The sequence below is a fragment of the Acinetobacter sp. M5A5_2a genome (assembly GCF_053345265.1).
Window position 1 is genome coordinate 57,672 of the sequence record NZ_JBKEZV010000004.1, and the last position, 115,343, is coordinate 173,014.

Annotated in this window: 106 protein-coding genes, 4 tRNA genes, 1 other RNA gene and 1 riboswitch (2 of these 112 cut by a window edge); of the genes, 71 read left to right on the plus strand and 40 right to left on the minus strand. The window is 39.6% G+C overall.

The window, feature by feature from the left end:
• Positions 1-840, minus strand: the 5' portion of a protein-coding gene (gene xerD, locus ACLBWE_RS07040; protein ID WP_004640667.1) for a site-specific tyrosine recombinase XerD. The gene continues 81 nt to the left of window position 1, outside the view; only the first 840 of its 921 coding nucleotides appear in the window; its start codon is at positions 838-840; its stop codon lies off the left edge, out of view.
• 143 nt (positions 841-983) lie between these two features.
• On the opposite strand from xerD, the gene ACLBWE_RS07045 reads away from it, so the two are divergent.
• The 5 genes from ACLBWE_RS07045 to ftsW all read left to right on the plus strand — a co-directional run bounded on the left by ACLBWE_RS07045 (position 984) and on the right by ftsW (position 6,097).
• Positions 984-1,247 carry a FeoA family protein gene (locus tag ACLBWE_RS07045; RefSeq protein WP_016801736.1) on the plus strand — a complete coding sequence of 88 codons (264 nt, stop codon included), beginning with the start codon at positions 984-986 and terminating at the stop codon, positions 1,245-1,247.
• On the plus strand, positions 1,244-3,097 hold the full coding sequence (feoB, locus tag ACLBWE_RS07050) for a ferrous iron transporter B (protein WP_017391154.1): 1,854 nt from the start codon (positions 1,244-1,246) through the stop codon (positions 3,095-3,097). Before ACLBWE_RS07045 ends, feoB begins: the two co-directional genes overlap by 4 nt.
• 20 nt (positions 3,098-3,117) lie before the next feature.
• The gene (locus ACLBWE_RS07055; RefSeq protein ID WP_003654445.1) at positions 3,118-3,369 is read left to right on the plus strand and encodes a DUF6587 family protein; all 252 of its coding nucleotides are present in this window, start codon (positions 3,118-3,120) and stop codon (positions 3,367-3,369) included.
• A 160-nt stretch (positions 3,370-3,529) separates the two neighbouring features.
• Positions 3,530-4,876 carry a UDP-N-acetylmuramoyl-L-alanine--D-glutamate ligase gene (murD, locus tag ACLBWE_RS07060; RefSeq protein ID WP_017387755.1) on the plus strand — a complete coding sequence of 449 codons (1,347 nt, stop codon included), beginning with the start codon at positions 3,530-3,532 and terminating at the stop codon, positions 4,874-4,876.
• Positions 4,877-4,900: 24 nt separating this feature from the next.
• Positions 4,901-6,097: a putative lipid II flippase FtsW gene (ftsW, locus tag ACLBWE_RS07065; RefSeq protein ID WP_004795141.1), complete on the plus strand. Its 1,197-nt coding sequence runs from the start codon at positions 4,901-4,903 to the stop codon at positions 6,095-6,097.
• Positions 6,098-6,148: 51 nt separating this feature from the next.
• Here the strand turns inward: ftsW and gluQRS are convergent, their stop codons facing one another.
• The 6 genes from gluQRS to ACLBWE_RS07095 form a co-directional block, all read right to left on the minus strand.
• Entirely contained in the window at positions 6,149-7,045 is an 897-nt protein-coding gene (gluQRS, locus tag ACLBWE_RS07070; RefSeq protein ID WP_231764217.1) for a tRNA glutamyl-Q(34) synthetase GluQRS, read from the minus strand.
• Between the two features lies 1 nt (position 7,046).
• Positions 7,047-7,583: an RNA polymerase-binding protein DksA gene (gene dksA, locus ACLBWE_RS07075; protein WP_004640678.1), complete on the minus strand. Its 537-nt coding sequence runs from the start codon at positions 7,581-7,583 to the stop codon at positions 7,047-7,049.
• Positions 7,584-7,793: 210 nt separating this feature from the next.
• Positions 7,794-8,606 carry a 3',5'-cyclic-AMP phosphodiesterase gene (gene cpdA / locus ACLBWE_RS07080; RefSeq protein WP_005037307.1) on the minus strand — a complete coding sequence of 271 codons (813 nt, stop codon included), beginning with the start codon at positions 8,604-8,606 and terminating at the stop codon, positions 7,794-7,796.
• Positions 8,603-9,238 (minus strand): NUDIX domain-containing protein, encoded by a 636-nt coding sequence (locus ACLBWE_RS07085; protein WP_447601966.1) that lies wholly within the window; start codon positions 9,236-9,238, stop codon positions 8,603-8,605. The genes cpdA and ACLBWE_RS07085 overlap by 4 nt, the downstream gene beginning before the upstream one ends.
• Positions 9,239-9,313: 75 nt before the next feature.
• Positions 9,314-11,191: a phosphomethylpyrimidine synthase ThiC gene (thiC, locus tag ACLBWE_RS07090; protein ID WP_003654459.1), complete on the minus strand. Its 1,878-nt coding sequence runs from the start codon at positions 11,189-11,191 to the stop codon at positions 9,314-9,316.
• An 88-nt stretch (positions 11,192-11,279) separates the two neighbouring features.
• Positions 11,280-11,414, minus strand: a riboswitch (TPP riboswitch).
• A gap of 34 nt (positions 11,415-11,448) precedes the next feature.
• Entirely contained in the window at positions 11,449-12,534 is a 1,086-nt protein-coding gene (locus ACLBWE_RS07095) for a hypothetical protein (RefSeq protein ID WP_447601968.1), read from the minus strand.
• 108 nt (positions 12,535-12,642) lie between these two features.
• Here ACLBWE_RS07095 and ACLBWE_RS07100 point away from each other — a divergent pair, with 108 nt between their 5' ends.
• The 4 genes from ACLBWE_RS07100 to phoU all read left to right on the plus strand — a co-directional run bounded on the left by ACLBWE_RS07100 (position 12,643) and on the right by phoU (position 16,381).
• Positions 12,643-13,224, plus strand: a complete 582-nt coding sequence (locus ACLBWE_RS07100; protein WP_447601970.1) for a TetR/AcrR family transcriptional regulator — start codon at positions 12,643-12,645, stop codon at positions 13,222-13,224.
• Entirely contained in the window at positions 13,217-14,122 is a 906-nt protein-coding gene (locus ACLBWE_RS07105; protein WP_447601972.1) for a DMT family transporter, read from the plus strand. Before ACLBWE_RS07100 ends, ACLBWE_RS07105 begins: the two co-directional genes overlap by 8 nt.
• Positions 14,123-14,202: 80 nt before the next feature.
• Positions 14,203-15,549: a multidrug efflux outer membrane protein AbuO gene (abuO, locus tag ACLBWE_RS07110; RefSeq protein WP_447601974.1), complete on the plus strand. Its 1,347-nt coding sequence runs from the start codon at positions 14,203-14,205 to the stop codon at positions 15,547-15,549.
• A 109-nt stretch (positions 15,550-15,658) separates the two neighbouring features.
• Positions 15,659-16,381 (plus strand): phosphate signaling complex protein PhoU, encoded by a 723-nt coding sequence (gene phoU / locus ACLBWE_RS07115; RefSeq protein WP_003654470.1) that lies wholly within the window; start codon positions 15,659-15,661, stop codon positions 16,379-16,381.
• A gap of 305 nt (positions 16,382-16,686) precedes the next feature.
• Here the strand turns inward: phoU and ACLBWE_RS07120 are convergent, their stop codons facing one another.
• Both ACLBWE_RS07120 and argH read right to left on the minus strand, forming a co-directional pair.
• The gene (locus ACLBWE_RS07120) at positions 16,687-16,956 is read right to left on the minus strand and encodes an oxidative damage protection protein (RefSeq protein ID WP_000089995.1); all 270 of its coding nucleotides are present in this window, start codon (positions 16,954-16,956) and stop codon (positions 16,687-16,689) included.
• A gap of 9 nt (positions 16,957-16,965) precedes the next feature.
• Positions 16,966-18,399 carry an argininosuccinate lyase gene (gene argH, locus ACLBWE_RS07125; protein WP_017387747.1) on the minus strand — a complete coding sequence of 478 codons (1,434 nt, stop codon included), beginning with the start codon at positions 18,397-18,399 and terminating at the stop codon, positions 16,966-16,968.
• On the opposite strand from argH, the gene ACLBWE_RS07130 reads away from it, so the two are divergent.
• The 22 genes from ACLBWE_RS07130 (at position 18,390) to rimI (ending at position 36,990) form a co-directional block, all read left to right on the plus strand.
• Positions 18,390-19,529: a sensor histidine kinase gene (locus ACLBWE_RS07130; protein ID WP_447601977.1), complete on the plus strand. Its 1,140-nt coding sequence runs from the start codon at positions 18,390-18,392 to the stop codon at positions 19,527-19,529. The two genes, argH and ACLBWE_RS07130, sit on opposite strands and share 10 nt — an antisense overlap.
• A gap of 60 nt (positions 19,530-19,589) precedes the next feature.
• Entirely contained in the window at positions 19,590-20,330 is a 741-nt protein-coding gene (locus ACLBWE_RS07135; protein ID WP_447601979.1) for a LytR/AlgR family response regulator transcription factor, read from the plus strand.
• Positions 20,331-20,431: 101 nt separating this feature from the next.
• Positions 20,432-21,349, plus strand: a complete 918-nt coding sequence (gene hemC / locus ACLBWE_RS07140) for a hydroxymethylbilane synthase (protein ID WP_035362332.1) — start codon at positions 20,432-20,434, stop codon at positions 21,347-21,349.
• A gap of 3 nt (positions 21,350-21,352) precedes the next feature.
• Positions 21,353-22,120 carry a uroporphyrinogen-III synthase gene (locus ACLBWE_RS07145; RefSeq protein ID WP_045437272.1) on the plus strand — a complete coding sequence of 256 codons (768 nt, stop codon included), beginning with the start codon at positions 21,353-21,355 and terminating at the stop codon, positions 22,118-22,120.
• A gap of 8 nt (positions 22,121-22,128) precedes the next feature.
• The gene (locus ACLBWE_RS07150; RefSeq protein WP_045437275.1) at positions 22,129-22,971 is read left to right on the plus strand and encodes a hypothetical protein; all 843 of its coding nucleotides are present in this window, start codon (positions 22,129-22,131) and stop codon (positions 22,969-22,971) included.
• A gap of 9 nt (positions 22,972-22,980) precedes the next feature.
• Entirely contained in the window at positions 22,981-24,174 is a 1,194-nt protein-coding gene (locus tag ACLBWE_RS07155) for a heme biosynthesis protein HemY (protein WP_447601982.1), read from the plus strand.
• 7 nt (positions 24,175-24,181) lie between these two features.
• Positions 24,182-24,622 carry an acyl-CoA thioesterase gene (locus ACLBWE_RS07160; RefSeq protein ID WP_003654484.1) on the plus strand — a complete coding sequence of 147 codons (441 nt, stop codon included), beginning with the start codon at positions 24,182-24,184 and terminating at the stop codon, positions 24,620-24,622.
• A 194-nt stretch (positions 24,623-24,816) separates the two neighbouring features.
• The gene (locus tag ACLBWE_RS07165; protein ID WP_003654486.1) at positions 24,817-25,143 is read left to right on the plus strand and encodes an H-NS histone family protein; all 327 of its coding nucleotides are present in this window, start codon (positions 24,817-24,819) and stop codon (positions 25,141-25,143) included.
• 333 nt (positions 25,144-25,476) lie between these two features.
• A complete protein-coding gene (gene gspN / locus ACLBWE_RS07170) occupies positions 25,477-26,220 on the plus strand; it encodes a type II secretion system protein N (RefSeq protein ID WP_151744780.1) in 744 nt (247 codons plus the stop codon).
• Entirely contained in the window at positions 26,220-27,056 is an 837-nt protein-coding gene (locus ACLBWE_RS07175) for a type II secretion system protein N (RefSeq protein ID WP_198497093.1), read from the plus strand. The genes gspN and ACLBWE_RS07175 overlap by 1 nt, the downstream gene beginning before the upstream one ends.
• Before the next feature lie 41 nt (positions 27,057-27,097).
• Positions 27,098-29,374 carry a type II secretion system secretin GspD gene (gene gspD / locus ACLBWE_RS07180; protein ID WP_080026182.1) on the plus strand — a complete coding sequence of 759 codons (2,277 nt, stop codon included), beginning with the start codon at positions 27,098-27,100 and terminating at the stop codon, positions 29,372-29,374.
• A 41-nt stretch (positions 29,375-29,415) separates the two neighbouring features.
• Positions 29,416-30,045: an FHA domain-containing protein gene (locus ACLBWE_RS07185; RefSeq protein WP_447601986.1), complete on the plus strand. Its 630-nt coding sequence runs from the start codon at positions 29,416-29,418 to the stop codon at positions 30,043-30,045.
• Between the two features lie 65 nt (positions 30,046-30,110).
• On the plus strand, positions 30,111-30,779 hold the full coding sequence (locus ACLBWE_RS07190) for a phosphoglycolate phosphatase (RefSeq protein ID WP_348951556.1): 669 nt from the start codon (positions 30,111-30,113) through the stop codon (positions 30,777-30,779).
• A gap of 109 nt (positions 30,780-30,888) precedes the next feature.
• Complete coding sequence (gene trpE, locus ACLBWE_RS07195; RefSeq protein ID WP_447601989.1) at positions 30,889-32,382, plus strand: anthranilate synthase component I; 1,494 nt, start codon at positions 30,889-30,891, stop codon at positions 32,380-32,382.
• Positions 32,383-32,480: 98 nt separating this feature from the next.
• Positions 32,481-32,556 (plus strand) — tRNA-Thr (locus ACLBWE_RS07200).
• 53 nt (positions 32,557-32,609) lie between these two features.
• Positions 32,610-32,693, plus strand: a tRNA-Tyr gene (locus tag ACLBWE_RS07205).
• A 37-nt stretch (positions 32,694-32,730) separates the two neighbouring features.
• Positions 32,731-32,806 (plus strand) — tRNA-Gly (locus ACLBWE_RS07210).
• 13 nt (positions 32,807-32,819) lie between these two features.
• Positions 32,820-32,894, plus strand: a tRNA-Thr gene (locus ACLBWE_RS07215).
• Between the two features lie 146 nt (positions 32,895-33,040).
• A complete protein-coding gene (gene tuf, locus ACLBWE_RS07220) occupies positions 33,041-34,231 on the plus strand; it encodes an elongation factor Tu (RefSeq protein ID WP_004640736.1) in 1,191 nt (396 codons plus the stop codon).
• Positions 34,232-34,436: 205 nt separating this feature from the next.
• Entirely contained in the window at positions 34,437-35,318 is an 882-nt protein-coding gene (locus ACLBWE_RS07225; RefSeq protein WP_447601991.1) for a metal-dependent hydrolase, read from the plus strand.
• 232 nt (positions 35,319-35,550) lie between these two features.
• Entirely contained in the window at positions 35,551-36,426 is an 876-nt protein-coding gene (locus ACLBWE_RS07230; protein WP_348950125.1) for a metal-dependent hydrolase, read from the plus strand.
• 108 nt (positions 36,427-36,534) lie between these two features.
• Entirely contained in the window at positions 36,535-36,990 is a 456-nt protein-coding gene (gene rimI / locus ACLBWE_RS07235) for a ribosomal protein S18-alanine N-acetyltransferase (protein ID WP_447601994.1), read from the plus strand.
• A 44-nt stretch (positions 36,991-37,034) separates the two neighbouring features.
• Here the strand turns inward: rimI and ACLBWE_RS07240 are convergent, their stop codons facing one another.
• Both ACLBWE_RS07240 and aat read right to left on the minus strand, forming a co-directional pair.
• A complete protein-coding gene (locus tag ACLBWE_RS07240) occupies positions 37,035-37,850 on the minus strand; it encodes an arginyltransferase (protein ID WP_004641630.1) in 816 nt (271 codons plus the stop codon).
• Between the two features lie 18 nt (positions 37,851-37,868).
• Positions 37,869-38,600, minus strand: coding sequence for a leucyl/phenylalanyl-tRNA--protein transferase (gene aat / locus ACLBWE_RS07245; protein ID WP_205470144.1), 732 nt, complete (start codon positions 38,598-38,600; stop codon positions 37,869-37,871).
• A gap of 108 nt (positions 38,601-38,708) precedes the next feature.
• Between aat and ACLBWE_RS07250 the strand changes: the two genes are divergently transcribed.
• The gene (locus tag ACLBWE_RS07250) at positions 38,709-39,008 is read left to right on the plus strand and encodes a putative quinol monooxygenase (RefSeq protein ID WP_045434775.1); all 300 of its coding nucleotides are present in this window, start codon (positions 38,709-38,711) and stop codon (positions 39,006-39,008) included.
• Positions 39,009-39,064: 56 nt separating this feature from the next.
• Here ACLBWE_RS07250 and trxB read toward each other — a convergent pair whose 3' ends face one another.
• Complete coding sequence (gene trxB / locus ACLBWE_RS07255; protein ID WP_045434773.1) at positions 39,065-40,015, minus strand: thioredoxin-disulfide reductase; 951 nt, start codon at positions 40,013-40,015, stop codon at positions 39,065-39,067.
• 268 nt (positions 40,016-40,283) lie between these two features.
• On the opposite strand from trxB, the gene ACLBWE_RS07260 reads away from it, so the two are divergent.
• Together ACLBWE_RS07260 and rhtC are read left to right on the plus strand one after the other, a co-directional pair.
• The gene (locus tag ACLBWE_RS07260) at positions 40,284-43,325 is read left to right on the plus strand and encodes a DNA translocase FtsK (protein WP_447601998.1); all 3,042 of its coding nucleotides are present in this window, start codon (positions 40,284-40,286) and stop codon (positions 43,323-43,325) included.
• A gap of 155 nt (positions 43,326-43,480) precedes the next feature.
• The gene (rhtC, locus tag ACLBWE_RS07265) at positions 43,481-44,101 is read left to right on the plus strand and encodes a threonine export protein RhtC (RefSeq protein WP_004641642.1); all 621 of its coding nucleotides are present in this window, start codon (positions 43,481-43,483) and stop codon (positions 44,099-44,101) included.
• A gap of 41 nt (positions 44,102-44,142) precedes the next feature.
• On the opposite strand, the gene ACLBWE_RS07270 is transcribed toward rhtC, so the two are convergent.
• From ACLBWE_RS07270 to ACLBWE_RS07295, 6 genes are all read right to left on the minus strand, one after another.
• On the minus strand, positions 44,143-44,430 hold the full coding sequence (locus ACLBWE_RS07270) for a PA4642 family protein (protein ID WP_045434768.1): 288 nt from the start codon (positions 44,428-44,430) through the stop codon (positions 44,143-44,145).
• An 84-nt stretch (positions 44,431-44,514) separates the two neighbouring features.
• Positions 44,515-44,787, minus strand: a complete 273-nt coding sequence (gene minE / locus ACLBWE_RS07275; protein ID WP_003653273.1) for a cell division topological specificity factor MinE — start codon at positions 44,785-44,787, stop codon at positions 44,515-44,517.
• A gap of 2 nt (positions 44,788-44,789) precedes the next feature.
• Positions 44,790-45,602: a septum site-determining protein MinD gene (minD, locus tag ACLBWE_RS07280; RefSeq protein ID WP_004641647.1), complete on the minus strand. Its 813-nt coding sequence runs from the start codon at positions 45,600-45,602 to the stop codon at positions 44,790-44,792.
• Between the two features lie 66 nt (positions 45,603-45,668).
• Positions 45,669-46,397, minus strand: a complete 729-nt coding sequence (minC, locus tag ACLBWE_RS07285; RefSeq protein ID WP_004641649.1) for a septum site-determining protein MinC — start codon at positions 46,395-46,397, stop codon at positions 45,669-45,671.
• A gap of 120 nt (positions 46,398-46,517) precedes the next feature.
• A complete protein-coding gene (locus tag ACLBWE_RS07290) occupies positions 46,518-47,564 on the minus strand; it encodes a preprotein translocase subunit SecA (RefSeq protein ID WP_447602002.1) in 1,047 nt (348 codons plus the stop codon).
• Positions 47,565-47,579: 15 nt separating this feature from the next.
• Positions 47,580-48,506 (minus strand): acyltransferase, encoded by a 927-nt coding sequence (locus ACLBWE_RS07295; RefSeq protein WP_133746652.1) that lies wholly within the window; start codon positions 48,504-48,506, stop codon positions 47,580-47,582.
• Between the two features lie 246 nt (positions 48,507-48,752).
• Here ACLBWE_RS07295 and ACLBWE_RS07300 point away from each other — a divergent pair, with 246 nt between their 5' ends.
• From ACLBWE_RS07300 to ACLBWE_RS07345, 10 genes are all read left to right on the plus strand, one after another.
• Positions 48,753-49,406 carry an OmpA family protein gene (locus tag ACLBWE_RS07300; protein WP_045434762.1) on the plus strand — a complete coding sequence of 218 codons (654 nt, stop codon included), beginning with the start codon at positions 48,753-48,755 and terminating at the stop codon, positions 49,404-49,406.
• Between the two features lie 192 nt (positions 49,407-49,598).
• Complete coding sequence (locus ACLBWE_RS07305; RefSeq protein ID WP_005042641.1) at positions 49,599-51,638, plus strand: UvrD-helicase domain-containing protein; 2,040 nt, start codon at positions 49,599-49,601, stop codon at positions 51,636-51,638.
• A gap of 23 nt (positions 51,639-51,661) precedes the next feature.
• Positions 51,662-52,114: a dUTP diphosphatase gene (gene dut / locus ACLBWE_RS07310; protein ID WP_003653255.1), complete on the plus strand. Its 453-nt coding sequence runs from the start codon at positions 51,662-51,664 to the stop codon at positions 52,112-52,114.
• Between the two features lie 199 nt (positions 52,115-52,313).
• Positions 52,314-53,732, plus strand: coding sequence for a phosphomannomutase/phosphoglucomutase (locus ACLBWE_RS07315; protein WP_348950141.1), 1,419 nt, complete (start codon positions 52,314-52,316; stop codon positions 53,730-53,732).
• A gap of 15 nt (positions 53,733-53,747) precedes the next feature.
• The gene (gene argB, locus ACLBWE_RS07320; protein WP_056478360.1) at positions 53,748-54,653 is read left to right on the plus strand and encodes an acetylglutamate kinase; all 906 of its coding nucleotides are present in this window, start codon (positions 53,748-53,750) and stop codon (positions 54,651-54,653) included.
• A 122-nt stretch (positions 54,654-54,775) separates the two neighbouring features.
• Positions 54,776-55,558 (plus strand): GNAT family N-acetyltransferase, encoded by a 783-nt coding sequence (locus ACLBWE_RS07325; protein WP_447602006.1) that lies wholly within the window; start codon positions 54,776-54,778, stop codon positions 55,556-55,558.
• Positions 55,559-55,665: 107 nt separating this feature from the next.
• A complete protein-coding gene (locus tag ACLBWE_RS07330) occupies positions 55,666-56,514 on the plus strand; it encodes a class II glutamine amidotransferase (protein ID WP_003653249.1) in 849 nt (282 codons plus the stop codon).
• Between the two features lie 251 nt (positions 56,515-56,765).
• On the plus strand, positions 56,766-57,221 hold the full coding sequence (locus ACLBWE_RS07335) for a bacteriohemerythrin (RefSeq protein WP_017388663.1): 456 nt from the start codon (positions 56,766-56,768) through the stop codon (positions 57,219-57,221).
• A gap of 151 nt (positions 57,222-57,372) precedes the next feature.
• Entirely contained in the window at positions 57,373-58,440 is a 1,068-nt protein-coding gene (locus ACLBWE_RS07340; protein ID WP_447602009.1) for a hypothetical protein, read from the plus strand.
• Complete coding sequence (locus ACLBWE_RS07345; RefSeq protein WP_005048580.1) at positions 58,440-58,751, plus strand: RnfH family protein; 312 nt, start codon at positions 58,440-58,442, stop codon at positions 58,749-58,751. Before ACLBWE_RS07340 ends, ACLBWE_RS07345 begins: the two co-directional genes overlap by 1 nt.
• 67 nt (positions 58,752-58,818) lie before the next feature.
• On the opposite strand, the gene ACLBWE_RS07350 is transcribed toward ACLBWE_RS07345, so the two are convergent.
• A complete protein-coding gene (locus ACLBWE_RS07350; RefSeq protein WP_003653245.1) occupies positions 58,819-59,217 on the minus strand; it encodes an outer membrane protein assembly factor BamE in 399 nt (132 codons plus the stop codon).
• A 111-nt stretch (positions 59,218-59,328) separates the two neighbouring features.
• Here ACLBWE_RS07350 and fur point away from each other — a divergent pair, with 111 nt between their 5' ends.
• Entirely contained in the window at positions 59,329-59,766 is a 438-nt protein-coding gene (gene fur / locus ACLBWE_RS07355) for a ferric iron uptake transcriptional regulator (protein ID WP_003653242.1), read from the plus strand.
• A 69-nt stretch (positions 59,767-59,835) separates the two neighbouring features.
• Here the strand turns inward: fur and ACLBWE_RS07360 are convergent, their stop codons facing one another.
• Together ACLBWE_RS07360 and ACLBWE_RS07365 are read right to left on the minus strand one after the other, a co-directional pair.
• Positions 59,836-60,954: a PilT/PilU family type 4a pilus ATPase gene (locus ACLBWE_RS07360; protein WP_004641663.1), complete on the minus strand. Its 1,119-nt coding sequence runs from the start codon at positions 60,952-60,954 to the stop codon at positions 59,836-59,838.
• 19 nt (positions 60,955-60,973) lie between these two features.
• Positions 60,974-62,011 carry a type IV pilus twitching motility protein PilT gene (locus ACLBWE_RS07365; protein WP_003653239.1) on the minus strand — a complete coding sequence of 346 codons (1,038 nt, stop codon included), beginning with the start codon at positions 62,009-62,011 and terminating at the stop codon, positions 60,974-60,976.
• Between the two features lie 126 nt (positions 62,012-62,137).
• On the opposite strand from ACLBWE_RS07365, the gene ACLBWE_RS07370 reads away from it, so the two are divergent.
• Positions 62,138-62,830, plus strand: a complete 693-nt coding sequence (locus ACLBWE_RS07370) for a YggS family pyridoxal phosphate-dependent enzyme (protein ID WP_017391777.1) — start codon at positions 62,138-62,140, stop codon at positions 62,828-62,830.
• A 200-nt stretch (positions 62,831-63,030) separates the two neighbouring features.
• On the opposite strand, the gene ACLBWE_RS07375 is transcribed toward ACLBWE_RS07370, so the two are convergent.
• Both ACLBWE_RS07375 and ACLBWE_RS07380 read right to left on the minus strand, forming a co-directional pair.
• Positions 63,031-66,627 (minus strand): AAA family ATPase, encoded by a 3,597-nt coding sequence (locus ACLBWE_RS07375; RefSeq protein WP_447602014.1) that lies wholly within the window; start codon positions 66,625-66,627, stop codon positions 63,031-63,033.
• Between the two features lie 9 nt (positions 66,628-66,636).
• Complete coding sequence (locus ACLBWE_RS07380; protein WP_447602016.1) at positions 66,637-67,905, minus strand: exonuclease SbcCD subunit D; 1,269 nt, start codon at positions 67,903-67,905, stop codon at positions 66,637-66,639.
• A gap of 164 nt (positions 67,906-68,069) precedes the next feature.
• Here ACLBWE_RS07380 and ACLBWE_RS07385 point away from each other — a divergent pair, with 164 nt between their 5' ends.
• Positions 68,070-68,546, plus strand: coding sequence for an OsmC family protein (locus tag ACLBWE_RS07385; protein ID WP_447602018.1), 477 nt, complete (start codon positions 68,070-68,072; stop codon positions 68,544-68,546).
• A gap of 71 nt (positions 68,547-68,617) precedes the next feature.
• Here ACLBWE_RS07385 and ACLBWE_RS07390 read toward each other — a convergent pair whose 3' ends face one another.
• Positions 68,618-68,995, minus strand: a complete 378-nt coding sequence (locus tag ACLBWE_RS07390) for a VOC family protein (protein ID WP_045434739.1) — start codon at positions 68,993-68,995, stop codon at positions 68,618-68,620.
• Between the two features lie 379 nt (positions 68,996-69,374).
• On the opposite strand from ACLBWE_RS07390, the gene ACLBWE_RS07395 reads away from it, so the two are divergent.
• Together ACLBWE_RS07395 and ACLBWE_RS07400 are read left to right on the plus strand one after the other, a co-directional pair.
• Positions 69,375-69,827 (plus strand): ABZJ_00895 family protein, encoded by a 453-nt coding sequence (locus ACLBWE_RS07395; protein WP_003653232.1) that lies wholly within the window; start codon positions 69,375-69,377, stop codon positions 69,825-69,827.
• An 83-nt stretch (positions 69,828-69,910) separates the two neighbouring features.
• Complete coding sequence (locus ACLBWE_RS07400; RefSeq protein ID WP_447602020.1) at positions 69,911-70,816, plus strand: TIGR01777 family oxidoreductase; 906 nt, start codon at positions 69,911-69,913, stop codon at positions 70,814-70,816.
• On the opposite strand, the gene ACLBWE_RS07405 is transcribed toward ACLBWE_RS07400, so the two are convergent.
• Positions 70,808-71,923, minus strand: a complete 1,116-nt coding sequence (locus tag ACLBWE_RS07405; protein ID WP_447602022.1) for an NAD(P)/FAD-dependent oxidoreductase — start codon at positions 71,921-71,923, stop codon at positions 70,808-70,810. The two genes, ACLBWE_RS07400 and ACLBWE_RS07405, sit on opposite strands and share 9 nt — an antisense overlap.
• A 25-nt stretch (positions 71,924-71,948) precedes the next feature.
• Positions 71,949-72,962, minus strand: coding sequence for a porphobilinogen synthase (gene hemB / locus ACLBWE_RS07410; protein ID WP_005048571.1), 1,014 nt, complete (start codon positions 72,960-72,962; stop codon positions 71,949-71,951).
• 142 nt (positions 72,963-73,104) lie between these two features.
• On the opposite strand from hemB, the gene ACLBWE_RS07415 reads away from it, so the two are divergent.
• From ACLBWE_RS07415 to ACLBWE_RS07460, 10 genes are all read left to right on the plus strand, one after another.
• Positions 73,105-73,602, plus strand: a complete 498-nt coding sequence (locus tag ACLBWE_RS07415; protein WP_004641674.1) for a thioesterase family protein — start codon at positions 73,105-73,107, stop codon at positions 73,600-73,602.
• Positions 73,603-73,870: 268 nt separating this feature from the next.
• The gene (locus ACLBWE_RS07420; RefSeq protein ID WP_447602024.1) at positions 73,871-75,022 is read left to right on the plus strand and encodes an EmrA/EmrK family multidrug efflux transporter periplasmic adaptor subunit; all 1,152 of its coding nucleotides are present in this window, start codon (positions 73,871-73,873) and stop codon (positions 75,020-75,022) included.
• A 6-nt stretch (positions 75,023-75,028) separates the two neighbouring features.
• On the plus strand, positions 75,029-76,555 hold the full coding sequence (locus ACLBWE_RS07425) for a DHA2 family efflux MFS transporter permease subunit (protein WP_447602026.1): 1,527 nt from the start codon (positions 75,029-75,031) through the stop codon (positions 76,553-76,555).
• 304 nt (positions 76,556-76,859) lie between these two features.
• Complete coding sequence (gene ggt / locus ACLBWE_RS07430; protein WP_447602028.1) at positions 76,860-78,845, plus strand: gamma-glutamyltransferase; 1,986 nt, start codon at positions 76,860-76,862, stop codon at positions 78,843-78,845.
• A gap of 163 nt (positions 78,846-79,008) precedes the next feature.
• Positions 79,009-79,367: a transfer-messenger RNA gene (gene ssrA / locus ACLBWE_RS07435) on the plus strand.
• Between the two features lie 603 nt (positions 79,368-79,970).
• Positions 79,971-81,200, plus strand: coding sequence for an ABC-three component system protein (locus ACLBWE_RS07440; RefSeq protein ID WP_004641678.1), 1,230 nt, complete (start codon positions 79,971-79,973; stop codon positions 81,198-81,200).
• On the plus strand, positions 81,197-81,685 hold the full coding sequence (locus ACLBWE_RS07445; RefSeq protein ID WP_004641679.1) for a three component ABC system middle component: 489 nt from the start codon (positions 81,197-81,199) through the stop codon (positions 81,683-81,685). The genes ACLBWE_RS07440 and ACLBWE_RS07445 overlap by 4 nt, the downstream gene beginning before the upstream one ends.
• Complete coding sequence (locus ACLBWE_RS07450; protein WP_004641680.1) at positions 81,682-83,589, plus strand: DUF3732 domain-containing protein; 1,908 nt, start codon at positions 81,682-81,684, stop codon at positions 83,587-83,589. Before ACLBWE_RS07445 ends, ACLBWE_RS07450 begins: the two co-directional genes overlap by 4 nt.
• Before the next feature lie 453 nt (positions 83,590-84,042).
• Positions 84,043-84,993 (plus strand): hypothetical protein, encoded by a 951-nt coding sequence (locus ACLBWE_RS07455; RefSeq protein WP_447602032.1) that lies wholly within the window; start codon positions 84,043-84,045, stop codon positions 84,991-84,993.
• A 230-nt stretch (positions 84,994-85,223) separates the two neighbouring features.
• A complete protein-coding gene (locus tag ACLBWE_RS07460; RefSeq protein ID WP_004641682.1) occupies positions 85,224-86,177 on the plus strand; it encodes a hypothetical protein in 954 nt (317 codons plus the stop codon).
• Between the two features lie 110 nt (positions 86,178-86,287).
• Here ACLBWE_RS07460 and ACLBWE_RS07465 read toward each other — a convergent pair whose 3' ends face one another.
• The 4 genes from ACLBWE_RS07465 to ACLBWE_RS07480 form a co-directional block, all read right to left on the minus strand.
• Entirely contained in the window at positions 86,288-86,776 is a 489-nt protein-coding gene (locus ACLBWE_RS07465) for a hypothetical protein (RefSeq protein ID WP_004641683.1), read from the minus strand.
• Positions 86,751-87,449, minus strand: a complete 699-nt coding sequence (locus ACLBWE_RS07470; RefSeq protein WP_004641684.1) for a hypothetical protein — start codon at positions 87,447-87,449, stop codon at positions 86,751-86,753. The genes ACLBWE_RS07465 and ACLBWE_RS07470 overlap by 26 nt, the downstream gene beginning before the upstream one ends.
• A gap of 2 nt (positions 87,450-87,451) precedes the next feature.
• On the minus strand, positions 87,452-87,991 hold the full coding sequence (locus ACLBWE_RS07475; protein ID WP_447602035.1) for a PAAR domain-containing protein: 540 nt from the start codon (positions 87,989-87,991) through the stop codon (positions 87,452-87,454).
• A 194-nt stretch (positions 87,992-88,185) separates the two neighbouring features.
• Positions 88,186-88,470, minus strand: coding sequence for a hypothetical protein (locus ACLBWE_RS07480; protein WP_042898150.1), 285 nt, complete (start codon positions 88,468-88,470; stop codon positions 88,186-88,188).
• Positions 88,471-89,237: 767 nt separating this feature from the next.
• Between ACLBWE_RS07480 and ACLBWE_RS07485 the strand changes: the two genes are divergently transcribed.
• The gene (locus ACLBWE_RS07485; RefSeq protein WP_447602037.1) at positions 89,238-89,735 is read left to right on the plus strand and encodes a hypothetical protein; all 498 of its coding nucleotides are present in this window, start codon (positions 89,238-89,240) and stop codon (positions 89,733-89,735) included.
• 46 nt (positions 89,736-89,781) lie between these two features.
• Here the strand turns inward: ACLBWE_RS07485 and ACLBWE_RS07490 are convergent, their stop codons facing one another.
• The 3 genes from ACLBWE_RS07490 to ACLBWE_RS07500 form a co-directional block, all read right to left on the minus strand.
• Positions 89,782-91,128: an OprD family outer membrane porin gene (locus ACLBWE_RS07490; RefSeq protein WP_447602039.1), complete on the minus strand. Its 1,347-nt coding sequence runs from the start codon at positions 91,126-91,128 to the stop codon at positions 89,782-89,784.
• Positions 91,129-91,206: 78 nt separating this feature from the next.
• Positions 91,207-92,592, minus strand: coding sequence for an MFS transporter (locus ACLBWE_RS07495; RefSeq protein ID WP_005048525.1), 1,386 nt, complete (start codon positions 92,590-92,592; stop codon positions 91,207-91,209).
• A 172-nt stretch (positions 92,593-92,764) separates the two neighbouring features.
• Entirely contained in the window at positions 92,765-93,709 is a 945-nt protein-coding gene (locus ACLBWE_RS07500) for a dihydrodipicolinate synthase family protein (protein WP_005042407.1), read from the minus strand.
• A 185-nt stretch (positions 93,710-93,894) separates the two neighbouring features.
• Here ACLBWE_RS07500 and ACLBWE_RS07505 point away from each other — a divergent pair, with 185 nt between their 5' ends.
• The 9 genes from ACLBWE_RS07505 (at position 93,895) to ACLBWE_RS07545 (ending at position 104,359) form a co-directional block, all read left to right on the plus strand.
• Entirely contained in the window at positions 93,895-94,785 is an 891-nt protein-coding gene (locus ACLBWE_RS07505) for a LysR family transcriptional regulator (protein ID WP_447602042.1), read from the plus strand.
• Between the two features lie 136 nt (positions 94,786-94,921).
• Entirely contained in the window at positions 94,922-95,443 is a 522-nt protein-coding gene (locus tag ACLBWE_RS07510; RefSeq protein ID WP_416041589.1) for a sigma-70 family RNA polymerase sigma factor, read from the plus strand.
• A complete protein-coding gene (locus ACLBWE_RS07515) occupies positions 95,444-96,460 on the plus strand; it encodes a FecR family protein (RefSeq protein ID WP_447602044.1) in 1,017 nt (338 codons plus the stop codon). It abuts the gene before it with no gap.
• 139 nt (positions 96,461-96,599) lie between these two features.
• On the plus strand, positions 96,600-99,770 hold the full coding sequence (locus tag ACLBWE_RS07520; protein ID WP_447602046.1) for a TonB-dependent receptor domain-containing protein: 3,171 nt from the start codon (positions 96,600-96,602) through the stop codon (positions 99,768-99,770).
• A 192-nt stretch (positions 99,771-99,962) separates the two neighbouring features.
• A complete protein-coding gene (locus ACLBWE_RS07525) occupies positions 99,963-100,754 on the plus strand; it encodes a Slam-dependent surface lipoprotein (protein ID WP_447602048.1) in 792 nt (263 codons plus the stop codon).
• Positions 100,755-100,833: 79 nt separating this feature from the next.
• Entirely contained in the window at positions 100,834-102,324 is a 1,491-nt protein-coding gene (locus tag ACLBWE_RS07530; RefSeq protein ID WP_447602050.1) for a surface lipoprotein assembly modifier, read from the plus strand.
• Between the two features lie 10 nt (positions 102,325-102,334).
• Positions 102,335-103,258: an energy transducer TonB gene (locus tag ACLBWE_RS07535; protein ID WP_447602052.1), complete on the plus strand. Its 924-nt coding sequence runs from the start codon at positions 102,335-102,337 to the stop codon at positions 103,256-103,258.
• A 32-nt stretch (positions 103,259-103,290) separates the two neighbouring features.
• Positions 103,291-103,890, plus strand: a complete 600-nt coding sequence (locus ACLBWE_RS07540) for a biliverdin-producing heme oxygenase (RefSeq protein ID WP_447602054.1) — start codon at positions 103,291-103,293, stop codon at positions 103,888-103,890.
• 28 nt (positions 103,891-103,918) lie between these two features.
• The gene (locus ACLBWE_RS07545) at positions 103,919-104,359 is read left to right on the plus strand and encodes a YbaN family protein (RefSeq protein WP_447602056.1); all 441 of its coding nucleotides are present in this window, start codon (positions 103,919-103,921) and stop codon (positions 104,357-104,359) included.
• A 4-nt stretch (positions 104,360-104,363) separates the two neighbouring features.
• Here ACLBWE_RS07545 and ACLBWE_RS07550 read toward each other — a convergent pair whose 3' ends face one another.
• A complete protein-coding gene (locus tag ACLBWE_RS07550; protein WP_198496337.1) occupies positions 104,364-104,639 on the minus strand; it encodes a hypothetical protein in 276 nt (91 codons plus the stop codon).
• Between the two features lie 321 nt (positions 104,640-104,960).
• On the opposite strand from ACLBWE_RS07550, the gene ACLBWE_RS07555 reads away from it, so the two are divergent.
• Positions 104,961-105,668, plus strand: a complete 708-nt coding sequence (locus ACLBWE_RS07555; protein ID WP_447602059.1) for a YoaK family protein — start codon at positions 104,961-104,963, stop codon at positions 105,666-105,668.
• 149 nt (positions 105,669-105,817) lie between these two features.
• Positions 105,818-107,731: an esterase/lipase family protein gene (locus tag ACLBWE_RS07560; RefSeq protein ID WP_447602061.1), complete on the plus strand. Its 1,914-nt coding sequence runs from the start codon at positions 105,818-105,820 to the stop codon at positions 107,729-107,731.
• 55 nt (positions 107,732-107,786) lie between these two features.
• Here the strand turns inward: ACLBWE_RS07560 and ACLBWE_RS07565 are convergent, their stop codons facing one another.
• From ACLBWE_RS07565 to betB, 6 genes are all read right to left on the minus strand, one after another.
• Entirely contained in the window at positions 107,787-109,121 is a 1,335-nt protein-coding gene (locus ACLBWE_RS07565) for a basic amino acid/polyamine antiporter (RefSeq protein ID WP_016138985.1), read from the minus strand.
• 5 nt (positions 109,122-109,126) lie between these two features.
• Positions 109,127-110,005, minus strand: coding sequence for a homocysteine S-methyltransferase family protein (locus tag ACLBWE_RS07570; RefSeq protein ID WP_447602063.1), 879 nt, complete (start codon positions 110,003-110,005; stop codon positions 109,127-109,129).
• Positions 110,006-110,221: 216 nt separating this feature from the next.
• Positions 110,222-110,692, minus strand: a complete 471-nt coding sequence (locus tag ACLBWE_RS07575) for a hypothetical protein (protein ID WP_447602065.1) — start codon at positions 110,690-110,692, stop codon at positions 110,222-110,224.
• 91 nt (positions 110,693-110,783) lie between these two features.
• Positions 110,784-112,424 carry a malate dehydrogenase (quinone) gene (gene mqo, locus ACLBWE_RS07580; RefSeq protein ID WP_004641704.1) on the minus strand — a complete coding sequence of 547 codons (1,641 nt, stop codon included), beginning with the start codon at positions 112,422-112,424 and terminating at the stop codon, positions 110,784-110,786.
• Between the two features lie 507 nt (positions 112,425-112,931).
• Positions 112,932-114,590: a choline dehydrogenase gene (betA, locus tag ACLBWE_RS07585; RefSeq protein WP_447602068.1), complete on the minus strand. Its 1,659-nt coding sequence runs from the start codon at positions 114,588-114,590 to the stop codon at positions 112,932-112,934.
• 95 nt (positions 114,591-114,685) lie between these two features.
• Positions 114,686-115,343 carry the end of a betaine-aldehyde dehydrogenase gene (gene betB / locus ACLBWE_RS07590; RefSeq protein WP_447602070.1) on the minus strand. It continues 815 nt past the right edge of the window, so only the last 658 of its 1,473 coding nucleotides appear in the window; its start codon lies beyond the right edge, outside the window; it ends in the stop codon at positions 114,686-114,688.

Here is a 115,343-nt window from a genome sequence, read left to right on the forward strand (position 1 = left end):
ATCGCTATGACCCAGTAACATTTGCACGACGCGTAAGTCTGCGCCGTGATTGAGCAGATGTGTTGCAAAGGCGTGACGTAAGGTGTGAGGTGAGAGTTCAGCTTGAATATTGGCTTGTAGCGCATAGCGTTTAATGGCATACCAAAAGTTTTGTCGACTCATAATCCCGCCATGTTGGGTTAAAAAGAGATAGTCAGTCGAGCTTTTATAGAGTTGAGGCCGAGCATTATTCAAATAGCGTTCTACCCACTCACAGGCAAATTGTCCTAACGGCACTAAACGCTCTTTATTGCCTTTACCTGTAACACGTAAATAGCCTTGTTTTAAATTAATAAGTTCCAGACGCAAGTTAAGTAATTCTGAAACACGCAAACCACATGCATAAAGCACTTCAAACATTGCTCGATCACGTAAGCCAAGTGCTGTATTGATATCTGGTGCTTGAATCAGTGATTCGACATCTTCTTCAGATAGGTCTTTGGGTAATGCTCGCCCAATTTTAGGAGAGTGGTGGGTCGCAACTGGATTGTCACTCCGTAACTTCTGTTCACGTAAAAATTTGTAAAACTGACGTAGGGCAGATAAACACCGTGCAATTGAGCGGGGACTTTTTCCTGCTTTTGTCAGTTCGATAAGAACATCGGCAATATCATCACTTGACCATTGTGGAAGAGCATTTTTTTTATGGAGTTCGCTGCATTGAATGAGGTCGGATAAGTACGCATTACGTGTATGTGGACTAACAGTCTGTGCAACGAGATAGTCGCGAAAACCTTGTAAAAAGCTTAAATGTTCTGGAATTTGAACAGGGCTTGGAATACGCGGTTTTTTATTTAACATACACTACATCCTCTAAACCTCTGTACTGTAAAAGAAACTTTAAGGTTTGTCGATTAAACTGAATAGGAAGTGAAATTTAACCTTATTTGGTAATTATTCTCATTTATATGTATACTAGAAAAAAAGGTTTAGGATCGGATGCGGTGCGTTTATCAGCTTTAAAAGTGAAGCAAGCGGCGACCATCAGCAAAGTGAATCGGATATCAGTAGAGTCCGAGCAGCAAGATTTGGTCGCAATTCGTTTGGAAAGTCTGGGCTTTGTGCCAGGCACACGAGTGGAAGTGATTACCAAGGGTATTTTTGGTGGTGATCCGATCTTGATCCAAATTGGCTTTACTCGTTTCGCTTTGCGTAAAGCAGAAGCGGACAAAATCGAAATTCAAGTAGAAGAAGGAGTACCCGCATGAGTGATGCGTTACGTATTGCCCTTGTGGGAAATCCAAACTGTGGTAAAACCTCTCTTTTTAACCATTTAACTGGAACTCGACAAAAAGTCGCAAACTATGCGGGCGTAACGGTCGAGCGTAAAGTAGGTCATTTTCAGTTACCTTCGGGGCGTGCAGTGCGTGTACTCGATTTACCGGGTACATATAGTCTAAATGCAACCAGTCCTGATGAGGTTATTACCCGTGATGTTTGCTTGGGTAAGATTGCCGAAGAAGGTCAGCAAGATGCTTTTTTATGTGTAGTCGATGCGACTAACTTAAAATTGCATTTAGGGCTAGTGCTCGAAATGATCGAGCTTGGCCGTCCGATTTTACTCGTACTGAATATGATGGATGAAGCGCGTCGTCGTGGTATCCAAATTAATACTCAAAAGTTGTCTCAACGTCTGGGCGTAGCAGTCGTTGAGACAGTTGCTGTTCGTAATGCGGGTATTGAAAATTTATTACATGCCCTTGATCAAGAAAAATACAGTGTGCCGCAAACCGAACTGAGTGGTTTGACTGGAACTCATCATCAAAAAATCGATATGATTTTTAAAGATGTTGTTCAATATGTCGATCAGGGAGATAAGCGTACTGATTTTCTAGATCGAATTTTCTTACACCCAGTTTTAGGCCTATTTAGCCTTGCACTCATGATGTTTATTGTGTTCCAAGCCGTTTTTGCTTGGGCAGCTCCGTTCATGGATGGCATTGAAGGCTTCTTTGGCTGGTTAGGTGAAGTGGTGGGAACTGTGATTACACAGCCACTACTGCATAGTTTGGTTGTTGACGGAATTATTGCGGGTGCAGGTGGCGTAGTTGTGTTCTTGCCACAAATTTTAATCTTGTTCTTCTTCATTTTAGTATTAGAAGAATCGGGCTATTTACCGCGTGCAGCATTTTTGCTTGATAAATTAATGTTCCAAGCTGGTTTAAGCGGACGAGCTTTCATTCCTTTACTTTCAAGCTTTGCCTGTGCAGTACCGGGAATTATGGCAACGCGTAGTATTAGTGACCCTCGTGATCGTTTTACGACCATTATGGTTGCACCTTTAATGACCTGTTCGGCACGTTTACCCGTATATGCTTTGCTGATTGCGGCCTTTATTCCAGAGAAAATGATCTGGGGTATTTTTAACTTACAAGGTCTGGTGCTATTCGGTCTGTATATGGCTGGTATTGTGAGTGCTCTTTGTGTTTCATTTTTAATGAAGTTTTTGCAAAAAGATAAGTCACAGCATGCTTTACTGCTAGAGCTACCGAGTTATCGTTTCCCCGACTTAAAAAGTGTGGGAATTGGTTTGCTGGATCGCGCGAAGATCTTCTTGAAACGTGTCGGTGGAATCATTTTTGCGCTTTCTATTTTGCTCTGGTTTTTGTGTACTTTCCCACAGCCACCCGAAGGGGCGACATTACCTGCGATAGATTATAGTTTTGCCGGTATGCTCGGACATCTTATTCAACCTGTATTTGCTCCAATTGGTTTTAACTGGCAAATCTGTATTGCTTTAATTCCAGCAATGGCAGCACGTGAAGTCGTAGTGGCAGCATTAGGTACAGTTTATGCCTTGTCTGCAACGAGTGACGATGCTGTAGCTCAAGGTTTGTCACATCTGATTAGTGCAGATGGCTCGGGTTGGTCTTTGGCAACAGGATTATCGCTTTTAGTGTGGTTTATTTATGCTCCACATTGTTTGGCCACATTGGCAACGGTACGACGTGAAACAGGTTCATGGAAACATGTTGCTGTCATGACTGCATATCTGTTCGGCTTGGCTTATTTGGCATCGTTTGTTACCTATCAAATTGCTTCCCACTATTGGGGTTAAGGCAAGAAAGGAGGTTGTACATGATTCAATATCTGATTATCGCGGTTTTAGTGAGTTGGAGTGCTGTTGTTGTTTTTAAGAAAGTATTTCCAAAAACAGCAAATTCAGTCTTTTCTACACTCTCTTCATTTTGTGAAAAGCAGGGTTGGACAACCTTGGCAAAATGGCTTAAGCCAAAAATGACCTTTGGCTGTGCTGGCGGCTGTGGTTGCTCAAGTGAAGATAAACCTACCAATACAGTTCAAGAAATTAAGCCGATTAAATGGCAATAAATTTAGTATTTCTTGTTTCGTCTAAAAAGCCATCATATTGATGGCTTTTTTACGCACTGACACAAAAAAAGATGAATAAAGTTCAAACTGAAAAAGCATTCAAAACAGCAAAGTGCTAACATTTTTGCCATTCTGTCGATTGATAAATTGTGGGGCAAAAATGTTAATACAACGTGGTGGATTAAAAGTTGTCGCAGGCTTGGGAATATCAGGCGTTTCTGCTGTTAATTTCTTGCATGAACAAGGCTACCAAGTTGCAGTAACGGATTCTCGTCCAACGCCCCCAGGTTATGATCAGATTCCAGCTGGCGTTAAAACCAGTTTCGGTCAACTTGACCAAGAATTATTATTACAAGCAGAAGAAATTATTTTAAGCCCAGGCCTTGCACCGCAATTACCAGAAATTCAGGCAGCTATTGCTCAAGGGATTTCAGTTGTAGGCGACATTCAATTATTACGCCGTGCGACTGAAGTACCTATTGTGGCGATTACGGGTTCTAATGCGAAAAGTACAGTAACGACTTTAATTGGCTTAATGGCTAAAGATGCAGGTAAGAAAGTTGCTGTTGGTGGAAACCTTGGACGCCCAGCTCTAGATTTATTAAAAGATCAACCAGAGTTGCTTGTACTTGAGTTATCAAGTTTTCAATTAGAAACCACATCTCATTTAAATGCTGAGGTTGCTGTGGTCCTTAACATGAGTGAAGATCATCTAGATCGTCATGGCGATATGTGGGGTTACCACCAAGCAAAACACCGTATTTTCCAAGGTGTTAAAAAAGTTATATTTAACCGTGATGATGCTTTAAGTCGTCCTCTTGTTCCAGATACAACACCAATGCAAAGCTTTGGTCTAAATGCTCCAGACTTAAATCAATATGGTGTTTTAAGAGATGGCGATGGCACGCTTTGGCTTGCACGTGGTTTGCAGCGTTTAATTAAAAGCTCAGATTTATATATTCAAGGCATGCACAACGTAGCCAATGCTTTAGCTTGTTTGGCGCTAGGTGAAGCAATTGGTTTGCCTATGGAATCTATGCTTGAGACGTTAAAACAGTTTAAAGGATTAGAGCACCGCTGTGAGTATGTGAGAACTGTACATGATGTACGTTATTACAATGACTCTAAAGGGACTAACGTTGGTGCTACACTTGCAGCAATTGATGGTTTAGGGGCTGCAATTGAGGTTAAAAAGGGTAAGGTTGCCTTGATTTTGGGTGGGCAGGGCAAAGGTCAGGATTTTGCTCCATTACGTTCTTCTATCGAAAAATATGCCAAAGTTGTGGTATTGATTGGTGAGGATGCTCCAGTCATTGAACAATCAATTCAGGGTGCAACCAAAATTTTGCATGCAGCAACGCTTAAAGAAGCTGTAGAGCTGTGTCAACGTGAAACACAAGCTGAAGATGTGGTGTTGTTATCACCAGCCTGTGCAAGTTTTGATATGTTTAAAAGTTATAATGACCGTGGTCAGCAGTTTGTTGCCTGCGTCAATTCGTTGGTTTAAAGAAAACATGATTAGGAATGTAGTATGGCAGGCTTAGCTCAGACCACAATCCAGAAAATCAATCATTGGTATGAACGGATATTGCCTAAATGGCCAGCGGAAGTGACGCCACGTAATGTCCTGATTTTCTGTGTCGTTGCATTATTGTGTATCGGTTCAGTGATGGTCGCATCTGCTTCGATGCCCTATGCTGAATATATGCATGAAAACCCGTTTCACTATGTGATTCGTCATGGTATTTCGATTGTCGCTGCGGCTGTGGTGGCTTATTTGACCTATCGGATATCACTCAATACGTGGTTTAAAAATACTTTCCCGTTGTGGTTGTTGACCATGGTTCTGTTGCTTGCTGCTTTGGTGGTAGGTTCAGAAGTAAACGGTTCTACACGTTGGATTAAGATCGGCGGCTTTACTTTGCAGCCAACCGAGGTTGCCAAAGTCATGATGGCGATCTTTACCGCAGACTACGTTGTACGCCGTGCCAAAGAGGTTCGTACTCATTGGAAAGGCTTATTACGTTTAAGTGGGGTCATGGCAATCACGGTCGGTTTGATTATTGCTGAGCCTGACTTGGGTGCTACGATCGTAATTGTATTGATGATGGTCGGGGTGTTCTTTTTAGCTGGTGCGCCGCCAACACAGTTCTTAATTATGTTGGGTGCGATTGTAACCGGTATTGTCTTTTTAATTTTGTTTGAGCCGTATCGTTTCCAGCGTTTGATTTCGTTTACTGACCCGTGGGCAGATCCATTAGGGGTTGGTTACCAGTTATCAAATGCGTTAATGGCCTTTGGTCGTGGTGAATGGTTTGGTACAGGCTTAGGGCACAGTGTACAAAAGCTATCTTATTTGCCAGAAGCACATACTGACTTTATGTTGGCAGTGTTAGGCGAAGAGTTCGGTTTCTTTGGTATTTCGATTGTTATTGGTTTGTCTTTCTTGATGTTGGCATGCTGTATCAAAATTGGTCATCGTGCATTGAAACATCATTACCTTCGCGCAGGTTATTTGGCGTATGGCATTAGTATTATTTTCTTGCTCCAGATCTTGGTAAATGCGGGCATGAATATGGGGTTGATGCCAACTAAAGGTTTGACTCTGCCATTTATTAGTTATGGTGGTACATCTTTAATGATGTGTGCTGCGATGATTAGCTTGATTTTAAAGATTGATGCTTCAACCCAAGAAGTTAACCCAGAAAGGGAAGAATCAAACTTCTAGTTGAGTATTTAGGTATTAGAAAACCCGATTTGATATCGGGTTTTTTTTTATTTATAGGTAGGTTCCACTCAGCTGCTCTACATGTGGAATTAAATCTACATTCCACTGCGCTACTGCTTGTTTAAGCATAACTTTAGGCTGGTCTAAATCAACGTTAGGTTGTCCTAGTGCTTGTATTGCTTGTTGCAGCAATTGAGGAGCTTTTGACAAATCGAGTGCTTGAGCAAGGTTTTGCTTAGAAAGCTTTTGCCCTTGATCGTTCATGGCGAGGGGTAGGTGCATATAGCTTAGTTTAGGGTAACCTAAGAGCTCACCAAGCCAGATCTGCCGTTCAGTGTTATCTAATAGGTCTGCGCCTCGAACGACATGGGTGATGCCTTGCAGATAATCATCAACGACTACGGCAAGTTGATAGTTAATAATGCCGTCACGACGTTTAAGAACAAAGTCTCCAAGGTCGTGTTGCAGATTAGAACAATGAGTTCCTTGTAGTCGGTCATCAAAACAGATTTGCTGATCTTGAACTTTTACCCGAATTGCTTGTCCTTGAAAATCAAGCCCTAGATTGCGGCAAGTTCCGGCGTAGATTGCATTTGAACCCAGCATTTTGCGTGTACATTGACAAGCATAGACAAGACCCTCTTTTTTAAGTTGGTCTAATACGCTTTCATAAATGTCTAAACGGTTTTTTTGAAAGATGATTTCTGCATCGGGTTCGAACTGGAAGGCTTCCAGTGATGTGAGAATATGATCTTCACTGCCCGGATAAATACGAGGAATATCTGTGTCTTCGACACGAACGAGCCATGTGCCATGATGGGCTTTTGCATCACAATAACTGGCAACGGCAGTAATGAGTGATCCAAAATGCAAAGGGCCGGTTGGCGATGGCGCAAACCGACCTGAATATGCAAAGCTAGGTTTCTCTTTAGGAGTTACCTCGGTCATATTAACCGTTATTTTGCTTCTCTTTGATTTCTGCCAAAGTTTTGCAATCAATACATAAAGTTGCCGTTGGACGTGCTTCTAAACGACGTAAGCCGATTTCGATACCACACGTTTCACAGAAACCATAGTCTTCATTTTTAATGGCTTCCATAGATTGTTCGATTTTACGAATTAACTTACGTTCACGGTCACGTGTACGCAATTCAATTGCAAACTCTTCTTCTTGGGTAGCACGGTCATTTACATCTGGCAATGCAGTTGATTCGTCTTGCATCGTATTCAACGTACGATCAACTTCAGACATCAATTCAGCTTTCCATGCTTGCAGAATTTGTCGGAAATGCTCGAGCTGTCCTTCAGACATGTACTCTTCATTTTTCTTAGGTTGATAAGGTGCAATACCAAATAAACTTGCAGTTGTGCCTATATCAGAAGTTTTAGGTTTCACTTTACGTGCACGTTTTGCAGAAGCTTTTTCACCTTCCACTACAACTTCTGTATGTTCATCCAAAACTTGGTTGTGGTTGTCATTCGCCATAATAGGGCATTCCTCATCATACACGTATTATCTATACGCAAAAAATATGGTGATATGCAAGTGTTTTTATAGAAAACCATCGATGGATTTTACCATCGGGTCGTCATCATATAGATTTTTCCTGCAAGATGATAGTCATTCCGACCCGTAAATATTTTCAAAACGTGTTTACCCTAGTCATAATTGCATATAAGCATATAAAAAATAGAGCTAATAGCCTGAAATATCAGTATTTATAAGGCCCTGAAAATTTTCAAGACGGAAGACTTCGGTTTCAAAACTACCATCGTTTTTTAGACGAATGTAACGGTAGCCGGGAGCATTTTGGTCTAGGGCAAAGTCATTACTAAACGGTTTAAACTGAACACTGGTCGATGGGGTCGAGAAAAACTCGATCCCTTGCCAAGTGTTGAGTGAGTCTTGGTGAACATGCCCGCAGACTAAAGCTTTTACATTTTTAAATGGAGCTAATGTTGTAAGCAACGCATTAGAATTTTGTAACTTGTGATGATCAATCCATTTGGATTTCATTGCAAAAGGATGATGATGACAAGCCAATAAAACAGGGTTATCTGAAAATTCTTCGAGTAATGTCGCTAAATTTTGTAGTTGTTCTGGTGACAGGTGTCCATCAATCTGACCTTGTACCGCACTATTTAATAAAATAACACGCCAGTTTCCTAAGCCAATCACCACAGGTTCCTGATGGTTTTCTTTATGCAATGGAAAATGGTCAACGTTATCATGATTACCCAGTGTCTGAAAAAATGGCAGACCTAACGTTTGCATATATTGAATATAACGTTTGTACGTAATAGGCGTTGGTGCTTGAGCCAGATCTCCGGTATGGATAATGGCATCAGTTTCAGGATGTTTTTTCAGGATCTGTTGAATAATTGCATGAAAACTTTCTTCAGGATTCATCCCCACAAATTCTAAGTGCGGATACTCCAATAAGTGAGTATCGGTAATTTGTATAATGACATGGTCTTTTTGTGAAAGTGTTGAGACTTGAAAAGTCACCGTCCTACCTCGTCGGATTTTATTATCGTTGTGATGTGTTGAGACAGCCATTGTAACGCCATAATGACAGGAGCATTTCTTAAACGTCCGCTGTCGAGTAACGTCTGGATTTCACTATAATTAAATAAGTGCAGTTGAATATTCTCACCTTCATTATCTACACCAAAAACACCGCCTTCAGCAGGTAAATCGGTTTCGCTAACATAGAGATGAAATAACTCCGAGCACGCACCAGCTGACGGATAAAAGCTAAATAGATGTTGTAAATCCTGAACCGCACACCCTGACTCTTCGAGGCTCTCTCGACGAATACAACTCTCGGGTGTTTCATCACCGTCTAACACGCCTGCGATTATTTCCAGTTGCCATGGGGAGTGAGGGTCATCTAAAGCGCCAACACGAAACTGTTCAATCAATGCGAACTGTTGTTTTTGATCGCTGTAGAGTAAAACGCCTGCAGCCTCAGGGCGATGAATAAGCTCGCGCTGTATTACAGGGGTATATTCAGACTGGTTAAATAGACGATGTCGAAGGCTGACTTTTTCAACCTGAATAAAACCGCGGAATACATATTCACGGGATGTTATTTCGACATCTTCAGATATATAGCTTGGATGTTCAACAATGCTCATGAGCCAGTCAGGATAAAATCTATTTATTTCATCCTAACTGAGAATCATGGCTAGGCAAGTGTTTTTTTTGAATATTTACACTTTGTGATACAGTTTTTGTCCTTGTTCTTGATAAACCTCTTTCATGGTTTTGAGGCCTTCTTCAACCTCTGTATTAATATTGGTGAGGTTGTTGGCATAGTCGCGAACATTCTGGGTGATTTTCATCGAGCAGAACTTTGGTCCACACATTGAGCAAAAGTGTGCAGATTTGTGAGCCTCTTTTGGTAAGGTTTCATCATGCATACTACGAGCTGTGTCAGGGTCCAGACTTAGGTTGAACTGATCATCCCAACGGAATTCAAAACGAGCTTTTGATAAGGCATTATCGCGAACCTGTGCACCCGGATGTCCTTTAGCAAGATCAGCCGCGTGAGCCGCAAGCTTGTAGGTAATAATTCCGTCTTTAACATCTTTTTTGTTTGGTAAACCCAAGTGTTCTTTTGGTGTCACATAACAAAGCATCGCTGTACCATACCAACCAATCATGGCTGCACCAATTGCAGATGTAATATGGTCATAACCCGGAGCGATATCAGTCGTTAAAGGCCCAAGCGTATAGAATGGCGCTTCTTTACAAACTTCTAGCTGCAAGTCCATGTTTTCTTTAATCATGTGCATTGGTACGTGACCAGGGCCTTCAATCATGACTTGAACATCATGTTCCCATGCACGATGAGTGAGTTCACCGAGTGTTTTAAGCTCACTGAATTGTGCTTCGTCATTTGCGTCTTGGATACAGCCCGGACGTAGGCCATCGCCTAAGCTAAATGAAACATCGTAGGCTTTCATGATTTCACAGATTTCATCGAAATGTGTGTATAAGAAGTTTTCTTCATGATGCGCTAAACACCACTGCGCCATGATTGAACCACCACGAGACACAATACCGGTCAAACGGTTTGCGGTGAGTGGTACGTAGCGAAGTAATACGCCTGCGTGAATCGTGAAGTAGTCAACGCCTTGTTCAGCTTGTTCGATGAGCGTGTCTTTAAATATTTCCCAAGTCAGGTCCTCTGCAACGCCATCCACTTTTTCTAGTGCTTGATAAATTGGCACGGTGCCGATTGGAACAGGTGAGTTACGAATAATCCATTCACGTGTTTCATGAATGTTTTTACCTGTCGACAAATCCATAATGGTGTCAGCACCCCAACGGGTTGCCCATGTCATTTTGGCAACTTCTTCATCAATTGAAGAACCAAGCGCTGAGTTACCAATGTTGGCATTAATTTTAACCAAGAAGTTACGGCCAATAATCATTGGCTCAAGTTCTGGGTGGTTAATGTTTGCAGGAATGATCGCGCGACCTTCAGCAACTTCTTGGCGAACAAATTCAGGTGTAATTTCTTTTAAATTTTTTGCACCAAAATTTTGGCCCGGATGCTGGCGCGTATCAACACCTTCACGCTGGCGCTGATTTTCGCGAATTGCAATATATTCCATTTCAGGTGTGATAATACCTTGCTTGGCATAGTGCATTTGAGAGACATTTTTACCAGCTTTGGCACGGCGTGGGTTTTGAATGTGGGCAAAGCGAATATCTGCGGTACGGATATCTTTTAAACGTTCCTGACCAAACGTTGAAGTTAAACCAGAAAGTACGTCAGTATCGTTACGTTCTTCAATCCAGTTTTGGCGAACTGAAGGTAAACCTTTGTCTAAATCAATTTGAACATTTGGGTCGGTATAAACACCTGAAGTGTCATAGACCATTACAGGGGGATTATGTTCGCCACCAAGACCAGTAGGGGTATCGGTGAGAGAAATTTCCCGCATTGGAACCTGAATGTCAGGGCGAGAGCCTTCAATATAAACTTTTTTTGAAGCGGGTAAGATGCGAGTTAAATCTTTTGCATCTTGTTCATGTTGCGCTGAAATTTCAACAGAAGAGAGATTCGTTAACTGGTTCATTACATGATCCTTATGAATAACATCAACGAATCAAGCACGACCAAAAACGATGGCGGATTTATCTTTACTAGATAAATTTGAGGCTTTAGTTTTTAGATGGCTTGATTCCTACGCAGGTCTTAACCTGATCAGGTTCAACGGTACTTGTGATCAAACTTGTGTTGCGATAACACGAAATTTACACAATCTCAGCGAGCTATTACTCGCGCTCCGTCAAGCGAATTACAGACTAACATGATTTAGGTTGGCTGGCATTGTCAATTTGTATCTATACAAACCGCATCTATATGGCAGTCACGATAGACTTCTGTGTTCCATGGCGAATCAAATTTTAATAGCTGCTCAAGTTGTTCATGGGTAATCTGATAATTTGATTTCTTATCGCCATTTTTCTCAGTTAAATCTATTTTAAATTGCTTATTGCGCTCTTCTACAGGCGTGGCAATAAATTTAAGAAATTGCTGGGCAGGTTTTGCTAAACTCGATTGGTTTTGTGTAGATAGAAAACGGATTTGTTCAAGAGCATCTTTATCAAACCATGTGTTTGGTGCATATTCATCTGAAACAGGGGTGTTATCTAGGCCAAAGAAAATAAAATAGCGATATTCGTTAAAGAGTAGTTTTGCATCACCAATAAAGTGGCTTTTTGGATATTTTTGAATAAATTTTTCCCAAAACAGCGCGCGTTCAGTAAGTTCTTTCCACGAAACAGCCAAAGCTCCATCGTTATAGAAAATATCCTGATTGTCTTTGGCCATACGAGTTAAGAACTCTTTTTGGTCCGCGGTTAAGGCTTTAGAAAAAACATCGACTAGATAGTTTGGCTGACGTCGATAGGTAAACATGCCTTCGCCTTGATAAAGGAGGTCAATATAGGCTTCACCATTATGTTGAAGTAAGTATTGGTCACGTGGACTAAGTTGGTCGAATAATTTTTTCTGGCTTTGAATGACTTTTTTAGGGTCTCGTTGTTTATGTTCTAAAACAGCATAGCCAAAAGCTTCAAAAGCTCTGGCTGTTTTGTCAGTGTAGTCTTGCTTTAGAAAACGTTGATACATGGTAGTTGAGGCGTTAATAAGCTTAAGCTGCTCATCATTCTTTAAAGATGAAACACATGTTTTCAGCTTCTCGTTAATTTGATTTAAGTCTTCTATTTTACTGTTCTGATTAATCTTCTGTATTGCGGCATTGATCTGTATGCAGCTGTTATCTGGTTTGCTTTCTGGCTTTTGTTCAGTTGATTTTTGCTCTTTAGAAACAGCTTGATCTTGCTGCGATGTTTTATTACATCCAGATAAAAGTAGTGCGCTGCATACACTCATCATTAGAAATTTTTTCATCATTGTATTTTTATCGAAGTGAACATTGCTCAAATTATAACTCGGAAAAAGATTGCATCATTGTTAGAAATCTTTATTATTAGGTAGATCGGTCTACTTAAAAATAAAACTATGAATGATAAAACAGCAAGACAGAAAATTCTCGATGCAGCAGCAACTTTGTTTTATAACGATGGCATTACTGCAACTGGAATTAACTCGGTTACGGCTAAAGCGGATGTTGCTAAGATGTCGCTTTATAATAATTTTTCTTCAAAAGGTGAGCTTGTCGATGCCTACATTGCTGCGCGGCATCAGGAGTGGCTTGATCTTTACCAAAACCGTTTAGAACAAACCAAATCAGCTACAGAAGCTATTTTGGCAGTGTTTGATGCCTATCAAGACCATGCGGAATTTGCCTATGAAAAAGGCTTTCGAGGATGTGGGTTATTGAATGCTGCGGCTGAGTTTCCAGCGAATAGTGTAGGGCGAAGTTCTGTTAGACAGCATAAAGAAGAGGTTGAAGCTATTGTTGCTGAACATTTAAAAAAATTAATACCAGACTCGCAGCGCGTTAGCTACGTGGCTACACAGCTTTCCTTTCTTTTAGAAGGTTCTATGGCAAGAGCAGGGTTGGAAGGAAGTAGTCGTCAGCTTCTATTAGCAAGACAAATGGCAGCAGATCTTCTAAAGAGAGAAGGCCAACATGATTAGCCTCATTAAAAATAGTAGTTATGGTGGCACAATTGCAATTTTAGTTGCCTCTGTTTTATGGGGAACAACGGGTACTGCTGCCGCATTTGCACCAACACTTGGACCACTCGCCATTGGTGCTGTGGCTATGGGTGGCGGAGGTCTTTTACAAGCTTTGGTTGCATCGCGGGCTATTCGAGAAAACCGTCAATTTATAAGGCAAAACCTTCTAATACTGCTTTTAGGTGTTGCGGCAGTTGGTATTTATCCTTTGGCCTTTTATTCCTCAATGCATTATGCAGGAATTACGATTGGCACCGTGGTTTCTATTGGTGCAGCGCCACTGATCGCAGCAATTTTAGAACGATTTTTTGATCGGAAGTCTTTGTCAGCGATCTGGTTCTTAAGTTTTATTTTTGGTGTTATTGGCGTAAGTTTGTTATCCATGGGTGAAAACCATGCGGTCCAAGAGGGTACAAATGAATGGAATAAAATCTTCGGTATTTTTCTTGGGCTTGTCGCGGCTACAACTTATTCACTTTATTCATGGGCTGCTAAAAGATTAATAGATCGGGGTGTTGATGCTAAAGCTGCAATGGGCATGATTATGGGTGGTGGGGCAGTTATTTTGCTTCCTACTTTACTGGTTACAGGTGGAGGGTTGTTGCAAAGTTCAACCAATTTACTTGTTGCTGGGTATATGATGCTGATTCCTATGTTTTTGGGTTATTTACTTTTCGGCTTTGGTCTAAAAACAGTAAATGCCAGTAAAGCGACGACCTTAACTTTATTTGAACCTCTAGTTGCCGCGCTTTTTGCCATCATGTTGGTTGGTGAGCATATTTCATGGTTGGGTTGGATAGGCATGTTTTTGATTTTCCTCTGTATTTTAATATTGTCAAAAAATGAGAACGTTTAAAAAACTAAAACTTTTAATGGCTTGAGTTTGCTTGGAATTTTTCTTAGTCTTAAAGGCAAGTTTTATCGTTGATTTGAACAATGAAAATAAAATTAATGGTCGCTGTTGGCCTTTGGAGTTTTGCATCTTCGAGTTTTGCTCTAGATTTAGTTGAAGCTTATGAGCGCGCAAAACAAAATGACCCAACATGGCAAGCCAATCAACAACAATTTGAAGCAGATCAACTTAATTTAGGCTTGGCAACTGGTGCCCTATTACCAACGGTCACATTGTCAGGAAATATTACTCGTAATCGACAAACGGTGAAGCGTTCTAATTTTCCTGGAGTTGATCAGGAAGGGCTTTCAGATGCCTTGGTGAGTAATACGTCTACTACTCGTCAAGCGACTTTAACTGCACGTCAGCCACTATTTCGAATGGATGCTTGGGAAGGTTATAAGCAAGTTAAAACCTCGGTTGCCTTAAGTGAAATCACTTTAAGATTGCAAAAACAAGACCATGTTTTAAATGTAGCAGAAGCCTACTTTAATGTGCTGCGTCAGCAAGCTCTTAGTGTTGCATACTTACAAGAAGAAAAAGCTTTGCTTGAACAACTCAATATGATGAATGCCAAGCTCAAAGAGGGTTTGGTGGCGCGTAGTGATGTGAGTGAGGCAAATGCTCAATATCAAAATGCCAGAGCCAATCGTATTTCAACCAATGTTCAATTACTTTTAGCTCAAGAACAGCTTTCCGAATATATTGGTTCTTATCAAGATAAGCTTGCAGTATTGCGTGGTGATTTTAATTTTCAAAAACCTTATCCAGCCCAGCTTAATGATTGGCTTTCTTTGGCCCAGCAAAAAAACTTAAAGATTCAACAAGCACGTTTACAGCAACAATATAGTGAGGATCAGCGCCGTGTGGAAAAAGCTGCGCTTTATCCTCAAATAGATGCTGTGGCGAGCTATGGTTATACCAAACAGACCCCAGAGACCCTCATCTCGACTGATGGAAAATTTGATCAGGTCGGTGTGGAAATGAACTGGAATTTATTTAATGGTGGGCGTACTAAAACATCAATTAAAAAAGCAACTGTAGAGGCTAGTAAAGCTCAGGCACAACTTGATGCAGCTATTCGTCGTGCCAATGTTGATGTGAAAAGTGCTTACATGCAGGTAGATACAGACCAAGCAAAACTCGAAGCACGAAAAGCTGCAATGGATTCATCTTCGCTTGTTTCTCAAGCTTCTAAAGCGAGTTATAACGAAGGCTTAAAAAGTATGGTTGATGTTTTATTAGCGCAGCGTAATGCTTTTTCGGCAAAACAGGATTATCTTAATAGTCAATATGACTACTTATTAAATGTACTTCGGTTAAAAGCTGCGGTAGGCCAGTTAGGCGAAAAAGATCTGGTCGAATTAAACAGCTGGCTAACCTATCAGTGAGCAAAAAAAAGCTTTTATCTGAATTTTAATTTTGTCATAAAAACTTAATGATTGCTGTGTTCTAATGCTCAATCATTTTATTCCTGCGCCATCATGTTGGAGGCTTCCCTTGAGTCCAAGTAATCCGGTGTTAAGCCATCATATTTCTTCTCAATTTAATGAAGATTTGCAAGATGTAAACACAAAGTTCATGACCATGGGTGGCTTGGTCGAACAACAGGTGGCGAACGCAATTCATGCCTTGCTTGATACAGATGCAAATTTAGCGATTGATGTTCAATTTAAAGATAACGCCGTGAATCAATATGAACGTGATATTGATGAAGGTCTTACGCTAATTTTGGCACGTCGTCATCCGGCAGCGATCGACTTGCGTATGGTTATTGCGATGAGCAAAGCCAATACTGACCTTGAGCGTATTGGTGATGAAGCTGCAAAAATTGCTCGTATTGCACAGAACCTTTGTGAAGAGGGTGGTTCGCCTCGTGGCTACATGGAAACACGTCATATTGGTAACCAAGTTCGTGTCATGATTCATGATGCACTTGATGCTTTTGCACGTTTAGATGCAGATCAAGCTTTACGTGTACTTTTAGCCGATGCTGACATTGATCGTGAATACCAGTCAGCAACACGTACTTTAATGACTTATATGATTGAAGATCCACGTCATATTGCTCGTGTAATTAATGTGATGTGGGTTCTGCGTTCTTTAGAGCGTATTGGTGACCATGCCCGTAACATCGCTGAGCAAGTGATTTACATGGCAAAAGGCTTTGATGCCCGCCATACCAAAATTGAAGAAATTGAAGCTAAAGTCCACGAAAAGTAATCTTGAGCTGAAATATTTAAAGGCCTTGTTTGAAACAAGGCTTTTTTATTTTTTAAAATAATAGATAAAAAAATGTCCCGAACTTTGGGGGGAAGTTCAGGACAGAAAATCAAGTGCATAAACACGACAGGGATCGTGTTCTTCTTGCTATGAATAGATATTAAGTTCTTCGCTTTTTTATGTCATGTAGAGTCCTGTTCGCTCTATGTAAGGCTTTTTATGCTTGTGTAAGTTTCACGTAAAAAAAGGCGGGTCTATATACATAGACCCGCCTTTTTAATGATGAGTAAGCTCAAACAAACCGATTATTCTGGTTTCCAGCCTTCAGCTTTTTCTACGCTTTCATCATTATTGAAAAACTTCTCACGTTGTTCTTCAAGAAACTTCTTCGCTTCGGGTTCAAACACATTTAAGCGTTTTTCATTAATCAGCGTTGTTTGGTGTTGTAACCATTCTTGCCATGCTTGCTTAGAAACATTTTCAAAAAAATCTTGGCCTTTAGCACCAGGGAATGGAGCGAAGTCTAGACCTTCCATTTCCTTTTGATATTTGCGGCAAAATACTTGTCGACTCATGTTTTATCCTTAAGCGTATAACTGTTCTAAACGTGTATGGGCACGAGCAATTGCAGCTTCTACCTGTTTTGGTGAAGTTCCACCAATATGATCACGTGCATTTACTGAAGCTTCTAGTGTTAGAGCTTTATCAAACACATCTGCTGTGATTAAGTCAGAGAATTGTTGTAATTGCTCAAGTGTTAATTCAGATAAATCTTTTTCTTCAGCTACGCCTAATGCAACTGCTTTACCTACAATTTCATGCGCATCACGGAAAGCAACGCCTTTTTTCACTAAATAGTCAGCAAGATCGGTTGCGGTAGAGAATCCACGAAGTGCAGCTTCACGCATAATTTCAATATTTGGAACCAATGCAGGAATCATGTCTGCGAAAGCCATGAGTGAACCACGAACCGTATCGATTGCATCAAATAAAGGTTCTTTATCTTCTTGGTTGTCTTTGTTGTACGCCAATGGTTGACCTTTCATTAGCGTAAGTAAGCTAATTAAGTCACCAAATACACGACCTGATTTACCACGAATCAGTTCAGGAACATCCGGATTTTTCTTCTGTGGCATGATTGAAGAACCAGTACAGAAACGATCAGGAATATTCACAAATTTGAACTGTGCAGAAGTCCAAAGAATCAGTTCTTCTGACATACGTGATAAGTGCATCATAATTAAAGACGCAGCTGCATTAAACTCAATGGCAAAGTCACGGTCAGATACAGCATCAAGAGAGTTTTCACATACAGCTTCAAAGCCTAATAACTCTGCTGTGTAAGCGCGGTCAATCGGATAAGTTGTGCCGGCAAGAGCGGCAGAACCAAGTGGCAGACGGTTAACACGCTTACGGCAATCTTGAAGACGCTCAGAGTCACGCACTAACATTTCAAACCATGCTAACAGGTGATGACCAAAAGTCACTGGCTGTGCAGTTTGTAGATGGGTGAAGCCAGGCATAATGGTGTTTACATTTTTGGCAGCTAAGCCTAACAAGCCTTTTTGTAAGCGCTCTAATAATTTTAAAATATCATCAATTTCGTCACGTAGGTAAAGACGAATATCGGTTGCAACCTGATCGTTACGGCTACGACCAGTGTGTAATTTTTTACCTGTAATACCAATACGTTGAGTCAAACGTGATTCAATGTTCATGTGAACATCTTCAAGATCGATGCGCCATTCAAAGGTTCCAGCCTCAATTTCTGAGCGAATGGTGCTTAAACCTTCAATAATGTCATCGCGTTCTGCTTCTGTGAGTACGCCAACTTTCGCAAGCATGGTAGCATGCGCAATCGAACCAGCGATGTCTTGTTTATAAAAACGCTGGTCAAACTGAACAGAGGCGGTAAATTCGGCTACAAAAGCATCCGTCGCTTCAGAAAAACGACCACCCCACATACCTGAGGTTTGGTCTGGGGTTACTGAATTAGGGGGATTTGAAGATGTGGTCATGGTGGCTCAGTAAAATAAAAAAGAGTATATCACTTGCCGAAGCTCAACAAACAAAGTTGTTTCCTACAGCATACCGAAATCAAAATTCCTCCTATTTTTTTACGAAAAACGGGCGTTGGCAACACTTATTCGAATTAATTATCGCAAGTAACATTTTGGCACTGGTTTTGGCACTGGCTGAAGCTCAGTCATGGCAAGCATTAAGCGGTGGACGCCTTTTACAATACATCGTTTTTATTAACTGGGTAATATTGTCGTTTTTTGCCTTGGTTGAACGCTTTCAAGGTTTTTATAGCAGCTTACGTCAAGAATTTGCCTTGGCTATCGGTTTTGTCATGCTGCAAGGTATTGTTGTTTGGACGACCTTAATAAGTAATTTTTTTCAGTTTGGTCTTTTAAATAAACATGCTTCTTTAACACAGGACTGGAGCATTTATTTTACCAATGTGCCTTTATATCTAAGCTACGGGATATTACTGGGGGCTTTCTGCTTGCGCTATCTCTATGTGAGAGAGCAATGGCTACATCAACAATATGCAGAGTTAAATGCCCGTATTCAGGCTATGCAAGCGCGGATTCATCCCCATTTTTTATTTAATAGTTTAAATAATGTGGTGAGCTTAATTGCGATAGACCCAGATAAAGCAGAAGGTATGTTGATTAGCCTGTCACGTTTATTTCGCGCAAGCTTCCAAGAGTTGAAATTGGTGAGCCTGCATGAAGAAATTGAGCTGAGTAAACAATATTTAATGATTGAGCAGGTACGTTTGGGAGAGCGTTTAAACGTAGATTGGAAAATTGAACTTTCACCTGTGCAACTGAAACAGATCACCATTCCTTTATTGACATTACAACCTTTGTTAGAGAATAGTATTTTTCATGGGGTAGAACCAATGATAGGTAAGGCAACCATAGGGGTATTGGTTGAAATATTGCAAAATCAGGTCAGTATAGTCATTACCAACCCATATACAGACGATACAATAAATTCACGGAAAGGGCATGGAATCGCGCTTGAAAATGTAAAACAACGCCTGAAAGCATATTATGGGAACTCCGTTAGATTTCAGGTTTATAAAGGTGAAACCTTATATACCACCATTATGAGCTATCAATATCAAACAAAATAATAAGTTAGTCAGAGTTAACCATAAAAAAATGGATCAAGTTAACGGTGACAAGGAGGATGAATGAAGGTGCTGATTTGTGATGACGAACCACTTGCAGTGGAGCGATTATCACGTTTAGTTTCAAAGATGGGACATGAAGTTGTATCAACGGCTCATCATGGACAGGAAGCCTTGGAACAGGCGCGGCTTCATCAACCGGATGTAATTTTACTTGATATTCAAATGCCAGGTATGAATGGTCTTGTCTGTGCAGAACAGTTAAGTCAGCTGAACCCTAGACCTGCGATTGTATTTTGTACAGCCTATGATCAACATGCATTGGAAGCGTTTAAATCTCAGGCTCAAGCTTATCTTCTTAAACCGATCGACCCTCAAGAACTTGAACAAGTTTTTAGTCAACTGACTCAGCTTACTCGAGCACAGCTCAATACTTTGCCACAACATGATTTTTTACATGATCTAAAAACACAGCGACATCAAATTGCCGCAAAAACCTATCGTGGGGTTGAGCTGATTCCTGTTGAGAATATTTATTATTTTTTAGCAGATCAGAAATATGTCACGGTGCGTCATCAAAATGGCAGTGTATTAATTGATGAAACATTAAAAGAGCTTGAAACCGAATTTGCAGATCAATTCATTCGCATTCATCGCAATGCTTTGGTTGCAGTTGCATATTTAGATGGGTTGGAGTTGGTCAGTTCGGGACAATATCAGGTTCGATTACGTGGTTTAGATGAACGACTTTCGGTGAGCCGTCGACATTTATCTATGCTTAGAGACCGAATTCATCAGCTCTAAACTTAAAAAGAGTTATCTTGGACGTGCGAGATTTTACTTGCAATTTTAAGGGATCAAGTTAAGTTTAGGGTGTATTGTTTGACCAGCCCATGCTTGAATTTATGAAAACCTTGAAAATTGCTACACGACAAAGCCCACTTGCTCTTTGGCAGGCAGAATATATTCGTGCCCGATTACAGGAGCTTCACCCGGATTTAACGGTGGAGTTGGTTAAATTTGTCACGCAGGGCGATAAAATCTTAGATACGCCTTTAGCAAAAATTGGTGGGAAAGGGCTGTTTGTTAAAGAGTTAGAAGCAGCACTTTTAGATGGGCGTGCAGATTTAGCCGTACATTCAATGAAAGATGTCCCGATGGCTTTGCCAGAAGGTTTAACCTTGGCGGTAATTTGTGAACGTGAAGATCCATTAGATGCTTTCGTTTCAAATCAATTTGAAAAATTTGCTGACCTACCTCAAGGTGCAAAAGTTGGTACATCAAGTTTACGTCGTAAATCTCAGATTTTAAAACAACGCCCTGATTTGCAAATTATTGATTTGCGTGGAAATGTTGGAACACGTTTAGGGAAGCTAGATGATGGTCAATATGACGCGATTATTTTGGCTAGTGCTGGTTTGAAGCGCTTAGGGTTGTCAGAGCGTATTCGTCATTGTTTAACACCAGACATTAGCTTACCTGCTGTGGGTCAAGGTGCATTGGGTTTGGAATGCCGTGCGGCTGACAACGAAGTATTGGCTTTAATTCAACCGTTATTACATCAAGAAACAGATGTTTGTGTGCGTGCTGAGCGTGCCTTTAATGCCTATCTAGAAGGCGGTTGTCAGGTACCAATTGCAGGTTATGCCACACTACAAAATGGACAAATCCATATTGAAGGTCGTGTCGGAAGTGCCGATGGTCAAACATTATTACGTGCTGAACTGACAGATGAAGCCAGCAATGCTCAGCAATTGGGTGAAAACCTTGCTCGAAACTTACTTGATCAGGGCGCTGGTGAGCTATTAAAGGCTCTCTACTAAGCTATGTTGTTTATTAATACTCGACCTGATTCTCGGGCTGCAGAATTAACAGAAGTTTTGCAAAATGAAGGTTATCAGGTTGAGTCTTTACCTCTTTTAGAACTCGTTGCTAAACCCTTTTCCGAACATTTACTTCAGCTTTACCAACAATTAGTTAAAGCACAAGCTATAGTTGTAGTGAGCCCAACCGCCGTTGATGTGGGGATGAAGTATTTACTGCAAAGCGGTTTAAAACTATCTGACTTGAAGCATATTCAGTGGATTGCCGTTGGGCAGTCAACGGCCAATTGTCTAAATGAATATGGAATAGAAGCACATATTCCAGATGTTGAAACCTCTGAGGGGATGTTAAATCTACCTATTCTCCATAATATGAAACAAGCTGGTAGCGTCGCTTTTTGGCGAGGAGAAGGTGGCCGTCAATTTATGATGGAGACTTTGCAGCATCAAGGCATCCAGATTTTAAATTTCGTTTTATATCATCGGCAGTGTCCAGAAGCCTCATATTCCACATTCAAACACCTGACACAGAATTCAAATTATAATTTAAACAAATGGCTGGTCTTAATTACCAGTGAGGCGAGCTGGAAGTATTGGTTAGAGCTTTGTTCAAAAAATAATGTACAACCTGATTGTGTATATTTGGTTTTAGGGCCACGTCTTTTTCAAATTGTTAAAGAATATCGCGATCAGCAACAGGCTCATTTTCACATTATTCAACTTGAAAATTTATCGCCTTCGGGGATGATTCATCACATTCAGGCATTATAAGGATTCGTATGAGAAAACTTGTTTCTATCATCATTTTACTGGGCATGGCTTGGTTGGCTAAGCTCAGTTACGATATGTGGCAAATTTCTCGTACTGTTCCCGAGCTTAAGCAAAGTTTGCTTCAATCAGAACAGCACTATGCCAATCTAAATGATCAATTGGTTGCTTTACAGCGACAATTACAGAATCAACCTGTAAATACAGGGAATAAACTGAGTCCGGCCAGCCATTTAGAAGTCCCGCCGATGGGTATTGCCCCTACAGTTTTAATTAAACAAAAGTTAGATTTAATTCAATTTGCAATTGATCAGCAACAATTGATTTACGCAGTTGATCAATTAAACCAGTTACAGCAATCTCTTCTACACTATGAAATTGCACCTGCATTGCAACATAGCTTGAACCAATCGCTTGAGCAGGATAAACAGGCGGTTCAACAATTCACATTGGCCCAAAATCAACGCCATCAATTGATTGATGATTTATTACAGACGATTGATAAAAATATTCAGCAAGCCTTAGCTCAGCCTAAACTTGAGATGGATCAGTCCGAATCTGTATCTTGGTGGAAGAAATGGTTCCGTATAGAAAAAGTAGAAACGCCGTCTATTAATTTAATGAATCGAAGTGTAGTGCTCAAAGAAGTGCAATTAAGATTATTAATTGCTGAACAGGCACTCAATGAAGGGAAAATGACAGAGTACCAAAACGAGTTGCAGTCTGTGATGCAAAAGCTAGATGAAATGCCTGATGCAACGAGTCAGCAGTTAAAAAAACGTATTGCTAAAGTGGCACATTTATCGGTAGTGCCTGTTCCTAAATTATCTACACTTGGTCTAATTGGCTCATAAGGAGGAGATATGAAACACCTCCTGTCGGTTTATTTCGTAATTAGCTTAATACTCTTTGCAGCTTTAGCTTTATTTAGTTATGGCTATGGAATGGGGTATGTCTATATCTACTGGCGACAATTGCAGTTGCAAACAAATGTCTGGGGATTAACGCTTGCTTTTGTGGTAGTGAGTTTTATTGCACAACTCGTATGGCTTTGGATTAAACGTTATTCCTCTCGTGAGCAAAGAAAAAGTGAAAACATCTTCCAGTTTAAAAACCTTCATCCCTATGAGCAATTAGGTATTGTTTGGTTATTAGAGGCTGCCGAAGACCAACGTGTATTTATTGAACGTGTTTTTACTCAATCAGGACTTTTAAAAAATATTATTGATGCCAAGTTTCTGGTTTTAAGTGGAGACTACCCAAAAGCATTAGCTGCTTTAGATCAGTCACCGCCAATGGCATTTGAATTGGCAGAGTTAGAGCGAATCGAAATCTTTTTAGCCCAAAATGAATCTGATCGTGCATTAACTCATCTTGAATTTTTATACCAGCATCAGTTATCGCCTTGGCTTGAGGAAATAGAAACCGCCTACCAGCAAAGATTAACTGCGTTATGGGGGCAATTAGCGCTGCAACATCCATGGGTATATTTACGGTCAATGAAGTATGGATTATTAGATGCTGAACACCGTGATTTATGGTTGCAGCAGCTCCTTCAGCAATTTGATCAAGCTTCTATTGATGACTTACAAGCATTGCAACAACGTTATCTAGATTTGGAGTCTGAGATTCAAACTCGACCTTATAGCAGTAAGTTGTTATGGCTCAAACTATTAGCACGTATGCCTGATATGAGCATGCAGCATGCAGCCTTAACACTACACTTATTAAAAGAGCAGTTTGATCCAGAAGTGTTTTACCTGTGGTTTCAGCAACAATTGCTTAAACAGGTTCCAGACTATGCTGATGTCGAAGAAAAAATTATTGAGCTTGAAAATCAATATATGAATTTGCCAGTTTTAACTTTTGCAAAATGGCATGTCTATATGGCAACTGGACGTCAAGCAGAGGCTGAAACATTATTAACATTATATCCAGATAATATTTTAATGAGCTATTTGCGTATTAAGTCTACCCTTAAAGAAGATGAAGTGTTAATCAATCAGTTAAACCTAATCTTTGAAAATGATGCGAATTTTTTAAAATTTAAAATATGAGGTAAAAATGAAAGAACTGTCTGTCTACCCGATAATATATGAACAGAAAGTAGCGTGGGGAGATATGGACGCTTTTGGTCATGTCAATAATGTACAATATTATCGATATATTGAAAGCTCACGTATTTTATATATGGAAGCGATAAATATATTAACTCCACAATTATATACCGTTGTCGCTTCAAGCCAATGCAAATACTTAAAGCCCGTTTTTTATCCCGATGTATTGAAAGTTGGTGTTCGCGTGGAAGAGCTCCGTAATAGTGCATTCCGTATGGCTTATATATTATGGAGCGAAACACAACAACAAATCGTAGCTACGGGTGAAGCTGTTATGGTATGCGTAGATAAATTAACAGAACGAAAATGTGAAATACCTCAAGAGATAAAACAAAAAATTATTGAGCTAGAAAAAACTGTTGGACATGACTTAATACATTTATCTTAAATAAATATTAATAAAATATATGTCATTTATAATTGATAATGTAATTAAAAGGTAATTTTTTTGATTATTCTGATGAACACGGCTTTCAAACTATTGCTTATTGAATAGATTATAAATAATATTGGTCTTGATTTTATGTTTTTAAATTTTGTCTGTATTATTTTGAATTGTCTGTAAGACTGGAGTGTTTATTAATGAAACCGGATATCAGTGAATTATCTGTTGAAGAGTTAAAACGTTTACAAGAAGAAGCTGAAGCTTTAATTGTAAGTAAAAAAGATCAAGCAATCGAAGATGCTTATAATCAAATTATCGAGATCGCTGAAAATGTAGGTTTTAGTGTTGAACAACTTCTTGAGTTTGGTGCTCAAAAACGTAAGAAAACAACACGTAAATCTGTTGAACCGCGTTACCGTAACAAAAACAATTCTGAAGAGACTTGGACTGGCCGTGGTAAACAACCACGCTGGTTAGTTGCTGAAATTGAAAAAGGCGCAAAACTTGAAGATTTCTTAATCTAATCGTATTGCTGATCTAAAAAGCCAGGCAAATTTGCCTGGCTTTTTTATGCGTGAAAATATTTAAAATTTTGCTATAAATATTATTTAAGAATTTGAGTGTTTAAATTCATCTTTAAATAGATTGTTGAGATCAAATGTACATTTAGTAGGTTGATTAGCCAGTTTTCATGATTTTGTCATACGTTCAACTTATAGTCTTAATACAGAAGCCAAGCCTGATTGCTTGGTTTTTTTATATGAAGTGAATTGGCGATGTTGAAAAAGTATGCATAATGTCAGACTAGGGAGCTACTCTCAAAATAAGGACGATAATTTGCATGTTGGTAAGGCTGAATGAAGAAAAAGTCTAAGCAGTGGAAGTGGTGGTTATTTGCCCTCATTGCATTTTTAATTTTTATTATTTTACAGATCCCAGCGACGTGGCTTATTTCTAAATTTTCAAAGAATAATCAAACTCTACACAATGTAAGTGGAAATATCTGGCAGGGCCAAGCAGATTGGCGGCGCGGTACTTTGAGAGGCTCGATTCATTGGAAAACTAGACCTCTTGACCTGTTTTTATTAAGGTTCGCGGCTGATGTGGATATCCATAGTGGGAATACCCAATTATCTGGGGTAATGGCCTATGGTGTTGGTAAAAAAGTACTTGTTAGAGCAATGAATGGTCAAATTGCGCCTGAAACATTAAAACAAATTGTGAACTGGCAATGGCCTGTGAACAGTATCCAGTTAAAAGATATTGATTTTAATTATAAAAAAGAGCAAGGTTTCGCTGCGGTTGATGGTCAATTGCATTGGGGTGGTGGTGCTTTAATTTATAATATTGGTGACCGTCAAGACCGGATGAATATGCCTTCTTTAAATGGGCAATTAACGGATCAAAATGGTCAATTACAGGTTGATATACGTGATCAACGCAGTCAAAAAATGGCAAATCTTCTATTAGATGCCAATATGATGCTTGATGTGCAGCTTACACAAAGATTATTACTGAATATTCCGTCATATGATGGAAAAGCTGGTTTAGATACTTTTGTCATTAGCTCTCGCCAACCCTTAATACAAGGGGGTAGCTAATGAAAGTATGGATTGAAAAATTACAGCAACTACAATGGCAAAAATTAGATCGGTTAAGTGTTGTCGTATTTGCCTTTTTAATTTTATGGCTGTGTTGGAAATTAGCCTCATTATTTTGGTGGGTCATTGCCCCTCCCCAAATGATGCAATTCGATCGGGTAGAGTTGGGATCACAGCAGCCGCAAATTCCTAACATTAGTACTTTTTCGATTTTTAATGAACCTTCAGCCAATGCAGCTCAGGAAAATGTCAACCTAGAATTGCAGGGTGTGATGGTGGGCTATCCGAACCGTTTTTCCTCAGCTGTTATTAAGCTTGATAATACTGCTGACCGATATCGGGTGGGGGAAACAATAGGTTCTACATCTTATCAGTTGGCAGAAGTTTATTGGGATCACGTTATATTGCGTCAAGGTAATGGTAGTACTCGTGAACTTCAGTTTAAAGGTTTGCCAAACGGTTTATATCAACCCATGACACCAGATGCCTCACAACCAACTGCTACAGCGTCTCAACCATCGGCACCTGTTAATACGACTCAAGAAGCGCTTGGACAGGCTATTCAGCAAATGCAAGGGAACCGTGAACAATATCTACGTGATATGGGTGTAAGCGGTAACTCAAGTGAAGGTTTTGAAGTTACAGAACGTACACCCACTGCGCTTCGAAATAAGTTAGGTTTAAGGCCGGGTGACCGGATTGTTTCTTTAAATGGTCAAACGGTTGGGCAAGGACAAACGGATGTGCAGTTACTTGAACAAGCTCGTCGAGCTGGGCAAGTGAAAATAGAAATAAAACGTGGTGATCAAGTGATGACCATACAACAAAATTTTTAGTGATAACACGTCACCATAAGAGTTAGGAATTATCGCAAGTTATGGCTTTATTGAATCATCAACGTCCACTTTGGGCATTACTTGCAGCAGCCCCATTGATTGCGACAGTGAGCAGCAGCGTCTATGCCCAGACATGGAAGATCAATTTACGTGATGCTGACTTAACTGCATTTATTAATGAAGTTGCAGACATTACGGGGAAAAACTTTGCAGTAGATCCGCGAGTGCGTGGCAATGTCACAGTAATATCGAATAAACCACTCAATAAAGATGAGGTTTATGATCTGTTTCTTGGGGTCTTAAATGTAAATGGGGTGGTGGCAATTCCTTCTGGGAACACCATCAAATTGGTGCCAGATAGCAATGTGAAAAATTCGGGAATTCCTTACGATTCTAGAAATAGGCTGCGTGGTGATCAAATCGTCACTCGAGTCATTTGGCTTGAAAATACGAATCCAAATGACCTAATTCCAGCACTTCGTCCTTTAATGCCGCAATTTGCACATATGGCTGCGATAGCAGGCACTAATGCGCTGATTGTTTCGGATCGAGCTGCGAATATCTACCAACTTGAAAATATCATTCGTAACCTTGATGGTACTGGCCAAAATGATATTGAGGCAATAAGCCTTCAATCGAGCCAAGCGGAAGAAATCATTACTCAACTTGAGGCAATGAGTGCAACGGGCGCATCGAAAGATTTTAGTGGTGCACGTATTCGTATTATTGCAGACAACCGAACGAATCGTATTTTGGTAAAGGGTGATCCTGAAACACGTAAACGCATTCGCCACATGATTGAGATGTTGGATGTGCCTTCGGCAGACCGTTTAGGCGGCTTAAAAGTTTTCCGATTGAAATATGCAAGTGCAAAAAATTTATCAGAGATTTTACAAGGTCTGGTAACGGGGCAGGCTGTTTCTTCGTCAAATAGTAATAATAATTCTTCTAACTCATCGAATCCGATTAATAATTTGATGGGTAATAACCAGAATTCCAGCTCAAATACATCTGGTTCAAATGGTAGCTCAATTTCTACTCCATCTATTAACCTAAATGGTAATTCAAATAACAACAATCAGAACAGTATCTCTAGCTTTAGCCAAAATGGTGTGAGCATTATCGCGGATAATGCCCAAAACTCGTTAGTGGTTAAGGCTGATCCACAATTAATGCGTGAAATTGAATCTGCTATCCAGCAACTCGATGTTCGCCGTCAGCAAGTGTTAATTGAAGCTGCCATTATTGAAGTTTCAGGAGACGATGCAGATCAACTCGGAATTCAATGGGCGCTAGGTGATCTATCTAGTGGAATAGGCTTGCTTAGCTTCAGTAATGTGGGTGCAAGTTTATCTTCTATTGCTGCTGGTTATTTGTCTGGTGGTTCGGCTGGAGCGGCGTCCGCTATTGCTGGTGGTGCCAATAAAGGTAATGGTGCAACTTTTGCTGTGGGTAATTTTGAGAATTCCCGTAAGGCTTATGGTGCATTAATTCAAGCCCTCAAAGCTAACACCAAATCAAATTTACTTTCGACACCATCGATTGTGACTATGGATAATGAAGAGGCTTATATTGTTGTAGGTCAGAACGTTCCATTTGTAACAGGGTCGGTTACTACAAACAGTACAGGTATCAATCCATACACAACTGTTGAACGAAAAGATGTCGGAGTGACATTAAAAGTTGTTCCACATATCGGTGAAGGTGGTACGGTTCGTCTTGAAGTTGAGCAAGAAGTTTCGAATGTTCAGACCAGTAAAGGTCAGGCAGCCGATTTAATTACTAATAAACGTGCTATTAAAACTGCTGTATTGGCCGAGCATGGACAAACAGTTGTTTTAGGTGGTTTGGTGTCTGATGATGTTGAACTCAGTCGTCAAGGTATTCCTGGGTTAAGCAGTATTCCATATCTAGGTAGGTTATTCAGATCAGACAGCAGAAGTAATACGAAGCGTAATCTTCTTGTCTTTATTCATCCAACAATTGTGGGTGATGCGAATGATGTGCGTCGTTTGTCTCAGCAGCGCTATAATCAGCTTTACAGCTTGCAATTGGCGATGGATCAAAATGGCAATTTTGCCAAACTGCCTGAGCAGGTCGATGATGTCTATAATCAAAAGATGACACTGCCAAGTGTTACTTCTCAGCCAAAAAATTATCAACAGGTTCCTTCGGGTGGAAAAAGCTCGACAGTAACCACACCCGTAGCGGTAGAGCCTGCGGTTCGAAAGCAAACTTTACAGTTACCTGAGCCTGAAATTAATCGTACTAAAAATACAGTAACAACAACGACACTGCGTCCAAGCACAGCGCCGTAGTAGCATGTTATGATTGATAAAAAGTGAAATAGGACATACGCATGACTTGGAAATTACAAGCAATTACTGGCGAAATTACTGGCCAAGAAATTAGTATTGATCGTGATATGTTAGTAGGGCGCCATCAAGATGCTGATGTGTTGTTACAAGCTGCTGAAATTTCACGTCGCCACGCTGCATTGCTTTTAAAAGATCAATTGCTATGGGTGCAAGACCTTAATTCATCGAATGGCACATTCATAAACGATATTAGTATTGAGCAAGAAAAACAGCTGCATGATGGTGATATCGTTCAATTTGCTAGCTTTAAATTTTCTGTATTAGCGCCTGTGCAGGAAATAGAGGATTTGCCTGAAATTGAAGCAGAGCCTGTAAATACGGCTCCATCTCAAGATTTAAGCGATCAAGGGATGCCAAGCCTTACAGAGCGTGCTGCTGAAATAGAAATCAGTCGCGATGGTATGCCGCAGAATATCTCTATTCCAAAACCTGCCCCTATCCCAGAAGGGATAGATGTTAATGCACAACCACAACAGACACCTGTTGCCTTTGAGGAGCCTGTTTCTCGTGTTGCTGAAGAAAAAGAGCAACAGAAGAATGCCTCAGTTGGTTTGATTACTATTATTATTTTAGTAATCTTAGCTTTATTGGCATGGTTGTTCTTTAAATAATTTGTTGGTGCTTTTACAATCAAGGCATGCTAAACGCATGCCTTTTTAATTTTGAGTATAAGAAGATGTCTGTTGCACAACTAAATAAGCGCGATTTAATTTTATTTGACCTAGATGGAACGTTAGTTGACTCTGCAGCTGATTTATATCGATCCATGAATTTAAGTTTACAAGCGTTAAGTTGGCCATCGGTAACTGAAGCACAAATACGAGAATGGGTGGGTAAAGGAGCTTCAAAACTTTGTGAAAGTGTTTTGCTTCATATATTTGGAAAATTAGACACCGAACAACATAAAGTTTTATTGCAAAAATTTGTAGATGTATACGGTGCGGAGCTTTGCGTAAATACTCAAATTTATCCTGGAGTAACTGAGTTTTTAAAGCATTGTAAAGCTTTGAATATAAATATGGCATGTGTTACCAATAAGCCTGTGCAACTTGCTCAAGGGTTGCTGGATGCATTGGAACTTTCTTCTTATTTTGAAGTTGTACTGGGTGGTGATAGCTTGCCAGAGAGAAAACCACATCCATTGCCTTTGTTGCATTGTATGCAAAGTTTAAAGATATCTGCTTCGCACGCGCTAATGATTGGCGATTCAAGTAATGATATTGAGGCTGCACGCCGCGCGGGAATTGATTGTATTGTGGTTAGCTATGGCTATAATCATGGAGAAAATATCTATGATTGCCAACCTCAGCAAGTGGTTGATAGTTTGGCTGAGTTAATTATCTAATGAGTGAAATGGAGATCAGCATGAATAAGCGTATGGTTTTTCGATGGCGTGTCTAAATCGAAACTAGAAAAACACCGTTTTAAATCGAAACCATATTAGAGAAAAATTCATGACTACATTAGCGCAATTTGAACAACTTAAGGCGTCAGGTTACAACATGATTCCAGTTTATCGCCAGCGTTTGGCAGATACGGAAACACCTTTATCTGTTTTTGCTCGTTTTAAGGACCAAAAACAAGCTTATTTATTTGAGTCTGTCGAAGGTGGTGAAAACTGGGCGCGCTACTCCATGATCGGTTTAGGCGAATCGACAGTTTTTTCATGTAATGCAGGGGTCTTGTCTATACAGCATGCTGATGGTTCGATCACACAAGAAGATTGCCTAGATCCATTTCAATATATTCGTGAATTTCAGAAGCAATTTACAGTGCCACCAGCTGAGCTTCTGCCAGCATTACCAAGTTTTACTGGCGGGCTAGTTGGTTATTTGGGCTATGATGCAGTTCGTTATATTGAACCACGCTTAAAGAATGTACCTGCGGCTGATCCAATTGCGTTACCAGACTTGTGGTTGATGCTTTCAAAAACAGTGATTGTTTTCGATAACCTTAAAGATACTTTATTTTTAATTGTCCATGCTGATACAACGCAGATAAATGCTTATGAAGATGCTCAGCAAAAGTTAGATCAATTAGAGCAGTTATTAGCTACACCAGTGAGTTTGCAAGCTAAGCCGCATACACCGCCTCATTTTGAATCCATTACGGGTAAGGCTAAGTTCCTTGAAACAATCGAGAAGGTAAAAGAATACATTAGAGCGGGCGATGTTATGCAGGTTGTTCCGGGCCAGCGTATGGTTTCGGACTTTGATGGTGAGGCTTTGCAAGTTTACCGTGCTTTACGCCATTTAAATCCTTCACCTTATTTGTTTTTGGTGCAGGGTCAAACAATTACAGATAACAAACCATTCCATATTGTAGGATCATCACCAGAAATTCTTTCTCGACTAGAAAATGGTATTGCGACAGTCCGTCCACTTGCAGGTACAAGACCGCGTGGAAAAACTAAAGAAGAAGACATCGCTTTAGAAAAAGATTTACTTTCTGATGAAAAAGAAATAGCAGAGCATTTAATGTTGATTGACCTTGGTCGAAATGATGTTGGTCGAGTTTCTAAAATTGGTAAGGTCAAAGTTACTGATCAAATGGTGATTGAGCGCTATTCGCATGTCATGCACATTGTTTCAAATGTGCAAGGTGAAGTTCGTGATGATATCGATGCCTTAGATGTATTTAAGGCAACCTTTCCAGCAGGTACTTTATCTGGCGCACCGAAAATTCGTGCAATGGAAATCATTGATGAAGTTGAGCCTGTTAAGCGAGGCGTTTTTGGCGGGGCAGTGGGGTATTTAGGATGGCATGGTGAAATGGACATGTCGATTGCAATCCGTACGTGTGTTATCCGTGATAAAAAAGTGTATGTGCAGGCTGGAGCAGGGCTGGTTGCAGACTCAAATCCTGAATCAGAATGGAATGAAACACAAATAAAAGCTCGCGCAGTGATCAAAGCGGTTGAATTATCGTCAAACGGATTGATTTTATGAGTTTTTAGCGATTTTTTTAAAAAAACCACTTGCATCGTTTGGAAGTTTTGCTAAACTGCACACCGTTCCGATACGAAACGTACGAAACACTAAGAAGCGCCGGCATAGCTCAGTTGGTAGAGCAACTGACTTGTAATCAGTAGGTCCACAGTTCGAATCCGTGTGCCGGCACCATCTAAAAGTGTGAAGTTGTTAAGTGAAGAATAACACTGAAATAAGTGTGAAGTGGTGAGATTCCCGAGCGGTCAAAGGGGGCGGACTGTAACTCCGCTACGAAAGTTTCGAAGGTTCGAATCCTTCTCTCACCACCATTAACTTCGATTGAAGTGCTAAGTATACCAGCATCGTGCGGGAGTAGCTCAGTTGGTAGAGCGGCAGCCTTCCAAGCTGCATGTCGCGAGTTCGACCCTCGTCTCCCGCTCCATCGAAGGATAATCGCTCTTATAGCTCAGTGGTAGAGCACTCCCTTGGTAAGGGAGAGGTCTCGAGTTCAAATCTCGATAAGAGCTCCAGATACAGTTTAGTAGATTTTCTACAAAGATTTAAAAAGCAGGCTTATTAGTCTGCTTTTCAAGTATTGGGTGTTTGATTTTTTAGGCGATATGTCGATGCTGGGTCTTACTCAGAATTGTGTTCGACGTAAACGAGGACTATAAACATGGCTAAGGCTAAGTTTGAACGTAATAAGCCACACGTAAACGTGGGCACAATCGGTCACGTTGACCATGGTAAAACAACTTTAACTGCTGCGATTGCAACTATTTGTGCAAAAACTTACGGCGGTGAAGCGAAAGATTACTCACAAATCGACTCAGCACCTGAAGAAAAAGCACGTGGTATTACAATTAATACTTCACACGTAGAATACGATTCTCCAATCCGTCACTACGCTCACGTAGACTGCCCGGGCCACGCCGATTATGTTAAAAACATGATTACTGGTGCTGCTCAGATGGACGGCGCGATCCTTGTGTGTGCTGCGACTGATGGTCCAATGCCACAAACTCGTGAACACATCCTTCTTTCTCGTCAGGTTGGTGTACCTTACATCATCGTATTCTTGAACAAGTGTGACCTTGTTGATGATGAAGAATTACTTGAATTAGTAGAAATGGAAGTTCGTGAACTTCTTTCTACTTATGACTTCCCAGGTGATGACACTCCAGTTATCCGTGGTTCTGCGCTTAAAGCGTTAGAAGGCGATGCTGGTCAATATGGTGAGCCTTCAGTTCTTGCTCTTGTTGAAGCGCTTGACTCTTACATTCCAGAACCAGAACGTGCTATCGACAAAGCATTCTTAATGCCAATCGAAGACGTATTCTCTATCTCTGGCCGTGGTACAGTAGTAACTGGTCGTGTAGAAGCTGGTATCGTGAAAGTAGGCGAATCAGTTGAAATCGTTGGTATCCGTGATACTCAAACAACTACAGTTACTGGCGTAGAAATGTTCCGTAAATTGCTTGACGAAGGTCGTGCAGGCGAGAACTGTGGTGTTCTTCTACGTGGTACTAAGCGTGAAGACGTACAACGTGGTCAAGTACTTGCTAAACCAGGTACAATCAAGCCGCACACTAAATTCGATGCAGAAGTATACGTACTTTCTAAAGAAGAAGGTGGTCGTCATACTCCATTCCTTAACGGCTACCGTCCACAGTTCTACTTCCGTACAACTGACGTAACTGGCGCAATCCAATTACAAGACGGCGTTGAAATGGTTATGCCAGGCGACAACGTTGAAATGTCAGTAGAATTAATCCACCCAATCGCAATGGACCCAGGTCTACGTTTTGCGATCCGTGAAGGTGGTCGTACTGTAGGTGCTGGTGTTGTTGCGAAAGTAACTGCATAAGCACTTTCAGTGAAAAAAAAGCGCTCTTTTTAGAGCGCTTTTTTTATATTTAATTTTCTAACAATCACGATAAAAGCTGGCCTTAACTGATATTTCAATGTCCTTATTTACACTTAATCCTTTTTATTAAATTTGTATGATAAGAATCAAGAAAACGAACAATAAAGTTTGAGTAACTTGGGTTACTTATTAAGGAGCTTTGGGTATGAATGCTAAAGTGAATATTACTAATCGTGCAGGGGCAAGCTTTCCTGTACGTCGTATGAACTTTGACTTTAATGATGTACCAGAATATTGGATGAATGGTTCTGCTGGACTAACACACTTTATGACAGCATTGTCGGCGTTGTTTCCGGCAGGTGAAAAATTCTTTATTGATAGTGTACGGGCTGTACGTTATCACCCCTCTATTAAAGATGATAAAGAGCTTCAGAAAGAGATTAGTGCTTTCATTGGGCAAGAAGCAATGCATACTCAAGAGCATGTGAATTTTAATGCCTCCGCTCAAAAGTTTGGTCACGACGTTGAAGCATTAGAGAAGTTTACTAATACAGCGATTCAAACAGCAATTCAAGCTTTTGTAAAAATTGTCAAACCATTTGGCCTGACAAAAGAAATGGTTGACCTGACTGCTACAACAGCACTTGAACATTTTACCGCTACCATTGCTTCACAGTTATTAGTCAATAAGCATATTCAAGAGTTGATGACAGATGAAACCATGTCAACGATGTGGTATTGGCATGCTATCGAAGAAAATGAGCATAAAGCCGTAGCTTTTGATGTGTACGAAGGTGTATTTGGTAAAGGCGTAAAAGCTTATGCTTTACGTACGAGTTCTCTAGTATTTGCGATGACTTTGATTTTCTTGATTCAGTCTTCTTTTGTACTTCGTCTATTAAAGCAAGATAAAAAGTTAAATTTGGATGAGCTATCTGTGATTTATAAATACGCATATAGCCCATCGAAAGGTATCATTACTGGCATGGCTAAAGAAATGCTGGCTTACTTTAAGCCTGGTTTTCATCCAAATGATTTGGATACAGTAGGTCTATTGAAAACATGGAAAGCAAAATTAGGTTTGTAATTTAAATCTATGTTGATTTGAAAGGGCTCATTGGTAGCCCTTTTTCTTTTTAAGTACTAACAATAACGATTAGCAAATCTATGCACCTTTATGGGGTGATTAATGACCTCATCTGATATTTCTCTGTCCTCATCTGCACTTAATTGGCACATTGAAAGACGTATGATTATAAATATTAAGAAAATAAATAAAGTTATATGTGAATTAGCTATTCACTTAAAAGGAGTCTGAGATGAATGCTAAAGTAAATATTTCAAATCGTGCTGGTGCTAGTTTCCCTGTTCGTCGTATGGACTTTGAATTTGCTCAGGTCCCTCGTTATTGGGCAAATTATGATGCAGGATTAACCCATTTTATGACAGCATTATCGGCCCTTTTTCCAGAAGGTGAACAGTTCTTTGTAAATAGCACGCGTGCTGTGCGAAATGACCCAAAACTTGCAGATCCCGATCTTCAAAAAGAAATTAGCGCCTTTATTGGTCAAGAAGCTATGCATTCAAAAGAGCATCTTGCTTTTAATGCTTCAGCACAAGCTTATGGGTATGATGTCCGTCATATGGAAAAACAGACTGGTACTGTTATTAAGGTGGGTACTGCTGTTGTCACTAAATTAATGAAACCTTTTGGTTATACCAAAGAAATGATTGATTTGACCGGAACGTGTGCTTTAGAGCATTTCACATCTACCATTGCAGCTGAACTTTTACAAAACCCTGAAATTCAAGCGATGTTCCAAGATGACACGATGTATCATTTGTGGATGTGGCATGCGATAGAAGAAAATGAGCATAAAGCTGTGGCATTTGATGTGTATACAAGTATGTATGGACAAGGACCAAAAGCTTATTTTATGCGTTCAACGGCTTTAATCATTGCAATGGCATTAATTTTTGCAACGCAGACGCATTTTACTGCCAAGCTATTAAAAACCGATGGAAAATTAACTTGGAAAGATACTAAATACATGCTTAAGTTCATGTATGGTCGTAAAGGTTTTATGACTCGTCAGATTCCAGAGTTACTTGATTTCTTAAGACCAAAATTTCATCCAAATGATTCTGACACTACAGCATTGCTGGCAACTTGGCGTGAAAAGTTAGGTCTTTAAAAAGAACGATAAAAAAGGACAATTTAATTGTCCTTTTTTTTTGCTCGTTTTTTCTTGTGAAGTTTTTATAATACGCATTCCTTTAAAACTCTGATTGTGTTGGAACTCATGATTCGTACTATGCAAAACACTGATATTGATATTGTTGTACAAATCGAAAAATCAGTGCAAACACATCCATGGTCAAGACAGCAATTTGTTGAATCTCTGAATTCCTACCACTGTACAGTCATTGAGTCACAAAATAGAGTAGTTGGGTTTTGTATTTTACAGCCAGTGCTAGATGAAGCGAATCTATTACTCATGGCAGTTGATCCTAAAATGCAAGGACAAGGTCTCGGGTATGCGTTATTAAATGCATCAATTGATCAGTTAAAAAATCAGCCAGTACAAATATTTTTAGAGGTTCGCGAAAGTAATAAGGCAGCAATTGGTCTGTATGAGAAAACAGGTTTTCACCAAATAGATCTACGTCGTAATTATTATCCTACCCGAGAAGGTGGGCGTGAACATGCTGTAATTATGGTAAAAACCTGTACCGATGATTTTGCATCGTTATTTTAAAACTCCTGTCTAGTTGCTGACCTAACAAAAAGACAGGATTAAAATCATTTAATAATTAAATTATTCCATTCAGAAGGTAGCGTTGTCATCAGAGAGGTACCTAACTGTTGTATTTCTTCTGGTGATAAGGATCTGTTTAAGCGACGCCATTGTCCATCTAATAGAAGTTCTAAAGGGGTATATTGCGATTTATAATTCATTTTGGCTGAGTGGGGTACCCAATAGCCTAAATAAAGATATTCTAAACCAAGCGATTTAACATATTCGATTTGGTTAAGAATAGAGTACACACCAAGTGATCTTCGGTGCTCATCTGGATCGAAGAAAGTATAAACCGCAGATAGCCCATCATCCATTAGATCGCAGGTAGACACACTGATTAAACGGTTATCTTTCCAAAGCTCAAGAAAAAAGCTATCTGTACAACTATGTACTAAAAACTTTTCAAACTGGTCTAAGCTAGGTGGAAACATATCGCCATCAGCATGGCGTTCATTAATATAGCGTTCATATAAATCGTAATGAATTTGTGCCGCTTGCTGAGTAGGCAAAATAGTCATGGTGAGGTCTTGATTTCGTTTCCATGCTTTTTTTTGCATTCCATTCATTTGGAAGTCGGCAACTGGAACACGACAAGACAAACATTGTCTACATAAATGGCATTCAGGGCGATAAACGAAGTCACCGCTACGACGAAATCCTAAACGAGAAAGTTCTGAAAGAGTGACCACATCAATCCGATGAATAGGGTCTAAAAACACCATGCGCGCCGATTTATTTTCTAGGTAGCTGCAATCATGAGGTGGAGTAATATAATACTGCAGATCATTTAAAAGGGACTTCGGGTGATATGATTTCATGATTGGTCCCTCCTGTTATCATTCCATTAATTTTGCATCTAATGCTATTGTTTTACTTGAAAATACACGTTCTTGATACTTTTTCCAATTGATAGAGGGGTGAATAATTACATCTTGTAACGATTTTAAGTAGTCTTGACGAGAAAGTGTACAAGCGCCCAAGCTAATTAAGTGACTATTTACAAGTTGGCAGTCTACCCAAGGGAGCTGATTTTCTTGTCCAATCAGCATTAATGTATAAAAAGCCATTTTTGAAACATCAGTTTCATTACTAAACATTGACTCACCGAAGCATCCTTTGCCAATCGTAATGCCGTACAAACCTCCAACAAGTTTATCTTGTTCCCAAACCTCCACACTATATCCATAGCCAGCTTTAAACATCTCACAGTAGCCCTGAATAATATCTTCGCTAATCCATGTTTCATCTGCATAACTTCTTGGTAGAGAACATGAGCGAATAACTTCTTCGAAGGCGTGATTAACCGTAATCGCATAGTCATATTTTTTCATATTTCTAAGTAGTGACTTGCTCGGCTTGTAATTTTGAGGGTAGATCACACAACGAGGTTCGGGACTCCACCAACAAATGGGTTCATCTTCATTAAACCACGGAAATAATCCATGGGTGTACGCTTCATAGAGAGTAGAAGGGGAGAGATCAGCACCAATACAAATTAAACCATGACCATCCGGATCAGATTCAATGGGGTCAGGGAAAATGAATTGAGAAAGTGGAAGTTTCTGCATAGAAGATAAAATGAAATAGAATGATTCAAAATTAACGTAACTGAGCTTCATTGACAATTTTTATTGTTCATCTTTAGCATGAAGGAATGAAAAGAAAAGGTTTACGTAATGCTAAAACTTATTGCAGAAGATTTTATTGATATTAAAAAAATTGATTTTGTTTTACCGCTTTATCAAGAACTCGTTGAAAAAACGAGATGTGAAGAAGGGTGTATTGCGTACGATTTATATCATGATATAAAAAATTTAGGACATTTTGTTTTTATTGAAGAATGGGTAGATCGAGCCGCATTAGATCGACATGTCCAGTCTGAACACTTTCAACGGTTAGTTCCTCAGATTGACCAATATCAGACGAGGTCGGGACGTTTTACGCATTTGGACTATTTTGAAAATATGATGAAATAAAACCCTATTAAAAAAGACATTCAATAGAGCATTGAATGTCTTTTGTGTTAATTGAATTAACCGAGATTATCTAGATATTTTTCAGCATCAAGTGCCGCCATACAACCAGACCCAGCAGAAGTAATGGCTTGACGATAAATACTGTCAGCTACGTCACCAGCAGCAAATACACCAGCTACAGAAGTTGCTGTTGCATTACCTGAAGTGCCGCTTTGCACTTGAATATAGCCATCACGTAAGTTTAATTGACCATCAAACATTGCAGTGTTCGGTTTATGACCGATTGCAACGAATAGACCATGAACTTCTATGTCTTGCTTAGAGTCATCTTGAGTTGATTTAAGGCGAACACTTGTTACGCCAGTATTGTCACCCAATACTTCTTCAACTTCATGATTCCAGATAATGCTGATTTTGCCTTCTTTTTCTTTGGCAAATAAATGATCTTGCAAAATCTTTTCAGAACGTAAACTATCACGGCGGTGTACTAGCGTTACATGTGCAGCAATATTTGATAAATAAAGCGCTTCTTCAACTGCAGTGTTACCACCACCTACAACCATCACTTTTTGATTTTTGTAGAAGAAACCATCACATGTTGCACAGGCACTTACGCCTTGGCCCATAAATTTCTGTTCAGACTCTAGACCAAGGTACTGAGCCGTAGCACCAGTTGCAATAATCAAAGCGTCACATGTGTACTCTTCCATATCACCTTTAAGAACAAAAGGACGTACATTTAAGTCCACTTCGTTAATATGGTCATAGACGAGTTCTGTACCAAAGCGTTCAGCATGTGCTTGCATACGATCCATTAATGCAGGACCTGTTAAACCTTCAGGATCGCCCGGCCAGTTGTCAACTTCGGTTGTTGTTGTAAGTTGGCCACCTAGTTGTAAACCTGCAATTAAAGTAGGTTTAAGGTTGGCACGTGCCGCATAGACAGCTGCACTATAACCAGCAGGACCAGAACCGAGAATAATTAACCGAGAATGACGAGCACTCATTGAGGGTATCCTTATTTATTTCGAGAATTTTGAAAATTATACGTGAATTTGTCGATCAATAGCGCTAAATCAATGTGGATAATATTGATCAGGTCAATCGAATTAAGTTATATAACAATATAGAAGTGGCTCATGTTAACAACAACTGTAAAGAATCATGCACCTTTTTTGTAAGAACAGGTGCATAATATAAAGTTCATTCGTTGAAGATCTGAGTGTAGTTCTTCACATCTCTAAACCAATAATTAAATGGGTTACAGGACAGTATATGACTGCGGTGTCGAGTGTTTATGCACAGCGCTTATTGATGACATTATTCTTGGTTTCTTTTGGCATTTATATGTTTCTGGCAACAGTAACATATACACCATTTGACCCGGGCTGGATGCATATTTCCAGTGATACTCAGCAAGTATCCAATGCAAGTGGTATTGCTGGTGCATGGATTGCAGATTTGCTGTTTGGTTTTTTAGGATGGGCAAGTTTGCTTATTCCAATTTTCCTTTTCATTGAAGCAATTCAGGTGTGGTGGCCGCGTAGTTTTTTAAACCGCCCATTTCGTTATGCTGCACAATTCTTTTTAATTCTGGTTGTGTCTAGCCTACTTTATTTACACTGGAATGTGCCTGCTGATACTTTAGATAATGCAGCGGGGGGTATTATTGGTTACGAGTTAGGTCAGAGCTTATCTCAATTGCTAACGATTTACGGTGCGACCTTATTTTTACTGGTTTTCGGAGTGGTCTTGTTTACTCTTGCATTTGGGGTGCAATGGAGCAAAACATGGATTACGCTTAAAGCGACACCAAGTTATTTACAAGATTTATTTTATAAAAACGTATCACCGAACGAATCGGATTATGATTTAACAACTCAGCCTGCTAATAAAGCAGCCGCGGTTAAAGTTGCAGAAAATGCAGAGACAAATGCTTCAAATGAGAAAGTAGCATCAGTCCAATCTGAAAGTACTCAACCACAATCTGCGGCAACACGACATGATGCGGTTGCTGAGCGTTTATTTGCCGATGTGTTAGCAAAAGAGCAGAGCCGACCTGAACCTGTAGTTGATACACCCGTTGCAAATACTCAAAACTTCGAGCATACACTTGAGCAAGCCCATAAGCTTGAAAAAGACAGCCAACGTTTAGTTGCTACTGGTGAAGTATGGCGGGCTTTACAACGTGATGATGTGAGCCATAAGCAAGAAATTGATGCACTTTTGAGAGCAGCTGATGATTCAACAGAACAAGCTCCTGCTCATGAGCAATTCCAGCAAACAATTTCTCAAGTTCATCAAACTCAACCTACACCTAAACAAGACTTACATGGTCTTGATTGGAATGATGATGAGATTTTTGATGAATTACTCGCTGCGGTTCCAAACAGCAAAACTGCAACAGATGTGCATACACCATTTGTTCAAGAGCAACATGTAGATCCAGAACCTACTTCACAATCGGTGAATATTGCGAAAGAAACTTCTTCACCTTTATCGAATGTAAATCAGTCGCCTAAAAATTTATCAAATGAACAAGTTTTTGAAGACTTTGATGATTTATTAATAGATGAAGATATTGCGCCAGCAGAACCTGTCAGAGCAAGTAGTTATGCGCAATCTTCAGCATTTGTAAAAGCTCCTATTCAAACGACAATTCAGGCAGATAAACTTTCAAAAGAAGAGTTTATTGAGGCGTGGCAGGAAACCGCAGGCAAACCTCTGGAAAATCCTGATATTGATGAAGATGATTTCGATTTAGATGCGCCATTAACAGATGCAGCTGGTCGACCAATGTCTCGTGCAATGCAGGTTGCCAAGAAGCGTTTGGATTTGCCAACTTTACCTGGCCTTGAGCTGCTTGATAAGGTTGATCCGAATAAGAAAGTTAACTTTACTGAAGAACAGCTTTCACGCTTATCTGAATTACTTGAAATTAAGTTACAAGAATTTAATGTTAAGGCTCAAGTGGTTGAAGCTCAGCCAGGGCCAGTAGTAACCCGTTTTGAGTTAGATTTAGCACCAGGGGTTAAAGCATCTAAGGTAACGAATATCTCACGTGACTTAGCCCGTTCAATGTCGATGGCTTCTGTGCGTGTGGTAGAGGTTATTCCGGGTAAACCATATATTGGTATTGAAGTGCCAAACAGTGCCCGTGAAATGGTACGTTTGATTGAGCTATTGGAAACGCCAACCTATCGAGACCCAAGTGCATTAATCAGTATGGCAATGGGTAAAGATATTTCAGGTAATCCTGTATTAACTGATTTAGCGAAAGCACCGCACATGTTAGTTGCTGGTACAACAGGTTCGGGTAAATCGGTTGCGGTAAACTCGATGATTTTATCGATGTTGCTGAAATATACACCTGACCAGTTGCGTTTGATTTTAATCGATCCGAAACAGCTAGAACTTGCAAACTATAATGATATTCCACATTTATTAACTCCAGTTGTTACTGACATGAAAGATGCAGTAAGCGCGTTGAACTGGTGTGTGAATGAGATGGAACGTCGCTATAAGCTGATGTCATTTCTTAAAATTCGTAAATTAAGTGACTACAACCGTAAAGTTGAAGAAGCAATTGCGAATGGGGAAGATCTAATTGATCCAACTTGGAAACCAAGTGACTCGGCAACTCAAGAACGTGCGCCTCGTTTAACACCGTTACCATCTATTGTGATTGTGGCAGATGAGTTCGCCGACATGATTATGCAGGTCGGTAAAAAAGCAGAAGAAATGATTACGCGTTTAGCGCAAAAATCTCGTGCTGCTGGTATTCACCTATTGCTTGCAACTCAACGCCCATCTGTTGATGTGATCACGGGTTTGATTAAAGCCAATATTCCAACGCGTGTAGCATTACGTGTAAACAGTAAAATTGACTCGCGTACGATTTTGGATGCAGGTGGTGCCGAAGATCTGTTAGGCCATGGTGATATGCTGTTCTTGGGGCCTGGTAAAATCGAACCTGAGCGTGTGCATGGTGCATTCATTAGTGATGATGAAGTAAACCGCATTTGTGATGCTTGGCGTGAACGTGGTGAACCGGATTATGTCGACGAAATCTTGACTCCATTTGATGAAGAACAAACTTCACGTGGTTTTGAAGAGGGTGAGGGTGGTTCTGACCGTGATGCACTTTATGACCAATGTGTTTCATTTGTCTTAGAAACACGTAAAGCTTCTACTTCATCGCTACAGCGTAAATTTAGCCTTGGCTATAACCGTGCTGCCCGTATCATTGACCAAATGGAAGAGAATGGCATTGTGAGCGCAATGGGCCCTAATGGTAAGCGAGATATATTGGTTTAATATGAAATAGCTAAAAAGCCTCTTCGGAGGCTTTTTTTATGATTTAAATAAAAATAAACATTTCCATAAAATGACTTAAAGATTTTATCGTATAGTAAAAAATGCTAATGTATTTTTCCTAAATAAATAACAATGAATTAAATCTGGAGGAAAACATGTTACTCGCTCTGATTACTTTAGCTTTTATCCATTTTTGTGCACTTATTACTCCAGGGCCTGATTTTTTCCTTGTATCTCAAACAGCGATTAGTCGATCACGTAAAGACGCTATGTTAGTGGTTGCTGGCATAACAGCAGGTGTTATGTTTTGGGCTTGTTTGGCACTGATGGGATTAAATCTTATTTTTGAGAAAATGGCTTGGTTAAAGCAAGGTTTACTCATTGCTGGTGGCTTATATCTATGTTGGCTGGGCTATCAAATGTTACGTTCAGCATTTTCAAAAAATCAGCAAGAAGATGTTGTTGCTGTCGAGCTACCCAAAGCACCTTACTTATTTTTTATTAAAGGTCTTATAACGAATCTATCAAATCCTAAGGCTGTTATTTATTTTGGTAGTGTTTTCTCTTTATTTTTAGCCAATCCTCAACTTGATCAAGTTCATTGGTTACTCTTTATTATTGTCACGGTTGAAACGATTTTATGGTTCTGCTTTGTGACTTTTATTTTCTCATTACCGAGTTTTCGATCCGCTTATCGTAATTTTTCAAAATGGATTGATGGTATTTCAGGTGGCATTTTTACGGTGTTTGGTATTTTCCTGATTGGCAATCGATAAATTTAGGTAAGAAAAAAGCCTCTTTAAGAGGCTTTTTATTTTTAAGCAAACTTTGCTAGAACTTCTAAAAAGGGTGCCGATTGACGTGGAAATTTGGCAATCACATCATGGATGCGTTGGCCTTCAGGGCCTTTGGCATTAATATCGCGTCCGTCCGCAATAAATTGAGTCAAAAGACGTTCATAGTCTGTTGGTCGCATATGTTTGAATGCATGGTAGAGCACATGAAAATCTGCGTTCACACCCGTTGGCGGAAGTTGGTTGAGGTAGGCAAAAACACGCTCATCGGACCATTCTTCATTGAAAGTTGCTGGCTGTGATAATGCCATGACAATCTCCTCAGTTTTAAAAAAGGCAAAATAACTTGCGTTATTTTGCCTTGATTCTGTTTTATTGAATAGTCAGAAATAGAATTATCGTTCTTCAGGTAAATTGATATTCATTTCTAACATTTCGATATTTGCTTCAGAGCGAACCTGCATTTGGATATGCTGTTCACCTACACCACTTACATAACGACTGACCACTTGCATGATTTCTTTCTTCATCTGATCAATCTTGTCTTGGCTTAAACGGCGGCCTAAACCTTGTTCAGAAGCAACAATAACTTTCAAACGATCTTTTGCAGTTTGAGCACTTGATGGCTTTTCGTCACTGCTAAATAATTTACTCCAGAATCCTGCCATAACTACGCTCCAAATAGTCGTGCTAACCAGCCTTTAGGTTGAGCTGTGATGTGTCGATAAGGACGGTCTTCGCCAAGAAAGCGTGCAACCAAATCATCATAACCCTGACCAGCTTTAGTTTCTGAATATAGAATTACTGGCTTACCCTCGTTTGATGCTTGTAATACACTTGGACATTCTGGAATAACACCTAATGTCGGTACGCGTAGAATATCTTTAGAAATATCATCAATTGTTAGCATTTCCTGACGGTCAGCACGTTCAGGGTTAAAACGAGTAATACATAAATGTTTACGTATACGTCCTTCGTTTTGTTCAACTTTTTTGGTTTTGCTATCTAACATACCAATAATGCGGTCAGAGTCACGTACTGAAGAGATTTCAGGGTTCGTTACAATGATTGCTTCATCTGCATGATACATGGCTAAAATCGCACCACGCTCAATACCAGCAGGTGAGTCACAAATAACGTAATCAAATTCTTGAGATAGCTCATCAATAACACGAGCAACACCTTCGTCGCTCAACGCATCTTTATCACGTGTTTGTGAAGCCGGTAAAATATAAAGGTTTTCGATATCTTTATCACGAATAAGGGCTTGCTGTAGACGTGCTTCGTTGTTAATAACATTGACAAAATCATAAACAACACGACGCTCACAACCCATAATCAAATCAAGGTTACGTAAGCCTACATCAAAATCAATCACAACAGTTTTATGACCACGAAGGGCTAAACCTGTTGCAAAAGATGCGCTCGTTGTAGTTTTACCTACACCACCTTTGCCTGATGTTACGACAACAATTTTGGCCACCGAATCCACTCCTATTATGGTCATACACCCTTAAAAGGGCTGTTTTTTGGTGATTTACTTAATAAACTAAAGTTCAATCGCTTCAAATTCAAGCTCTTGCTTTTCATTTAAATATATATGTACTGGCTTTTTTACCACATGTTTAGGGATATCATCTGCGACACAATACGTTCCGGCAATGGAAACGAGCTCAGCCTCTAAAGATTGGCAAAAAATGCGTGCAGCTGCGTGCCCGCCCGCACCAGCAATGACTCTACCACGAACTGTGCCATAAATATGTATATTTCCTGATGCAATAACTTCAGAACCACTATTCATGCCAGCTTTCAAAATAATATCGCCGTTATCTTGTACGAGGGATTGGCCTGTACGCAAAATTTCATCATGATAAGAGGTAATATGGGCAACCGCTATCTTGTTTAGTGGTTTTTTTGTTTCTGCTGAAGACGAGGCAGGAGCGGTAGCCGGTTTTTCTACAATCGCCACTTGTTCGGTTGTGGCTTTAATACGCTGTAATGGTTGATCTGCCGGTAAAACAGGGAATTGAATAGCGCGAGCTTCATCTCCTAAAATACCATCGATTACCGCCATAGGTTGCAAACCTAAGCTCACCAGAAGTTGAATTAATGCAATTAATTCTTGCTCAACTGTACTGTCAATAATCACTAAAGTTCCCTGATAGGAACCTTCATTTAATATATTTGATAATTGCTGGCGGATCACATCATGATCATTGGTATCGAAGGTTATCCTGCTAAAGTTAACCATTCTGCCGGTAATCCGTATATCAGCCATAAGTCTTCCTTCAAGGCGTTAAACGAGCTGTAATAGCGTTAAGTTTATTGTAAATAGGGCAAATGCTAGAACAATTTGTGCCAATTCTCTAGCGAGATTCATAAAAAATTAAGTAAATGCTTATTCTTTGATTCGATCATACTCCGCAAGCGTTTGTTGCCATTGTTTGACCTTGACTTGTTTTCGTACAGACTCGAGTGTCTCGAACACGACAGATTCAACCAATTGCTCAAGCTGACGATTATTAATATTTATTTCACTCACTTTTTGAGAAATTAATTGATAAGTCGGATTTGGATGAGTTGATGAATTTTCAATGAGAGGCTCAATTAGACCTGCACTAATATTCTCACCTAATCTTTGACCAATGCTTTGAATTTGCTGTTCAATACGACTGCCAACTAAAGGAATTAAGCGTAATAATTGGGTTAGTTCAGGGGTATCTACTATGGCCTGATCTACAATTTTCCCAACGCCTTTTGTAATTGCTGGCTTTTGTTCTTTTAAAGCAGTTGCTAAGGACTCTTGTAATAATGCTGTTAGGGTGACAGTAAATTGTTCACGATGATGATTAACCAAGTCGTGAATAATTTGTTTATGGCTAGAACTGGTTTCAAGTTCATATCGAATACCATCAATTACCGTAATAACAACACGATCGGACAGCTCTTCCATCACGACGCGATAGTAAAATAAACCTGTCTTTCGCCAGCTTGGCGGAACAACCGGGTAGCCCAGCTCATGTAAGCGATAAGCAATAATCCCAGCTCGAAATAATCTTAAAAAACGAAGCTGAGGAATAATGGCTAAAATTTCATACCAGTGAATAAAAGGGAAAAAGAACCAACGTTTATGATGATTATAAATAATGGCAATGCCCCAGCGGACAAGTAACTCAACAATTAAAAAACCAATAAACCATGCTTCTGATGTGATGACCCATGGGTGAAGGGAATTACGGTAAAAGCTCACAATTTGGGGCAAATGAATGTGTTCGAAGAACCATGCCCCAATACTGCTCATTAAAAAGAAATTTGCAGCCAGACAGAACAGGTTAAAAATGATAATGAACACCATAAAGATGTCATAGATCAAAAACAGCTTAAATGAAAGACTGTTTGGGTCGACATGGTGATATTTCGTTTTTTTCCCAGAACTGTTTTGCATAATAACGAGTGCTTTTTAAAGGTTTGTAGTGAGATATTGAGATTTCATTTGCTCAATAAGTTGATCTTTTTCGGTCCAAATTTCATGAACCCATTGCTGGAAACGTTCACGGTAAACCGCGTCGTCTTCATAGTTTCCACCAAGAACCCAATCTGGAATTTCAATTTTACGCAAATTTACCGCAATTTTTGAAACATCACCTAGCCAGAAATTACTATATCCGGGTACGCCATTAGGGTAGACAATCGTCATATCAACCAAGGCATCAATTTTGTCACCCAAGATATTTAATGCAAGGGCTAAACCACCAGCTTTAGGTTTAAGTAAATGCTTATATGGTGATTTTTGCTGGTCATGTTTTTCTTGAGTAAAACGAGTACCTTCTAAATAATTCAATAATGTAAATGGTTGACTTAAAAGCTGCTCGCAGGCTTTACGTGCTTCCATCATGTCACGGTCTTTGAGTTCAGGATTTTTTGCAACCTGTTCTTTGGTGTGACGTTTCATCATTGGGAAGCCTAAAATTTTAAATGCTTGCCCAACAAAAGGAATAAAAATAAGTTCCCATTTGGTAAAAAAGCGGGTGAGTGGCATACGGGTTAAACCAAAATATTGATTCACCGTTGTATCAACCCAACTTTGATGGTTACACGTCATGAGGTAACGACCTTGCATATTTAGGTCAAGTCCCTCATCAATCGTGATATCCCACTTTAGATTTGGTAAAACATGGTCAATTAACCAATTATTTACCCCTAACCAGCTATTTGTAATTTGAATATTAGTTTCATCTACTTTTGATGATTTTTTTAATAGCTTGGTCAGACCTAGTGCAAGAACAGGTGGACCATGAAAAAACGTACTTCCTGTAATGACTGTACCTACAGTGAGTCCACGTGTAATTTTTTTTAGCGCAGATTGCTTATTGGGTGCAGTTGACATATGAATGACCCCGAATGTCTAAAATCCATAGAAAAGTTGTTTAACTATAACTATCGTAATATGAAATACAACGACATCTTAGACAACAATGAAGAAATTGTGATGAGCTAGCATCTGAAAGTGCATCAAAATATTACAAAAAAGTAACTAAAGTGTTTATTATTAACAAAATATCAATGTTTTATACTTCGTTTTTGTTTCATTATTCATCCAGACAACAAAACACACAAAGTGAGGAGGCATGCAATGCGTGCATTAGTTATTTCAACAGTGGTAGGGGCAGCAGTAGTACTATCTGGTTGTCAAACAACTGGTAATAATCTTGGTGGCGTTGAATACGATAAAGCCGCATTAGGTACTTTAATTGGCGCAGCTGCTGGTTACGGTATTTCTAAATCAAGTGCAAACTCTAGCCGTCAAAACAACCGTGCTGCAGCAATTGGTGCAGTTCTTGGTGCCGCTGGTGGTGTATATCTTGACCAGAAAGAGAAAAAATTACGTCAACAAATGGCAGGTACTGGCGTAGACGTTGGCCGTAATCCAGATGGTTCTGTTCAATTGATCATGCCTGGTAGCATTACTTTTGATACAAACAAATCAAACATCAAGCCAAACTTCTATGCAACTTTAGACAAAGTAGCTCAAACATTGGCTGAAGATAACAAGAGCGCGATTTTGGTTACTGGTTATACAGATAACACTGGTAATGACTCTATCAACATTCCGTTATCTCAATCACGTGCACAATCAGTTAAAAACTATTTAGCTGGTAAAGGCCTTTCATCTAGCCGTATCGATGCACAAGGTTATGGTTCTTCTAACCCAATCGCAGACAACTCAACTGCTTCTGGTCGTGAACAAAACCGTCGTGTAGAAATCAGCATCTATGCAAAACAATAAGATTTAAATTATTGTATTAAAAACCACCTTCGGGTGGTTTTTTTATGACTATGAATAATAAATAACCACGACAAACTGCGGCGCATAAATTGCATTATTAGACATCATTTATACATATCCGTAGATTTACTATTGGGATTCTAAAACAGAGATGACTATAATCATGCTCGAAAAATTAAGAGGTACTACACGATGTCATCTGCCAGTCAATTGAACAACAAGCAAGAAGAAGCCATGAAATATACTCAGGGCCCTTTATTGGTGCTTGCTGGTGCTGGTTCAGGTAAAACATCGGTAATTACTCGTAAAATTGCTTATTTGGTGCAGCATTGCCGTATTCCAGCGCATCGTATAACCGCGATGACCTTCACAAACAAAGCTGCACGTGAAATGAAAGAGCGTGTGACCAAGCTTTTGTCACGTGAAGAATCAAAAGGCTTATCGGTTTCCACCTTCCATACTTTTGGTTTAAACCTTTTACGTTTAGAACTTAAAAATTTACCTTTAAAAGCTAATTTTTCGATTTTAGATGCAGATGACTGTAAACGTATTTTGATGGATCTGATGCATCGCGACAATTTGTCGGGTGCAGAAAGCAAAGAATTAATTGCCAAGGCAATGAAGAAAATTTCAGATTGGAAAAACGATCTGATCGTGCCAGAGCAAGCACATTCGACTTGTGAAACACCTGAAGATGTACAGTTTGCGCATCTTTACCAACTTTATGAACGTAATTTACGTGCTTACAACGCTGTTGATTTTGATGACTTGATTGTTATGCCAACACGCTTATTGCAAGAAAATGCAGAAGTACGTGATAAATGGCAAAACCGTGTTCGCTATTTATTGGTCGATGAATATCAAGATACCAACACAGCCCAGTATATTTTGGTCAAGCTTTTAGTTGGGGTGATGGGGCAGTTCACTGCGGTAGGTGATGATGACCAGTCGATCTACGCGTGGCGTGGGGCTAAGCCTGAAAATATGGCTTTGCTTAAACAAGATTTCCCAAATTTACATATTATTAAACTTGAACAGAACTATCGTTCAACGAGCCGTATTTTAAAAGCAGCGAACTGTGTGATTCAAAATAACCCACATATTTTTGATAAGAAATTGTGGAGTGATAAAGGGCATGGGGAAGTCATCAGAATTATTACGTGTCGTAATGATGATGATGAAGCAGAGCGCGTGGTAAAAGACTTACTTACTCATAAGCTCATGAACGGCAAAAACTGGAAAGATTATGCGGTTTTGTATCGCGGTAACTTTCAGGCGCGTGTATTAGAAACACAGCTTCGTCAGATGCAAATCCCGTATAAACTCTCTGGTGGTACATCTTTCTTTGCTCGTGCAGAAATTAAAGATGTAATGAGTTATTTGCGTCTTATTATTAACCCTGAAGATGACAGTGCTTTCTTACGTATTATTAATACGCCTAAACGCGCCATTGGGCCGGTTACTCTTGAGAAGTTAGGTTTATTCTCACAAGAAAATAATTTGTCTTTGCTTGGTGCTTCTGCTGACCAACGCTTAAGCATGGTGCTTCCTAAAAAAGCAGAAACTCAACTTCATGAGTTTGCCGACTTTATTGCGACATTTACTCGTGAATTGCTAGAAGACGATGAGCCTGTGCCTAAAGTTCGTCAAATGATGAACGAAGCAGGCTATATGGATTATGTTCGTGAACAGTCTGCAACACCTGCACAAGAGAAAAGTAAACTCGATAATATCGAGAATTTATTTAACAGTATTCAAAACCTGATTAATCGTGCAGAAGATGTTGATGAAAAAAATATTGAAAGTGTCATTCGAAAACTGGTTCTGCTTGACCTGTTAGAACAGCAGCAGGAAGAAGAAGATACAGACAAAGTCAACTTACTTACGTTGCATGCGGCAAAAGGTTTGGAGTTCCCATATGTTTATATTATGGGATTAGAGGAAGAACTTTTACCGCATAAAAACTCAATTGCAGCAGAAACCATTGAAGAAGAACGTCGCCTTATGTACGTGGGAATTACTCGTGCACGACAAGGTTTAACCTTAACTTTGGCAGAGCAGCGTAAAAATGGCGGGCAGATGAGACAGATGACCCCAAGCCGTTTCCTTGATGAACTCCCTCAAGATGAGTTGGAGTGGTTAGGGCGTAAAAAGAAAATTGCGGCTAATGTTGACCCTAAAGAACAGGCTCAACAATATCTGGCAAATTTAAAAGCTTTATTAAAGCGTTAATTTTTTAATTTTTAGGAAATCCCATGAAAGTTCAAGTGAAATTGCTCGATCCGCGTTTAGGTAAAGAATGGCCTTTACCTTCATATGCAACAGCAGGTTCAGCGGGTTTAGATTTACGTGCCTGCGTCGATGAAGCAATTGATATTGAACCAGGACAAACTGTTTTAGTGAAAACAGGTATGGCAATTTATATTCATGATGTAAATTTTGCTGGTTTAATTTTACCGCGTTCAGGTTTAGGTCATAAACACGGTATCGTGCTTGGCAATTTAGTTGGTTTAATTGATTCGGATTATCAAGGTGAATTGATGGTTTCTGTTTGGAACCGCGGTCAAACGACTTTCCGTTTAGAACCAGGTGAGCGCTTGGCACAATATGTTTTAGTGCCAGTAGTGCAGGCTGAATTTGAGCAAGTAGAAGAATTTGAAGAAACTTTACGTGGCGCTGGTGGCTTTGGTCACACAGGCAAACAATAAGTTTTTTGAAAATATTAACGAAAATCAAACGCCTGTTGAACAGGCGTTTCTTTTTACATCTTGAATGTTACAATGGATTATATTACAACACGCTTTACTCATATTCTTTTAACTTTTTTAGCAAACAAACCTTTCAAAAATTTTGAATAATCTATGTTTTTGCGATAGATCGGATTGATCTTTAAATAGAAGATATACTATGAATGTAAGACACTCATTTCCAAAAAGTATTTTTCGTGCTTACGATATTAGAGGCAAACTTTCTTACTTAACCGCGGACGTTGTTCGTTCGATTGCCTACGGATTGGCACAACAATACAAACAAGCAAAACAAACTCAATTAGTGATTGGCTATGATGCCCGTCTCACAAGTCCAGCCTATGCACACTTAATTGAAGAAATTTTAATAGAACAGGGTTTAGTGGTCACAAACATTGGTTGTTGTTCATCACCAATGATGTATTACATTGCGCGAGATTTTGGTGGCAATGGCATTATGGTGACTGCAAGCCATAACCCAAAGTCCGATAATGGTATTAAGTGGATTTTAAAAGGTGAACCGCCGTCTCCAGAAATGATTCAGCAGGTGGGTGAAGAAGCCCAAACTTATGTACCAGCCCATTCAATTTCTGTTCTTGAATTAATGGCGGCTCAATTTAAAGCTGAGTTTTGTCAAAAATACCAGCAAGCTATTTTTAAAGATATTCAGTTAAAACGTCCTTTAAAAGTTGTTTTAGATGGTTTACATGGCTCTGCTGGACACTGCTCAAAATTAATATTGGAAAAAATGGGCTGTGAAGTGATTGCTTTACGAACCCATCCAAATGGAGAGTTTCCAGACCATGCACCAGACCCTTCGCATGCAGCCCATTTAACTAATTTGCGTAAAGCAGTTGTTGAGCAGCAGGCAGATATTGGCATTGCCCTTGATGGGGATGGTGACCGTGTTGTTTTAGTCGATGAAAAAGCCCAGATATTGACCGCAGACCGATTGTTGTCACTTTTTGCGCAAATGTGTCTAGAGCAGCACCCAGAGCAAGAAATCGTTTTCGATGTGAAATGTTCACGCATGGTTCAAAAAACGGTTGAACAACTCGGTGGAAAAGCAAAAATGATCCGTACGGGAAGTAGTTTCTTGCGGGCTTATTTATCTCAGTCAAATGGACGCGCCATTTTTGGTGGAGAATATGCAGGCCACTATGTTTTTAATGATGGGCGTGGTTTTGGCTATGACGACGGTTTATATGCTGCATTACGTGTAATGGAATATTTTACCCAATCTGATGCTACAACAATTTCCGAATTGTTTGCTCCTTATCCAGAAAGATGTTGTACAGAAGATACCTATATTGGTACGTATCAGTCCGATCCAAAGTATGTATTACAAGATATTGAAATTTTAAGTCATCGTTTAGGTGCTCGTATCAGTAAAATCGATGGCGTACGTCTTGATTTTGATGATGGTTTTGGCATTATTCGAGCATCAAATACTGGTGAATATTTTACAGTAAGATTTGACGCAGATAATCCTTTACGATTAAAGGAAATCCAGCAAAAATTTGTAGATATGTTGCAAGAGCACTATCCGCAAATTGCACAAGAACTTTCAGAGGCCTAAGTAAGGAGAGGCGTAATGCCCCAACATCAGCATATCGGTATCGACAAAGCAAAAATCTTGATTGAAGCTTTGCCGTATATTCAACGTTTTACTGGTAAAACGCTGGTGGTGAAATACGGTGGCAACGCGATGACTGATCCGGAGCTAGAAAGTTCATTTGCCCGAGATATCGTTTTACTTAAAACGGTAGGGTTAAATCCGATTGTTGTTCACGGTGGTGGGCCACAAGTAGACTCATTTTTAAAGCAGTTAGGTCGTGAATCTGACCGTATTGACGGTATGCGTGTAACTGATGCTGCAACCATGGAAGTGGTTGAAATGGTACTAGGTGGTAGCGTAAATAAATCAATTGTTAACCTGATTAATAAACATGGTGGCCGTGCTATTGGTTTAACAGGTAAAGATGGTAATTTACTTCGTGCTCGTAAATTGCTTATGGAAAAGCAAGAAGAAGACGGTTCTATCAAACATATTGATTTAGGTATGGTTGGTGAAGTAACTGGCGTTAAAACTGATGTGCTTGAAATGTTTACCCAAAGTGACTTTATTCCAGTTATTGCGCCATTAGGTGTAGATGAAGAAGGCAATACTTATAACATTAATGCCGATTTAGTAGCAGGTAAGGTTGCAGAAGCATTAGGTGCTGAAAAATTAATTTTGCTCACAAATATTAGTGGCGTGCTGGATGAAAACAAGAATCTGTTAACTGGCCTTACTACGCAAGAAGTTGACCGTCTCATTGAAACAGGCGTGATCTATGGCGGTATGATTCCTAAGGTAGGTTGTGCACTTGATGCTGTTAAAGGCGGCGTTGTTAGTGCGCATATTGTTGATGGTCGCGTACCACATGCAACATTGCTTGAGATCTTTACTGATCATGGGGTTGGAACACTGATTTCTAATCGCGCAAAAACTGCTTAATAAAACCGTTATTCTCAATAAAAAGATCACTCTAGGTGGTCTTTTTTTATATCATTTTAATTTGGTCATTTTTTTGTCATGAGCTTTGACTAGTGTAAGGGGTGTCACTAGGAGCGTTCATTATGCTGGAAAAATTTAATCAATATCGCCAAACCTGGACTTTACCTTTAAATCGTCATAAAGCAATAAATCAGACACAATTTCGTTTTGAGTGGGTTGATAATTTAAAAGAATTACAAGATGTACAACGATTTCGTGCACAACAATTTAGCCAACAATTTGGAATTCATTTTGAAGATAACTTAGATCAAGACATTTATGATTTTGGTTGCGAGCATGCAGTCTTACGTGAAAAGTGGACTGGAGAAATTGTCGCGTATACCCGTCTAAAATTATTTCAAGGTCATGAGATAGCACAAAGCTACAGCGCACATGAGTTTGATATTGTTCCTCAGTTATCACACCTTCCTAATGTGTTAGAAATAGGGCGTACGTGTGTTCATCCTCGCTTTCGTAATGGTAAAGCATTGTCGATGCTGTGGTTGAACCTTGCACCGAAAGTATTATGGTCAATGCGCGCTAAATATTTGATGGGTTGTGTCAGTATTCATCTGCAAGATAATTTGGCTAGAGCGTACTACACGCATCTCCAGATTCAGCAATTATCTGAAAGTAAAACAATTGATATTCGTTCGAAAAAAATCTATGAGCCTGAATATCCTGAGTTCAGTTTTCCACAAGATGAGCGTATGCCAAAATTGTTCCAAATGTATTTGAGTATGCAGTCAAAACTATCTAAACAGGCATTTTTTGATGAAGAATTTAACTGTCTAGATTATTTTGTATTTCTGGAAGTGAATAAAGTGGCGACTTCATTTGTCATGAATAAAATGGGGCAGCGTTAATCATATGTCCTATTTTCTAATAGCCAGCACATATTGAGATTTGCAAGCAATTTTACTCTCATGCACAATAGAGTATGTGAGGTAATTAGAAGTAGTTTAAAAGCGATATGTGCCAGCTATTAGGAATGAATTGTGCAACACCAACGGATATCACTTTTTCTTTCCGTGGTTTTTCACAGCGTGCAGGAATTACCTCAGATCATAGTGATGGATTTGGTATTGCATTTTTCGAAGACAAAGCTTGCCGACTATTTGTCGATAACCAGTCGGCAGTTGAATCTCCAATTGCCGATCTTATCCGTAATTATCCTATTAAATCGCGTAACGTGATCGCGCATATCCGTAAAGCAACTCAAGGTAAAATTACTTTAGAGAACTCTCATCCTTTTATTAGAGAGTTGTGGGGCCGTCATTGGATTTTTGCCCATAATGGTGATTTACATGATTTTAACCCACCACTAAGTGGACGTTTTACCCCTGTGGGTAATACAGACAGTGAACGTGCATTTTGTTATTTGCTTGATCAACTGGTTGAAGCTTTCGGTTATGAAGAACCGAGTCTTGATGAGATATTTGAAGTATTAGAAAAAATTTCTCCACAAATTGCTGAATACGGCACATTTAATTATTGTTTGTCGAATGGGAAGGCATTATTTAGTTACGCGATAACTAAATTACATTGGTTAGTTCGAGAATATCCATTTAATCAGGCTCATTTAATTGACTTAGATGTTGAGGTTGATTTTAGTCAGGTCACTACACCTGAAGATCGTGTGGCAGTTATAACGACAGAACCTTTAACACATAATGAAAACTGGACTGCTTATCAACCAGGTGAAATGATTTTATTTCAACATGGTAAGCCGATTAAAAAAGCAATTACTCATGTGGAAAGATTAAAACGCGAGCAGGAAAATCCAGAGCTTAAGCGTATTACTCGTGCAGATCAGTATTAATATAAAGTATATTTAAAATGTATGAATAGAGATATTTATATATATTTTACATTTAATAGTAAGGTATTTTGTTTAAAAAATACTTTATTATTTTAGTTGGTTAATTTTTTAAAAAACAAATAAAAACAACAAGTTGATTTAAATATAATTTTTATGTGATAAAGCCGACAAAATAGCTTTGTTTTTATTTATATTCTTTAAATATATCATGAGGTTTATGCAACAGTCATTGAACATCATTGGGGAGATGTATGAAAATGAAATGGGCTTCAGAATATAATACGGGTATCGAGGTTATTGATGAGCAACATAAACGAATACTTGATTATATTAATGAAATTGATGATGTAAAAGATGATGAAGATAGACGTCGTATTAAAGACGTTTTAGATAACATTATTGATTATACGCAATCACATTTTACTTTCGAAGAAAGTTTGCAAGAGGAAGCTGATTATAAATATCGTGTACCACATAAACGTGTTCATGATTTATTTATTAAAAAAATAGAGTTATATCGTGAGCGTTTTGAAATGGGACATACTGTTGAAAAAGAGCTACAAGAAATTTTAGCAAAATGGTTAATCAATCATATTCAACATGACGATGCCGATTATGTGGGGGCGGTAAAAGAAAATATGATGGGAATTATTAGAGAAAAAGAAAAGAAGAAAGGGAAAAACTGGTTTGCTCGGTTTTTCGCATAACTTAAATAACAAAACTTATAATTTTAGTTAGCGCAGCAAACTATCGATTCGGTAGTTTGCTTTTTTTATTGAGCAAACTTTGATTTTCAGGCATGAGACGGGCAAAATATCTATAGTCTTTTTCAAGGAATGCATAATGCAGGACATACCTATGTCACGATGGTTATCGCCCCTGATGGCGTTTTGCTTATCTTTCATCATTATGGCGACATTGGCACCCGCTATGGGAATCCAGATTGATCGTCAAATCGATTTCTGGTTATTGTGGTTAGGCACAATGCTGTTATTGGCTCTGCCAGTTTGTTATTTGGAAATTGCCTTAGCAAAACGGTCGAAGACTACTGCCTTAAATGCTTTATCAAGTTTAACTCGTGAAGCAGATAGTTCACCAAAATGGCGTTTGGCTGGTTGGCTTGCAGTTATTTTTATTCCATTTTTAGCAGGGAATGTACTGAGTACTGCTGGCAACTTACTGACAGCACAGCTCAATAATAGTGTTTCTGGGCAAATTGTTTTTGCTGGCCTTGCGGTTGCAGCTTTAATTTTATCTTTTATTCCGCGTCAGATTTTAATTGTGCTAATGACAGTCGGCGTAATCGCTTCTCTTGTTTTAGCTAATACAATGGGAACGACTTTACAGCCTTGGCATTGGACAAATGTTGAGTTTAAAGAATGGGGTAATGCGACCGTACTTGCACTTGTTGCAAGTGGTTTAGGCTTAGGACTTTACTGGCAAAATAGCTTATCTGTAATTCACTCTCAAGAAGGTGCCACAAAAACTGCACTTCCAATCTGGTTGGCTCAGTTAATTGCTGTCGTTGCGTTTGGTTTCTTTTCTCTTCAAGCACAGCTTCCAGTTTTTACCTGGATTTTTACTGCGGTAATGACAACAGCTTTGTTTATTCAACTTGCCAAAGAACAGCTTGCTCAACGTCAGCTGATGTACGTTTTACAATGGGTTGTCATTATTTTGGCAATTGCAGTTTGGGCTGTGCCTGAACTTCATGGCATCTTTACGTTGATTTTGATGCTTTGGGGATTACTCATTTGCCTCATCTATGCAATTTTTGCTGGTTGGATTATGAAAATTAGCCACTTGCGTAAATCGATGAATTTTAGCAATGAGTTGTTTTATAACTTGTGGCGTATTGCAGTGCGTATTGTTTTACCGCTTTCAATTGTCATTGCCATGATTTCGGTAGTTGGACAAATGATCTGATGGAAAAAGCTCAGCAAGTGTGGGTTGCTTTTGCAGCCCCAGAGCAACAGTTCTTAGTTGCTATTCCATTTGAAGCTGGTATGACTGCATTACAAGCGGTTGAGGCAAGTGGTTTGCAGACACAGGTAAGTTTACCTGAGCCATTACAACTTGGCATCTTTGGTGCAAAAGTTGAGGCACATGCGATTTTGCAAGCAGGTGATCGGGTAGAGGTCTATAGACCTTTAACTATTAACCCTAAAGATATACGCCGTAACCGCGCCGAGAAAAATCCTGTGGGACGATATATTAAAAGTAATCGCTTAAAGTAATAAGTCCCATAAATAAAACCCCTCGAAGTATTTCACTTGAGGGGTTTATTTTTATTAGAAAAAACGATTATAGTGGTGGGGCAGTTAAAATCGCTTCTTTAGAAGCAGGTAAACCTGGTTGCGATTCTGGAATAGTTTCTAAACCTTCAATTTTAGTTACTGTGCCAGTGCCATCAAAGTAAATTTTTAAATGCTGACCATGTGCTGCGGGGATTTTTGCCTTTTTAGCATAAGTTCCCGGGATATAGTTGTAAATGTAGTCCCAGCGTTGAGGATTGAGGGGATCAGTCACAGTTGGACTACCAAGCAAAAAACGCACTTGCTGGAAATTCATGCCGACTTGTACTTGAGAGGCCTGAGCTTTGGTCAAAGGAGTCCCTTGAGGAATATCAACCTTATATACACCAAAGATTGAACAACCAGCAAGGAGTGAAGTGACTAATAACGTCAGCACGAGTTTTTGCATTTTGCTACACTATCCCAATAAATTATGATGCATTTGATCAAAGGATAGATCATACTTCATCTAAATTCTATTGCCTATTCCAACTTGAGATTTGTTGAGAGACCTTTTTTCATGCCTATTTCCAATCAAGATTTGCGCAAAGCTGGACTTAAAGTTACCCTTCCACGAATTAAGATTTTGGAATTATTAGAAAATTCAAAGCAACATCATCTTAGTGCTGAAGATATTTACAAGACTTTGTTAGAACAAGGGGAAGATGTCGGTCTTGCGACAGTTTACCGTGTGTTAACACAATTTGAAGCTGCGGGTATCATTCAGCGCCATCATTTCGAAAATAATCATTCTGTTTTCGAAATCATGCAAGAAGATCATCATGATCATTTGGTTTGCTATAATTGCAACAAAGTTATTGAATTTACTAATGATGTTATCGAGAAGGAACAGCATGCTGTAGCAGAACAACATGGGTTTACCTTAACAGGTCACTCATTAAACCTCTACGGTTACTGTAACGAACCTGAGTGTCAGGAAGTGTTGCGCAAGAAATAATCGTTTTCACATAAAGAAAACAAATAAAAAAGGAAGGTTACGTTTAACCTTCCTTTTTTTATGAAGAAATTACTGTCGATCGAAGGTTAAATGCTGATTTGTGCCTGCTATTTGATCAGGTCCTTCTTCGGCAAGCTTAATGGTCAAACGCAAATCGTTTGGTGAGTCGGCATGTTTTAATGCATCTTTATAGGTAATTTGGCCTGCTTTATAGAGATCAAACAACGCTTGGTCAAAGGTTTGCATACCGAGTTCACGCGAACGCTTCATTAAATCTTTAATTTCATGAATTTCGCCTTTACGAATGTAGTCAGAAATTAATGGCGAGTTAATCAAAATCTCAATGGCTGCACGACGTGAATTGCCATCTGGTGTTGGAATAAGTTGCTGCGCAATCATGGCCTTTAAGTTAAGCGATAAGTCCATGTAAAGCTGACTGTGGCGGTCACTTTCAAAGAAGTGAATAATACGATCGAGCGCTTGGTTGGCGTTGTTAGCGTGCATCGTAGCCAATACAAGGTGACCTGTTTCAGCAAAGCCAATCGCGTAGTCCATAACTTCACGAGATCGAATCTCACCAATCAAGATCACATCTGGTGCTTGTCGCAAAGTATTCTTTAAGGCAATTTCAAATGAGTCTGTATCAATGCCGACTTCACGTTGGGTAATGATGCAGCCTGCATGTTCATGAATAAACTCGATTGGGTCTTCAATGGTAATGATATGACCTTTAGTGTTGTGGTTACGATAGCTGATCATTGAAGCCAATGAAGTCGATTTACCAGTACCTGTTGCACCAACAAAAATAATGATACCGCGTTTGGTCATTGATAAATCTTTAAGAACAGGCGGTAACTGCAAGTCATCAATGGAAGGAATTTTAGTTTCAATTCGACGTAGTACCATGCCTGGCATGTCACGCTGCTGAAAAGCGCTCACACGAAAGCGGGCCGTTTTATCACGGTTCATGATGGCAAAGTTACATTCACGAGTATCTGCAAATTCTTTGCGCTGTTTTTCGCTCATGATGGAATGTAATAGTTGACCAATAACGTCCCCAGAAAGACTATTTTTTGAAATTGGAACAATTTGCCCGTTAATTTTCATAGATGGCGCAACACCATCTGTAATAAAAAGATCGGATGATTTTTTTTCAACCATGAGGTTGAGTAGGTCGTTAAAATCCATATTTATTCTCTAATTATTTTTATAGGAATGATTCAGGCTGTTTTGCAGCAGTACGTGCAGTTTGTGGACTAATCACACCACGAGAAACTAGACCTTTTAAGCTTTGGTCGAGTGTCGTCATGCCATGATTTGCACCAGTCTGAATTGATGAATACATTTGTGCGACTTTATTTTCACGAATTAAGTTACGAATGGCAGGAATACCAATCATGATTTCATGTGCTGCCACACGCCCACCGCCGTTCTTTTTAAGTAGGGTTTGCGAAATAACAGCCTGTAAAGATTCTGACAACATGGCACGAACCATGTCTTTTTCTTCGGCAGGAAATACGTCAATCACACGGTCAATAGTTTTTGCAGCAGAAGTCGTATGTAGCGTACCAAACACCAAGTGACCAGTTTCAGCAGCGGTAAGTGCTAAACGAATGGTTTCAAGGTCACGCATCTCACCGACCAAAATAATATCGGGGTCTTCACGCAGTGCCGAACGTAGTGCTTCATTAAAGCCATGCGTATCACGATGCACTTCACGCTGGTTAATCAAGCATTTTTTTGACTGATGTACAAATTCGATTGGGTCTTCAACGGTTAAAATATGGTCATAACGGTTTTCGTTAATGTAGTCCATCATCGCTGCAAGCGTAGTTGATTTACCCGAACCTGTTGGTCCTGTAACTAACACAATGCCACGTGGGTAATCACAAATATCTTTAAAGATTTGACCTAAGCCTAAATCTTCCATAGTGAGTACTTTTGATGGAATGGTACGAAACACTGCACCAGCACCGCGGTTCTGGTTAAATGCATTGACACGAAAACGCGCAACATTGGGAACTTCAAAAGAAAAGTCTGTTTCGAGCTTTTCTTCATAGTCACGGCGTTGTTTATCATTCATGATGTCATAGACCAGACGGTGAACATCTTTGTGGTCTAAAGCTGGTAAGTTAATGCGACGGACTTCACCATCAACGCGAATCATTGGTGGCATGCCAGCAGATAAGTGTAAATCGGACGCGCCATTTTTCACAGAGAAAGCGAGTAGCTCTGTAATATCCATAATTTCCCCAAGTAAATCAAAATATGTCATTATTTTGTAGAATAATATACGGCTTTCACCGAGGCATACCAACACTTCGCTTTAGGTGAAAAGCAAAAAAGTTTTTTGAAAATGAGAACCTTGTCAATGAATTACCTGCAAGATGCGCGACAGCACGTATTACAGCAAATCCGACGTGCTTGTGAACATGCTCAGCGTGCGCCTGAAACTGTGCAACTTTTAGCCGTATCAAAAACACATCCAAGTGAAAGTTTGTGTGAAATGTATGCAGCAGGGCAAAGAGCATTTGGCGAAAACTATTTACAGGAAGCTTTGGAAAAAATTGAAGCTTTACAAGATTTAGAAATTGAATGGCACTTTATTGGTCATGTTCAGCGGAACAAGACTAAAAATTTGGCTGAAAAGTTTGATTGGGTACACGGTGTAGATCGTTTAATTATTGCTGAACGATTATCTAATCAAAGGCTTCAAGATCAATCTGACTTAAGTATTTGTTTGCAAGTGAATATTGACGGGCAAGATAGTAAAGATGGTTGTGCACCAGATGAGGTTGCCGAGTTAGTTGCTCAAATTAGCCAATTACCCAAAATCAGACTACGCGGTTTGATGGTGATTCCAGCGCCAGACAATACTGCCGCTTTTGCAGATGCTAAGCGTTTGTTCGATGAGGTGAGAGAAAAACATGCTCACCCTCAAGACTGGGATACTTTAAGCATGGGAATGTCGAGTGATTTAGAGGCTGCAATAGCCGCAGGTTCAACCATGGTCCGTGTGGGAACTGCTTTATTTGGTGCTAGAGACTATTCGCAAAAGGGTTGATGTACGCTATTTCGTACGTTCATTGCGTCCTTTTGCGGCTATGGCGGGAAGTGGTTTTCACTTATTATTAATTCATCAGGAGACAGGATGTTTCTAAGAATAACAATAAACAGTGATGAATGGATGCATACAGGTACGACAGGAGTTATACCAACGCAGATTCTAAAAAAGCCCCGACAGGATGTCGGGGCTTTTTAGTTTTAACCAATAACCTCAATGGTACTTGCGCCAGCACCAAGTGGTTTCACTTGAATTTGTACAGGAATACGCTCATGCATTTCTTGAATGTGCGAGATGAGAACAACCTGACGACCCTGATTTTGTAATTGATCTAAAGCATTCATCACCATATGCAAAGAAGATGCATCTAAGGTTCCAAAACCTTCATCAATAAATAGAGATTCAATTTTCATTGAACCTGAAGCCATATTGGCAATGGCTAAAGATAAGGCGAGGGCTGTTAAGAAGGATTCACCGCCAGATAAAGACGAAACTGAACGCATTTCTCCGTCCATATCGTGGTCGATAATGGCCAGACTTAAAGATTGGTCAAGTCGTTTTAATGTATAACGTTGAGAAAGCATCGCCAGTTGCTGATTCGCATGTTCCACTAAAATATCCAGATGATATTGCTGGGCATAGTCACGGAACTCTTTGCCTTTGGCATCACCAATCAGACCTGAAATTTTGCTCCAGCGATGTTCTTCTTGCTGAATGTTTTGAATTTGCTGGGCATACTGTTGCTGTTTCGCAAGGTTTTGCTGGTGCAGCTCTAACTTCAGTTTGAGCTGATCACGAATTTCCAGTTGGGCTTTAAGCTCTGCAATATTGTCTTGAATCAGGTTCAGAAGCTTTTCAAATTCAATATCTGGCTGAGTTTGTAAGTGATCGGTTAATTGCTCTTGCATCGTCTTAAGGGCAGATGAAGCTTCACTGAGTAGACGTTCTGCCTGATTAAGGCGGTTACGGATATCTTGTTCTTGTGCTGAATTAATCTGTATGAGCGCTGTAAAGTCCTGTGCCTGAAAATCAGAATGCTCGTTTAACCAGTTTTGAATTTGCGCATTAATCTGTTGTTGATGTTGCTCGGTGTGTTGATATTGATGCTTGAGCTGATCTAGCGCCTGTTTTTGTTGCTCGAAGTGCTGTCTGGTCTGTTCAAAACGTTGTTTAGACGCATGATAAGCCGTTTGTTGATGCTGACGTTTGGCATCATGCTCAATTAACCAATCATGAGACTTAAGGTCAGAAAGGCCTGTCATTTGCTGAATGAGCGATACCGCTCTTTCATTATTTTGTTGCCCCTTGAGCGTAATCTCTTTGAGATTTTGATCGATCTCATTAATTTGTTTGGTCATTTGCTCAAGGTTAGCTGTCAGCATTTTAAGTTCTTGTTGCTGCTGTTCAAAACGCTGAGAAAGCTGTTCTTGTTGTTCAAGTTGCTTAGCACGTGCATCAAGAATAGACCAAGTCTGCTTAGCCGTTTGGCTCCTCGACTGCTGCCATGCGTGCTGTTCGGATTCAGATAAGCACTGAACAATATGCTGAACTTGTTGTTGCCATTGCTGTGCCGTATTGAACAAGCTTTCACTACGCTGAACATGTTGAAGCAACTGGTTCTGCTGCTTAATCGCTTGGGTTAAACGCAAGTTTTCTGAGTCAAATGAACTTATTGAAGTTTGTGCGGCTTGTCTAAGCTCGTTAAGTGTTTGTAAGATTTGTTCTGGAGGTTGAGCAAGATCAATTTGCAATTGGTTGAGACTTAATTGCTGAACAAGATCTTGCTGCAAGTTTGCTTGTTTTGCATTAAGTTGAGATAAATGTTTTTGAACTTGTTCGAGCTCGGCACGACACTGGGTAAGTGTCTGCTGTTCGCTTTGCCACGTGTTAAATTTAGTTTGCTCTAGCGCTACTGCCTGTTGTTCTTGTTGTTGCTGCAAGTCGAATAAGGCCTTGGAAACTGTGCTGTCATCAATACGGTAGGGGTGATGCGTGCTGCCACAGACTAAACAAGCTTCGCCTTCTTTAAGATTGGCTCTTAACTGTTCAATATTTTCAGTATGTAATAAACGTTGTTGTTGCAAGATGTGCTGTAATTTTTCACGCTCTATTTTTGCTGTTTTGTAGTCTTGCTCAGCTAGCTGGCAAACGGTTTTTAGCTGCTGTTCTTGAGCTGAGGTTTGGCTATATTTTTCGGTGAATTGCTGAAGCTCAGCATAGAGCTCATGATAAATTTTAATTTTTTGTTGAATGAGGTCTAGCTGAGTAATTTGAGCAAGCTTTTGTTCTTTATCTTTACGCTGTTGCTCAAGTTTTACCTCAATCTGTTCAACCGTACCCACCGAAGCCGTCAGTTGTTCAAGTTCACTTTTAGCTTCCGATAGTTTTTGACGAGCTAGAGTAGGGTTTCCAAGCTGTTGTTCAATCGCTTCGTAGTTTTGAATAAATTGCCCGAGTTGATGCAAATGCGCTGAAAGGCCTTTATCTAATACAGCATATTGCCCAGTCTGAGTAAGCTGTTGTTGCAGATGGATTTGATTTTGTTGAAGCTGCTCAATCTGTTGTTGAACCGTGTTTTGCTGTTGTTGCAACGGGTTGAGTTTCTGCTCTAGAACATTTCTTTTTTCTTTGCACTTTTTATATTCATCTGCAATAAATGTGCGCTCTTGAATAGACTGTCGAACCTGATTTAAAGCAGGTTGATGCTGTTGCTCAAAATCGAGCGTTTGTTTGAGTTCTTGCTCTGCTGATTGATATTGTTTTTGTCCCGTTTCAAAAATTTGAACCAAATCATTAAACTTAATTTGAGCTTGCTGAATTTGCGGCTCAAGTTGTTGTAGGGTTTGTAAATTTTGAGTCTGCTGAAAGACCTGTGGGCGTATTTCAGAGAAGACTTCGAGTCGTTTTAATTGCTCACGTTCACCCGCAAGTTGCTGATGCTGGTTTTGCTGGGTTTGAAACTGTTGCTGTTTAGCTTGAACATCAAGCTCAAGTTTGGCTTTACGTTCAAACCATTGTTGTTGTTTGTCTAAGACATTTTTTTGTTGTTCTAATTTTTGATAGTTCTCTTGAGCTTGCTGATATTGTTCGGTAAATGCTGCGATTTCTTCATCAGATAAAATCTCAATATGACCTAAAAACTCTTCAAGCTGTTTACGCTGTTTGGCAATATCTGCTGTTTTACGAAAAGCCAGCTCACCGATTTTGGCGAAAATGCTGGAGTTTGTCAGGTACTCAAGTAACTCGCCGCGTTCACTATCTCGTGCTTTTAAAAATGCCGTGACTTCTGACTGGGCAAGTAAAACAGCACGGGTAAATTGTTCAAATGAAAGCTGGGTAATTTGTTTAACTTTTTCATCAACTGCTTTGGCTTTATCGGCAAGTACCACACCATCGGTCAGGCATTTTAAGTGGCGTTGCACACTTTGTAACTTACCATTCGGATTTTCACGCGCACGTTTAATTTCCCAGCGTGCTAAATAGCGTTTTTGATCTTGTGCAATAAAACAAAGTTCAGCAAAACCATGTCCTGTACCTCGGCGTAAAACAGTTAAAGGCGAATTGGTGAGTAACTCTGAACCATCAACATCTTTTAATTTACCATCGCTGTCTTTAAGACGTGGAACGCGATTAAACAGGGCCAGACACATGGCATCTAAAATGGTCGATTTACCAGCACCAGTTTTCCCGACAATGGCAATTAAGCCTGCGTGAGCTAGAGGCGCGCTTTCAAAATCAATAAAGTGCTCGTCAGAAAGAGATGCCAGATTTTTTATACGAATAGATAAAATTTTCATGACATATCCTTAAGGTGTTGCATCATTTTCAAGATTTTTTTGTGCTTCTTGTACCAGACTCAGAAAATCTTTTAAGACCGCATCATCGGCACTGTAACCTTGTTTTTCCCAGATATTTTGAAAGAGTTTTTCTGGTGTTGGTGGTTCAAGTGCAATGTGCTGAGTGGTATCGGTGTCAGAAGCATCTTGGCTCACATATTGACGTGAAATACGCACTAAACGATAGCGATCAGGTGGTAGGGCCGCTTCAAACTGTTGGCGTAAATTAGGCTGTGGTGGCGTTAAACTATAATATTCAATATCGACATATTCACGATGGTCAATATTTTCAACAATGCCGTGAGGCAAGGCTTTGAGTTGTTGCAGCACTTCGTTTAACTCACCACGAATGCGATGCAATTGTATGCAACGCGGAATTTCAACAGCTTCAAACTGCAAACGGTGGTCTGCCTCTTGAGCAGGGTCAATTTTGACTTCAACCACTTGGTGTTTATAGTTAATTTCACTAAAAGAAAGTGGAATAGGTGAACCGCTATAACGAATGTGCGGCTGGCCTACTTTTTGTGGTTTATGTAGATGCCCTAAAGCGACATAGTCGACAGCATCTTCAAACAAAGTCGTTGAAAGCGCCTCTTCATTACCAATAATAATTGGGCGTTCAGAGTCGGATGTTTCCCCACCTTGCATATGAGCATGCGACATCAAAATAAGCGCTTGGTCTGGTGTTTTACGACGTTTAGCTTCGGCAATAAGTTGCTGGTGCAAATAGGCAATTGCATTTTTGCTATTGGTGGTATGTTCATTAAAGCCCGTAATTTCTGCCGAACGTAAAAAAGGTAGGGCAAGGCACCATGCCACAATATCCTGATTTTGATTATAGATAGGTAAAAGTAGTCGATCGAGATCTAGGGTTTTATCTTCATTCCAGCGAACCACGCCCACGGTTTTTGCATTGTATTTTTCTAAAAGTGGTTCGACTTGTTCAATACGGTAGCCTGAGTCATGATTACCAGCAATCATAAGCGTTTGCATGTGCGGTGCAACGCGATGTGCATCTGCTAAAAATTGATAGAGTTGTTTTTGTGCTTGTGAACCCGGATTAATTACATCAAAAATATCGCCGGCAATGAGCAGGGCATGCGGTTGTTTTTCTTGAATTTGAGTGAGTAACCAACTTAAAAATTGTTGGTGTTCGTAGTGACGTGAATGATTATAAAAAAACTGCCCCAAATGCCAGTCAGAAGTATGTAGAAAATGTACGGACATAGAAACAGACATCAAGCCAAAGTAAACACAGATACGTTAGCATAAATTGGCAGGAGATTTTATCAAGACATTTTAAAGTGTTCGATATTTAAGCCTACGCTGAAATCTGAATTAATTTTGTCACTTTAAACTTTGCTTTGTTACTATCAGTTCAAATAATGAATCTTGAGAACAAAATGACCATTCATGAATACGAAGTAAAAATACAGTGGGAAGGCAATATAGGTACAGGCACTTCATCTTATCGTTCATATAAAAGAGACTTTAGTATTCAACATCCACAAAAAGCCACTATTCAAGGTTCATCAGACCCTGCCTATTTAGGCGATGTGACCAGATGGAATCCAGAAGATTTATTAGTTGCTTCTGCCTCAGCTTGTCATAAGCTTTGGTATTTACACCTGTGTGCAGTCAATCATATTCATGTGCTGAGTTATGTTGACCATGCACTTGGATTTATGGAAGATGCAGATCCAGTTAAACGTGGTCACTTTACCCAAATTATTTTAAAGCCTGCGGTTATTTTAGAAAAAGGTGCAGACCAAGAGCTTGCTGCAAAATTGCATGAAGAAGCGCATCACGAATGTATGATTGCCAATTCGGTTAATTTTCCAATTACATGTGAAGCCAGTTTTAGCTTTGCCGAAGAATAAATAGTAAATAGCCACCGATAACAAGGCGGTGGCTATAAATTAAAAAATAAAAGAGTCGTTAAATAAAATCTTTAAGCAGCATTTTCATCAACTTGAAAAATACCAAAAACGTTATGGTCTAAATCGACAAAGTAACCATGCCAAGCACGACCGGGAATGGCGAATTTATCCATTGCCACAATGCCACCTTGCGCTAAAATTTTTGCGGCAATTTCATCAAAGTTTTCGACTTGAACCGAACAGGTAAATGCATTGGTGCCATATTCTATTGGAGGCGTTTGAGCTGGGCGTTTTAATAGCCCACCCATGATTGATGGTGTTTCTATACGGTAATATTCAATTGGTAAACTTTCATCTAATTTAAATTGCCAGCCGAACACAGCTTGATAAAACTGCGCATCGCGGGCAGGGTTTGAAGACTGGATTTCAAAATAGGCAATGTTGTTCATATTATTTAAATCATTTTTTATGGTGTAAAAAGTATACGCATAGCGTTTATAGCCACGAAAGGACTATTGTGTATGGTGAGCGTAAAATAAATGAAAGTGCCAGAAAATAAAAACCGACGATTCGAGTGATGAGAGAATCGTCGGTCAAAAACTTCATCAAGGGTTTCGGCTGCTAACAAAACCTAATCTGAAGGAAGAAAAGAGTCGTAATGAAAGGTCACCGATACAATTTTGCGGATGCCGTGCAAAGGAAGTATTCGGTTGCTGCGACCTTATTACCCTATATAACGTCAAGAGATTCGGATTGGTTGACAGAAAAATGAAAAAAAATCGAAAAAAATTTATAATTATTTTTTGAACCCATAAATTAGGCAAAATGATGACCAAATTACGCTCTTACTTTCTCTGGTTTTTTGCTTTATGCATAGGACTCACCTTAATTGTAGGTGTGGTTGCAGCACTATTACCAGCGAGTGTAGGTGGTATTTTAACAGCCGTTCCATATTTAGGCGCAATGATTTTTGTCTTGTTTAAATTTTTAAAGAAAGAGCGCCGTGCACCGACTGTACAAGAAAAAAAGAAATTTACTTTAGGTTTTACTCTGATTTTTTGGGGCTATAACTTGTGCGGTGTTTTATTCGGCCTGTTTTTATTTGCAAGAAAAGACCCAGAGATTTTGCAGAACTTTATGCTTTACCTTAAACAGCCTCAGTTTTTAAGCATTATGCTCATTATGCTTTTAATGTTAGCGATCCCACTTTATTTGATTACCTATTGGTTTTATGGGAAACAGGCACAAAGGATGGCAAGCAAAATGTTTAATGTGCAATAGATCACTACAGAAACCGCTACGATTAAATATAAATGATTCTTATATAATTAACTAAAACTTGTGTCCTCGGTTTTGGAGGAAATATGAATAAGAATGTATTAATTACGGGTGCTAGTGGTTTTATAGGAACTCATTTAATTAAGTTCCTGCTGCAAAAAAATTATAACGTGATTGCTGTTACGCGGCAGGCTGGGAAGGAATCTGACCATCCTGCCTTGCAGTGGGTACAAAAATTTGAAGATATTTCGACACGGCAAATTGACTATGTCGTGAATTTGGCAGGCGCAAATATTGGTGAAAAACGCTGGACCGAATCACGTAAAAAACAACTCATTCAAAGCCGAGTAAACACGACACTAAAATTGTATGCGTGGCTCAAGCAATCTGAAATTTTTCCAGAAGTGGTTGTGTCTGGCTCCGCCATTGGCTATTACGGTATAGATGTTGGAGAAAGGTGGGCAGAGGTGTGTACCGAACAAAGCTCACCACAGCCTATTTTTATGTCTCAGCTTTGCCAAGAGTGGGAACACGCAGCGTTAGCAGATACTCAGCAAAATACTAAAATCATTCGCTTAGGTGTTGTGTTTGGGCAGGGTGGTGGCATCTTGCCTAAAATGTTGCTCCCTATTCGATTCAATTTAGTCGGCAAGATTGGTCATGGTAGTCAGCCTGTGGTTTGGGTACATATTGAAGATGTTTTAAGCGCAATCGAGTTTATATTTAACCACCCTCTGTCAGCCCAAATCCATAATGTAGTATCGCCAGAAAATGTGACCCAAAAGGTATTTGTTGAACAAGCTGCCAAGGTTTTGAATAAGAAACCGCTGTTGTCGGGACCAAGCACGGTTTTTCGCTGTTTGTTGGGGGAACAATCGCAATTAATTTTGAATGGACAATACGTTAAACCTGCTGCCTTACAAGCAGAAGGATTTGAGTTTGCTTATCCTCAATTAAAAATGGCTTTAGAGAATATACTCACGTCAGGCTAAGATTTTATTTTGTAGGCGCTCTGGTGAATATGCTTTTGCATCAACTAAGGTTGGTTGACCCAGCATAAGCTGACGGAGCAATTGTGCAGAGCCTGCCCCCATGCATAAACCATTTCTAAAATGACCAAAGTTTGCCCAGAGGTTGTCCATTTCAGGCATTTTGCCAATGTATGGAACACCATTTGGTGAACTTGGTCTGAGTCCTGCCCAGCGCTGTACGATCGGGAAATCGGTCAGTTCAGGAACCATTTCTAAGCACGCTTCTAAAATATTGTGCTGGGTTGTTTCGTCGGTAGACGTGTCAAAACCACGATGCGCCATGCTCGAACCACACACGATATGACCGTCCATACGTGGAATCAAATACATGACTCGATTCATACACATGGTTGGTAGCCAGTGGGCAGGGGTTTTAAATAACAACATTTGACCTTGAACAGGTTCGACTGGAATTTCGAGTTGTAATTGTGAGTTCCAGTAATGGCTCCATGCGCCCGAAGTTATTACAAAATGATCTGCTGTATGTTTGCGACCATCTTCGGTTTGGAGCGTTTGTATAACATCATCCTGTTGAATCAGTTTTTTAACAGCAGAGTGCTCAAAAAACTCAACATTTGGATGCTGTTTTAAATAACTAATCAGAGACTGTAATACGCGTGGGTTACGAATATTAGACAGTTCAGGAAAATAAATGGCTTGTTGAAACTGATCGGAAATATGCGGATTGACTTGCTCTAGGGCATCTCGCTGTAAATATTCGCAGCGCTGCATGGGTTCTTGATGCTGCTCGGCATAGGAAAGTCCGACGTCAAAATCTTCTTCATCAAAAATTAGCATGCCTGTGTCATGAATTTCAAAATCAATCCCTGTAACAGGGGAGAGTTTTTGGTTCCATGCTTGATAAGAGGCTTTACCAAATTGAGCGAGTTGGTTCACTGCATGCACATAGCGCCACGGGTACATCGGAGAAAGAATCCCTCCGCCAGCCCAAGAGGCTGCTTGTCCCGCTTGTTGTTGATCGAAAATGCTGACCGTACAGCCTTGTTCAACCAACTCCAGCGCAGACATTAATCCACTTATGCCCGCGCCAATGATTGCAATATGCATGCAGTGTTATCCTTTCTCTGCGAACTTAGTTCATTTCCTTGAGTTTTTCGGCAGCAGTTTCTGCAAAGTAAGTCCAGATTCCATCTGCACCAGCACGGCGGCAGCACATGAGTGATTCTAAAATCACTGATTCTGATAACCAGCCATTTTGAATTGCGCCCGCTAACATCGCGTATTCGCCACTCACTTGGTAAATGAATGTCGGAACACCAAAGGTATCTTTCACTTCACGTACCACATCCAAATATGGCATGCCCGGTTTTACAATCACCATGTCAGCGCCTTCTTGAATATCAAGTGCGATTTCATGTAAAGCTTCGGCACGGTTAGCAAAGTCCATCTGGTAGTTATATTTATTACCACCTTTAAGGTTGGATGCAGAGCCAACAGCATCACGGAACGGGCCATAGAAGCTCGACGCATATTTCGCAGAGTAGGCCATAATGTTGGTATAGATGTGACCGTTGGCTTCTAAAGCCTGACGAATTGCGCCAATACGGCCATCCATCATGTCACTTGGTGCAACTACATCAGCACCTGCTTCAGCATGACTTAAAGCTTGTTTAATCAAGCATTCTACAGTCTCGTCATTCAGCACATAGCCTGTCTCATCAATAATGCCATCTTGACCATGCGTGGTGTATGGGTCGAGGGCACCATCAGTAATTAACACCATTTCTGGTAATTCTTTTTTTAGTAAACGGCACGTGGTTTGGACTAAACCATCTTCATGCCATGCAGCTTCTGCGGTCAGGCTTTTATCTTCTTGAGGCGTGACTGGAAACAGAGCCAGTTTTGATACGCCTAATTCCAGAAGTCTTTCAGCTTTTTTCAGTAATAAATCTGCCGACAAACGCTGAATGTTTGGCATACTTGGAATATCTTGGGTCTGATTTTGTCCCGGTAATACAAATACTGGATAAATCAAGTGATTGGTAGTGAGCTGTGTTTCGCTGACCATCGCACGCAACTGGTCATTTTTACGAATACGGCGCATGCGAGTGGCTGGAAATGCAGGACGATTGAACGTATAAGTCATAACAATCTCGATGTTCGGTATTACACTAGGATAGGTTGGCGGATATTCCATTACTGTCAACCGACTGCTGTATTGTAGCCCCATAATGCTGGATTTGTACAAAATTATGGGTGTTTATCATGCTTTTAAATTTAGGCAACGTATGAGTGATGAAAAGAAAAATTGGACTGGGAGCATTCATTTAGGTGCAAAAACTGACCTGAATGTAGTTCTTAAGCAATTATGTAAGGCGTTTAATAGCTCTCCTTTTTTTAAGCATAGTGGAATGATTATGCGTGTGGTGGACGGGCAAATTGAAGGCTATATCGAGATGCAACCCGACCTGATTGGCAATCTGGCATTTCAGATTTTACATGGTGGAGTTGCTGCAACCTTGCTCGATAGCATTGGCGGTATTGTGGCAATGGAACACCTATATCGCCGTTCAACGCCGGAAACTTTAACCGAGACCATTAAGCAAGTATCGCGTTTGGCAACTGTCGACATGCGTGTAGATTATTTGGCGCCGGGGCGTGGTAAATACTTTATTGCACGTGCCGAAGTTCTGCGTTTAGGTCGTAAGGGCTGCACTATGCGCATGACCATGGTCAATGATGAAGGCAAAGCAATTGCTGCGGGTATTGCTTCATACGCCTATTAAGTTACCGATTTAAGTATTTAAAAAGCGCCAAGTGCGCTTTTTTTAGTGTTTGAAAAGCAGGAATTTTCACAAAAACTTTGAGATAAACATTAATTTAATTAGAACGAACGCATTAGTTATAATTTTTTATTCTCATATCATGAGGTTTTAGCGTTAAAATTAGCTCCTTTGACAATGCGGTATGTCTTGTTTATAGAAAAATAAAAACTCTATAACAAGGTGTAGTGCGAGATTGATGGCAAAGCCAACCCATCTTTAGGAACATACCATGACTGATGCACAAAGCAATGTACAAGAAACAGTGCCAACAACATCTGCCTCGGATGACAACAATCAAAACAAGCGCAAAAAATTTCTTGGTTTTTTTGCGCTGATTTTATTGATCGCCGCTATTTTATATGCAATCTGGGCATTATTTTTAAATCATTCCGTGAGTACGGATAATGCCTATGTCGGTGCAGAAACGGCTCAAATCACTTCAATGGTAAGCGGGCAGGTCGCTCAGGTTGTGGTAAAAGATACCCAAACAGTACATCGTGGTGACGTGCTGGTTCGTATTGATGATCGTGATGCCAAAATTGCACTGGCTCAAGCTGAGGCAGAGCTTGCCAAAGCAAAACGCCAATACAAACAAACTGCGGCAAACAGTAGCTCTTTAAACTCTCAAGTTGTGGTTCGTGCCGACGAAATTACCAGTGCCAAAGCACAAGTTGCTCAAGCGCAGGCTGACTACGACAGAGCTGCTTTAGAGCTGAATCGCCGTGCGCAACTTGCCGCGTCTGGTGCAGTGTCTAAAGAAGAACTCACTAAATCACAAAGTGCAGTTGAAACAGCCAAAGCAGGGCTAGAGCTTGCCAAAGCAGGTTTAGCGCAAGCATCTTCAAGCCGTAAAGCTGCCGAAAGCACTTTTGCAGCGAATGAAGCTTTAATTCAGGGTGTAAGTGAAACGTCAACACCTGATGTACAAGTTGCACAAGCACATGTTGAACAAGCTCAGCTTGATTTGGAACGTACTGTAATTCGTGCGCCAGTCGATGGTGTGATAACGCGTCGTAATATTCAAGTGGGCCAACGTGTTGCACCAGGTACCAGCATGATGATGATTGTGCCGCTCAATGATTTATATGTAGATGCTAACTTTAAAGAAAGTCAGTTGAAAAAAGTCCGTCCGGGTCAAATCGTTACACTTACTTCAGATTTATATGGTGACGATGTTGAATATCACGGCAAAGTGATGGGCTTCTCTGGTGGTACAGGCTCTGCCTTTGCCTTAATTCCGGCTCAAAATGCAACAGGTAACTGGATTAAAGTGGTTCAACGCTTACCAGTTCGTATTGCACTTGACCCGAAAGAACTTGCTGAACACCCACTGCGTGTTGGCTTGTCGATGGAAGCAAAAGTCGACTTATCTGCGAAGTAAACGCTTATGAAAACGCAAACACCTTTTGCCGAGCTGAGCGGTGGCCGTTTATTACTGGCAGCGTTTGTTATTGCCTTGTCGAACTTTATGGTCGTACTCGATACGACCATTGCCAACGTATCTGTACCGCACATTACCGGTAACCTTGCTGTTTCAAGTACACAAGGGACATGGGTCGTTACATCGTATGCAGTTGCAGAAGCGATTTGTGTACCCTTAACGGGTTGGCTTGCGGGCCGCTTTGGAACCGTCCGAGTCTTTATTTTTGGCCTGATTGGTTTTACGATTTTTTCTTTTTTGTGCGGCCTAGCAAACTCGTTAGGCATGCTGGTGTTTTTCCGTATTGGACAAGGTCTATGCGGTGGTCCACTTATGCCACTCAGCCAAACCTTGTTGATGCGTATTTTCCCTAAAGAAAAGCATGCACAGGCCATGGGCCTCTGGGCAATGACCACAGTGGTTGGGCCAATTTTAGGACCAATTTTAGGTGGTCTGATTAGTGACAACCTGTCTTGGCACTGGATTTTCTTTATTAACATTCCGGTCGGCATTATTTGTGTTTTAGCGGCAATCCGTTTGCTCAAACCAGCCGAAACAGAAACGATTTCTTTAAGAATCGATACGGTCGGTTTAGGTCTGTTAATACTCTGGATTGGTGCGCTACAGCTCATGCTCGACTTAGGGCATGAACGCGACTGGTTTAACAGCACCAGCATTGTGGTACTTGCTTTAACCGCCGCCATTGGCTTTGTAGTGTTCATCATATGGGAGCTGACCGATAAGCACCCCGTGGTGGATGTGAAGGTATTCAGGCATAGGGGCTTTGCTATTTCAGTGTTAGCTCTGTCGCTGGGCTTTGGAGCTTTCTTTGGCAGTATTGTACTGATTCCGCAGTGGCTGCAAATGAACCTTTCCTACACCGCCACATGGGCCGGCTATTTAACTGCAACCATGGGCTTTGGTAGTTTGACCATGTCACCGATTGTGGCAAAGCTTTCGACCAAACATGACCCACGTGCGCTTGCAAGCTTTGGCCTGATTTTGCTAGGTGCAGTGACCTTAATGCGGGCGTTCTGGACCACAGATGCCGACTTTATGGCACTGGCGTGGCCACAAATCCTGCAAGGTTTTGCCGTACCGTTCTTCTTTATTCCACTGTCGAACATTGCACTCGGTTCGGTGTTGCAGCAAGAAATTGCATCTGCGGCGGGCTTAATGAACTTTTTAAGAACCATGGCAGGGGCAATTGGTGCTTCAATTGCAGTCACGGTGTGGGACGACCACGCCAAAGTTGCACGTAGTGAAATGGTGTCAAACCTAAATACTGCCGAAGTACAAAATAACCTTTTGCAAAATGGTTTTACGGCTGACTCGACTTTAGGAATCATTTCAAACCTCGTCGATAAAGAAGCGATTACCATGTCGGCAAACCATGTGTTTTTACTATTTGCGATGGTGTTTGTCTTTGCGGGGCTGGTCATTTGGCTGTGTCCGAAACCCAAAGGGGATGTCGGCGGAATGCCTTCTCACTAAACACAAAAAAGCATCTCTTCGGAGGTGCTTTTTTAGGTCCACTAAAAAATAGAGCGAGTCTATAAATGGCAGATTTTGCCTGTATTTAGCGAAATAAAGCATGCCAGAATCGGGCAAATCAGTTATAAAAGAGTGTGATATCAAGCAAGGAGGCTTAATACAGGGCATAGGATAAAACGCCCTTAAACATTCAATATTATAAAACCTTATTTTTATCAAAGATTAAAAAAACTTAATACCTGAAAACAAAGAAGCTTGCATGGCAATTGCATGGATAGGCAGGCGTATATATTGGAGTTATCACGTGAATAAAAGATATTCATTTTTGTTCAGTAGTTTATTAGCAGTCGGTTTATTACAAGGATGTGGAGATGACTCCTCGTCAGATCAGCCCAAGGATGATTCAAATACAACCCCGCCCAATTTAATTGTAGATAATGACCCCACCAGTTGTAGCAAACTGGCACAAGACGGTTCAAGCGTGGTGGTCGGTTCAAACCAAAATGGTGACCCAGCAGCGCCTGAGGGTGCATCGGGTTATAGACTCGGTAACACGGTTAAATACGCAGATAAATATATGGTGGTGGCAAACACGCCACTTGCGGTAAAAGCAGGCTGTGATGTTTTAAAAGCAGGCGGTAGCGCAGTCGATGCCGCCGTTGCGGTACAAGCGGTGTTGGGTTTAGTAGAACCTCAATCGAGCACGATTGCGGGTAGTGGTTTTATGATGTATTACGATGCCAAAACCAAAAAAGTTACTGCTTATGATGGCCGTGAAACCGCACCAGCCGCAGCTAACGAATATTATTTAATTCGCCAAGATATATATGACCCAAATTCACCAACACCTGTACCAAGCGCTCGCCGTAGTGGTCGCTCGATTGGTGTGCCGGGTGTGATGCGTTTGCTTGAACAAGCACAACAAGAACATGGCAAACTCAAATGGAATCAGCTTTTTGGTGAAGCGATTGGTTTGGCTGACAACGGTTTCCGCATTCCGGGCCGTTTGGCAGATGCAATTGCAAGCAATGCAAACAGCTTAGCGCTTGATGCAAATGCAATGGCGACCTATTTCTACCCAGATGGTTCACCACGTAAAGTCGGTGAAACCATGACCAACAAAGCCTATGCAAAAACCCTAGATGCACTTGCCACGCAAGGCGCAAATGCACTGCACACTGGTCCAATTGCCCAAGCGATTGTGGCAAAAGCAAGCCAAACACTAGGTGATGACCCAGCAAGAACTCCAATTACCCCAAGTTTAATGACCTTGCAGGATTTATCGAACTATCAGGTTAAAAAACGCGACCCGATTTGTACGACATACCGTGACCGTTACTATGTTTGTACCATGCCGCCTCCATCTTCGGGAGGGATTGCGGTTGCGCAAACGTTGGGTATTTTAGAAAACTTTGATATGTCGCTTTACCCACCTAAAAATCCTGAAAATGAGGGCGGTGTGCCGGATGTGATGGGTGTGCATTTAGTGTCTGAGGCAGAGCGTTTGGCCTACGCTGACCGCGACAAATATGTAGCAGACACTGACTTTGTTGCTTTACCAGCACAGGGTATTGCAAGCTTTATTGATAAAAATTACTTAAAACAACGTGCAGCACTGATTAACCCGAACCAAAGTATGGGCGTTGCGCCAGCGGGCAATTTCAACCCAGCTTCGGGTGTCGACACGACTGTTGAACACGGAACAACTCAGTTCACGATTGTAGATGCCTATGGCAATGTGGTTTCAATGACATCGACTGTTGAATCGAGCATGGGGTCATTCCACATGGTGGATGGTTTCTTGCTATCAAACCAATTAACTGACTTTAGTGCCAACCCTTATGACAGCACTGGGGCACCAGTTGCTAACCGTGTGGAAGGTGGTAAACGCCCACGTAGTACCATGGCGCCAACTTTAGTGTTTAAAGGTACTACGCCAGATGAGTTTTATATGGCAACAGGTTCACCAGGTGGCGGTACGATCATTCAATATGTGGTTAAAACTTTGGTGGGTGCGCTGGACTGGAACTTAAATGCACAGCAAGCCACGTCGCTTGTAAACTTTGGTGCGACTAATAGTAAAAACACCAATGTTGATAGCTCGAATGTGCAGCTTTCTTTGCTTGATTTGATTGAAGGCTTAAAAGCAAAAGGGCATGGCGTTGCTAACACTGCGCAAACCAGCGGTATTTCTACGATTATGAAAGTAAATATTAATAATCAGAGTAAATATGCAGGTGGGGTAGATCCACGCCGTGAAGGTATTGTGTTAGGCAATGGTGCTTTATAGACCACACTTAAAAAAAAAAAGCTGTCATATTTGGCAGCTTTTTTATGTGGCCCTTGAAAAAAACAAAAGACACTCAATTATGTAAATATGTTCATCAGTAGCGGACTGTTGATAAAATGCACAGTATTTTATTTTAGTTATGCTATGATGCTCATACATTCATGGGGATGTTATTGGCTTCGACGCTGGTGATGAAACTCATAGATGCATGCCGAGAGCGCATTTTCTCTCGTAAATCAAATTTGCATATTTTAGTCGCAAACGACGAAACTTACGCTCTAGCTGCCTAAGGGCAGTTTGTCCGCTTCCTAGAATACTTGTGGTTTAGGAACCCGACCGTAGCGCACGCACACAAGTCCGTATAGAGTCAAGCCTCGGGGCTTTATACCAAACTTAGAGGATCGCAACTTGTACCCTGTTCGTCGGGTCACTTGGTGTTAAAACAATAGACGATATCTAAGCATGTAGTATTCTCGAGCGTAATGCTGGCGGACGCGGGTTCAACTCCCGCCATCTCCACCAAAATTCTCTATATAATTAAGCCACTTATCATAAGTGGCTTTTTTATTGACAGGATTTTGACAGGCTTAGTCTGTCTTGAGTTTTGCAGTTTAGAGTTTATTCTTATCAACATGGATTCACTATATAATTAGAATTAAAACAACTTGATTTGGTAAAGCTGTTAGGAGTTAATTACTCTTTTGGGGATGTGATAAAATGACTAAATAGATACTCAGATGGATTTGATTGCAATTAATGAATTAGATAGGTTAATTCCTATTATGCAAAACTAGTATTAATATCTATTTAAAATTATTGAAATATCTGTTTTTCTTTATTGTTAAAAATTATAATTAATTTTCAACTTACTTGCATGATTATATTAAATTAAATGAATAATTATTTTTATCTTATACTTTGGTAGAGCACTAGTCTATCCTCACCTATAAGCTCTAAAAGAGTAATTTTTGATTATGAAAAATAATATTCAATTTCATAAGTTTTATATGTTTCTAAGAAAATGTTAAGAGCTGGATAGGAGGAGACTAATTATTTAGATTGTCACTGACATGTTAATCGTTTAATATTTATTAAAAATTAAATTATTAATTTTAGAGGCTGGGGATGGATACAAAACAAGATAAATTTGCGGCAGGTGCTCAAGGAATTGGCTATATTTACCAACCAAGATTTGCTTTATATCATTTACTAGAACTTCCAGAAAGTACATCTGTTTTTATTGAAAAAGATGATGATTTAGATTTTATTGATAATGAAAATAATACTAAAAAATTAGCATCTTTAAAACATAAGGTTGAAGGTGAAAAATTAACTGACTTAGCAACTGATTTCTGGAAATCTATTAGAGTTTGGTGCGATCGATACGAAAAATATGGATTTGAAGATAGCGACCTTCAATTTTATTTAATGACCACTAATACTATTAGCGATAGTTCAATTTTAGAATATTTCAAACCAGCCTTTGATAAAAATAAATTGGAAAAATCATTGACTGAACAGTTAGTGGCTAAAGCTAACGAAAGTAAGGCAAAAATTGTTAAAGAAGTATTAGCTAAATTTCAAAAGTATGAGGAAAGGGGAAATGGAACGCTCAATGACTTTATATCTAGAATAGTTATTATTGAAGATAGTCCTCGCATTGATGAAATTGCAGAATTAATAAAAGAAAGACATTTAAGAACTATTCGTCGGGAGCATAAACAATATGTTTTTGACAGATTGGAAAATTGGTGGAACCAAGAAATTATTGCATTATTAATTGGGAAAAGAAGTGAACCACTTAGTGGTTATGAACTATCTGATAAAATGACTTTTTTAGCAGATGAATACAAATTAGATAACTTACCAATCACTTGGAGAGATAGTGAACCAGATGCTATAGATCCTAGTACGGATAACAGAAGATTTGTAAGACAATTAAAATTAATAAATATCTCAACTAATCGTATCCGTTCCGCAATCATCGACTATTATAGAGCATTTGAACAGAGGGCTGAATGGCTTCGTTATCACTTGGTTCTAACTAGTGAAATAGAGTCATTTGAAAAAAGATTAGTTGATGAGTTAATAAGATATAAAGATGTGCTGATAGATGATTGTGATGATATTGATATTGAAGAAGAGATGGTAAAGATTGGTAAGAAACTATATAAATGGGTTGAAATGGATACTGGTAATTATACAGCTTTGAGATTAAGAGAAAGAGTAAGTGAACCATTCGTTGTTAGGGGAGCATATCATATTCTGGCTCATGATCGGAATAATTGTGTAGGTTGGCATCTTAAGTTTAAAGAAAGGTTGGAAGAATTATTAATTCCAGAGGGCATGAAATGAATATTTGGTTGAATCGCCCTATTGAAGTAAGAAATTTATTAAATCCAGCATTTTGTGCATTAAATATTTATCATGCTATTAAGGAATATGAACGAGTAAGCGGTAAAGGTATGCCATTTTCAATCAGTTTGTTGGTTTTACCATTATGTCTTCATGAGCCTACGTCATCATATTTATTATCTAAGAATAGAACTTTTTTCTTAAAAAATATAACTAATAATCCTCTAATAATCGCTGGTTTAAATAAAAGAGTTAATGATTTTAATTTGTTTACAATAGAGTCAATTAGTTTTTTACTTCATGTTAATGCTATTTTTATTGATGATAAAGGAATGTTGAATACTAATAAAATTAAATTAAAGAAATTAAATATTATTGGGAAGTCATCGCAAGAGAAGCTAAAAGTAGCTACATACTTGGGGAAACAATTAGCTAAAATTAATGATCGTTCAACTATTTACATGTCACTGGGGATTAAACCTTGAAAATTAAATCAATTCATTTATATAGTAGTAGTGGAGAAAGACGGGATCTGAATTTTAATTTAGATGGCTTGAATGTGATTACTGGTAAATCCTCTACAGGAAAATCTGCTATTTTTGAAATAGTAGAATATTGTATGGGACGAAGTAGCTTTAATGTTCCTGAGGGAATTATTAAAGAAAAGGTTTCTTGGTTTGCTATTATATATTCTTTTGATAATTTAGAAATTTTGATAGCTAAACCAGCACCAATTAATGGTAATTCATCATGTTCAAAAGTAATGTTTAGAAGTGGTGTTAATATAGAACCACCAAGATATACAGAATTAGAACAAAATACCGATGATGAATATGTGACAGATATGTTATCTGATGCTCTAGGTATACCTAATAATCATACTAATGTAGAGCTTGATCATTCACGTGATATTTTTAAAGTGAATATTAAGCATACTTACTATTACTTATTTTTAAAACAAGGACTTGTTACTAATAAAGATCAATTACTATATCGACAAAATGAGTCTTTTCAACCTCAGGCTATAAAAGATAGTTTTCCAATAATATTTGGAGGAGTAGATGATGAGCAAATTGCTAAAGAGCGTCGATTAAGAGACTTAGAAAGAGATTTGAAGCTCTTAAATAAAAAAGTTAATAATTTACAAGCAAATAATATTGATAATTTTAATCAAGCAAAACAATTATATCTAGAAGCATTAAATGTAGGTTTAATTGAAGAAGATTTTAATGATAAATTCTCGGTTTTAGAAGTAATTGAGATATTGAAAAAAGTAAAAGATTATAAAGGTAATACTGATAAAATATCTGTTGATGTAGATATAGATCAGATCGAAAATGAGCTAAAACTTGCAAAAACTAAACGAAGAGAAGCTTTAGGTGAACTTAATTATTTAAAAATAAATGAGAAATACACTTTAGGTTTTAACCAAGAAGTTGATGAACAAATTAATAGACTAAGATCTATACATGTATTTGATAGTATTAATGAAAAAACATTTTCTGATTTTCCAGATAAAAACATTTTTGCATCTATAACTAATGAAATTAAATCTTTGCAAGAAGAGCTAAATTCATCAAATATAGAGATTCCATATTTAGCTGGGTTAATTGATAGTTTAGAAAATAAAATAGTCGAAATTAACGAAAAAATAGTAGAAGATGAATCAAGGCTATCTTCACTTATAGCATTAATTGGTGATGGGAATAATACCATTACAGATCAGCAAAATCTGGTCAAAGGAAGAATTAGCTTTTTCTTAGAAACAGTTGAATTTTCGTCTATTGATACTGGACTTATAAATAAGCGTGATAAATATCAAGATTTAATAACACGTTTAAAAAGTGATATAGCTGGTGAATCTAGTGATATTAAAATAGACTCTGTTTTATCAAATATTTCTACCTATTTGACTAAATATCTTAGAAATTCTGAGACTGAATTTAGTGAATATCCTGCTAGATTTGACTTAAAAAATTTAACTGTTGTATTCGATAGGGGTAATAGCCCAATTCCAATGAATAGGACTGGTAGTGCTCAAAATCATTTAAATCATCATGTAGATACTTATCTCGCCTTACATAAATATGCCCATACAGCAAATAGACCGTTACCAAAATTTTTAATGATTGATCAGCCTTCGCAAGTTTACTTCCCTACTATTGAGAGCTATCAAGCACTTGATGGTTCTATTGAGAATATGATCGATGGTGATATTGAGGCTGTCACTAAGTTTTTTAAAAAATTATATGATTTTTCTAAAAGTGAGGTTAAGAATTTTCAAATAATTGTTACTGAGCATGCTAATTTAAGTGATGAGTGGTTTCAAAAATCTTTAGTTGAAATACCTTGGAAAAAACCACCAGCTTTAGTTCCTCTTGATTGGTGATGTACTGTTTTTAAATATAAAAAATAAGTGGCGAGTAGCTTTAAATTAGTACTAGCCACTGCACTTCAATGAAATATTTATAAAATTTTCAAAGTCGGGATAAAAATATAATGGTCATCTTCTCAGGTTTAATCTATGGAATAAATCATAATAAGTGGTTGCCTAGTAAGAAGTAAGGTCAAGTGCATAATTGAAATTTGATTATCACTATTTTATCTGTATTAACAGATGAGCTTCCCGTAATAGAACTTTACTTTTGTATTAATCTGAAGGGATCAAATATATTGCAACACATGAAGTGAGTATTCGCAGAGAGACGACTAGCTAAACAGTATGCAGGGACATACTCCGAAATTTGGGGAAATTTCAAAACATGATTACTCCGCTGGGGAGCGGTTTAATAAAAGGGTAATCATCGATTCTTAAATAATTTATAAGATTTGGTTAGATCAAATGAACGACTTAATAACGAGATTTTTAAATAATCTGGGGCAGTGGCATGAAGTTGCGCTGACAATGACTAAAGCGATAGTTGCAATAGGGGTGTTGTGCTTAGTTGTATATCTTTTAACAATTGGCTATATCCCGTCGGAAATTAGCTTTGGCGATACACTTATTTTTTTACTGATTTTTGCCGCGTTCTCTATTGCTTACACTGTATTAGGGTTTATGCTATTTTTCTTTGGCACATCCTTAGCCCCAGTGACATATCTTGTCTTAAGTTGGGTGGATAAGTATTTACCACCACATATTAAAATTGGGAAAAAACTTCCTTTTCCAAAAATTAATATTATTACGTTAGCTGGCTCTCTTTATCTTTTATACGTTATTCACGGCATATTTTTATTACATTGGAAAGTCAATCTGTACATAGGTATTACCGTATTTTTTATCGCCTTTGCGTATTATCCTTTTTACATGAATCGGCAGAAGATTAAAGAATTTAATATAAAATTTGAAAATCTAGCAGATATTGTTAATGATCCTGATGCAAGTGACCATCTTAGAAAATTTGCAAGAAAAAAATTAAAGAGATTAGAAACGCATGTTAAAGATAGCTTAGAAATAGCTTTTTTTATTAGCTTGACTCCGCTTGTACCCCTAATCCTTATTGGGGATGTTGGTAAAGCATTCCTAAATTATACTATGCAAAATACTGGGGTAAGAATAGAAAAAGCGACCTTATACATCAAAGAACCTTATGCAAATTTAATTGAATTGCCAAAAACGACTACTAAAGAACTGAGTCAGTATAAAACCTTTATTTTTAAAGATGTTAAAGTGTTATTTCAAGGTATTGGTAAAAGCACTTTAATTTCTTACAAGATGAAAGATATTGAAAAGCAAATTGTGATTCCTAATGAATATATTACCGTAGAGCGAATTCGTAAGGTCAATAATTAATGTAAACTTCTCCACCTTATAATAAAGAAAAACTTAATAAATCTGGCTAATTTTTTCAGTAAAATAATCAGAATTAGATAGCTAAAATTTAGGTGTTGTTGCTAAATAATATTTTTAATTAGAAATTAATTCTAAAGACAAGTTGCTTTTATTTTGTGCAAAATGTTATATTTTTTGATAATTTAAAAACTGTAACAAATATACAACATTTTGTAAAAAGGTATAAGATTATGCAAGCTTATTTTCACTTTAACTATGTTATTAATACTAATAATTCTGAAAGGTATCTTTTTGATTTAAAACCTTTTTTTAAAGCTTTTACCAATTGGGAAACAAGTATTAACATTGCCAAAAGATTAGCAAAAGGTGATCAGAAGCTTTTTCTAGTACCAGTTCCTAGTACCGAAAATTTCTATTTATTTATTAGTACTAAAACAAATGAGGCATTCCAAAAAGTTATTGCAAGTGATGAATCAATTGATACTACTGATCTTTTAGAAGATCTAAAGAAAAATGAAAAAAATGCCACTGTAGGTTTTGCTGCCTATGTTTTATTTGATGAAGAAAAAAACTTATTCGTTTATGCAAGCCGCCAAGGTGCGCCTAGTTTATCTGTATTCAAAGACTATGTTAATGGTATTTTACCGCAGATTGGTGTAGGTGGTTTTGAGTTTAAAATGGTTGAGCTAAAGCATAATATGGATAAAAATGTAGCTGCCGAATTACCTTATATGGGGAGTACAACTATTCGAGTTGATAGTTTAAATCCTTTATATAATCTTATTGCAGAACATTTGTTTCCTACAGCAGATGATAAGAAAGATGTTGAAGAAATTGAAATTACGCTTAAGCCTGCACATAGACAAAATATTCGTTCTTCAGTACGAAGTGCAATTTTAAAACTTAAAGAACAAGGTTTGGTCAGCATCCGAATACGAGGTAAGAAAGATGGTGAGACCGAAAATAAACAAAAACAATTTCGTGTTACTGAACTTGGTCCAATAACTGAGGAATTGAATAGTATAGATACAACATATATCTATAATGAAATGCAGAGGTTTCTTAATGAGAATGTTTTGGTAGCTGAAAAATATGATAGTCAAGTCAATCATTATGAATTTTCAGATGAAGAATTAAAAGATCTTACCCGTTTTTATGAAGTTGAAGAGTGGCGTAATCATTAATATAAATTGGCTATACAGCTAATCTTATTTTATCTTTATGGGATTCCTATTCCACCAAAAATTCTCAATAAAAAAAGCCACTTATGATAAGTGGCTTTTTTATTGACTCATTATTTACGGCAATCATCTTCACCGAGTTCATTTTTACTATAAGACTCATTGAGTTTCTTTAATAAAGCCGCTTGCTTAGCATCAAGCCATACAAGTGTATCTTTATATGCTGGCAAATTTTCTGTTGGGATATCGTTTTTATAGTGCTGTACAAATTTACCCATCCAACAGAGCTTATTCAATTTTGCCAAAGGTAAACTTGATTCAATCGTATAGCCGTCACCCACCTCTTTCTCATAGGTTTTTAAAATACCCGCTTTCAGTAAAGTTGATGCAAGCATTGACTGAGTAACAGCATTATTACCGCTTGCAATAGCATTCTTATACATATGATGATCAAGTAGCACCATGCCTACAGCGCCACGTGTTGCATTTTTCAAGGCTTCTTTATCGTTGTTTACTTGTGTGTTTGCACAACCGCTTACTATCAATACTAAAGCTATTAAAAGAGGTTTCATGTATTTAGTAGAAGCCTTTATTGCTAACATTATGCGGGTCTCCTGGATATTCTCTATTTTGTTTCATGATTTGAATCATTTTAGGGTTGAAATCTTGATTAAAGACTTTTTTAAACATTTCTCGATTTATATGAAGAGGTCCATTATTCATTTGCAACAATGCTAAATCTTCAGAAGCAGTTGCTACATCAAGCTTTGAAAAAGTATCTTTTAAATCTTCAATTTTTGAGTAAATTTCTTTGCCCTGATCGAACTTACTTAAATTACGTAATTCTAGTAATTCATCGACCGCAAACGTACTTAAAAATCGTACTTTAAATGCCGTACTTTGAAATTCTCCTACAATACGCGGAATCTCTTTGACTGAATGTTTTAATAAATAATTATGAAATTTTATGTACATTCTCGTATGAAAGGCGGGGTCTGACATATTGCTTTCAGGTACCTTATTAATATCCCATTCCATCCCAAAGCGAACAGCCATAAGCAATTCAATAGTATTATCTGCTACTTGGGACCAATGATAAGCACTCATCATGAAATTATATGGTCTTACCATAGAGTAATTTCGAATTTTAATATGAGAGTTACAGAGGGGTTCAGTAATGTCACAAACCTTTTGTTCTTGCGGGTAGGCATCCCAAGCGGGTGAAGAGCCTGGTATATTGCGACTATATGGATTTCCTAAATTATTATCTGACATTCTTAATTCCATCCGTCCATAGGTTTCGATAGATCAAATGTAGTTAAATCAACCTCTTTTGCTTCAGTGCCTGTTTTGATTAATTCCGTATAGCCGCTTTTATCTGTAAAACCTTCGATTTCAGTGCCGTCAGGTCCTTTTAATTTAAAATATTGCTGTGCAAGTGGTTTGCCAGTTTCTTGATCTTTAAGCTGAAACTTGAGTCCATGCTCGTCAGTCTGAGGAACAAAACTATCTTGTGCTTTACTCGCTGGTGAACTTTGTGCCGAACCGCCACCATTATCCTGAACTACTAAATTTTGTTGTGGAAGTAACTTACAGCCACAGGAAAGAGAGTCGTTAACACGCGCAGCAGCTTTACCAAAGATTTGCATATACGGGTCGCCAGACACAATAGTTGCAACAACTTTATGAGTGGGGCAGGTAGCTTTGTCACCGACGCAAGCAACGGGAATACCGTCGACTAGGAACATACTGTTCCCAGAAATTACTTGACCACCGCCACTAGTGGGGCAGCCTATTGTTATATATGGTGTTGCCAAACTTATTCCTTCTTATCTTTATGAAGTGCCAAAAGCATACCAAATAGGGGGTAGACAATACTGTATATTTTTATTGTTCAGTAGAGTTAACTTATTACCCAAGGCCCCCGTGCCACAACAGAACTTTAATTTTTTGCGCTGATTTAAAGTCATCCACCATTGCGACACAGAGATAAGGGAGCTAAGCCAAACGCTTAGCCCATGTCGTTTTTATCGCACCGCCGCATCACGTTAAAGAAAGTAGGGGCAAAGTCCTGTGGGAGAGCAGGACTTTGCAAACTGACATGTTCTAGACGTTGCATGAGCTTATGCGAATACACTTGTTCAAGCCGTTGGTAAATACAGTCACAACTGGCTTGGGTGTGCCCACCAGACAGGCAAATTTCTTCAAAATCCTGCTGAGTGTGAATGTCGCAACCAGAAACACCGTAATCGCCTATTAAAAGGCTTAAAGCCAAAATAGGTTTATAAAGTTTCATATTATTCTCGTGATAATTTTCACTAAGTTATTAATAAAAAAATAAGCCGCTTATATTTAAAGTCTTAAAATCATTTTTAAAGGCAATAATTAACCCGCCTGTAATACAGGAAAATAAAATGATTAAAATTTTAAAATAAAATTATTTATAAATTTAAAATATTTTAGGTGAGAGAAAGCCTAAATTTTAAATAAATAAAATCACGAGAGAGGATAGGGGATTAATATAAAAAATGGCATGGTCAACTCCTAGAATTTATGGAGCTCTACCACCAAAGATCACCGTCAATTGATTATGGTGGTAGAACGAAAGGGGGTTGACAGACCGGACATACAGAACCAGCACACCCAAAGGTGTCCCCCTTCCGCCCTACCGCAACATGAGGGGGACGGTGGTTTTCACACAAATTTCTCCCTCAGAAGGATAAATCTGATGTGCTGTATGTAAAACGGTCTGTCAAAACCGACTAGCAATGTGTGCCAGCGAGACCATAATAATCATAAGTTTTTAACAGGTCAATTCAATTTAAATAAAATATTATAAAAATTTTAAATATAAATTTATATTTTAATTAAACTCAAAAGTTAGTCAATTAAAATGGGTAAATTAATAATGATAATAAAGTTAAACTAAACCATTGTGTAAAATTTAAAATGTATGGATGTATCTCCTAAATAAAAAGTTCAGGTCTTGGTCTATATAATTTTTATTATTTGTTATTTCTATAAAAATGAGTATTCTATTTCGAAATTAAAGGTCTTGATGATATGAAAAAATTACTTTTATGTGGGGTTGTGGTGTTTTGTACTACATTACATGCTGAAGATTTAACTTCAATTAATGACACCTATAGATTAAGTAATCCGAATGATACAGATTTTAGTCGGATTAACTGGAATACTAATAAATCCTTTAGTGATCTTAAACCAAATAATGTAGTACCAACTAAAGAAGATCTATTTCAAATGGAGATAAAGAAACGTGAGATCGAAAAAAAAGATTTATTGTGTAAAGCTGTCTTTGAGATGGCTGAAAATATTATGAAAGCACGTCGAGCTGGTGTAAGTAAAACAATGCAGCTACAGTCAAATCAGCAGACTCCTTATAGATCTCCTGAGTACACAAAGTATGAAATGTATTTAATAAATAAAGCCTATGATAAGTCTACTTATGAAAAAACATTAGGAACATTTGAAGCGAGTAAAGAATTTGCCTATAAATCATTCTTTGAATGTAAAAAAAGCATATCTAGTTTAATTCCATAGATTGAAAGACGGTTTTTTAAAGCTAAGCTCAAGGCTTAGCTTACTTTTAAAACGTATAACGGTAATTAATAAATACACGGTGCTGGTCCCAATCTTTACGAGACATTCCATTTATTTTTTCACCTAAGTTTGCATTTTCAAACTTTGACTCATAATGCAAAAATGAATAACGCACATCTAAATTTTTCACCCACGGCAAGGCATAACTCACCGTGAAGTCAAAGTAACGCTCTTTACCTTCAATATCACTGCTGATGTTACTTTGGTGAGCACCAAAGCCATAAATATACTTCGCCTCGGTTTTTAAACCTTTCACATAGTCTTTCCAGTTATATTTCAGCCGAAGCGCAACGGCGGTTTCATCGTTATTGGTAAAGTCAGGGCCAATGGTCGCAGAGGTTGGAAACGGGTTGGTGCCGTGGTCTTGCGTTAAAACCGAGTTACGGGCAGAGTGCACGGCAAAGTTATCTTCTATCCAAAAACCATCAAACTTTGAAACGGCAATGCCACCTTCGAGGTTATTCTTGGCTACATTTACATCGACAAAATAACCATTCCCACGGTTGTTAATGTCTTGGCCTTTTACACAGTCCAGCTCGGTTTCGGCACCGCATTTAAACAGCTTGCCATCATCACGTGAGAAAAAAGCACCTGTGTTGAATGTCCACACAAGGCCATGAAAGGGCAATTTATATTGAGCAATCGCCCCATACTTTTTTAAATAATCTTTGCTATTTAAATATTCGGCATTCACGCTCCAGTTTTTGTACTGATACTTGGCACCAAGCAAACCGACATAATCAATTCGCTCGTCATTTTCAGTCACCAGTTTTTCAAAAGAGTCCATGCTGCGTGGTTTCCAGCGGTCATAGTAAGCAATGTAAGTCTGTAGCTGATCATTCAATTGAAACTGACCACTCGCACCCGAAAAGGTGTCGGGCACCGCGCGGTTATTGGTGCTTTTAAGTAACAGCGAATCTTGCAACTGACGGCCTAATTTAATTTCACCTTTATCACCCAGTTTTGCTTTGATGTAGAGCTGGCCTAAAGTCGCAAAGTTTTGATCGAGCTTGCCATTATTTTCGACCTCTAAAAGCTGGGCACTAGGCTTGCCTGAGTCAAATAAATTGGTGACTGCATAGAGTGAACCATCTACCCCAAGCCAGTCCCACATGTAAGGTGACTGATAATTTAACTCAAGCCCTAACGCACTTTGTTCATATTGGCTCGACGAAGGTGAAGGGTTGGCAAGCGTAGAGTGGGCAGTGCCTTCATCGTTCCAGTAACGGGTGTTGAGTTTTAATTCTAACTTGCCAAATTCTTGAGGAAGCTCTGCATACGCGTTGCTCACACTGCCTAAACCAATACAGCCCCATAGCAAATATTTATTCATTTTAAATTCCTTTTTTAAGCATGAATAAGCCCTTTGCCTAACGCTTAGGTTAGGCAAGCTTTTTATGAAATGGATGAATTAAGGAGAGAGTTTTTCGAGCACTTGGCCTTTGGTTTCAATGGCAAACAAGAAGGTCACTAGACCACCAATGAGCGCCACAACTGCCAGCACACTAAACACATATTGAATGCCATAACCACCGACCACCAGACCGACCATCACAGGTCCAATTGCAGAGCCGGCACGTAGCCAAGCGGTACTAAAACCAATGCCCATAGCACGCAAGCGAGTTGGGTAAAGTTCGGCAGCGTAAAGATATAAAGAGAATGAAATGGTCTGCAAAATGGCGTAGCTTAGCGTAGCTAAAATCACAACTTCCATCGCCGATTTTGCGCCTAAAATCGATAGGCTCATGAGTGGAATAATCGCCAAGAAAAACGCTGCACTGTACCAAGGACGACGGCCGACTTTATCAATCATTAACGCACAGATAATAGAGGCAATGACACCTACGCCCGAAGTAATCCAGCCATAACCCAAACTGGTTTGAAGCGAAAGGCCAAAGTGTTGTTTGTAGAGAGATGGCAGCCAAGTCACCATGGCATTGTTAATCATATAGACGCAGAACCACATGCCCCACAGGGTAAAGGTACGTTTGCGGTAAATGCCTTGGAACAGCTCACGCCAGTCGGTTTTTGCCATACCTTGCGGGTTAATGTCTTTAACCACAGGTTCAGGCAAAGTTTTACCGCTTTTAATCGCACCGTCTTCAAAACTTTTGACAACTTTATCGGCTTCTTTAAAACGGCCTTTTGAAGCAAGCCAACGTGGTGACTCAGGCAAGAAAAACCGTAAAGGAATCACTAGTAAAGATGGAACTAAGCCCACAATAAACATGACTTTCCAGCCATAAATTGGCATCAGGAAAAATGCCGCCATGCCTGCAAACATAAGGCCCATCGGGAATAAAACTTCATAGAGCAAGAAAAACTTACCGCGCTTTTCCGCACCAATAAACTCATTAATATAGGCACTTGCAACAGGCACTTCGCCACCTGTTCCTATGCCTTGTAAGAAACGGAAAATTAACAGTGACATTCCGCTCCATGCAAACAGACAAGAAATGTCCATTGCCACAAACAGTAAAATGGTAAAAGACAGTACTTTTAAACGACCGACTTTTTCGGCAAGAGAACCAAAAAAGATGGCACCGACCAGTTGCCCGACATAGCCCGCGGCAATGATCGCACCGACATAGGCAGGCGTCAGGTGCCATTCGGTAATGAGTTGGGGTAAAGCAAAGGCAATCGCGAGAACAGTATAGGCGTCAAAAAAGGTCGCTATACCAATGGTAATTCGCATAAATTGCAATCGACCAGTGACGGGTAGCCGTTCGAGTCTTGCAATAATTTCCGCATTTTTTTGATGATGACTAATTGGTTCTACATCCGCTAGATTTGTCATCTTCTATCTCCTTATGACTACATTCCTCGTAGTTTTTTTGTTCTATTTCGCACTACCTGTTCACCACAGTTTGCATGCTTTTTATTATTATTTTTAAGTGACATGCCCGATGTTTGGCCTCAGGCAGCGTACAGGAAAAAAAGGCTAGCGTACATGCTAGCCCGAATAGAATTTAAGCAACGGCTTGGGTTAAATCGACCTTGCCAATTCCGGCTTGACGCATCGCATCATGAATTTCTTGCTCAGCACCATCTGCGAGTGGAAGCAATGGCGAACGCACAGTGGCATGGTCCAAAATTCCGCGAGCAACCAATGCATGTTTAAGTGCTACCGTGCCTTCCATGTGTGAACCACGGTGATAGACATTGCGAGTCACGGGTAAAAGTTGGTCGTGAAGTGCACGAGCTTTGGCGTAATCTTTGGCTTTACCTGCTTTAATCATTTCAATTAAAAGTTCAGGGGCAATGTTGCCATAACCAACCAAAGCGCCGTCTACATCAAACATGGTGTGAAGCAAATATTCATCGTGGCACGTCAAAATCTGTAAGTCTGGGCGTTCGCGGCGAATAATTGGAATTTCGACATCCCAACGGCGCATGTTACGTACACCATTTTTCATGGCAAACACACCCGGCTGTGCAGAAATATCGAGTAGGGTGTCTAGGTCGTAAGTGGCCTTAGTCGCATCTGGATATTGGAATAAAATAGATGGTAAACCACTTTCTTCGTAAATTGCTTTATAGCGGTCTTGTGGTGCGCCTTTTTGATAGCCAAAACGCAACCAGCCATGTGAAGGGTAAATCAAACCTGCTGAAGCACCTGCGCTCACTGCACGTTTTGCTTCTTCTGCTGCAACCGAAGTACCTTCGAGCGTAATCCCTGCAATTACCGGAATTTTGTCATCTACCGATTTAACAAAGCTTTCGATGACCTGCATTTGTTCTTTTTGCGACAAGAATGTTCCTTCACCTGCATGCCCAAGAACAACCAAGCCTTTCACACCATCAATACTGCCTAACCATGAACCTAAACGTTGAATTGCATCATGGTCTACTTGTCCGTCACGGGTAAAAGGAGTCACAGGTGCTGGGGTTAATCCACGTAAATCTAAACTCATAATCGTACTTCCTATACAGTGTAATTAAATATTCTCTGGTTCTTAATCTGATTTAAATCGTGTTGTAGAGAACATGATTGGAGTATAGAAATAGGTGAGCTATGTAGGAATTACCAATTCTTGAATTTCAGTTATACTGAAAATGTATAGCTCAAAAGTGCTAGTTTACGATTTAGGAAGAATCGATGAATTATGATTTATGGAAAATATTTTTAGACGCGGTGGAACTCGGTAGCTTAAGCAAAGTCGCCATGTTGCATAACACCAACCAACCGCAAATCAGTCGGCAAATGAACGAGCTTGAAGCCCAATGCGGTGGTCGTTTATTTAACCGAACTGGACGCGGCGTCGAACTCACCGATTTAGGTCAGCATTTACTTCCTAAAATTCGTTCATGGCTGAACGTGACCGACCAACTTAATAATGAAATTTTGCACTCGACCGATACACCGATTGGTACGGTTCGCATTGCCAGTTTGCCGTCTACTGCACATCCGTTGTTATCGACTTTGTACAAAGTCCTTCAACAAAAATATCCCTTAATTAAACTGTCGGTGCGTGAAGGGCAAGGGGTACATTTAGAAAAATGGCTTGAAGATGGCAGCGTCGATTTAGCCATACTCTATCGGTTTAACCCGACGCCTAAGCACGGCGATGTTTATCTTTCCGAAGCCGATACCTACTTGGTCGGCTGTGAAGGAGACACGCTCACTCAGGCAAATGAAGTCGACTTTAAAGCAATAAATCAATTACCGCTGGTCACGTTTTGCAGACCAAGTAACTGGCGAAACTTTTTAGACCACATGGCTTATGAAAATGGGATAGAGCTGAATATTGTGTTTGAAGCTGACTCGATTAGTTTACAAACCCATTTGGTTTCCGAATCTGGCATTTACACCATGCTTGGGCCACAGGCTTTAAAAAAGGCCAGCCAATACACCTCAATTCAAGCAGCAAAAATTATAAGTCCCGAGCTAAAGCGCTATATTTCTTTGTCTATTTCTAAGCATGGTTATTTAACGCCTGCTTGTAAGGCAGTGATGGAAGAAATTAAAAATCTGGCTCATTTACTTTAAGAGAAGTGCAGCAAAACGAGCGGGCAATTAATTCAATTTATTAAACAGTGATTTAAGTTTTACTTGAATTATTGCTTGACTTGTTTAAATGATAATTATTATCATTTGTAAGTTCCTTGTTTTGAGTCCAATTGCTGTGAACAAAACTTCTTTGCTTGTAGATCAGTTATATAGAAGTCACCAAAGCTGGCTTCACCAATGGTTGAGACAAAAATTAGGTAATACTGAACAGGCCGCAGATCTGGTTCAGGACACATTTATTAAACTGCTACAAACCCGAGACGAGCTATTTGGCATTAAGGAACCGCGTGCCTATTTAACGTCGATTGCTAAAAACCTGCTGATTGACCAAGTGCGCCGTAAACGCATTGAACAGGCTTATTTAGATGGCTTGAGTCAAATGGAATATATGCTTGAAGCGGTGGCTTCACCCGAAGACCAAATGCAAATTATTCAAGCAATTAACCAGCTTTGCAAAGCACTCGAAGGGGTTTCTGAAAAAGCACAACAAGCTTTTATTTTGCATTATCTAGAAGGCTATACCCATAAAGAAATTGCCGAGCGTTTAAATGTGTCGACCAAAATGATTCAAAAATATTTGGCGAGCTGTTTAATTCAGTGCTACCAAAACCGACAAGACATGGATGCTTGCATTTAAATGGCCATGGATAAAAGCAAACATCACCAACTGGTTGAAGAAGCCGCGCATTGGATTGTTCAACTGAGTTCGGATGATGAAAGCTCACGAAAAACCGCCAAACAAAAATTTGAAGAGTGGAAAAAAACCAGTGAACAACACCGCCAAGTGGCTGCCGATATTGAGCAATGTATCGGTTCAATTCAAAAACTTTCCCAAACCAGTGGACATAAAAAAGTCACTAAAGTTGCCCTTAAGGCTGGCCTAAACTCAGGCAAAGCCTATAAACATTTACGTGCAGGGACAGCTTTTGCCGTCGTGTTTGTTGCCATGAGTGGGGCGTTATTTTATTTAACCGATACCACAGTGGCCTATGTTACTGCCGACATTCAAGGGCAATCAGGGCAGTGGACCACGCAAACCTTGCCAGACGGTTCACGTCTAATTTTACGGGGTAAAAGTGCGGTTAATCTTGATTTTAAATCCAACCAGCGAGTAGTTGAGTTGGTGCAAGGTCAAATTTATGTCGATGTTGCTAAAGATAAGACCAGACCGTTTTTGGTCAAAACCAGTCATGGACAAATTCAGGCACTCGGCACAGCTTTTAGTGTCAGTTATGACCCTTCGGCAACCGAACTCAAAATGGTCCACTCAAAGGTAAAAGTAGAAGCCACACAGGTTAAAACTACTCAATTGCATAGCACTCGTCAGGCCATTGTTGAAGCAGGGCAAGCCATTAAAATGGATAAAAATGGCGTACAAAAACTGCCTACACTGAATGTTTATAACGAACAACAAAAATGGCAAAAGCATCAGCTTATGGTAGAAAACCTGCCGCTGAATCAAGTGCTACAAGAGCTGGACCGCAATTACAAAGGCAAAATTATTTTTAATGATGCGGCGCTGCAACATGTACGGGTCAATGCTGTGTTGCCTCTAGACCAAACCACAGAATCGCTTAAGCTTTTGGCTACGGTTTTTCCAGACCTGAAAATTAAGCAAATCACGCCGTTTGTGGTCATGGTTTCTTTAAAATAATAAAAAATTAAATTTATTTTCAATTTTAGGTTCCACTTTTTTGAAAGTCGTTCGTCATAGTAAGTAGAAGCAATAAATATGGATCATTTTAATTTATTTTATTGAATGATTCTTATTACGATTTACTGGGGCGGGGCAAATGAAAAAAGTGGGAACGGGGCAAAAGCGGAATCGATCGATTTTTCGATTTTCTACACTGGCGTTTGCCATACATGCTGTGTCGATGGGTGGGCTTGTTGTGCTGCCCATGCAGCAGGCCTATGCACAAACAGCCGGAGTTAAAAGCTATAACATTCCTGCGGGCCGTCTTGCCAACGTACTCAATCAGTTTGCCGAACAATCGGGGACTTCAATTGCAATGGATGCCCAGCAACTTCAAGGGCTGCATAGTCTTGGCTTAAAAGGTAGCTTTGCCGTCGAGCAAGGTTTTGAGCAGCTTCTAAAGACAACTGAATTTAGCGCTGTAAAAGTTGGGCAGGGCTACACACTCAGCAAAAAATCTACGCCTCGGGCAACTTCTCAGGTTCAGGCCACTAGCCTGCCGCCAAGTGGTGTCGTAATTGAAGAAGATGCATCGGTACGACTCACGCCAATTGTGGTGTACGGCAAAGAAGACCGTGACACAGAAGGCTATAACAAAGTTTATGATGCAAACCGTTCTTCGGTCTATGCGGGCAAAGACTACGTTGAGCGTTTTAAAGGAACCAACCCAGCCGATGTTTTACAAGGTATGGTGGGAGTCTATAGCGGCGATGCCCGTAACAGTGGGGCACTCGACCCAAGTGTTCGTGGTGTGCAGGGCGTTGGCCGTGTGCCTTTAACCATTGATGGCACTGAACAGTCGATTGCGGTGTGGCGTGGCTACAACGGGGTAAACAACCGAAACTATATCGACCCCAATCTGATTGCGGGCATCGAAGTTATTAAAGGCCCATCTTTAGAGCGCAATACCACGACTTCTGTGGGTGGTGGTGTGGTGGTTAAAACGCTAGAGGCCGATGACATTGTTCGTCCGGGTAAATCTTTTGGTGCCGAGTTAAAAGTAGAAGGCTCAACCAATTCAATCGATCCGTCTTTGCCAGACATGAGTAAAGTGGGCCAAAATTACGATGACACAACGCCTTGGATCGACATGAACGGGGCCAAATATGACCCCGATATTTATAAAAAGAACCGGACCAGAAGTGACAATTCTAATTTTTCGGGTGATGACTTGGCGGGCCGACTGGCAATTGCCACCAAGCAAGATAAATTCGATTTATTGGCAGTTTATGCGGTAAGTGAGCGCGGCAACTATTTTTCGGGGACACATGGCGCGGGCTACTATAAACGAGCGACACCAGACAGTAGCCTCGATTTTATTCCTTACTTTGCCTATGCCTATCAACCGGGCGATGAAGTTCCCAATACCTCAAGTCATATGGAGTCGTGGTTATTAAAAGGGACCTATCGCCCAACCGATAGCCAGACTCTTAAACTGACTTACCGAGATACCAAAAATATTTTTGGTGAAATTATGCCGTCTCGTATTGTTTGGGGCATTACGCCTGACTTGGGTGTTCCGCAGTGGCCTTTAAGCAATATTCACTCTAAAGCCTATAGTCTCGAATATAAGTTTAAGCCTGAGAATAATCGTTGGATTGATTTCTATGCCAACATTTGGCAAACCGACACCGAAAGCCAGACATACACACGTGGTGGGTGGCCAACCACAATCGACTTTCGAGATAACACCATTATTAACACGGCGATAAGCCATTCTGACAATACGCGTAAAGGCATTACGGTCAGTAATAAAACCCGTTTGTTAGACCAGCTTGATTTGACGCTCGGTGGAAGTTTCTTAAAAGAAAAACTGACGTCTGACGATATATATGGCGAATTTGGCCCAAGTTATTCGCTCTATCAGGCACTGCCACGAGCAGGGCGCCGTGAGGAAAAAACGTTCGACTTTAACTTTAATTATAGACCGCTGTCTTGGTTAAGTTTTGATGCGGGCATGCGTTATCGCTCGTATTGGGCTGTTGATGACTTTTTAAATAAGTCTTTGCAGAGCGAGATTGACCCGAATTTAAATCCACTATTTACCAAAAAAGCGAAGCTTAAAGAATATACCTTTGAATATCAGACCATGCCTGAGAGTTACACCTCGACTCAGCAGCGTTTAATCAATGTTTTAAAACAGCGCTATGCCACAAAAAATCCTGATTGGGATGGGCAGCTCGACACTGTGCCTGCATCAGAGAGCACTTTGTATAACATGATCTGGTCACAGAAAAATACGCTGAGCTGGAAAGCTGATGCCAACGGGCAATTGTCGCTTGCCGATAACCCTTTAAACCAGCTCAATGCCTCTGGACAAAAGTACGTCGTAACTGGCGGTAATTTTATGTCGGTGGTAGACCAAGTTCCGGTTGAGTCTGCCGACAAAGTTAAAGATAGTGGCTGGGCACCACAGTTAGGCACCTCAATTCACCTCACGCCAAACAGCAGAATCTATGCACGCTATGCAGAGGAATATCGCTTACCAAGTTTGTTTGAAAGCACTGTCGGTTTTTCTGCCATGTTGCCATATCAAGCAATCAAACCTGAACATGCTTTTAACTACGAAGTGGGTTATGTCTATGACATGCGCGATTGGTTCAGCACAGCACGCAATGCCGATATTAAACTCGCCTATTACTACAACAAAACCAAAAATGTGATTGAGCGTGACCAGAACCTTATTTTCACCAATATGGATGAGCAAAAACTGTCAGGTCTAGAGTTACAAAGCCGTTTTGATAATGGCGGTTTCTTCACAGACTTGAGCGTGGCCTATAACTTAAAAAATGAAGTGTGTGACACCAATAGTGCAATTAACAAAATGATTTTAGGCGGCACAGTTCAAACCGAGCAGGGCCTTGTGTTCCGTGAACCGTATCAGCGCTGTGTTGATGACGGTTTCCCAAATGGCTACTTGGTGACCATGGCTACACCTGAACTCAGTTTTCACGGTTTGCTTGGCGCACGCTTTTTTGATGAAAAGTTAGAGCTCGGTGCGCGTGCAACATTCTATAAAGCTTACGAAAGTCCACTACGTAAAAACAATGATGCTAGCGTCAATAAAGGCTATTACCTCAATGTGCCTTTGGCTTGGGATGACACGTGGATTTTTGATGCCTATGCGCGTTATCAGGTCGATAACTACAACACGGTTGAATTTGTCGGCAGTAATCTTTCTAACCAGTTTTATATCGATCCTTTAACCCGTAGTGCCATGGCCGCACCCGGCCGAACGATGAAAATTAGTTGGACTACTAAATTTTAAACAGAATTTGATTCCCTCTACACATACATAAAAGGGGAGTCAGGTAACAGTAAATAATAAGATTGAATGATTATTATTTACAAAAAACCTGAGTAGGTTTGCAGCTGGACTTACTCAATAAACTAAAAATAGCGAAATCGTTATTTTAAATTAAACAATAACTTAGTTTTAAAAAAGATGGAGTAACAACAAATGAAAATCTCTCAATTGTTCTTGGGTCTTGTTGCTTGTTCAACTGCATTTGCTTATGCAGGTATTGATGGTATTTCAAGTAATGAAAGTAACATCAAAATCGGTGCTGCTGCCAATGCAAGCCATCCGGGTGGTGTGTCAGCGGTATCGGTTCAAGCTGCGGGTGCGCCATATAACGCTTTTACAGGTTTTAGTTCGTTAAAAGGTTTGGCTCAGGCTTTCGCTGCTCAGGGAACGAGCAACACCAATGTAACAGTTGGCAGCAAAACCTTTAATATTTCGCATATTCCAGTTTCTGCAATGCCACCTTCACACAGTGCATTAGGTAATTTTAACTTTGGTCAGGTGGGCACACAGGAAGTCTATTTTGGTGAATGGTGGAAAGCGGGCGACACGCCAGCAAGCGCGAGCCATACCGTTTACTATGCGGGTGATAACACCAATACCACTGTTCCAACTGCGGGTACTGCAACTTATACGGTTGCAGGCATTAACGGCTCTGCAAGCAATTTGTTAAGTGGTACGTTCACGGCAAATTATGGCGCGGGCACACTTGAAGGAACACTTACCGGAACAGGTACGGCTGTTTCATCATTAAGCCTAGATGGTGTGGCATTTAACCCGGGTACTGCTGCATTTGCAGGTTTGGCAACGGCTAACGGTACAGCTGGTGTCGACAACTCTGGTGTGGTTCAAGGTCAATTCTTTGGTGCAAATGCTTCGGCTTTAGCGGGTATTGCCCAGTTTGATAACGTGTCTTACAACACTGCATTTGGCGGTGCTAAAAATTAATGAATGCAAAAGGAATCTACACACGTAGGTTCCTTTTGTTTTTTGGGATTTTGCTTGGTTGCTTCAGGTTTATTGTTTTATGAAACGAACGCTTTTGTGCTGTCTGACTGTGTTGAGTTGTCCATTTTTATATGCCGACGAAGACACACAGCTTCGTCTCAATCAAAGTTTGGACCAAACGCTTTTACAAGAACAGCGCCAGTTTCACGAGCAGGGAACCATTCGTAGTACCGAGCAATTACCAAAACTTCAAATTAATGGACAAGAATATAGTGTTGAGCAAAACCCGAATGATCTTGCCAAGGCGCTATATCTGGCAGTCATGCAAAAACAGTGGCTCAAAGCCACAGTTTATTTAGAACATTATAAGAAATATGTTGGCTACGATCGGGCTTTAACCGACTTTGCCGAAGGGGCAGTTGCACGTTCTCAGGGTCAACTGAAATTGGCTGAACAAAAATTTCAAAGCAGCCTAAAACAACAACCTCATAATTTAATTTGTGAACTTGAGTTAGCGCGCGTGCTGTTTGAACAACAGAAAAATAAGGAAGCAGCACGCCTTTTTATTTCCATTCAAGACAAACTGAAACAAAGTGACCTTGCGGTAATCCCGTCTGGGGTTTTAACAACAGTGAATACTTTTGTTCAGGCATTAAAAAAACGAGACTCTTGGCAAGGCTCTGTTTCAGCGGGTTACACCTATGTCAGTAATTTAAATAGTTCCTCTGAACAGAGTAAAACATGGACGCTTTATGGCAGAGATAGTGACGGTAATATTATCCCAATTGAGCAAGTTACCCGTGGGACGCCTAAAGCTGAGTCGGCAACAGGTTTAGATTACGAAGCCAGTCTGATTAAACGCTATGCGATTAAGGGGCATCATGGCGTGGCTTTACGTGCGCTGGCATTTGGGCAGTCCTATAACGATCACGCGGCATTTAATGAATCTACCATTAACATTAATGCAGGCTACAGCTACTTTGACTTAAAAAATCAAATTGGGGTAAGTCCACTTTTTGAACATAAACGTTATGGCAATGATGGTCTTTACAATGCATGGGGTGCGCGTGCCGAGTGGATGCATTTTATCTCTGCAGATAAAGCCTTTAAGCTTGAAGCTGAAAGTAAAGATTTAAACTATCAGAAATATAAAACTCTGGATGGCGTAGAAAATTCAGCTTTTGCCACTTTCTGGAAGATTTTTCCAGATCAGTGGACTGTTTTTGGTGGTTTAGATGTAGTCGACCATTCGACCCAAGAAAAATATATGGCTGCCTACCAGCAGCAAGGTGTGCGGTTGGGCTTAAGCAAATCTTGGAGCACAGGATTTAATACCACTTTGCTGAGTTCTTATCGTTGGCGTCTGTTTGATAAATATGCAGAAACTTTCTTGGCACGCCGCCATGATTTTGAACAGAACTATACCTTTGTTGTGCAAATGCCGCGCTTTGAGTTTTATGGCATGACGCCTAATTTAACCTACCGTTATAACCATAATAAAAGTAATGTCGATTGGCTGTATTCCTACGATAAACACAACATTAGCCTCAAGCTTGAGCATCGTTTTTAGGGAATAAGCCATGAAATCAAAATCTTTATTCCCTACACATGAGCCAATGGACAAACTGCCTTTCACACAATGGCCGAAGCATTTTTATAAGTGCTTAACCGTAGCTGTTGTGATTGGTCTGCATGTGTTTGCTGTCTGGATGCTGAGCCATTTAATTGAACCCTATACTTTTGCGACATCACCAAAAGTAGATGCTTTAAAAGTAAGTTTTGTGTCGCTGGCACCTGCTAAAAAGCCATCACCTGACCAGACTGAAAGTAAGCCTATCGAAAAAAGTTTAGCGCCGAAATCTACGTTAAATAGTTCGGTATCCTCTATACCTGAAGAATCAAAAAACTCGCCTAAAAATGTTCAAACATTAGCGTCAAAAACTGCTTCTAAAGAGGTGGTGCAAAATAATTTAAGTGATAAACAGCAAGTACAACCAAAAACGACTTTAAACAATTCAACTTCGCTCCAACCATTGCAGCGTACAGAACGGCTAGCGGTTCATAACGATAAAAAACTGAGTTCGACAGACCTTGAACAACCGCAAACTGAGCATTTGCCACAAAACACCAATAGCGAAACTAAAAGTGGCGGCGTCAAAACACCCGCAATGCAGCAAGAATATTCCAAAGCACCGAGCACTCAAGTTGAACACGATGACGTTGTACAGGTGAGTAGTGTGGATGTGCTGAGTTTTGGTGGGCTTGACTACGATGACCGCGAGTTAAAACAACAAAATCGTTTGGTTGAGGTGCGTATTCGCATTAATGAAAAAGGGCAGCCGATTGACATTCAATTACGTCAAAGTTCGGGCATTGCCAGCCTTGATGAACGGGTCATGCAAGCTACACGTAAATCTAGATTTAAACCCCACAAAATTAACGGTCGCGCCGTGACCATTGTTGTGGATTTTCCAGTCCAACTCAAACTCAATCGGGGCCGTTAACCGATGAGTGCTATCCATTTTGCAGGAGAAAGATGATGAACTCATCTACAGAACAAATCATTAGTAACAGCTTGTCTTTACGTTTGAAACAAGAAACCGCTGCTGAACATGAACGTATGCATCAATTAATGTCACAAGCAAAGGTGTTTTCAAGTAAAGAAAAATACGCACAATTTACGTTGTCTCAATATTACTTTCAGCGCGAAATTGAACATCTTTTTGAAAAAGAGGGTGTGGCAGGACTGATTCCGGACCTCGATATTCGTGGTCGCTCAAAACAAGCACTTGCTGATTTAAATGATTTGGGTATTCAACCCAACGAACAGCAATTACACAGTGAAAACGTACAGCTACCCGAAGCTTTAGGCTGGATTTATGTGTCTGAAGGTTCAACCTTAGGGGCTGCATTTTTATTTAAAGAGGCCCAAAAACATTTAGGGTTTTCTGAAACGTTTGCTGCGCGTAATTTGGCTGCCTATCCCGAAGGGCGCGCTAAAGTCTGGAAGCGTTTTGTGCAAGCACTCGACGAAACAGGTTTCGACCAGACCCAACAAGATCGTGTTGTACAAGGTGCTTTAGATGCATTTGGATATTTTGGTCAGGCGCTTGATCAGCTCGATACATTGAAATAATAAAAAGTGGATAAAGGGAATACCCGATATGGACAAACTCAATCAAGTAAATGTAATCGTAAAGCATAAGCAGTCGTTAGGACCAGCTCAACCAGTCAGTAAGCTTGCTCGTTCTATTTGGGCGCGTTGGGTGTTTATTGGTTTGGCTTGGTCGTGTATTGCACTTGGCATATTGGGTATTTTTATTCCGGGTTTACCCACCGTTGATTTTATAATTTTGGCTGTTTTCTTTGCGGCTCGAGGCTCTGAAAAACTTCATCAATGGTTTCGAAATCATCGTTATATTGGTCCACTCATTTGCGAGTGGCAAGAACATCGGCTTATTCCTAAAAAGGCAAAATACATCTCGACAGTTAGTATGAGTCTGGCTGCGGGGCTTATGATTTGGACCATTCCACATCCGTGGTTTGTCTATCCGGCAATTTTATGTATGGCTGGGGTATTAATTTGGATGTGGTTAAAAAATTGAAGATTTAAGATTGACACTGTTGCATAGTACGTTTCATTGTTTTCACAAAATCACGTGGTACTTCGGGGCTTTGTAAACTTAAGCTTCCAAGTTTAAGCATCAGTTTAGGGGAATATTGACGTTCTAAACGATGATAAATACATGTACAACTTGCACGGCTATGACCTGCTGCCATACATTTTAAATAGAAATCACGTTGAGCATTATTTTTCTGACCTGCAAAGGCAATAGATGCAAATAATAATCCGCCTAGAAAAAATGAATAATTATAAAATGACATATATCTACTCGTGATTGTTTTTTTCATTATCCATATTTTGGCATAACTTTTTCAGGTTCAAAATCAGTTGATATCAACTTGCGGCTTCATCATAGTTAGAACTGTTTTAGAGGTCAAATTGATTTGAAGATGATCACTGTTTTATTGTCCTTAAAATAGACAATTTTGATTGTTGCTATTTTAAAGACAGTGTTACGACATTACACACCCTATTTTTTTACATCTTTTTTTGCTTTCATAAACCTTTAAGTATTATTCATTTTTAAATCATTTAGATACAACTTAATTGCTTTAAAACTTTAATTTAACAGGATATTTTATATGACAGACACCCCAATTAAAAAAGAAACAGAAAGTACATGGGCAATATGTCGAGATCCTGTTTTACTAACTATGGTTGGTGGGGCGATTGATACCATTGGCTTTATTGCGTTGTTTGGCTTTTTTACCGCTCATGTTACTGGAAACTTAGTGTTGGCAGGGGCGGCATGGGTTAAAGGAGGCGCGGGAATATGGATTAAGCTCGCCGCTATTCCGCTATTTATTTTGACTGTGGTCATTACAAAACTTTTAATTGACCGTAGTCAGATGAAGCACAAAACGCTGTCTTATTTATTCTTATTTGAAGCTATCTTTCTATCTGCTTTTATGATTGCAGGACTTTATTTTGAGCCATTTAAAAATCCGGATTCATTAACAGTTGCAGTGACAGGTGGGCTGGGTTTAATTGCTTTAGCTATTCGTAATACTTCAAGCAAAACGCTGATTAAAAATATTAGTCCAAGCACCATGATGACAGGTAACACCACGCAGCTCGGTATTGATATTGCTAACTTACTTAAAAATAATAATGCAGCCAATCGGGCAAGTTTACTTAAAAGTGCCAGTATTGTTGTGGGATTTGTGATTGGTGCCTTTTTAGGAGCGATTCTCTATGTCTATTTTGACTTCTGGAGTGTGGCGCCGTTTATTTTACCGATTTTTTATTTTTCTTATTTAGCTTCACAGCAAAAGTTCAACCAAGCTTGATTGAAATACATAACCATTGAGCCTGAATTACAGTGAGTTCAGGCTTTTTTTCGCAATAAAGGAAAACGGAGGCTGAGCTAAAATTGTTCGTTCATCGCTTTACAGGCATAATGACCTGATGGGGAATACATTCGATTAAGGAATGCAGAATGACAAAGTCTTACCATTATTCAATGATAACAATAATGGCTTTGCTCAGTGGCTGTCAGGTCATTAATTTAAAAGAAAGTAATTTAAGTAATGCTTTAAAAAGTAAGAATGAAAGTATTCTGACTGACGGCACCTTAAGCCATCAAACCCAAAACTTACTGTATTTGGTTAAAAAAGATGAAAAATCTTGTCTGCAAAATTTTGATGATTGTTTAAATAAAATTCAAAGCCTGTCTGAAAATAGCAGCCGAGAAGAACGCTATGCTGCGCTGAGTGAAATTTACTTAGCTAAGGCTTTAGATGTTGGGCGTGGCAGCCAGTGTAATGCTATCAATAAAAGTAAAAATTGCGTTGAGCAAGAGTTAGCTTTGTTCGATAAAAGCTTGCGCTATAGCTATGTGTATTTATTCGACTCTGAAGAGACTCCGTTTGATCGAGTGTTTGACCATCGCCAAAATCAGGTGCGTATTTTTTACAACGTTGCTTTGTCGAAGTTAATGACCACGTATTTTAATCATTTAAATACGCATCGTTTTCCACCTCTGCTGAAAGCAGATGGACATGAGTACCACGTCAATTTTGACCATGCCGTAGATGTACAAAAGATTGAGGTCGATACCTTTCGCTCTAGCTATAACATGAACTTTTCTGGTTTTAATACCGTTAACCGTAAGGATGGCTTAGGGGCAGAGTTTATTGTCGGGCGTAAAGAAAATGATGTAAATCATGGTTTCATTTTAGACCCCGATGCTTTTTATGCTCACCAGAATAATCCGAACATACATTTACCACGCTTCTTTCCCGTTACAGCCATTGCTTACCCTAAACAAAAAGCCACAGCAGATCAGGTGATTGCAGGGGCAGAGTTAGAAATTGCGATGTTCGATCCATATCGACAAAGCCGTGTAAAAGTTGAAGGTGTGGACTATCCACTTACCGCCAATTATTCGGCGCCTTATGGACTTTGGCTATCGAAATATAATTTAGGTGCAGCAGGCTATTGGTCTTTAATTAATAAAGAATCCAATTTAATCATGCCGCATTTATATATGCTGGAACCCTTTAACCCCAATAAAAAAATCATTGTGTTTGTTCATGGTTTGGCGAGTAGCCCAGAGGCTTGGGTGAGTCTAACCAATGACATTATGGGCGATGCCGAATTAAGGAATAATTATCAAGTTTGGCAGGTGTTTTATTCTACCAATATGCCCATTTTTGAAAGTCGTTTTCAGATTTATTCATTGCTGAATCAAGCTTTTCAAAACATTGCTAAAGACAGCTATGCTGCGCACGATGCAGTGTTGGTTGGGCATAGTATGGGCGGAGTGATTAGCCGTTTATTAGTAAGCGATGCTGATGTTTCCGATTTAGCCATGCAAAAAATGAATGAAGCACAGTTAAATCGTTTAAAAGAAAATCCAGTGATTAAAGAACGTTTTCAGTTCAAAGCGCTTCCATATTTTAAACGAGTTGTTTTTGTTTCGGCACCACATCATGGTACAGACTACGCTGACCGATGGTTTACCCAAATTGCCCGCCGTGTTATTCGTTTGCCCGCCGATTTCTTTATTGCAGTCGAAATGAGAGATGAGAAAAATACAAAACTCAGAAAAGGTTTAATTGAAAATGGAGCGAGTAATTTAAGTCGTTCTTCAAATTTTATGCAGCTTACGCAAGCCATTCAGCCATCGCCACAAGTGGTCTATCACTCGATTATGGGCAATATTAATGGGACGACTGATAAGTTAAAAAGCAGCGATGGGATTGTGCCTTATCAAAGTTCACATTTAGGTGGTGAGCAATCGGAACTAATTATTAAAGGTGGGCATTCTATTCAAACAACGCCAGAAGCAATTTTAGAATTACGCCGTATTTTAAGATTGCATTTAAAACAGTCACAGCCTTTAAAATAGAAAATTTTGTTTTTAGACAACCACTGCTGAAATGGGTCAGCAGTGGTTGAAATAATTAATTTAGCTGATTTTGTTTGAGCGATTTTTTATGCTCAAAGTAGCTGATTGAAAAAATAACCAAGCCGACTAAATACAAGACCACAGACAGCAGCAATAAATCTAATCCTGCTGCATAGAGTAACCAGAGCGCATAAATTGAAGCGACACTGGCAATCGCAATATGTGGCGTGCGTTTGTGACGAATCGATTCTTTAAGATAAAAAGCAGACACCAGAAAATAAGGCAGTAAAATCATTACCGATGAAATCAATAAAAGCTGGGTGTAGTTTTTATTGAAAAAATACACGGCAATCAATGCGCCTTGCACGACAATGGTGGTGAGCCAAAGTGATGAAATGGGTACATTATTTTGATTATTCTTTAAAAATAATTTCGGGAATGCGCCATTTTTTGCAGCTAAATATGGAATTTCAGTTGCAAATAAAGTCCAGCTTAAATAAGACGAAGAAACTGAAATAATAAGGCCGATGGTAATAACGATAGTGCCCGGCAAACCGATGAGCTGCTGCAAAATGGTTGCCATTGATGGGTTATGCATACCAGCAAGCGCTTCACGACTCACCACGCCATAGGCCAATACTGTCACCATTACGTAGAAAGTTAATGCCAGTAACACACCCAAAATGGTCGCTTTACCAATGTCATAACGGTTTTTTGCACGCGATGATAAAACCACAGCACCTTCAATACCGGTAAATACCCAAAGGGTAATTAGCATTAGGTCTTTCACTTGCTGCCAAAGTGGGACTTTTAAAGAGAAGTCATTTAAGTTGAGTTTGAATAAATCAAACTTAAAGGCAATGAAGGTAAAGAAGATGAAAACCACCATTGGAATGATTTTGGCAATGGTCGCCAGTAAATTCACAATTGCCGCTTCTTTAATACCTCGACTCACCAACCAGTGTACAAGCCATACAAAAATGCTTGAGCCAATGAGTGAATAGAGCGTATTGCCTTCACCAAAAATAATATGGTCTTTGCTGTCGGTAAACATGCCGACACCTGAAAAGGCAATCACGACATAACCGACAATACCAATGGTAGTACATAACCAATAGCCCCAAGCGGAGCAAAACCCAATCAGGTCACCAAAACCTTCACGCGCATAGTTATAAATACCACCGTCTAGATCTGGTCGTTGGCGAGTTAAATGTAATAGCGTGAGTGCCAAGAAAATAATGCCGACCCCAGTAATGAGCCATGCAACAAGAAGGGCAGAGCCGTTGGCAACCTGAGCCATATTTTGGGGTAGGCTAAATACGCCTGACCCCACCATAGAACTAAAGACCAGCGCTGTAAGAGACAACAATCCAATTTTGGCAGCAGACATGGTATTTATTCTTTAAAAAATTGAGAGAGTTCAGCAATGTGTTCTGGACCAATACCACAGCAACCGCCCACTAAACTTGCACCTGCTTGCTGCCACTGCTTGGCAAAACCAAGATAAGCAGGAGCATCAAGGTCTTTACGAACTTCATCAAGTCCATCGTTGGCAGTTGCGCTGCTATCTTGAGGCGGGAAAGCATTGGCATAGGCACCAATTTGTACAGACTCTGGAATAAGTCCTTTAATTTCATTAATGGCTTGCAAGATTACTTCAGGCTGGCAGCAGTTAAACAAAACCGCTTTTGCATTTGACTGTTTTATAAAATCAGCCACTTGTTGCATGTTTTCGCCTGAGCGGAGTAAGGCTTGTTCTTGTTTAATTTCGTCTTGCAGGGTAAACGATACCCAATAGTCCTTACCATCTTTTGGTAATAAGGCATGAACCGTTTCGACTTCTTTTAAGCACGATTGAGTTTCTGCTAACCAGAAATCCACCTCTGGTGCCAATGTATTAATGATGGGTTCAGCAAGGTCTTTAGCCTGCTCAGTTTGAAATAGATCTGCACGGTAAGAACCAAATAAAGGCGGTAAGCAGCCTGCAATTTTGACATTTTTGCCGCTTTCTTTAACTGCATTTTTTGCTTGTTCGATGGCAACTTTAATTAAACGAACACCATCAGTTTCAAAGCGTTCTTGCCCGATGTGAAAGGGTACGACAGCGTAGTTATTAGTGGTAATCACTTCTGAACCAGCGTTAATAAAATCGAGGTGTACTTCTTTTACTGTTTCCGGCGCTTCAATGAGTGCGAGCGCAGACCACTCTGGTTGACGAAATGGAGCGCCACGACGGGCCAATTCACGGCCTAAACCGCCATCTAAAATTTTCATAAATTACAACATAAAGGGAGAAAAAATATTTAGGTAATCTAGCGTGTAGATGGGGTGTATTCAATCGCTAATATGCTCGATATATTTCTAAATAAATTAGATTGTTATGAATATTTTTTCTTAAAAGGAATTCTGTATATGATGTTCAGTTTTACTGATGAACTTCATGTGAAAAAGAAGACTTATTTATATACAGCTATAGACTAAAAAACAAGCTTAAAGTGCGCCATATTGTTGCCAACTTTCTCCAGTGTGCTGAGTTTTATAATAGGCCTTAAGTTGCTCAAGTTGACTGAAATGTATGCCAGACCAAATCAATAAGCTGATTAATATTAAAGCTTTATATAGGCTTCGAATTTTTTTTAAGTGAGTGAACGCCAATGACACAAAAAACAAAGCAGGTAAGAATATAAAGAATTGAATAGGAGAGAAAAATAAATGAGTGATACTGAAGTAGACTGAGACAGCACTGATTAGCAGATTTAAAATTGAAAACAGTTTTTGATATTTGCCGAGCTTAAATGCATAAGCATTGATGGCGAGTAAAACGGCTGAGCTTACATAAATCGCTGTACCGCCAATCATCCACATATAAAAACCGCTTACCAACAGATAAGCCAGTAGCACAACAAGCACGAGCTTAAAACAAAATGAAAAGAGGCGGGATGATGAGTTTAAAGGCGTCATAGCTAATCTAAATATCTCAACTGAGGTCTTAAAAAACAAAAGGACGAATCGAAATTCATCCTTTTGGAATTTTACTTATACATCATCAAACTTAGTTTGCTTTTGCAACAGGGGCAGCAGCAGTTTCATCGTTTGCCGCTTTGAACGGAGATGTATAGTTCAAGCCAAGTGTAGAACTTGTGTACTGACGAACTTTGTCGAGTAATACAGGATCTTTGCTTAGGTCTTGTTTATAAGAAACAACAATTTCATGAAGCTTCTGATTCCATTTACCTTCAGTTTGCTCAGGGAAAGCTTTTTCAAGCAAGTTAAGCATGATGTATGGAGAAGTTGAAGCACCCGGAGACGCACCTAACAATGCAGTTACAGCACCATCTTTAGACGCAAAGATTTCTGTACCGAATTGAAGTGTTGCTGGTTTACCCGGTTCTTTTTTGATGATCTGAACACGTTGACCACCTTGGCTTAAACGCCAGTCTTCAGCTTTCGCATCTGGGTAGTACTTACGAAGTTCATTTAGACGGTCTTCATCTGACATCATCACTTGGCTAACCAAGTATTTAACAAGATCAAGATTTTCCAAACCAACAGTGGTCATTGGTAAAACGTTGTTTTTGTTGGTTGATGCAAGTAAATCAAGCTGAGAACCGTTTTTCAGGAACTTGTTTGAATACGTAGCAAATGGTCCAAACAATACATATTTTTTACCGTCGATATAACGCGTATCAATATGTGGCACAGACATTGGAGGCGCACCAAGTTCAGCACGGCCATAAACTTTTGCTGTGTGTTCTGCAGTAATTTTTGGGTTGTCAGTAATTAAGAACTCACCACCGACAGGGAAGCCAGCATATTGTTTCGCTTCTGGTAAACCAGTAAGTTGCAATAATTTAACTGCTGCACCACCTGCACCAATAAATACAAAACGCGTTTTAACGTGATCTACTTTACCAGTTTTCAAATTTTTGAAAGACACAGTCCAAGTTTTGTCATCATTTTGGCTGATGCCAGTCACTTCGGTTGAAGTCTGTAATTTGAAATTAGGGTTTTGGTCTAAACGATTCACTAATTGTTTAGTGATAGAACCATAGTTTACGTCAGAGCCAACATCCATACGGGTCGCTGCAACTTTTTGACTAGGGTCACGATCGTTCATTACTAAAGGTGCCCATTGTTTAATAACAGCTGGGTCTTCAGTAAATTTCATACCTTTGAACAACGGGCTTTGAATCATTGCAGCATAACGTTTTTCTAAGAATTGAACGTTATCGCCCCAAACGAAAGCAATGTGCGGAACAGGGTTAATGAATGATTTAGGTTCAGCTAAAACGCCTTGTTTTACCTGATATGACCAAAACTGTTTAGCAACTTCAAATTGAGAAGCAACTTTTTCAGCTTTGACAATTTCCATCTTACCGTTTTTCTCTTCGGTATAGTTCATTTCCATAAAGCCAGAGTGGCCTGTTCCGGCATTGTTAAAGCCGTTTGAACTTTCTTGAGCAACTTGGTCAAGACGTTCATACATACGAATTTGCCAGTTTGGTTCAAGCTCAGTGAAATAAGTACCGAGAGTGGCACTCATGATGCCGCCGCCAACAAGAACAGCATCAACAACTGGCTCATCTTTTGCAGTTTGAACTTGCTTTGACGTCGTCGGTCTAAACAAGAAAACGATACCTGCAATTAAAATAAGAATGATTAATACCAGAAGGTATTTCAAAAACTTTTTCATGTAAGGGGGACCTTAAAATAAGTTATTTGAGTCACTTAAGGTGTGAGGAAACCTAGACAGCGTATCCAGACAAAATGGATATAAATGCGAAGTAAATTCTCAAAATCAGAGAACTTATAAAAAAATAAAATTACTTGGGATTATCGCAAACACTCTATATTTTAGACTAATTTTGCATTGACAAGACAATTTTTATAATAAATGGGGTTCATCAAAATCATAAATATGATTTATATTTGATCAAACTAAGCTTTAATAAGATAATTTTCAATTATTTTTTTAATTTAACTATTTGAAAAATAATTAATAAAATTTATATGATTAAAGTTAAATCATTTGAAGAATATACGTATATAAACATAGATTATTTTTTGTTTCATGCCATATATATGTAAAACAGCTTTTTTGAATAGTTTATTTTCTGTCATACATCGTTCTTATTAATGATTGGATTATAAATATTAAATTAAGGGTATATTTCTGCATAAGAAATATACCCTTATGATTTTATGAGGCTACATAGAATGGTGCAGTTGAACGTGGTAATGCTTCACGTCCACGAATTTGGTCTGCAATTTTCTCGGCAATCATAATGGTGGTTGCATTTAAGTTACCGGTAATAATAAGCGGCATGATCGAGGCATCAACCACACGTAAGCTTTGCATACCATGGACTCGGCCTTGACCATCCACGACAGCCATTTCATCTTCACCCATCTTACAGCTACAAGACGGATGATAAGCCGTTTCTGCATGGTTACGAACAAAGTCGTCAAGCTCTGCATCTGTCTGTAAATGTTTGCCCGGACTAATTTCATCACCACGATATGGATCAAGAGCAGGTTGCTGCATGATTTCTCGGGTGATACGAATCGCATCACGGAACTCACGCCAGTCTTGTTCACTCGACATATAGTTGAACAAGATACTTGGATGCTCAAACGGATCTTTTGATTTAAGTCTAATACGGCCACGTGAAGGTGAGCGCATTGAACCAACGTGTGCCTGAAAACCATGCTCTTTCACGGCATTACTACCATTGTAGTTAATAGCAACTGGCAAGAAATGGTACTGAATGTTTGGCCATTTGAACTCATCTGAACTACGGATAAATCCGCCTGCTTCAAACTGGTTACTTGCGCCAATACCTGTACCGTTAAATAACCACTCTGCACCAATCGCAGGTTGGTTATACCATTTCAGGGCAGGGTATAAAGAAACAGGCTGCTTACATTTATATTGTAGGTACATTTCCAAGTGGTCTTGCAGGTTTTCACCTACACCCGGCAAATCATGAACGACATCAATGTCCATTGATTTTAAGAAAGTACTTTCACCCACACCAGAGCGCTGTAAAATTTGTGGAGAAGCAATTGCACCTGCACACAGTAAGACTTCGCGTTTAACTAAGGCGCGTTGCAAGTTGTTTTGATCAGCCCCGATAATATATTCAACACCCACGGCTTGTTTTTGGTTAAACAAGATTTTATTGGTGGTTGCATGAGTCAAAATGGTGAGGTTAGGACGGCCTTTTGCCATATCCAGATAACCACGTGCGGTACTTGAACGGCGACCTTTAGGCGTTACCGTGCGGTCCATTGGGCCGAAGCCTTCTTGCTGGTAACCATTTAAGTCATCGGTACGCGGGTAACCTGCTTGTACGCCAGCTTCAACCATGGCATGAAACAAGACATTATTGCCATTTTTAGGTGTAGCAACTGACACAGGGCCATTGCCACCATGGTAGTCATTTTCACCAATATCACGGGTTTCGGCTTTTCTGTAGTATGGCAAACAATCGGCATAAGACCAGTTTTCAAGGCCTTTATGGGTTGCCCATTGTTCTAAATCCATTGCATTACCGCGGATATAGCACATACCATTAATTAAAGATGAGCCACCTAAACCTTTACCACGACCACATTCCATACGACGGTTGTTCATGTGCGGTTCAGGGTCGGTTAAATAAGCCCAGTTATAGCGACGACCTTGAAGAGGGTAGGCTAAAGCTGCCGGCATTTGTGTACGAAAATCCAAACGATAATCTGGTCCACCAGCTTCTAATAATAAAACGGTGGTATCTTTGTCTTCAGTAAGACGTGCAGCAAGTACATTTCCGGCAGATCCTGCGCCAATGATAATGTAATCATATTCTTTAATATTCATAACTATCCTTTTTTTACTAACAGTTTGCCTGAGCAATCTATAAAGATTGCTCTGCATATGTGGTTTAGGTTGAAATGTTTAAGGCAATTGATGCATTAAAAAATGCTTTGATAATCGCCAAGTTCAACTTGAATAGATTTGATACGGGTATAGTGTCCCAGCGTGGTTAGGCCATTTTCACGGCCTACACCAGATTGTTTGTAGCCACCCACTGGCATCTCTGCAGGCGACTCGCCCCACGTGTTAATCCAGCAAATACCAGCTTCAATTTGGTGAATAATGCGATGAGCGCGGCTAATATCTTGAGTGACAACGCCAGCAGCTAAACCAAAGGTTGTATCGTTAGCACGACGAATCACTTCTTCTTCGGTCTCATAGCTTAAAATGCTCATGACTGGTCCAAAAATTTCTTCTTGAACAATTGCCATCTGGTCATTGCAGTCGCTAAATACCGTCGGTAGTACATAAGCGCCTTTAGCAAGGTCACCTTCTGTTGCACGTCCACCACCAATTAAGACTTTAGCGCCTTGTTGTTTACCTGACTCAATGAAAGACAGAACTTTTTCCATATGAGGGAAGCTGGTGAGTGGCCCGAAGTTGGTTTCTTCAGCCATTGGGTCACCAATGCGAATACGTTTTACACGTTCTACAACGGCTTTTTCAAAATCGGCTAAAAGAGATTTTGGAACAAATACACGCGTACCGTTGGTACAAACTTGGCCTGAACTAAAGAAGTTTGCCATGACAGCAATA

What these genes read in the sequence shown, in the direction of transcription:
- feoB (WP_017391154.1), top strand. Translation starts at nt 1,244, where the DNA reads ATGAGTGATGCGTTACGTATTGCCCTTGTGGGAAATCCAAACTGTGGT.
- ACLBWE_RS07055 (WP_003654445.1), top strand. Translation starts at nt 3,118, where the DNA reads ATGATTCAATATCTGATTATCGCGGTTTTAGTGAGTTGGAGTGCTGTT.
- murD (WP_017387755.1), top strand. Translation starts at nt 3,530, where the DNA reads ATGTTAATACAACGTGGTGGATTAAAAGTTGTCGCAGGCTTGGGAATA.
- ftsW (WP_004795141.1), top strand. Translation starts at nt 4,901, where the DNA reads ATGGCAGGCTTAGCTCAGACCACAATCCAGAAAATCAATCATTGGTAT.
- gluQRS (WP_231764217.1), bottom strand. Translation starts at nt 7,045, where the DNA reads ATGACCGAGGTAACTCCTAAAGAGAAACCTAGCTTTGCATATTCAGGT.
- dksA (WP_004640678.1), bottom strand. Translation starts at nt 7,583, where the DNA reads ATGGCGAATGACAACCACAACCAAGTTTTGGATGAACATACAGAAGTT.
- ACLBWE_RS07085 (WP_447601966.1), bottom strand. Translation starts at nt 9,238, where the DNA reads ATGAGCATTGTTGAACATCCAAGCTATATATCTGAAGATGTCGAAATA.
- thiC (WP_003654459.1), bottom strand. Translation starts at nt 11,191, where the DNA reads ATGAACCAGTTAACGAATCTCTCTTCTGTTGAAATTTCAGCGCAACAT.
- ACLBWE_RS07095 (WP_447601968.1), bottom strand. Translation starts at nt 12,534, where the DNA reads ATGATGAAAAAATTTCTAATGATGAGTGTATGCAGCGCACTACTTTTA.
- ACLBWE_RS07100 (WP_447601970.1), top strand. Translation starts at nt 12,643, where the DNA reads ATGAATGATAAAACAGCAAGACAGAAAATTCTCGATGCAGCAGCAACT.
- ACLBWE_RS07105 (WP_447601972.1), top strand. Translation starts at nt 13,217, where the DNA reads ATGATTAGCCTCATTAAAAATAGTAGTTATGGTGGCACAATTGCAATT.
- abuO (WP_447601974.1), top strand. Translation starts at nt 14,203, where the DNA reads ATGAAAATAAAATTAATGGTCGCTGTTGGCCTTTGGAGTTTTGCATCT.
- ACLBWE_RS07120 (WP_000089995.1), bottom strand. Translation starts at nt 16,956, where the DNA reads ATGAGTCGACAAGTATTTTGCCGCAAATATCAAAAGGAAATGGAAGGT.
- ACLBWE_RS07130 (WP_447601977.1), top strand. Translation starts at nt 18,390, where the DNA reads ATGTGGTCATGGTGGCTCAGTAAAATAAAAAAGAGTATATCACTTGCC.
- argH (WP_017387747.1), bottom strand. Translation starts at nt 18,399, where the DNA reads ATGACCACATCTTCAAATCCCCCTAATTCAGTAACCCCAGACCAAACC.
- ACLBWE_RS07135 (WP_447601979.1), top strand. Translation starts at nt 19,590, where the DNA reads ATGAAGGTGCTGATTTGTGATGACGAACCACTTGCAGTGGAGCGATTA.
- hemC (WP_035362332.1), top strand. Translation starts at nt 20,432, where the DNA reads ATGAAAACCTTGAAAATTGCTACACGACAAAGCCCACTTGCTCTTTGG.
- ACLBWE_RS07145 (WP_045437272.1), top strand. Translation starts at nt 21,353, where the DNA reads ATGTTGTTTATTAATACTCGACCTGATTCTCGGGCTGCAGAATTAACA.
- ACLBWE_RS07150 (WP_045437275.1), top strand. Translation starts at nt 22,129, where the DNA reads ATGAGAAAACTTGTTTCTATCATCATTTTACTGGGCATGGCTTGGTTG.
- ACLBWE_RS07155 (WP_447601982.1), top strand. Translation starts at nt 22,981, where the DNA reads ATGAAACACCTCCTGTCGGTTTATTTCGTAATTAGCTTAATACTCTTT.
- ACLBWE_RS07160 (WP_003654484.1), top strand. Translation starts at nt 24,182, where the DNA reads ATGAAAGAACTGTCTGTCTACCCGATAATATATGAACAGAAAGTAGCG.
- ACLBWE_RS07165 (WP_003654486.1), top strand. Translation starts at nt 24,817, where the DNA reads ATGAAACCGGATATCAGTGAATTATCTGTTGAAGAGTTAAAACGTTTA.
- gspN (WP_151744780.1), top strand. Translation starts at nt 25,477, where the DNA reads ATGAAGAAAAAGTCTAAGCAGTGGAAGTGGTGGTTATTTGCCCTCATT.
- ACLBWE_RS07175 (WP_198497093.1), top strand. Translation starts at nt 26,220, where the DNA reads ATGAAAGTATGGATTGAAAAATTACAGCAACTACAATGGCAAAAATTA.
- gspD (WP_080026182.1), top strand. Translation starts at nt 27,098, where the DNA reads ATGGCTTTATTGAATCATCAACGTCCACTTTGGGCATTACTTGCAGCA.
- ACLBWE_RS07185 (WP_447601986.1), top strand. Translation starts at nt 29,416, where the DNA reads ATGACTTGGAAATTACAAGCAATTACTGGCGAAATTACTGGCCAAGAA.
- ACLBWE_RS07190 (WP_348951556.1), top strand. Translation starts at nt 30,111, where the DNA reads ATGTCTGTTGCACAACTAAATAAGCGCGATTTAATTTTATTTGACCTA.
- trpE (WP_447601989.1), top strand. Translation starts at nt 30,889, where the DNA reads ATGACTACATTAGCGCAATTTGAACAACTTAAGGCGTCAGGTTACAAC.
- tuf (WP_004640736.1), top strand. Translation starts at nt 33,041, where the DNA reads ATGGCTAAGGCTAAGTTTGAACGTAATAAGCCACACGTAAACGTGGGC.
- ACLBWE_RS07225 (WP_447601991.1), top strand. Translation starts at nt 34,437, where the DNA reads ATGAATGCTAAAGTGAATATTACTAATCGTGCAGGGGCAAGCTTTCCT.
- ACLBWE_RS07230 (WP_348950125.1), top strand. Translation starts at nt 35,551, where the DNA reads ATGAATGCTAAAGTAAATATTTCAAATCGTGCTGGTGCTAGTTTCCCT.
- rimI (WP_447601994.1), top strand. Translation starts at nt 36,535, where the DNA reads ATGATTCGTACTATGCAAAACACTGATATTGATATTGTTGTACAAATC.
- ACLBWE_RS07240 (WP_004641630.1), bottom strand. Translation starts at nt 37,850, where the DNA reads ATGAAATCATATCACCCGAAGTCCCTTTTAAATGATCTGCAGTATTAT.
- aat (WP_205470144.1), bottom strand. Translation starts at nt 38,600, where the DNA reads ATGCAGAAACTTCCACTTTCTCAATTCATTTTCCCTGACCCCATTGAA.
- ACLBWE_RS07250 (WP_045434775.1), top strand. Translation starts at nt 38,709, where the DNA reads ATGCTAAAACTTATTGCAGAAGATTTTATTGATATTAAAAAAATTGAT.
- trxB (WP_045434773.1), bottom strand. Translation starts at nt 40,015, where the DNA reads ATGAGTGCTCGTCATTCTCGGTTAATTATTCTCGGTTCTGGTCCTGCT.
- ACLBWE_RS07260 (WP_447601998.1), top strand. Translation starts at nt 40,284, where the DNA reads ATGACTGCGGTGTCGAGTGTTTATGCACAGCGCTTATTGATGACATTA.
- rhtC (WP_004641642.1), top strand. Translation starts at nt 43,481, where the DNA reads ATGTTACTCGCTCTGATTACTTTAGCTTTTATCCATTTTTGTGCACTT.
- ACLBWE_RS07270 (WP_045434768.1), bottom strand. Translation starts at nt 44,430, where the DNA reads ATGGCATTATCACAGCCAGCAACTTTCAATGAAGAATGGTCCGATGAG.
- minE (WP_003653273.1), bottom strand. Translation starts at nt 44,787, where the DNA reads ATGGCAGGATTCTGGAGTAAATTATTTAGCAGTGACGAAAAGCCATCA.
- minC (WP_004641649.1), bottom strand. Translation starts at nt 46,397, where the DNA reads ATGGCTGATATACGGATTACCGGCAGAATGGTTAACTTTAGCAGGATA.
- ACLBWE_RS07290 (WP_447602002.1), bottom strand. Translation starts at nt 47,564, where the DNA reads ATGCAAAACAGTTCTGGGAAAAAAACGAAATATCACCATGTCGACCCA.
- ACLBWE_RS07295 (WP_133746652.1), bottom strand. Translation starts at nt 48,506, where the DNA reads ATGTCAACTGCACCCAATAAGCAATCTGCGCTAAAAAAAATTACACGT.
- ACLBWE_RS07300 (WP_045434762.1), top strand. Translation starts at nt 48,753, where the DNA reads ATGCGTGCATTAGTTATTTCAACAGTGGTAGGGGCAGCAGTAGTACTA.
- ACLBWE_RS07305 (WP_005042641.1), top strand. Translation starts at nt 49,599, where the DNA reads ATGTCATCTGCCAGTCAATTGAACAACAAGCAAGAAGAAGCCATGAAA.
- dut (WP_003653255.1), top strand. Translation starts at nt 51,662, where the DNA reads ATGAAAGTTCAAGTGAAATTGCTCGATCCGCGTTTAGGTAAAGAATGG.
- ACLBWE_RS07315 (WP_348950141.1), top strand. Translation starts at nt 52,314, where the DNA reads ATGAATGTAAGACACTCATTTCCAAAAAGTATTTTTCGTGCTTACGAT.
- argB (WP_056478360.1), top strand. Translation starts at nt 53,748, where the DNA reads ATGCCCCAACATCAGCATATCGGTATCGACAAAGCAAAAATCTTGATT.
- ACLBWE_RS07325 (WP_447602006.1), top strand. Translation starts at nt 54,776, where the DNA reads ATGCTGGAAAAATTTAATCAATATCGCCAAACCTGGACTTTACCTTTA.
- ACLBWE_RS07330 (WP_003653249.1), top strand. Translation starts at nt 55,666, where the DNA reads ATGTGCCAGCTATTAGGAATGAATTGTGCAACACCAACGGATATCACT.
- ACLBWE_RS07335 (WP_017388663.1), top strand. Translation starts at nt 56,766, where the DNA reads ATGAAAATGAAATGGGCTTCAGAATATAATACGGGTATCGAGGTTATT.
- ACLBWE_RS07340 (WP_447602009.1), top strand. Translation starts at nt 57,373, where the DNA reads ATGTCACGATGGTTATCGCCCCTGATGGCGTTTTGCTTATCTTTCATC.
- ACLBWE_RS07345 (WP_005048580.1), top strand. Translation starts at nt 58,440, where the DNA reads ATGGAAAAAGCTCAGCAAGTGTGGGTTGCTTTTGCAGCCCCAGAGCAA.
- ACLBWE_RS07350 (WP_003653245.1), bottom strand. Translation starts at nt 59,217, where the DNA reads ATGCAAAAACTCGTGCTGACGTTATTAGTCACTTCACTCCTTGCTGGT.
- fur (WP_003653242.1), top strand. Translation starts at nt 59,329, where the DNA reads ATGCCTATTTCCAATCAAGATTTGCGCAAAGCTGGACTTAAAGTTACC.
- ACLBWE_RS07360 (WP_004641663.1), bottom strand. Translation starts at nt 60,954, where the DNA reads ATGGATTTTAACGACCTACTCAACCTCATGGTTGAAAAAAAATCATCC.
- ACLBWE_RS07365 (WP_003653239.1), bottom strand. Translation starts at nt 62,011, where the DNA reads ATGGATATTACAGAGCTACTCGCTTTCTCTGTGAAAAATGGCGCGTCC.
- ACLBWE_RS07370 (WP_017391777.1), top strand. Translation starts at nt 62,138, where the DNA reads ATGAATTACCTGCAAGATGCGCGACAGCACGTATTACAGCAAATCCGA.
- ACLBWE_RS07375 (WP_447602014.1), bottom strand. Translation starts at nt 66,627, where the DNA reads ATGAAAATTTTATCTATTCGTATAAAAAATCTGGCATCTCTTTCTGAC.
- ACLBWE_RS07380 (WP_447602016.1), bottom strand. Translation starts at nt 67,905, where the DNA reads ATGTCTGTTTCTATGTCCGTACATTTTCTACATACTTCTGACTGGCAT.
- ACLBWE_RS07385 (WP_447602018.1), top strand. Translation starts at nt 68,070, where the DNA reads ATGACCATTCATGAATACGAAGTAAAAATACAGTGGGAAGGCAATATA.
- ACLBWE_RS07390 (WP_045434739.1), bottom strand. Translation starts at nt 68,995, where the DNA reads ATGAACAACATTGCCTATTTTGAAATCCAGTCTTCAAACCCTGCCCGC.
- ACLBWE_RS07395 (WP_003653232.1), top strand. Translation starts at nt 69,375, where the DNA reads ATGACCAAATTACGCTCTTACTTTCTCTGGTTTTTTGCTTTATGCATA.
- ACLBWE_RS07400 (WP_447602020.1), top strand. Translation starts at nt 69,911, where the DNA reads ATGAATAAGAATGTATTAATTACGGGTGCTAGTGGTTTTATAGGAACT.
- ACLBWE_RS07405 (WP_447602022.1), bottom strand. Translation starts at nt 71,923, where the DNA reads ATGCATATTGCAATCATTGGCGCGGGCATAAGTGGATTAATGTCTGCG.
- hemB (WP_005048571.1), bottom strand. Translation starts at nt 72,962, where the DNA reads ATGACTTATACGTTCAATCGTCCTGCATTTCCAGCCACTCGCATGCGC.
- ACLBWE_RS07415 (WP_004641674.1), top strand. Translation starts at nt 73,105, where the DNA reads ATGAGTGATGAAAAGAAAAATTGGACTGGGAGCATTCATTTAGGTGCA.
- ACLBWE_RS07420 (WP_447602024.1), top strand. Translation starts at nt 73,871, where the DNA reads ATGACTGATGCACAAAGCAATGTACAAGAAACAGTGCCAACAACATCT.
- ACLBWE_RS07425 (WP_447602026.1), top strand. Translation starts at nt 75,029, where the DNA reads ATGAAAACGCAAACACCTTTTGCCGAGCTGAGCGGTGGCCGTTTATTA.
- ACLBWE_RS07440 (WP_004641678.1), top strand. Translation starts at nt 79,971, where the DNA reads ATGGATACAAAACAAGATAAATTTGCGGCAGGTGCTCAAGGAATTGGC.
- ACLBWE_RS07445 (WP_004641679.1), top strand. Translation starts at nt 81,197, where the DNA reads ATGAATATTTGGTTGAATCGCCCTATTGAAGTAAGAAATTTATTAAAT.
- ACLBWE_RS07455 (WP_447602032.1), top strand. Translation starts at nt 84,043, where the DNA reads ATGAACGACTTAATAACGAGATTTTTAAATAATCTGGGGCAGTGGCAT.
- ACLBWE_RS07460 (WP_004641682.1), top strand. Translation starts at nt 85,224, where the DNA reads ATGCAAGCTTATTTTCACTTTAACTATGTTATTAATACTAATAATTCT.
- ACLBWE_RS07465 (WP_004641683.1), bottom strand. Translation starts at nt 86,776, where the DNA reads ATGTTAGCAATAAAGGCTTCTACTAAATACATGAAACCTCTTTTAATA.
- ACLBWE_RS07470 (WP_004641684.1), bottom strand. Translation starts at nt 87,449, where the DNA reads ATGTCAGATAATAATTTAGGAAATCCATATAGTCGCAATATACCAGGC.
- ACLBWE_RS07480 (WP_042898150.1), bottom strand. Translation starts at nt 88,470, where the DNA reads ATGAAACTTTATAAACCTATTTTGGCTTTAAGCCTTTTAATAGGCGAT.
- ACLBWE_RS07485 (WP_447602037.1), top strand. Translation starts at nt 89,238, where the DNA reads ATGAAAAAATTACTTTTATGTGGGGTTGTGGTGTTTTGTACTACATTA.
- ACLBWE_RS07490 (WP_447602039.1), bottom strand. Translation starts at nt 91,128, where the DNA reads ATGAATAAATATTTGCTATGGGGCTGTATTGGTTTAGGCAGTGTGAGC.
- ACLBWE_RS07495 (WP_005048525.1), bottom strand. Translation starts at nt 92,592, where the DNA reads ATGACAAATCTAGCGGATGTAGAACCAATTAGTCATCATCAAAAAAAT.
- ACLBWE_RS07500 (WP_005042407.1), bottom strand. Translation starts at nt 93,709, where the DNA reads ATGAGTTTAGATTTACGTGGATTAACCCCAGCACCTGTGACTCCTTTT.
- ACLBWE_RS07505 (WP_447602042.1), top strand. Translation starts at nt 93,895, where the DNA reads ATGAATTATGATTTATGGAAAATATTTTTAGACGCGGTGGAACTCGGT.
- ACLBWE_RS07515 (WP_447602044.1), top strand. Translation starts at nt 95,444, where the DNA reads ATGGCCATGGATAAAAGCAAACATCACCAACTGGTTGAAGAAGCCGCG.
- ACLBWE_RS07520 (WP_447602046.1), top strand. Translation starts at nt 96,600, where the DNA reads ATGAAAAAAGTGGGAACGGGGCAAAAGCGGAATCGATCGATTTTTCGA.
- ACLBWE_RS07525 (WP_447602048.1), top strand. Translation starts at nt 99,963, where the DNA reads ATGAAAATCTCTCAATTGTTCTTGGGTCTTGTTGCTTGTTCAACTGCA.
- ACLBWE_RS07530 (WP_447602050.1), top strand. Translation starts at nt 100,834, where the DNA reads ATGAAACGAACGCTTTTGTGCTGTCTGACTGTGTTGAGTTGTCCATTT.
- ACLBWE_RS07535 (WP_447602052.1), top strand. Translation starts at nt 102,335, where the DNA reads ATGAAATCAAAATCTTTATTCCCTACACATGAGCCAATGGACAAACTG.
- ACLBWE_RS07540 (WP_447602054.1), top strand. Translation starts at nt 103,291, where the DNA reads ATGATGAACTCATCTACAGAACAAATCATTAGTAACAGCTTGTCTTTA.
- ACLBWE_RS07545 (WP_447602056.1), top strand. Translation starts at nt 103,919, where the DNA reads ATGGACAAACTCAATCAAGTAAATGTAATCGTAAAGCATAAGCAGTCG.
- ACLBWE_RS07550 (WP_198496337.1), bottom strand. Translation starts at nt 104,639, where the DNA reads ATGTCATTTTATAATTATTCATTTTTTCTAGGCGGATTATTATTTGCA.
- ACLBWE_RS07555 (WP_447602059.1), top strand. Translation starts at nt 104,961, where the DNA reads ATGACAGACACCCCAATTAAAAAAGAAACAGAAAGTACATGGGCAATA.
- ACLBWE_RS07560 (WP_447602061.1), top strand. Translation starts at nt 105,818, where the DNA reads ATGACAAAGTCTTACCATTATTCAATGATAACAATAATGGCTTTGCTC.
- ACLBWE_RS07565 (WP_016138985.1), bottom strand. Translation starts at nt 109,121, where the DNA reads ATGTCTGCTGCCAAAATTGGATTGTTGTCTCTTACAGCGCTGGTCTTT.
- ACLBWE_RS07570 (WP_447602063.1), bottom strand. Translation starts at nt 110,005, where the DNA reads ATGAAAATTTTAGATGGCGGTTTAGGCCGTGAATTGGCCCGTCGTGGC.
- ACLBWE_RS07575 (WP_447602065.1), bottom strand. Translation starts at nt 110,692, where the DNA reads ATGACGCCTTTAAACTCATCATCCCGCCTCTTTTCATTTTGTTTTAAG.
- mqo (WP_004641704.1), bottom strand. Translation starts at nt 112,424, where the DNA reads ATGAAAAAGTTTTTGAAATACCTTCTGGTATTAATCATTCTTATTTTA.
- betA (WP_447602068.1), bottom strand. Translation starts at nt 114,590, where the DNA reads ATGAATATTAAAGAATATGATTACATTATCATTGGCGCAGGATCTGCC.